68 protein-coding genes and 2 pseudogenes (1 of these 70 cut by a window edge) are annotated in these 88,435 nt (G+C 65.0%); 46 read left to right on the forward strand and 24 right to left on the reverse strand.

The features are described 5' to 3' along the window. Window positions 1–797: the 3' portion of a tetratricopeptide repeat protein gene (locus FRC96_RS08995; RefSeq protein ID WP_146974160.1), read on the forward strand. Its footprint begins 205 nt before the window's first position; the window shows 797 of its 1,002 coding nt (coding positions 206–1,002); its start codon lies off the left edge, out of view; its stop codon occupies window positions 795–797. Window positions 798–831: 34 nt separating this feature from the next. After that, entirely contained in the window at window positions 832–1,119 is a 288-nt protein-coding gene (locus FRC96_RS09000) for a 4a-hydroxytetrahydrobiopterin dehydratase (protein ID WP_146974159.1), read from the forward strand. A gap of 694 nt (window positions 1,120–1,813) precedes the next feature. On the opposite strand, the gene FRC96_RS09005 is transcribed toward FRC96_RS09000, so the two are convergent. Then, the gene (locus FRC96_RS09005; protein ID WP_146974161.1) at window positions 1,814–2,617 is read right to left on the reverse strand and encodes a hypothetical protein; all 804 of its coding nucleotides are present in this window, start codon (window positions 2,615–2,617) and stop codon (window positions 1,814–1,816) included. A gap of 313 nt (window positions 2,618–2,930) precedes the next feature. Continuing rightward, complete coding sequence (locus FRC96_RS09010) at window positions 2,931–4,886, reverse strand: hypothetical protein (RefSeq protein ID WP_146974162.1); 1,956 nt, start codon at window positions 4,884–4,886, stop codon at window positions 2,931–2,933. A 245-nt stretch (window positions 4,887–5,131) separates the two neighbouring features. Between FRC96_RS09010 and FRC96_RS09015 the strand changes: the two genes are divergently transcribed. From FRC96_RS09015 to FRC96_RS09025, 3 genes are all read left to right on the forward strand, one after another. Continuing rightward, a complete protein-coding gene (locus FRC96_RS09015) occupies window positions 5,132–9,313 on the forward strand; it encodes a hypothetical protein (RefSeq protein WP_146974163.1) in 4,182 nt (1,393 codons plus the stop codon). A 234-nt stretch (window positions 9,314–9,547) separates the two neighbouring features. Next, window positions 9,548–11,254, forward strand: a complete 1,707-nt coding sequence (locus FRC96_RS09020) for a hypothetical protein (protein WP_146974164.1) — start codon at window positions 9,548–9,550, stop codon at window positions 11,252–11,254. Between the two features lie 195 nt (window positions 11,255–11,449). Then, on the forward strand, window positions 11,450–12,550 hold the full coding sequence (locus FRC96_RS09025; protein WP_230470052.1) for an SDR family NAD(P)-dependent oxidoreductase: 1,101 nt from the start codon (window positions 11,450–11,452) through the stop codon (window positions 12,548–12,550). Between the two features lie 7 nt (window positions 12,551–12,557). Here FRC96_RS09025 and FRC96_RS09030 read toward each other — a convergent pair whose 3' ends face one another. The 3 genes from FRC96_RS09030 to FRC96_RS09040 form a co-directional block, all read right to left on the reverse strand. After that, window positions 12,558–13,229, reverse strand: a complete 672-nt coding sequence (locus FRC96_RS09030; protein ID WP_230470053.1) for a class I SAM-dependent methyltransferase — start codon at window positions 13,227–13,229, stop codon at window positions 12,558–12,560. A gap of 52 nt (window positions 13,230–13,281) precedes the next feature. Continuing rightward, window positions 13,282–14,574 carry a hypothetical protein gene (locus FRC96_RS09035; protein WP_146974167.1) on the reverse strand — a complete coding sequence of 431 codons (1,293 nt, stop codon included), beginning with the start codon at window positions 14,572–14,574 and terminating at the stop codon, window positions 13,282–13,284. A 105-nt stretch (window positions 14,575–14,679) separates the two neighbouring features. After that, window positions 14,680–15,813, reverse strand: coding sequence for an MBL fold metallo-hydrolase (locus FRC96_RS09040; protein WP_146974168.1), 1,134 nt, complete (start codon window positions 15,811–15,813; stop codon window positions 14,680–14,682). A 171-nt stretch (window positions 15,814–15,984) separates the two neighbouring features. On the opposite strand from FRC96_RS09040, the gene FRC96_RS09045 reads away from it, so the two are divergent. Beyond that, window positions 15,985–16,971 carry a hypothetical protein gene (locus FRC96_RS09045; RefSeq protein WP_146974169.1) on the forward strand — a complete coding sequence of 329 codons (987 nt, stop codon included), beginning with the start codon at window positions 15,985–15,987 and terminating at the stop codon, window positions 16,969–16,971. A 77-nt stretch (window positions 16,972–17,048) separates the two neighbouring features. Here FRC96_RS09045 and FRC96_RS09050 read toward each other — a convergent pair whose 3' ends face one another. Both FRC96_RS09050 and FRC96_RS09055 read right to left on the reverse strand, forming a co-directional pair. Further along, window positions 17,049–19,223: an alpha-ketoacid dehydrogenase subunit alpha/beta gene (locus tag FRC96_RS09050; protein WP_230470054.1), complete on the reverse strand. Its 2,175-nt coding sequence runs from the start codon at window positions 19,221–19,223 to the stop codon at window positions 17,049–17,051. Window positions 19,224–19,463: 240 nt separating this feature from the next. Beyond that, on the reverse strand, window positions 19,464–19,841 hold the full coding sequence (locus tag FRC96_RS09055) for a GNAT family N-acetyltransferase (RefSeq protein ID WP_349632749.1): 378 nt from the start codon (window positions 19,839–19,841) through the stop codon (window positions 19,464–19,466). A gap of 65 nt (window positions 19,842–19,906) precedes the next feature. On the opposite strand from FRC96_RS09055, the gene FRC96_RS09060 reads away from it, so the two are divergent. Next, window positions 19,907–21,865 (forward strand): ABC-F family ATP-binding cassette domain-containing protein, encoded by a 1,959-nt coding sequence (locus FRC96_RS09060; RefSeq protein ID WP_230470055.1) that lies wholly within the window; start codon window positions 19,907–19,909, stop codon window positions 21,863–21,865. A 559-nt stretch (window positions 21,866–22,424) separates the two neighbouring features. Beyond that, window positions 22,425–30,164, forward strand: a complete 7,740-nt coding sequence (locus FRC96_RS09065) for an IPT/TIG domain-containing protein (RefSeq protein ID WP_230470069.1) — start codon at window positions 22,425–22,427, stop codon at window positions 30,162–30,164. A gap of 197 nt (window positions 30,165–30,361) precedes the next feature. Here FRC96_RS09065 and FRC96_RS09070 read toward each other — a convergent pair whose 3' ends face one another. Beyond that, window positions 30,362–30,769, reverse strand: coding sequence for a VOC family protein (locus FRC96_RS09070; RefSeq protein ID WP_146974173.1), 408 nt, complete (start codon window positions 30,767–30,769; stop codon window positions 30,362–30,364). 361 nt (window positions 30,770–31,130) lie between these two features. Between FRC96_RS09070 and FRC96_RS09075 the strand changes: the two genes are divergently transcribed. Beyond that, window positions 31,131–32,549, forward strand: coding sequence for a hypothetical protein (locus tag FRC96_RS09075; protein WP_146974174.1), 1,419 nt, complete (start codon window positions 31,131–31,133; stop codon window positions 32,547–32,549). A gap of 369 nt (window positions 32,550–32,918) precedes the next feature. On the opposite strand, the gene FRC96_RS09080 is transcribed toward FRC96_RS09075, so the two are convergent. The 6 genes from FRC96_RS09080 to FRC96_RS09105 all read right to left on the reverse strand — a co-directional run bounded on the left by FRC96_RS09080 (window position 32,919) and on the right by FRC96_RS09105 (window position 39,209). Next, on the reverse strand, window positions 32,919–33,353 hold the full coding sequence (locus FRC96_RS09080) for a hypothetical protein (RefSeq protein WP_146974175.1): 435 nt from the start codon (window positions 33,351–33,353) through the stop codon (window positions 32,919–32,921). Then, window positions 33,353–33,850, reverse strand: coding sequence for a hypothetical protein (locus FRC96_RS09085; protein WP_146974176.1), 498 nt, complete (start codon window positions 33,848–33,850; stop codon window positions 33,353–33,355). The genes FRC96_RS09080 and FRC96_RS09085 overlap by 1 nt, the downstream gene beginning before the upstream one ends. Next, window positions 33,840–34,328 carry a hypothetical protein gene (locus FRC96_RS09090; RefSeq protein WP_230470056.1) on the reverse strand — a complete coding sequence of 163 codons (489 nt, stop codon included), beginning with the start codon at window positions 34,326–34,328 and terminating at the stop codon, window positions 33,840–33,842. The genes FRC96_RS09085 and FRC96_RS09090 overlap by 11 nt, the downstream gene beginning before the upstream one ends. A gap of 318 nt (window positions 34,329–34,646) precedes the next feature. After that, on the reverse strand, window positions 34,647–37,235 hold the full coding sequence (gene leuS / locus FRC96_RS09095) for a leucine--tRNA ligase (protein WP_146974178.1): 2,589 nt from the start codon (window positions 37,233–37,235) through the stop codon (window positions 34,647–34,649). 149 nt (window positions 37,236–37,384) lie between these two features. Next, window positions 37,385–38,104, reverse strand: a complete 720-nt coding sequence (locus FRC96_RS09100) for a glutathione S-transferase N-terminal domain-containing protein (protein WP_230470057.1) — start codon at window positions 38,102–38,104, stop codon at window positions 37,385–37,387. 58 nt (window positions 38,105–38,162) lie between these two features. Next, window positions 38,163–39,209: a M23 family metallopeptidase gene (locus FRC96_RS09105; protein WP_146974179.1), complete on the reverse strand. Its 1,047-nt coding sequence runs from the start codon at window positions 39,207–39,209 to the stop codon at window positions 38,163–38,165. Between the two features lie 284 nt (window positions 39,210–39,493). On the opposite strand from FRC96_RS09105, the gene FRC96_RS09110 reads away from it, so the two are divergent. After that, window positions 39,494–40,657, forward strand: coding sequence for a hypothetical protein (locus FRC96_RS09110; protein ID WP_146974180.1), 1,164 nt, complete (start codon window positions 39,494–39,496; stop codon window positions 40,655–40,657). Window positions 40,658–40,705: 48 nt separating this feature from the next. Here FRC96_RS09110 and FRC96_RS09115 read toward each other — a convergent pair whose 3' ends face one another. Next, a complete protein-coding gene (locus FRC96_RS09115) occupies window positions 40,706–41,176 on the reverse strand; it encodes an LEA type 2 family protein (protein WP_230470058.1) in 471 nt (156 codons plus the stop codon). 189 nt (window positions 41,177–41,365) lie between these two features. Between FRC96_RS09115 and FRC96_RS09120 the strand changes: the two genes are divergently transcribed. From FRC96_RS09120 to FRC96_RS09245, 28 genes and pseudogenes are all read left to right on the forward strand, one after another. Next, entirely contained in the window at window positions 41,366–41,953 is a 588-nt protein-coding gene (locus FRC96_RS09120; protein WP_146974182.1) for a YceD family protein, read from the forward strand. A 100-nt stretch (window positions 41,954–42,053) separates the two neighbouring features. Next, window positions 42,054–42,242 carry a 50S ribosomal protein L32 gene (gene rpmF / locus FRC96_RS09125; protein WP_111727862.1) on the forward strand — a complete coding sequence of 63 codons (189 nt, stop codon included), beginning with the start codon at window positions 42,054–42,056 and terminating at the stop codon, window positions 42,240–42,242. A gap of 280 nt (window positions 42,243–42,522) precedes the next feature. Then, window positions 42,523–42,729, forward strand: a pseudogene (locus tag FRC96_RS22740) (acyl carrier protein); the annotation flags it as partial. 57 nt (window positions 42,730–42,786) lie between these two features. Then, a complete protein-coding gene (gene rpiB / locus FRC96_RS22745; RefSeq protein WP_349632750.1) occupies window positions 42,787–43,245 on the forward strand; it encodes a ribose 5-phosphate isomerase B in 459 nt (152 codons plus the stop codon). Between the two features lie 21 nt (window positions 43,246–43,266). Then, on the forward strand, window positions 43,267–43,779 hold the full coding sequence (gene nrdR / locus FRC96_RS09135) for a transcriptional regulator NrdR (RefSeq protein WP_146974184.1): 513 nt from the start codon (window positions 43,267–43,269) through the stop codon (window positions 43,777–43,779). Window positions 43,780–43,785: 6 nt separating this feature from the next. Further along, window positions 43,786–44,943: a bifunctional diaminohydroxyphosphoribosylaminopyrimidine deaminase/5-amino-6-(5-phosphoribosylamino)uracil reductase RibD gene (gene ribD / locus FRC96_RS09140; protein ID WP_146974185.1), complete on the forward strand. Its 1,158-nt coding sequence runs from the start codon at window positions 43,786–43,788 to the stop codon at window positions 44,941–44,943. 3 nt (window positions 44,944–44,946) lie between these two features. Next, window positions 44,947–45,585, forward strand: a complete 639-nt coding sequence (locus FRC96_RS09145) for a riboflavin synthase (protein ID WP_146974186.1) — start codon at window positions 44,947–44,949, stop codon at window positions 45,583–45,585. A 21-nt stretch (window positions 45,586–45,606) separates the two neighbouring features. After that, window positions 45,607–46,758, forward strand: a complete 1,152-nt coding sequence (ribB, locus tag FRC96_RS09150) for a 3,4-dihydroxy-2-butanone-4-phosphate synthase (protein WP_146974187.1) — start codon at window positions 45,607–45,609, stop codon at window positions 46,756–46,758. A 38-nt stretch (window positions 46,759–46,796) separates the two neighbouring features. Continuing rightward, a complete protein-coding gene (ribH, locus tag FRC96_RS09155; protein WP_146974188.1) occupies window positions 46,797–47,267 on the forward strand; it encodes a 6,7-dimethyl-8-ribityllumazine synthase in 471 nt (156 codons plus the stop codon). Window positions 47,268–47,280: 13 nt separating this feature from the next. Continuing rightward, entirely contained in the window at window positions 47,281–47,730 is a 450-nt protein-coding gene (nusB, locus tag FRC96_RS09160; RefSeq protein WP_146974189.1) for a transcription antitermination factor NusB, read from the forward strand. 2 nt (window positions 47,731–47,732) lie between these two features. Next, window positions 47,733–48,737, forward strand: coding sequence for a hypothetical protein (locus tag FRC96_RS21980; RefSeq protein WP_230470059.1), 1,005 nt, complete (start codon window positions 47,733–47,735; stop codon window positions 48,735–48,737). After that, entirely contained in the window at window positions 48,734–49,444 is a 711-nt protein-coding gene (locus tag FRC96_RS09165) for an MBL fold metallo-hydrolase (RefSeq protein ID WP_230470060.1), read from the forward strand. Before FRC96_RS21980 ends, FRC96_RS09165 begins: the two co-directional genes overlap by 4 nt. A gap of 129 nt (window positions 49,445–49,573) precedes the next feature. Further along, window positions 49,574–50,656: a hypothetical protein gene (locus tag FRC96_RS21985; RefSeq protein WP_230470061.1), complete on the forward strand. Its 1,083-nt coding sequence runs from the start codon at window positions 49,574–49,576 to the stop codon at window positions 50,654–50,656. A 179-nt stretch (window positions 50,657–50,835) separates the two neighbouring features. Then, on the forward strand, window positions 50,836–52,455 hold the full coding sequence (locus FRC96_RS09175) for a hypothetical protein (protein ID WP_146974191.1): 1,620 nt from the start codon (window positions 50,836–50,838) through the stop codon (window positions 52,453–52,455). Continuing rightward, complete coding sequence (locus FRC96_RS09180) at window positions 52,452–53,138, forward strand: hypothetical protein (protein ID WP_146974192.1); 687 nt, start codon at window positions 52,452–52,454, stop codon at window positions 53,136–53,138. Before FRC96_RS09175 ends, FRC96_RS09180 begins: the two co-directional genes overlap by 4 nt. After that, window positions 53,135–55,114 carry a hypothetical protein gene (locus FRC96_RS09185; protein ID WP_146974193.1) on the forward strand — a complete coding sequence of 660 codons (1,980 nt, stop codon included), beginning with the start codon at window positions 53,135–53,137 and terminating at the stop codon, window positions 55,112–55,114. Before FRC96_RS09180 ends, FRC96_RS09185 begins: the two co-directional genes overlap by 4 nt. Then, window positions 55,111–56,100, forward strand: coding sequence for a hypothetical protein (locus FRC96_RS09190; RefSeq protein ID WP_146974194.1), 990 nt, complete (start codon window positions 55,111–55,113; stop codon window positions 56,098–56,100). Before FRC96_RS09185 ends, FRC96_RS09190 begins: the two co-directional genes overlap by 4 nt. A gap of 5 nt (window positions 56,101–56,105) precedes the next feature. Then, complete coding sequence (locus FRC96_RS09195) at window positions 56,106–57,368, forward strand: hypothetical protein (protein WP_146974195.1); 1,263 nt, start codon at window positions 56,106–56,108, stop codon at window positions 57,366–57,368. A gap of 19 nt (window positions 57,369–57,387) precedes the next feature. Further along, the gene (locus FRC96_RS09200) at window positions 57,388–58,125 is read left to right on the forward strand and encodes a tetratricopeptide repeat protein (RefSeq protein ID WP_146974196.1); all 738 of its coding nucleotides are present in this window, start codon (window positions 57,388–57,390) and stop codon (window positions 58,123–58,125) included. Between the two features lie 60 nt (window positions 58,126–58,185). Next, the gene (locus FRC96_RS09205) at window positions 58,186–58,962 is read left to right on the forward strand and encodes a motility protein A (RefSeq protein ID WP_230470062.1); all 777 of its coding nucleotides are present in this window, start codon (window positions 58,186–58,188) and stop codon (window positions 58,960–58,962) included. Then, the gene (locus tag FRC96_RS09210) at window positions 58,959–59,720 is read left to right on the forward strand and encodes an OmpA/MotB family protein (protein WP_146974197.1); all 762 of its coding nucleotides are present in this window, start codon (window positions 58,959–58,961) and stop codon (window positions 59,718–59,720) included. The genes FRC96_RS09205 and FRC96_RS09210 overlap by 4 nt, the downstream gene beginning before the upstream one ends. After that, a complete protein-coding gene (locus FRC96_RS21990) occupies window positions 59,720–61,522 on the forward strand; it encodes a hypothetical protein (protein ID WP_230470063.1) in 1,803 nt (600 codons plus the stop codon). Before FRC96_RS09210 ends, FRC96_RS21990 begins: the two co-directional genes overlap by 1 nt. Then, on the forward strand, window positions 61,522–62,628 hold the full coding sequence (locus FRC96_RS09220; RefSeq protein WP_146974198.1) for a hypothetical protein: 1,107 nt from the start codon (window positions 61,522–61,524) through the stop codon (window positions 62,626–62,628). The genes FRC96_RS21990 and FRC96_RS09220 overlap by 1 nt, the downstream gene beginning before the upstream one ends. Before the next feature lie 6 nt (window positions 62,629–62,634). Further along, the gene (locus tag FRC96_RS09225) at window positions 62,635–63,183 is read left to right on the forward strand and encodes a hypothetical protein (protein WP_146974199.1); all 549 of its coding nucleotides are present in this window, start codon (window positions 62,635–62,637) and stop codon (window positions 63,181–63,183) included. Between the two features lie 19 nt (window positions 63,184–63,202). Beyond that, window positions 63,203–64,057, forward strand: coding sequence for a hypothetical protein (locus FRC96_RS09230; RefSeq protein ID WP_146974200.1), 855 nt, complete (start codon window positions 63,203–63,205; stop codon window positions 64,055–64,057). A gap of 263 nt (window positions 64,058–64,320) precedes the next feature. Continuing rightward, window positions 64,321–64,848 carry a hypothetical protein gene (locus FRC96_RS09235; protein WP_146974201.1) on the forward strand — a complete coding sequence of 176 codons (528 nt, stop codon included), beginning with the start codon at window positions 64,321–64,323 and terminating at the stop codon, window positions 64,846–64,848. A gap of 148 nt (window positions 64,849–64,996) precedes the next feature. Next, a complete protein-coding gene (locus FRC96_RS09240; protein WP_230470064.1) occupies window positions 64,997–65,476 on the forward strand; it encodes a cyclic nucleotide-binding domain-containing protein in 480 nt (159 codons plus the stop codon). Between the two features lie 92 nt (window positions 65,477–65,568). Further along, a complete protein-coding gene (locus tag FRC96_RS09245) occupies window positions 65,569–66,717 on the forward strand; it encodes an acyl-CoA dehydrogenase family protein (protein ID WP_146974203.1) in 1,149 nt (382 codons plus the stop codon). 108 nt (window positions 66,718–66,825) lie between these two features. On the opposite strand, the gene gcvPB is transcribed toward FRC96_RS09245, so the two are convergent. Beyond that, a complete protein-coding gene (gene gcvPB / locus FRC96_RS09250; protein WP_146974204.1) occupies window positions 66,826–68,391 on the reverse strand; it encodes an aminomethyl-transferring glycine dehydrogenase subunit GcvPB in 1,566 nt (521 codons plus the stop codon). 170 nt (window positions 68,392–68,561) lie between these two features. Further along, on the reverse strand, window positions 68,562–69,419 hold the full coding sequence (locus FRC96_RS09255) for a ParA family protein (RefSeq protein WP_230470065.1): 858 nt from the start codon (window positions 69,417–69,419) through the stop codon (window positions 68,562–68,564). Window positions 69,420–69,657: 238 nt separating this feature from the next. Here FRC96_RS09255 and FRC96_RS09260 point away from each other — a divergent pair, with 238 nt between their 5' ends. The 3 genes from FRC96_RS09260 (at window position 69,658) to FRC96_RS09270 (ending at window position 72,217) form a co-directional block, all read left to right on the forward strand. Beyond that, window positions 69,658–70,971, forward strand: coding sequence for a hypothetical protein (locus FRC96_RS09260; RefSeq protein ID WP_146974206.1), 1,314 nt, complete (start codon window positions 69,658–69,660; stop codon window positions 70,969–70,971). 276 nt (window positions 70,972–71,247) lie between these two features. Next, the gene (locus FRC96_RS09265) at window positions 71,248–71,691 is read left to right on the forward strand and encodes a helix-turn-helix domain-containing protein (RefSeq protein ID WP_146974207.1); all 444 of its coding nucleotides are present in this window, start codon (window positions 71,248–71,250) and stop codon (window positions 71,689–71,691) included. Continuing rightward, window positions 71,672–72,217 carry a transposase gene (locus FRC96_RS09270; RefSeq protein WP_146974208.1) on the forward strand — a complete coding sequence of 182 codons (546 nt, stop codon included), beginning with the start codon at window positions 71,672–71,674 and terminating at the stop codon, window positions 72,215–72,217. The genes FRC96_RS09265 and FRC96_RS09270 overlap by 20 nt, the downstream gene beginning before the upstream one ends. A 54-nt stretch (window positions 72,218–72,271) precedes the next feature. On the opposite strand, the gene FRC96_RS09275 is transcribed toward FRC96_RS09270, so the two are convergent. The 3 genes from FRC96_RS09275 to FRC96_RS09285 form a co-directional block, all read right to left on the reverse strand. Further along, window positions 72,272–73,762: a hypothetical protein gene (locus FRC96_RS09275; protein WP_146974209.1), complete on the reverse strand. Its 1,491-nt coding sequence runs from the start codon at window positions 73,760–73,762 to the stop codon at window positions 72,272–72,274. 335 nt (window positions 73,763–74,097) lie between these two features. Then, a complete protein-coding gene (locus tag FRC96_RS09280) occupies window positions 74,098–75,141 on the reverse strand; it encodes a type I phosphomannose isomerase catalytic subunit (RefSeq protein ID WP_146974210.1) in 1,044 nt (347 codons plus the stop codon). After that, window positions 75,138–77,492, reverse strand: coding sequence for a hypothetical protein (locus tag FRC96_RS09285; protein WP_146974211.1), 2,355 nt, complete (start codon window positions 77,490–77,492; stop codon window positions 75,138–75,140). Before FRC96_RS09285 ends, FRC96_RS09280 begins: the two co-directional genes overlap by 4 nt. A 267-nt stretch (window positions 77,493–77,759) precedes the next feature. Between FRC96_RS09285 and FRC96_RS09290 the strand changes: the two genes are divergently transcribed. Both FRC96_RS09290 and FRC96_RS09295 read left to right on the forward strand, forming a co-directional pair. Further along, complete coding sequence (locus tag FRC96_RS09290; protein ID WP_146974212.1) at window positions 77,760–79,112, forward strand: glutamate--cysteine ligase; 1,353 nt, start codon at window positions 77,760–77,762, stop codon at window positions 79,110–79,112. A gap of 107 nt (window positions 79,113–79,219) precedes the next feature. Then, window positions 79,220–79,870, forward strand: a complete 651-nt coding sequence (locus FRC96_RS09295; protein ID WP_146974213.1) for a M23 family metallopeptidase — start codon at window positions 79,220–79,222, stop codon at window positions 79,868–79,870. 61 nt (window positions 79,871–79,931) lie between these two features. On the opposite strand, the gene FRC96_RS09300 is transcribed toward FRC96_RS09295, so the two are convergent. The 3 genes from FRC96_RS09300 to tgt form a co-directional block, all read right to left on the reverse strand. Further along, window positions 79,932–80,654 carry an NAD(P)H-binding protein gene (locus tag FRC96_RS09300; RefSeq protein ID WP_146974214.1) on the reverse strand — a complete coding sequence of 241 codons (723 nt, stop codon included), beginning with the start codon at window positions 80,652–80,654 and terminating at the stop codon, window positions 79,932–79,934. A gap of 57 nt (window positions 80,655–80,711) precedes the next feature. Beyond that, complete coding sequence (locus FRC96_RS09305) at window positions 80,712–82,868, reverse strand: transglycosylase SLT domain-containing protein (RefSeq protein ID WP_146974215.1); 2,157 nt, start codon at window positions 82,866–82,868, stop codon at window positions 80,712–80,714. A 243-nt stretch (window positions 82,869–83,111) separates the two neighbouring features. Beyond that, the gene (gene tgt / locus FRC96_RS09310) at window positions 83,112–84,653 is read right to left on the reverse strand and encodes a tRNA guanosine(34) transglycosylase Tgt (RefSeq protein ID WP_146974216.1); all 1,542 of its coding nucleotides are present in this window, start codon (window positions 84,651–84,653) and stop codon (window positions 83,112–83,114) included. Between the two features lie 157 nt (window positions 84,654–84,810). Between tgt and FRC96_RS09315 the strand changes: the two genes are divergently transcribed. Next, complete coding sequence (locus FRC96_RS09315) at window positions 84,811–85,983, forward strand: calcium/sodium antiporter (RefSeq protein WP_146974217.1); 1,173 nt, start codon at window positions 84,811–84,813, stop codon at window positions 85,981–85,983. A gap of 104 nt (window positions 85,984–86,087) precedes the next feature. Here FRC96_RS09315 and FRC96_RS09320 read toward each other — a convergent pair whose 3' ends face one another. Continuing rightward, on the reverse strand, window positions 86,088–86,336 hold the full coding sequence (locus FRC96_RS09320) for a hypothetical protein (protein ID WP_230470066.1): 249 nt from the start codon (window positions 86,334–86,336) through the stop codon (window positions 86,088–86,090). Between the two features lie 309 nt (window positions 86,337–86,645). Between FRC96_RS09320 and FRC96_RS09325 the strand changes: the two genes are divergently transcribed. Both FRC96_RS09325 and FRC96_RS09330 read left to right on the forward strand, forming a co-directional pair. Then, the gene (locus FRC96_RS09325; protein WP_146974219.1) at window positions 86,646–87,890 is read left to right on the forward strand and encodes a serine/threonine protein kinase; all 1,245 of its coding nucleotides are present in this window, start codon (window positions 86,646–86,648) and stop codon (window positions 87,888–87,890) included. Window positions 87,891–88,048: 158 nt separating this feature from the next. After that, a pseudogene (locus FRC96_RS09330) lies at window positions 88,049–88,435 on the forward strand (hypothetical protein); the annotation flags it as partial.

Genomic DNA, 88,435 nt, shown 5'->3' on the forward strand with positions numbered 1-88,435 from the left:
GCACGCCTTTCAATATCGGTGCCTCCCATAACGCCATGGGCATCCTCATGGTGATGACCCGCCGCTATGAGCAGGCCGAACGCCACTTCGATGCCGCCGCCGAAGTCTTCGGTCGCATGGGAGACCAGGTCGCAATCTCCCAACCCCTCCTGAACAAAGGCATCGTCCTCATCAACCAACGACGCTTCGCTGAAGCTCAGACCATCCTCCGCGAGGCTCGCCGACTCAAAGAAAGCCTCGGCACCAGCTGGGGCCTCTTCGACCTGCGAAACAACCTCGCCCTGGTCGATATGTGGCACGGCGAACTCGCCAGCGCGGAAGCCACACTGCGGGAAACACTGCGACACGTCGACGCTCAGGGGACCGCCGAAGATCGCGCCAAGGCACGCAGCCTGATGGGGCTTCTGCAATGCTTCCTGAGCCGTCTGCAAATGGCCGCCCTCGAATTGGGCCGCGCCCGCGCCGACGCCGAAGACCTCGGAATGCCTCGCGTTGAGGTCTTCTGCCAGGCCAACGCCGCATTCTACGCACTCCTGACCGAATCTCACAGCGCCTACGAATCACTCATCGCCGAAGTCGACGGTCACGAGATACTCGCCGAACTCGACCGCGAGATCTGGCTCGATGTCCTCGGACAACTCGCCACGCACAGCGCCGAACAATCCCCCTCCCGACAGGCCGCCCGTCAACTGCGTGCGGTCGCCACCATCTGGCAACGCTTCGGACGCGCCGAACACACCCGCAAGCTCCTTACCCTCGCGGAAAAACTCGACGCGGAGTTCGCACCTCGCCACTGATCGATGCCCCATATTACCCCCCAACGGAGTGATTATGTCCGCTGCCCTCCTCGACGACTCCACCATCCAGTCACGACTCCAAAAGCTCTCCGGCTGGCAACGCGAAGGCGATGCCATCAAGCGTGAGCTTCACTTCGACAGCTTCATGGACGCGATCGCCTTCATCAACCGCATCGCCCCCCTGGCCGATGACGCCGACCACCACCCCGAAATCTTCAACGTCTACGACCGCGTCGAACTCACCCTCACCACCCACGACGCCGGCGGTCTCACCACCAAAGATTTCGACCTCGCCGAAGCCATCGACGCCGTCGTCGACTGATTCATACGCCCCCGCTCCGCTCCCCACCTCCCCGGGAGCGGCGCTCCGACGCTCCACGCCTCCCCTCCCTCCTCTCCCGCGTGTGGTGAACGCTTCAAGCCGTCAGATCTCTCACCCGCCGAGATTGTGAACAGATCGAGCCCCTCGAATCTCTCACCTGCCGAGGTTGTGAACAGATCGAGCCCCTCGAATCTCTCACCTGCCGAGGTTGTGAACAGATCGAGCCTCTCGAATCTCTCACCTGCCGAGGTTGTGAACAGATCGAGCCCCTCGAATCTCTCACCTGCCGAGGTTGTGAACAGATCGAGCCCCTTGAATCTCGGACGTGTTGAGGTTTTGAAGCGAATCAGGTCCATGCATCCCTCGACCACCGATGTTGTGCACATAGCTGGTCGCGCCGCTCACTCGCCGGTCGGGGATGTGGACGGTAAGAACCACTCATATCGCTGGTTTGCCGGGGTATTGCCCTACTTCGAGTCGACGCGTCCCCGGGAGGCGGAGGTTATGTAGGGAGGGTGAAGCCGAGGTCCGCCGGGAATGGGGACTGGGGGGGAGTGAGGAGGGGCGGGCAGGAGTGGATGTGGAGGTGGGCGCATGGTGAATGGCGAGGCGTCAACGCTAAAAGAAAGCCCCGTAAGCCGGAGGGCTTACGGGGCGAACTCAAACCACTCTGCGCCGTCACACAGGGGTAAGATCAGGCCTCAGACTCCGAGATAGCGGGGACATCTGAGGGCGGATCCTCATCGCTCGCGTCGAGAACTTCACCGGTACCGGGGTCAACATCCACATGTTTGCGGTGGCGTCGGTAGTACCGGGAGAGGAGGTCGAGCTGGCGATGGTACTCGGTGAGCAGGGACGCTCGAAGTTCCGGGTTATCGGCGTAATTCGCGAGAACCTGGAAGATAACCGCGGCGAAAGCATCTCGCGCGACAGCATCGCTCTCCTTGACCTCGCTGAAGGTGCAGGGCTCGACCCGTTCGGCGAGGAGTTCTCGCGCGAAGCGAGGGAGGAGGCCGCGGAGCTGAGTACGATGGCGCGTCAGACCGAGCAACTCGATATGACGCGCCAGATCGCTATCGAAGCGCTCCAGAAGCACGCGCCCATCGGCGAGTTGATCTTCGAAGGACTGGCGTGTCAGGGGAGCGATACCTTTGGGAGCGACCTCCCGGATGAACTCTTTGGCAGCGCGAGCGACCTCATCATCACCCACGGCCTGACCTTGAGCGACGGTGCACATGCCGGTGAGAACTTCACCGACTTTTGCATCGAGTTCAACCGAGTCGCCGCGAGCGCGGGAGTGTTGGGACTTGTGGATTTCGTAGCGCCCCTGAATACGGCGCGCCTGGCGATTGGAATCAAGTGCCGTGTCACAACGCATCATCAGTGCGTCGTCACCCATCTGCGAGGCAAGCGCCTGGATGGACTCGAGCGTAAAGATTCTACGCCCGGCGGGGAGCACCTTCCCGTTGAGGTAGGTGCGTAGGGGTTCTTGTGTCACTGACTCCTCCATGTTTGAGAAATGGAATAGAAGTGAACAGCTGTCGACGTGCCTGTCGCGACGGCGCGAAGCGGCAACAACGAGAGGTCCCCCAGCGGTACGGCATGTGGTGAGATTGTGATCACCCTAGCACTGTGACATCACGAAGAAAAGAGTTCTGCGCTCACCCCTGTCAAAAACCTACCTCGTTCTGCCACGACGCCTCTATTCATCCGACAAGACATCAACGAAGAAAGCCCCCGAGGCACGGGACCTCGGGGGCTTATCGCCGGCGCCGCGCGCGCCCTATCTACGCGCCACCAACGACCGCGAGTCAGCGCGTGCCGAAGTCACGCCAGTCTTCGGCGAGGTCGTTGACGGTTGCGGTCGCGGCATCTGAGGCGCATTGGTCGGCGAGGGTATCGAGGGCCGTCGCCAGTTCATTGGCGAGCGTCGGAGTCTGGGCGGGAGGGTCAGAGAGCGAGGCGAACTCTCCCAGGCCGAGGATGGACCACTCCCGCGCGGTGAAGAGACAGGCATCCATCGCTTCCAACGCTGTGGGCACATGGGACGTGGGCACCGCGGGAGGCGACATCAGCGCGTCGCCGCCCCACTGCACGCGTACCAGGCCTTGCCCCGGGGCGAACGAGGCGTGCGCAAAGATGCGCGGCGAGCCCAGGTTCGCGATGGCGTTGAGCCCCATGATGGCCATCGGGGTCAACGCGGCCGAGTCGACCGTCTGCAGGATCTGGTAGATCTGACGGAGGTCGACAAAGGCATCGACCCCCGCGGCGACCTCGCGCTCACCCTGCGCGAACACCTCCTCTGTCGGCGCCGCGGAGGAGGCCATCAGTTCGAGGCGATCGGCGTGCTCCGCGATCTCGATCGCCACGGGCGTTCCCAGGGGGTTGAGGGCCAGTCGGGCGAACTCCTCAAAGGGCTCGCGGGGTGCATCGACCGGAAGGTTCAACCCCAGCGCAGTGACGAGTTGTCCGTCTCGAGCACCGAGGACTTGCAGCCAGAGACCGCGGACCAGACCGAACTCGGCCGGGGTGGTTTGCTCACCGACAAAGCGGTCAAAGAGCGCATAGCCGGTGATCGGTGAACGAAGCACGCCGAGTGGAAAACCCCAGGCGGAGTCACGGGTCTGCCCCTCGACCATGCGCTTGAACGTCGCGTCCTCCATCCCTGCGATATCCCGGGCCCAGCGCGGCGTCTTGTGCGCTTCGATGGCGTTGGTGAGATCGAGACCAAAGTGAACATCCAGGGCGACCTGCTCCGCCTGGCGAGCGCGCATCGGGGCGCTCTGCGCCACGGCATCGACCAGGGACTGACCGTACTCCGTCAACGAGGCGACCGCGTCGAGGGTCAGCACGTCATCTTGCTGGGAGAGCAGCAGCGCGAGGTCTTCGGACTCGGCAACCTCGGGACTATCGAAGCTGAACTCCTGGGCGGTCGCGGCGATCTCGTTCGCCAGAATGCTCTCGATTCGCTGCTCTTCGGCGGGAGTGCGGGGGATGAGCAAGGTCGAGCCGAGCTCGATGAGCGCGAGCTGGTCGAAGAGCCCCCTCATCTGGCCGTAGATGGCGAAGGGCGCATCGCGTCCGCTGAACGCAGCCCACGCAGGCGAATCAAGCTCCGATGAGAGCCCTTCGACCACTGGCGATGCCTGCGGCCAGGGGGTGATCTCGGGAGAGATGATGCCGGCCGCGTAATCGATCACGAGGAAGTCGCCCCGAGGGGTCGCGGTGTACTCGCCACCATAGCGCTGAGCGATCTGAACACTGGCCTTCTCAGCGTCGGCGACCGGCAACAGCGCACGAACGTGAAAGGCCTCTGGAAAACCGAGGTCTGTGGAAGCGAGCAGCTCAGGGCTGGCTGTGCGTAGGCTCTCAATCGCGCTTTCGAAACCCGCGCGCGAGGTTGCCAGGTACATCGAGCGGGAGTGGTCGAGGCCCTCAATCGGCTCCACGCCCCCCTGATGGCTGAGGATCTCTGCGATGAAAGGAAGATCGAGGATCAGCCCCTGGGAGATGCTCTGAGGCAGGGGAGATTGATGATAGAGCTTGCGAAACCCCTCAATGTTGTACGCCGCGACCACGAGTGTATCGGTGGGAAGAAGGCGCGAGAGCTGCTCATGCGTCGGCAGGCCACCAAGCTCCTCAGCCGTTGCCGAAGGTTGCTCAGACGGAGCGGGATCCGGCGAGTGAGGTTTGCATGCAGCGAGCGCCAGCCCGCAGCCGATTAAGGCGGCGCAATAGGAAGGCGACCAGGCGAAAAAACGCGACATATGAGCTCCAGGTTTCGTCGGTCCATCGAATCCACAGTTCAGGCAACGCGGCGATGGTAATGAGTTCGGGACCGCATTCAAGGTGGTGTGTTCGTATCCGTGCAGGAGAGTGACCACGCGGTCGATGAATTTCATTCGTTCGGGGCATCAAGACATGCTAACTTTACGCCCTGTTACGGAAGACGAATTCAACACGGGCGCACCTCAGGTGGAGGCGTCGTCCCTGGACGCGTTGGAGATGTGTGATGCGCATGCAGATGTCGGGTCGGTTGTTGTGGGGGGCGCTGCTCCTTTCTCCTGTGTTGTGGTCATGTGGCGATGGTCCGGAGGACACATCGACGCCGATGGAGACGACCTACACCTGGCGAGATGCGCCGATGCGCTGCTACTCGTCGGTGCACGCCTACGAGTTGCATGACGTGGGCGACCGGATCGCGATCAGCTACCAGCCTCGTCGCCAGAACGTGGTCAACGTCTCGATGGCGTTTCTTACACTTCTGACTGAGGACGAAGGTCGATCTTTTACCCGGCCCGTGGCGACGATGGTCAAGCCCAACGAAGCCGTATACCGGGGACCGCTGGAAGCGACGAATCAGAGCACCCACGGGATCTTTGAGCTCGGTCGGGGGCTCTACATGAGCACGGTGGGCGTAGCGGGGACGAGCCGACTGCCGGGGCCGGTGCAAGAGTACAGCGATCGGGACTGGCTGGTCTTCTTTGATGAGGATGGCGAGGCGGAAGACGTCTTCGCGATTGGAGAGCGCGTGGATTTGCCCTCTGGCGAGCGTGCGGCGCGGGTGTGGCGCTACGGCGATGTGACCGTGGCCGAGGCGGGGATGTGGCTGTGGGCGTCGATCGACGGCGGACCGTGGGAGGTTGCGGGGTGGCGCCCCGTTACACGAGATGTCTACCCAAACGTTCGGGCCACCGAGACGGTCAGCGCGAGGACGGACCTGGCGATTATCAAGGATTTTGGGAACGGGGACTTTTACAGCGTGCGCCCGGGGGAGCCGCCGCAGGTAATCGCTAACGTGGGGAGGCGCGTCGTGGACGTGGGCCTCTGGGGCGATTCGCTTGTCGTTGTGGCCGGGGGGCCCACCGGGCAGAGCGAGCGTCCGGTCAGGCTGCAGCTGTGGGCGATACCGCTGGGAGATGGCGAGGTACGGCAGTGGCCATGGCCGACGGGCGTGTCGACCAACGTCGGGTTTCGCGAAGGGGAGGACGGAACCCTGTGGATTCACACCCGAGTACCGGCAGAGTCCGGTGATGAGCCGGCGGTGATGCGATTGAGCGAGGATTCCGAACTCCTTGAGCGGCTGCGTCTGGACTTTGAAGCGGCGCCCTTTGACGGGGTGCCCGCGGTCTTGCCCCGCGATGATGGTGGGCTGCTTTTTGTCGCGCGCACACGCAAGGAGCGCGAGCACCGGGGCACAGAGTACTTCGGAAGCACGATGTTCTGCCGCGTGGGTCCGGATGTGGAACAGGGCGTTGAGCCGATGGCCTTCGGGACTCTGGACGAGGTGGTGGCCGAGCCGGGTGTGATGCATCGCGTGGCGCGTGTCAGCGCGGGCAGCTCCGTGGCGGACCGCTTTGTGCGGACCCCGGCGGGCACGGTGTTCGCGACCTCCGACGGCGCGGCCTACGCGGGACCACCGGATTACGACGCGCTCCCCTTGCTGGAGGTGCCGCCGGCCGACCCGGCCCTGGCCGACCTTGTTGGCTATTCGGTGCGGACCTTTCTTCACTACAACGACACGGTATTTATCACGACGGCGTGGGCGCCCTCCTCGCTTCTGGAGCCGCCTCCCACACAGCGCGTGCGCGTCAACCTTGTCGATCCGGCGTTGAGTCAGCGAAGTTCGATGGGGTTCGGAAAAGACCAGATCTTCACGTATCAGGAGGTCTTCGACGCGCAGCTTGCTGCGACTGCGTCGGGCACCTTCTTCTTATCGGAGCTGACCCGGGCGCGTATCAGCGATCGGGTCCAGTGGCCGGGCAACCTCGTGGTGGGTCGCCGCCAGGGGTATGCGTTCGATCGGGGGTATTCCTATGCGCGAGCGCTTCGCGCGCAGGACGGTCCGACCTGGGTTGCCCGATTTACAAGCTACGAGGGCCGCGTTCCCGATGTGGAGGAGTGCACCTACGCCGAGGAGCCACCGGAGTACTGCATCGCCCTCGAAGATGCAGATATTGTGGCGGCGCGGGTCAACGACCTCGGGGATCTTTACGCGCTGGACTACCGCCACGGGCGAGTCCTTCTGTTGGAGGCGCAGAGTCGTCAGGCGCAGGTCATCGCCACCGGCTTTGTCTCCCCGGCGGACATCCGGCTCACCCAACATCAGGGGCAGGACGTCGTGCTCGTGTACGACGGCGACATCTGGGCCTTTTCGCCCGACACCGCCACCCTTGCCACACGCCAGCATCGCTCCGGCGCTCAGAGCAGCGGGTCCGGCGATCTCGCGCGGGCCTCGTCATGTGAGACAGGACAGCCCTGCGTGGACCTTAAGGCTTTCGGTGGGGTGCTACGCGGCGAGGGGCGCTTGTGCATTCCAGGGGTTGAGTTTGGTGAGTCGGGGACGCTGCGCTTTGAACGGGACGTGATCGATGCGGACTGGTCGGCAACGGAGGTGTGCTTTGACGCTGCGCAGCTGGAGGGGCGCAACGGACAGCTTACGCTCACGCGCGCCGACGGCTTGAGGCCTCCGGCGGTGCCCTACTACGGCCCCAGTCTAATCTTCGGAATCGATGTGCCGGACCCCCTGACGGCAACCTCGCCGATCACCTTCCGGGGAACGAACCTGATGGGCGGCTACGGGCTGCTGGTCAGCGGAGGCTCGATGGTGAGCGCGAGCGATGACGCGATCGAGGTGCTTGCGCGCCACAGCGGCGTGGTTTCGGTGTTTCGAGATGGCGAGGCGCTCGCGAATCAGCCGGTCGAGGTGATTCCGACGGTAGCGAAGAGCTGCGTTTCGGGTCCGGGCCAGCCCTGCGAGATGGTGCTTACGGGCATGCCCACGGCCACCGGAGAGGTGCGCGTCGGTGGTGAGGTCGCTGAGATGTTGCGATGGGACCCGCCCTATATGCGATTCGCGTGGCCCGAGTCATTGGAGCCCGGAGAGCACCCCCTGGCCCTGCAGGTTGACGGCGGCGTGATGGAGGCATCTGTGACACTGCTCCCCGCGGCGATTGACGTGTTGAGCGCCAACGCGCCCCTGCCTACAACCTACGATCGATCGCTGACGCCGCCGATCGTCTCCGAGCTCGGGCTTATTTCGCCGGTTCGCATCTTCTATGGTCCCTCACCGGTGACCGCGATCGCCAGCATCACCAGTCGTGGTGCGCAGAGCCACCAGGTTGATAACCTGAGCAACACGGCGTCGCTGGGGGTGGTCAGCGATGGGACGCAGACCCTTGGTATCGGCAACATGCCCGGCGGTGTCACGATAACGCGGCTGGGACCGCCCACGGACCAGTTTTATGCGTTGAGCTGGGAGCCCCTTGGACTTCTCTCCAGCAGTGATGGTTCGCATCTGGGAGTGTTCTCCGGCGCGGGGTTTGTGGATGGCGAGCTCGTTGTGGTGCTGCGCACCAACCTCAACACCACGCGCGCGGTCGTCGTTGATCTGGAGACGATGACGACGCGTCTCTTAGGGGAGTTACCCGGGGCCTACGGGACCCGATCCGGAGGTGCGGTGATCACGGCGCATGGCAGCTGGGTCAATGAGACTGGCGTCTTCGCGGGCAACTGCTACGCCAATGAGGGGAGCGCGCAGCTCTATCACCTTCGTCTGAGCCGCGAGGCAGGGGAGCTGGTGTCGGAAGGCCCCTTCGTCCTCAAGAACGATACGACGAGCCTGGTGGCGTGCGACGTCATCGAGGGTGGGTTCGCCTGGGTGGAGGGCGCGGGGTCCGTCGCACGCATCTATGCCTGGGATTCGGCCGCCGGGGAACAACTCGCTGGCCCGGTCTTACCCCCTGAGTTTCCCGGGATGGGGCCAAGCGCGGAGGGCGACCTGCCCTCGGTACTCGATGTAGCGAAGACCGACGATGACTGGCTGGTAATGCTCGCGGATCGTGAGGGCGAAGATCGCGGTGCGTACCTGGCACGCTGGGACGCGACCACAGAGGCGTGGTCGATCGGTGAACCCTTCGGGATTTCCGCGCAGACACAAGAGGGGAGCCTGTGTGTGGGGCCTCTTCCGGCCGGGCAATGTGACGAGGGAATCGGTCGCTACGGCTGTAGCCCGGCCGCCTGCCCTGTGTCGCCCATCGGACAGGTTCCGAACGCCGAGGTGGTGGTGTACTACGGTGATATGCTGGTCGAGGACGAGGCCGTGCACGTCTTCTACCAGGTGGTCGATGAAGGCCGCGATCTGTCGCGAGCCGGAGGCATTGAAGCGCAGTATCAAAAGGTGCCGATGCCTTGACCCTTCGCGGAGGTCGGGGGCAGCGACGCGACACGCGCAACACCACACCCCGCGAAGACGAAAGCCCGGCACGTCGCCGGGCTTTTTGCTGCGCACCGCAGGTGTGAAGGCGGACGGGTATCAGGCGATTTCAGGTGTGAGTGCGGATGGTTTGCGCCACGATGACGCCATAGCGAACCAGATGACATCGGGCACGACTCAAATCGACGTTCCACTCATACGATGGAGACACGAATGAAGCCCCTCGACTGGCCCCACCTTCCTTTCTGGCGATGGACGCTTCTTGCGGGCGCGCTGTTGTGGACTTCGGGATGTTCGGAGACTCCGGCTGACGCCAATCCTGCGCCGGACGCCGATGTCGCGTTGGAAGACGTTTTCGAGCCCATCGACGCGGCCGGCGAGGACGTGGAGAGCGCGCCTGACGCCGAGGAGAGGCCGGAGCCCGGCCCCGGGAGCTGGCGACTCCCGGAGGGCTACTATGTTCCGGCGAAGATGGAGATGACGCTTGTGCATCCGCGACCGGAAGCGGCGGAGTGGGCCTACTCGAAGAACGCCCACCCCGGCGTACGCTGGGAGATCCCGATTGTCGTGCAAGGAGGGGCATGGCCCTTTCAGTATGCGATCGTGGATGACGGCGGTGCCGAGGGGCTGCAGATCGGCGGCGAGCTCATGCGCGAAGACGTTGAAGGATTCATCGTGCATCGCGTCTCGCCGGAGTACGGCGTGCTGTGGTGGGATGACCCGCAGGAGGGTGATTACGACATCACCTTGCGCGTGAGCGACCAGGACGGGTCGACGTTGGACGTCGAGGTGAGTCTGCGCGTGGGTGTAGATGGGTGGATCTTCGTCGATGGCAGCTCAGGCAGCCCGGAGGGTGACGGCAGCCTGGAGGCTCCTTTTGCCAGCGTGGATCAGATTCACGCGCTGGGTGAAGCGGCCGCCGGACACCGTGTGTATGTCGGCGGCGTGGTCGCGATGGATGGCAATCGCGAGAACGGCAACCTGCGCATCGCCGAGGACACCCCGACACCGGCGGTGTGGGTGGGCTGGCCGGAGCGCGAGGGGGTGTTGGAAGCCTATGAGGGGAAGATCGTTCTCGACCGGCCTGACTTTTATATCGCGAACCTGGAGCATCGCCACCATGAGGACTACTTCCCGATGGAGGACTCCTACCTGCATATGATCACGGTCTGGTACGACACGGATCGCTACACCGTGCATGACGTGGACTTCACGCGTTTTCAGGGGGTGGGCTCGAACGTCAACCTGGGCAACTCGTCGATCATGATGCTCACCAAGAACGATCACGGGCGAAAGCATGTGGCGGTGGTCAACAACACGCTCAGTGGACCGAACGGGATTCTGACAAGCAGCTACCAGCTGCGACACGCGGTCTTTGAGAAGAACCGCGCGGTCGACGCGGTCTTCACGGTCGCAGACGGATCGGTGTGGAGCATCATCTACATCAAGAGTGGCAACAACGAGTTCGTCACGCTGCGCGCGAACGCGTTTGTGGAGAACAACGAATGGCCCAACCGCAAGAGCGCGCTGGGCCTGTTGAGGGCGCGCAACATTGAGCTGGCCTACAACCTGATCGATACCCCCTACGATTCGGGTCGCACCGGGGCGTTGACCCTGTGGACCAACTCCGCGTTGAGCGACTACGGATGGACGACCGAGACACCGGTGTGGATCTACCGCAACAGCCTGCGGCAACGGATCAGCTACGAGGGCGACCCGGTTGTGAACCTCCCCGACGGCACGGTGATCACCGAACACAACATCCTGGACCAGGGGAGTTGGCCCACATCATCGAAGATTGTGGATATCGAGAACCTCGATGAGGCGGCGTACCTGGATGAATCGATGCGATTGACCGGCGAGCATCGCGACGCGCGCCTGGGTCGCTGGGGGGCGGAGATCGCGGTGCCGGTGGACTGAGCGCACCGGGCATTCATGGGCTGACGTGGAGCGAGGGACCTTTCGGGGTCCCTCGTTTTGTTGGTGCATCCCGGCCCAACGCAGCACCACACAAACGATCGCGGTGTAATCCGGCGACGGCGCCCTGCGTCGCCATCATCCACGGCCTTCGAGATGGCCTCGGAGGTCTCACAGATCGTTTCAAGGAGTGATGTGATGGATGATGCAAGGGTGCTGGTAATTGGCGGCTACGGTGAGGTCGGTCGACGCGTAAGTGAGGGGTTGGCGCGCGCCGGTGGGATACGCGTTGTGGTGGCGGGTCGTCGGGAGGAGAAAGCGGCGCGCTTTGCGTCCGACCTCTCGGCGGCGGCTGGAGGGGTTGAGGTTGAAACGCGTCAGGTCGATGTGGCGGATCGGCAGAGGTTTGAGGCGGCGATCCAGGACATCGACGTCGTCGTGATGTGTGTGGATGCTCCCGACGAGCATGCGGCGCTTACGGCGCTTCGATCGGGGAAAGGCTACGTGGATATCAGCGCCGACGACGGGTTGCTGGCCGCCATTGAGGCGCTGGATGATGAGGCGGTCGCCGCCGGTGGTCGGGCGTTGCTGAGCGTCGGGTTGGCCCCGGGGCTCACCAACCTTCTGGGTGCCGAGGCCATGCGAGATGCCGGCGCGACGAGCGAGGTCGCGCTGTGGATCGAGTTGGGCATGGGGGATGTTCACGGGGAGGCGGCGATCGGGTGGATGCTGGATCACCTTGATGCGCGATTTCAGGTGCGGGGGCCGCAAGGCTGGAGCGAGGTGCGAAGTCTGGAGAGCCAGCGCACGTTGCGATGGGCCGATGAAGCGCGCGCAAAGCGCTACTACCCTTTTCCATTCGCCGATCAGGCCACGCTCGCCAGACGAAGCGATGCGCGAGGTGTGCAGACCTGGTTTCGAATGAGCTCGGGGGTGGTGACCGGGGCGCTGGCGTGGCTTTCCCGCGTGGGCGGAGCACGCGCGCTGCGCCACAACGCCCTGCGTCATATAACGATCGCGGGGCTGCAGCACTTCGCGATGGGGACGGAGCGATGGAGAGTTGCCGCCAGCGCGCGATCGGAGGCGTCGACGGACGGTAGGACGTATGTGGTAGGGGTTGAAGGGGCCGGTGAGTCGCAGGCGACCGCGACAGTGACGGTGGCCGCCGTCAAAGCGCTAGTCCGGGGCGAGGTCGCGCCGGGTGTCTGGCACCTGCATCAGGTCATGGAGCTTTCCGGCCTTCTTGATGCGCTTCAGGCCGACGATCCGGAGCTCCGCGTGAGCCGGTGGACGGTGTAGACCGCCGCTATCCCCGGGTGCCAGACCACATGCGTACGCCAAGCACCTGCAGCAGCGTGCAGGGCGCGAGGAGGCCGGCCTGTTCTGCCATCAACAGGGTGTCATGCTCGGGGAGCACATAGAAGCCATCGCCGGCCAGCCGGGCATCAAGGCGCTTCAGCTCCACCTCGGAGGCGCCTTGCTGGCGAGCCCATCGCACCCAGGCCTCACGTTCTTTGGGAGTCGTGGCGACGATCTCGGAGAGCACCCAGGGAGCGCCCGGGCGCAGGTGACGGGCCCATGTCTTCCAGAAGTCCCGACGAGCCGAACCGGGGGCGATGAAGTGGGTGACCATCAAACAGATGGCGGCGTCCCAGTCGGGAGCGTCTGCCGGACGCAGGGCTCGGGGGATGACGCGGACCTGTGCAGCGAGCCCCTCGACGCGCAGACGTTCTGTGGCGGTCCGGGCCATGGCCTCGGCAGGTTCGAAGGCGATGATGTCCCAGCCGGGAAAGGCCGCAGCGAGCGCAACAAGCTCGTCTCCGGGGCCACAACCGACCACGCCAAGGGTGCCTCGCTCAGGGGTCTGAGCCACCAGTGACGCGATGGCGATCTCACGCATCAGCGCGTGGGCCGGGAGAAGTGTGGTGATCGACGTCGTGTACGCGTCGGCGCTGTCGAAGACTTTTTGAGGAGCCATACATCGTCCTGAATCGTCGTGGTGACGCGTCACCGAATATACCACACGCACATTAACGCGGGAGCAACACGCCCGCGCTGCGTCGGTGTTCGGCATCGACCACAAAGAGGTAGAGATCACTATCGCTGCTGGAGAGGTCGGCGAGTCGCAGGTCGACTTCGATGCGCCCATCGCTCCAGGATGCAACGGGGGAGATGACGACACGGGTAGCTTCGTCGAAGTTGGCGGCGTTGGCCACTTCGACGCGCGCTGCGGCGCCGGGGCCTACGGCCACGTAGATATCATCCATAACTCGACGCACATCACCGGCGCCGCGGTACCACGCGCCGAACTTCAGACGATCCCAGAGGGGAGGAATCTCGGTGAGATCTTCGCGCAGGACGCCCTCGTTGTAGGTGTCGCGGTAGACGCCCTGCCCCTGTGTGAGATGTTCAAAGACGCCGGTCACGGCGCCGTAAGGATCGTCCGCGTTGATTTTGAGGTAGGTCGAGAGGGTGTTCCACTGCTGGAAGGCCCAGTAATCGCCAAGCCACCAGCTGGTGTTGGTGGTGTTGCCGTCGATTTTGAAGCTTCCTCTCCCGGTGTGGGTGGCGAGCACGATATCGTTGCCGTTGCAGGAGCCCTGGCTGCAGGAGTAGTCGTAATTGTCGCCGCGGCTGCCATACATTACCCAGACGTCTTTGGCGCTGGAGTCGGATGAGAAGGCGGTGGGGCTGGAGTCGTTGCCGGGGAAGTCACCCAGGTCACGCATCGACCAGTGCACGAAGAACTCATCGAAGTGCGTCAGGCCAAAATCCCCCTGCTCATCGGGGAAGCCCAGCACAGCACCAACGCCTCGCCCCTCCGTCTCCACGCTGTCGGCCACCAGAAGCGCGTTGGTGCCGGAGAGCGCGGCGTCGTCGACGTAGGTGCCGCGGGGATCGAGCCACGCCCCTCGGGTTGCGTCCGCACCAAGCGGTGCTCCAACCTGGCCCGACTCAAAATCATCCAAAAAGTAGGTCGTGGGTCCCAGATCACCAAAACCTCGCCCGCAGATCACCAGGGGATGCCCCTCTTCGGCGACTCCGAGCAGTGCGCTGATGCCATCCGTCGCTGTGACGGGGCATTCAGTGTCGTGGATGTCTGGCGAGGCGTCGTGGACGTCAGGGGCCTCAGCGTCGGTAGGCCCCTCGGTGTCCGGATCGAGAGGATCGGCGTCGGAGGAGGACGTGTCAGATAAGGCGATGTCGCCGGTTGTCCCTGCATCGGAGGGCTGGTCGACGTCGGTCGATGGCTCGTTGCAGGCGATCGCGCAGGCGATGAGGGTCGCGAACATGAGCGAAGAAAGGGAGTGAGGCTGAAGCATACGGGGCTCCAAGGCGGTGATGTGTTTCGGAATGGGCGCGGGCCGGCGATCGCAGAGGGAGCCCCTACCCTGGCGCGGTGATCCGGTAGTTCAAGACCATGGCGGTTAAGGATCGTTGACGCGCCACCAGGGAGAGCGAGGCTCATGGACTCCCGGCTCCACCGAAGCGCCGGGGGCCGGGGTCACCCACCGATGTCCGCGAGCTTCAGCCAGCGCGACAAAGGTCTCAATGGGCTCGGTCCAGCTGTGCATGCCGAGATCGAAGCTCCCCCAGTGGATGGGCATGACGATGGCCGCGTCCATCATTGCAAACGCATCAAGGGCCCCCTCGGGTCCCAGGTGAATCTGGCCCCAGGCCGGGTGGTACGCGCCGATCTCGTACATGGCGAGGTCGAAGGGACCATAGCGCTCGGCGATGTCGCGAAAGCCATCGAAGAGGCCGGTATCGCCGCTGAAGAAGACGCGATGGTCGGGGCCGACGAAGGTCCAGGAGGCCCAGAGGGTTTCAAACCTGTCGAAGAGCCCGCGCCCGGTGAAGTGGCGCGAGGGGGTCGCGGCGATGGTCAGGCCTTTGATGTCGTATTCATCCCACCAGTCCAGCTCGACGATGCGCTCGTCGGGAACGCCCCAGCGCTCCAGGTGGGCGCCTACGCCCAGGGGGACGAGAAAGAGCGCGTCGCTCAGACGCACGAGGTCGAGGACGGCCTGCATGTCGAGGTGATCGTAGTGATCGTGGGAGATGATCACCGCATCGAGCGGCGGAAGCGCGTCGGGCGGGATGACCAGAGGGTGAAAACGCCGGGGGCCCACCATCGTGGACGGGGAGGCGCGCTCCGAGAAGATGGGATCGAGGAGCAGGCGCGCCCCATCGATCTCGATCAAGGTGGAGGAGTGGCCGAGCCAGGTCAGGCGCAGGCCGCTCTCAGGGGGCGACGCGAGATCTGGTGTAGTGGTGGGGAGCTCGCGCGAGGGGACGGCGTCCGCCGGTTTGGAGAACCAGCCGCGGGTCGTCTCCCAGGTGCCCCCGGGCTCCATCACCGAGGTCTCGACGGGGTTGAGGAAGATCGCTTCATCGTCGCTCCAGTTCAGAGACGCCATCGCACGTTCGAGGCGCTCCCCTTCCAGCGAGCCCCCCAGGCTGGCGAGCCAGGCGGTGGAGTGAAGGAGCATCACAACCGCCACCGTCGCGGGGATGGCCAGAGCCAGGAGGGTCCAACGAAACCAGGGGGAAGACAGCATGAGGGATCGCTCCTCGGTGAGCCAGGGCGGCGCGTACGAGCCCGACGTTATGCGCTGGCCAACGACTCGACGGCACAAAATTCAGCGAAGTTCAGATGCATCGTGCGCGTGCAGTACGCTATGAAAAGAGCCTCGCAACCAAATGATTCCCGCCGGGAAAGAGGAGGTCGAATGCTTCGAGAGAACACGTTATGGGGCGTGGTCGTGCTGGCGTCTGCGTTGGTGATGTCCGCCTGCCAGGGTGAAGGTACCGGGGACGATGCCCGATACCTCGGTGGCGACATCGATGCAGGCGATGCAGGAGACGTTGCAGACGACACGCAAGACGATCCCGGGGACGTGGCCTCCGACGTCTCGGACCCGGGGGATGCTTCCGGCGACGTCACCCCTGACCCCGACCTCGAGGTTCCGGATGCCTCACCCGAACCTGAGTTCGAGCCGCGCTTCCACCATGATTACGAGGAGGTTGAGCTCGGCGAAAAGCCGCCCGGCGGCTTCGGGCGGACCACGGTTAGCGACCAGCAGGCCTTCCGGGGCGAACGTTCCGCTCGGGTCGCGATCGAAGAGGGTGACGGCGGCGGATTCGGCAAGTGGGGCCTAAGCCACCCCGTCGACCCGCCGGTGCTTAAGGGCGGCGAGGTGTGGGTGAGGGTGTATGTGTGGTGGCCGGAGAGTTTTGAGTTCTCGGCGACGCCCTTTATGAAGTTCATTCGCCTGCATAACGCGGACGCTGACGGAGGAAACCACGGCTACAATGACCTCTACATCGACAACGCCGATAGCACCGAGACGGTGCTGCGGGTGATCAAAGAGATGCACGATGTCTGGGAGACCTACGATGGGCCGGCCATCCCGCGAGGCCGCTGGGAACGCTACGAGATGTACGTCTTTGTCGACGATGTGCCGGTCGATGAGGGAGGTCAGGCCCGCTTTCGGGTGTGGCGCGATGACGCGCTGATCTTTGATCGCACCGATGTCCCCACGCTGGAGACGGCCGACGGAAGCATCGACCACCTCTACATCTTTTCGTACTGGAATAATGAAGAGCCACCCTCCAACCACGCGTTTATCGACGACCTGACGCTGGCGACCGACGCGAGCTCGCCGCCGGACGAAGATGCTCACGGGAATCGATGGATCGGGGACTGGGGAGGCTGAGCGGGTAGGGTCAAAACGAAGAAGGCCGGGAGCACACGCTCCCGGCCTTCTTCGTTGATGCTTACGTGATGCTTAACTCAGTACTTCGCCAGCCACTCAATCGCCTCGGCCAGATCTTCGATCTGCGGGAGGATGCGATCTTCGAGGTCAGGGTGGTAGGCCACGAAGCTGTCGAGGGCGGCGACGCGCTTGACCGGCCCGTCGAGGTACTCGAAGAGCTCGTCGGCGATGCGGGTGGCGATCTCGGTGCCGTAGCCCCAGCTCATGTTGTCTTCGTAGGCAACAATGACCTTATTGGTCTTCTTGATCGAGGCGCTGATGGCGTCCCAGTCGTAGGGGCTGAGCGTACGCAGATCGAGGATCTCGACGCTGAGCTCCGGGTGCATCTTCGCGGCGCGGCGGCTGCGCTCCACAAGCGCGCCGTAGGTCACGATCGTCAGGTCGGTGCCCTCCTGAACGATGTTGGCCTTGCCGAAGGGGATCATGTAGTCGGGGCCGGGGTTTCGCCCCTTGTTGTAGGTCTGCCGGTAGAGGTGCTTGTGCTCCAGGAACATCACCGGGTCGTCGCCGCGGATCGCTGTGCGCAGAAGTCCGTTGGCATCCTCGGCGTTGGAGGGCATCACAACGCGCAGGCCCGGCACATGGGTGAAGAGGGTGACGCCGGATTGGCTGTGGTAAGGCGCGCCGCCCTTGAGGTAGCCGCCGATGGGCACACGCACCACGACCGGAGCCTTGAAGTTGTTGTTGGAGCGCCAGCGGATGTTGGAGAGCTCGTTCTTGAGCTGCATGTACGCCGGCCAGATGTAGTCGTAGAACTGGATCTCCACGACGGGTTTGAGGCCGCGGGTGGCCATGCCGATGGCACGGCCAATGATGTTGGCTTCCGCCAGCGGGCTGTTGAAGACGCGCACGCCGCCGAACTCCTCCTGGAGGCGGTGGGTGACCTTGAAGACGCCGCCTTTGCCTTTGACCTTGCCGAGTAGCTCCTCGTTGGTGACGTCAGCGACGTCTTCGCCGAAGACCACAATCGAGGGGTCGCGGCGCATCTCGGTGCGCAGCGCATCGTTGATGAGGTCGACCATCGTGGTCTCCTGCGCGTCGTCTTCGTAGACCGGGGAGGTCTCGAAGTCGCCGGAGGTCGGGTCGACGTCAGGGGAGTAGATGTAGTCGAGGGCGGTGTCCGGGTGCGGCGTGGGAAGCTCCAGGGCGTCATCGACCGCTTTGCGGACGGTGGCCTCCACCTCGGCGCGCACCGCAGCGATCTCATCCTCAGTGGCGATGCCTTCTTTGATGAGCCAGGCCGGGTAGGCGTTCACCGGGTCGCGCTTTGCCTCGGCTTCGCGCTCGTGGTCGGGCTTGTAGAGCTTCTCGTCGTCGGACATCGAGTGGCTGTAGGGGCGCACCACGTGCGCGTGCACGAGCGCCGGGCCCTTGCCGCTTCGGATGTAGTCGGCGGCCTCCTGCAACTTGCCATAGCTCTCGACCGGGTCGCAGCCGTCGAACTCGGTGATGAAGAGATTCTCAAAGCCGGAGCAGGCCTTCGAGATCGAGCCGCCGGCGGTCTGAACGCTGACCGGCACGCTGATGGCGTAGCCGTTGTCCTCGACCATGAACATCACCGGCAACTTCATCGCGCTGGCCGTATTGATCGCCTCCCAGAACTCGCCCTCGCTCGTCGCGCCATCACCGATGGAGACGTAGATGATCTCGTCGCCGGTGTACTGGTCCTTGCGATCCTGGAGGCCTTCGACCGCCGCCATGATGCGGGCGACCTGCGCGGCGCCGGCGGCCTGCAGCATCTGGGTGCCGGTGCAGGAAGACTGGCTGACGATGTTGAGATCTTTGTGGCCCCAGTGCGCCGGCATCTGCCGACCGCCGGAGTTGGGGTCTTCCGACGAGCCGACCGCCTCGGCCAGGACCTCCAGCGGCGTCATGCCCAGGGTCACGCAGAGCGCGCGGTCGCGGTAGTAGGGGTAGAACCAGTCGTAGGCGGGCTTGAGCACCTTGCCAGCGGCGACGAGGACGGCTTCGTGACCGGCGCCCGAGATCTGAAAGTAGATCTTCTGCTGACGCTTCAGGTTGATCTCGGCGTCATCGAGCTTTCGTGAGGTGTAGATGAGCCGGAACATCTCGACGAGCTCATCTTTGCTCAACCCGTAGTAGGGTTGATTGCCTTGATGCGTGGAGCCCGAACCGTTGGTTGTGGGCTGTGTGGACGGGCTCAGGTTACCTTGCTGTGTAGGTTCCACCACTTCACCTCCAGTGCGGGCGTACGACGCGTGTGTCGACAGGTTAAACGGGGTCGGCGCATGCCCGGGTTGGGCATCCGCGCGCGAGCGGCAGGCGCGCGAGCGGTCGGCTCGATTTGGCGCAGAACTAACACACGCTCAAGCGGGGCGACAAGGGAGGTTCGCGGCGATTTGGCGGGAGAAACGCCTGACGCGACGCGTCAGCCGCGGGCGAGGATGATCGCCCTGGATGAAGGCGTCGCGTCAGCGGGGGCGCAGGCCCACATGAAGCACGTCGGTGTAGCGCGCGTCGCCCTGCATCATCGCCCGGGCCACCCCGCAGATCGGGGTGATGCGCCCTCCCCTCGTTTGCACGAAGGCCGAGAAGTGATCGACCATCTCGCGGGCGTGGCCCTGCCCCCGAAACTCGGGGTTGGTCCAGAGGTAATCGAGGAAAAAGGTGTCCCCGTCGGTACGGAAGTCGATCCGCGAGACCACCACATCGGTGTCGGTGTCGGTTAACGTGGCCGGGCTTTGCTCTCCAGAAAATCTCAGGTTCATCGCGTCCTCCTCATAGACTTCCCACGCCCCCCAACGCCTCCGGGGGCTTTGATGGAAGAAGCGTCCAGGCTCGCCCGCTATTTCAGCGCGTGACTGGCGCCGAGGCGCACCTGACCGCCGGCAAGTACCTGTGCTAGATGAGGGTTATGAACCTGTTAAACGTACGAGATCTGAACATGAGCTTTGGCGCCCGGGCGCTCTACCGCGATGTGAGCTTCGGGCTCGACGCCGGAGAGCGGGTGGCGGTGGTCGGCCCCAACGGCTGCGGCAAGTCCACGCTGCTGAAGTTGATCGCCGGGGAGCTCAACCCGGACCAGGGCGACATCACGCTGCGCGGGGGCACCCGGGTGGGCTATCTGGCGCAGGAGGTCGCTTTCGGGCCGCAGACCACCTGCCGCGAAGTCGTGGCGCGGGCGATGGCGCCGACGCGCCAGGCGATTGAAGCCTTCAACGCCGTGAGCGCGCAACTGGCCAAGCCGCTGGACGACACAGAGATGGCGGAGCTCCTGGAGCGCCAGGCCGAACTTCAACAACATATCGAGCTTGTCGGGGGCTGGGACTGGGAGCATCGCGTCGAAGAGATGCTCGACCGCCTGGGCCTCTCGGCGCTGATCGATGTGCCGATGCGACTGCTTTCGGGGGGGCAACGCCGACGCGTGGGGCTTGCGCGCGCGCTACTCGATGACGCCGAGCTCTTGCTGCTCGACGAGCCGACCAACCACCTCGACGCCGAGGCGGTGGAGTGGCTCGAGGGTTGGCTGCAGGCCCGCCAGGGCGCGCTGATGCTGATCACGCACGACCGCTACTTTCTCGAGCAAGTCGCCGGGCGCATCCTGGAGATCGACCACGACGGCTTCTACGACTACCCGGGCAGCTTTAAAACGTACATGGAGCGGCGCCTGCATCGCATGGAGGTGCGCGAGCGCACCGAAGAAAAACGCCAGAAGGAGCTGGAACGCGAGCGCGAATGGCTCGATGGCAGCGCAAAATCAACCGCGAGGCGCGCGCGCTGGAGGGTCGAGGAGATTGAGGAGGCCGGCCGGCAGGATCCCGTCTACCAGCGCCGTCAGATTGAGATTGTCGTCCCGCCGCCCGGCCCGTTTAGCGATCAGATCCTTGTGGCGGCCGGGGTCTGGAAGTCCTTTGAGGCTGCGCGTCGGGGAGGCAGCGAGGGGGTGGCGCTCTTTGAGTCGGCCCATCTGAGCCTGCGTCCCGGCGACCGGGTCGGGATCGTGGGGCCAAACGGCTGCGGCAAGTCCACGCTCCTGGAGATGCTGGTGGGGAACCTGCGCCCCGACGCGGGGCGCGTGGAGCATGGGGAGCAGACCGAGATCGCGTATTTGCGGCAGGACGCCACCGGCGGGCCGCCGGAGGCCACCGTGTTGGAGGCGATGGGGGTGAGCGACTACGTGTGGCTGGGCAACCAGCGGCTGCACAAGCGCGACTATCTGGCGCGCTTTCTCTTCGACAAGCACCTGCAGCGCGCGAAAGTGCGCACCCTCTCCGGCGGACAGCGCCGGCGCCTGGCGCTGGCCAAAGTCATCGCCCAGAACGCCAACGTGCTCATCCTCGACGAACCCACCAACGACCTCGACATGATGGCGCTGCACGCGCTCGAAGAAGCGCTCTCCGGCTTTGAGGGCTGCGTGGTGATGGTGAGCCACGACCGCTACTTCCTCAACGCGACGTGCACGGCGATCGCGGCCGTCGAAGATCGCACGCTGCAACGCTACGAGGGCGACTACGACGCGTATCGCGCGCGACGGCCGGCGCTGTCTCCGGCGAAGACCTCGGCGGTGGGCGCGGATGCCAGCACGTCCGCGCCTGGCAGGACGCGACGTAAGGACGACGCGCAGAAGACGCGCGCACCGAAGGCAGAGCGCGCGGGGTTGAGCTTTAAAGAACGCCAGCGCCTCACGGAGCTCGAAGGTGAGCTGGAGAGGCTCGAGGAGAAAAAGGGGGATATCGAAGCGCAGCTCAGCGATCCGGCGCTCTATGCCAGCCGGAGCTCGGAGGTCGGGCCGCTCAATCGAGAGCTTCAATCCCTCAACGACGCGATCAAGGTCCTGTGGGCGGAGTGGAGCGCGCTGGAAGAGAAGCGCTGACACGCTCGCCCTGGCGAGCTCAACCGGCCTCCTTGCACGCCCGCGGTCGCGATGCGTTCAACGTCTCGGGAGACGCAGGCGCAGCCCCCTCCCCGTTGAGAACCCGGCGGAGCCAGCGAGGGTTTGTGCATCCCTGAGCTGCTCATCCCACCTCGCCGGGTGGTGCGAGAGCGGGGTCGTGTTCGCACCGACGGCGCCCGAATTCACGCACATTACCCCGAGCTCAAACGCACCCGGACCTCCGTCCCTGGCGCATCCCCTCGCCGCGACCGGTCGTGGCCGGGGGCTCACGACACCCTGACGCATCAACGCCTCCGGAGCGCATTGATGCGTGGGCTGAGAGGCGGGTTGTAACTATTCGTTCCATATTGTAAGACATTGAAAGCGTTTAGCTTTAATCCCACCCCACACACCTCTCCCCTCCGATCTTCAAGCTCACTGGCACAACGCGGTGCGTTGAATGCCGGCCCGCGATCCGGCCTTCTGTCCGGCTTCGTTGACGCCTTTGCCACACCTTATCTCCAGGGTTGTCATGAGATTTCGTCTTGTTTTGCTTTCCGTGCTTCTCTCCGTCGCCGTGGCCTGCGGCGATGACGGGGTCGCTTCCAACGTCAACACCGAACCCGACGTCGGAGACACCGACGCCGACGTGGAAGAGGTGCTTCCCGACGACGCCGACCGCGACGGACTCAGCGATGACGAGGAAGCTGACCTCGGTACCGACCCCAATAACCCCGACACCGACGGCGACGGCGTCACCGATGGTGGCGAGGTCGATCAGGGCACGAACCCGCTGAACGTCGACAGCGACCACGACGGCCGCACCGATGGCGAGGAGATGGCGGAGGGCACCGATCCGCTCAACCCCGACACCGACGGCGACGGGCTTAGCGACGGCGAAGAAGCCGACTTCGGCTCCGATCCCAGAAGAAAGGACACCGACGGCGACGGGCTTACCGACGATCTGGAGAAAGCCGAAGGCACCGATCCTCTCGATGAAGACAGCGACGACGACGGGCTCTCCGACGGCGACGAGATCCTGCTGGGGACCGATCCTCTTGACGAGGACACCGACGATGACGGGTTGCTCGACGGCGAAGATCCCAACCCGCTGATTCCCTTCAGCGACCCGAACGTCGACACCGACGGCGACGGCCTCACCGACGCCGAAGAGCTCGATCTGGGCACCAACCCCAACGAGGTCGACACCGACGGCGACGGGATTAGCGACTACGACGAAGTGCAGCTGGGCACTGACCCGACCAACCCCGACACCGACGGCGACGGCATCCCCGATGGCGAGGATCCCTTCCCGCTTGAGCCAGCCGCCGGCGATGACGCCGACGGTGACGGCATCCCCGACGACCTCGATCCCGATCCCAACAACGCCGACACCGACGGCGACGGGCTCTTCGACGGTGAGGAAGACGAGAACCTCAACGGCGAAGTGGACCCCGGTGAGACCTACCCGACCAACCCGGACAGCGACGGCGATGGGTTGAGCGATGGGGAAGAGGTCATCGCGGGCAATGACGGCTTTGTGACCGACCCGCTCGGCAACGACACCGACAACGACGGCATCCTCGACAGCGTCGATCCTGACCCCACCGACCCCAATATCCCCGGCGAAGGCGGTCCGGCGGATCGCGACGGCGACGGTGTCCCGGACGATGTCGACGCCAACCCGGACAACCCCGACAGCGACGGCGACGGCCTGCTTGACGGGCAGGAAGACGAAAACGGCAACGGCGTCGTCGACGCTGGCGAGACCGACCCGAACAACCCCGACAGCGACGGCGACGGGTTGGACGACTTCGAGGAGAGCATCCCCGGCGAAGACGGCGTCGTCACCGACCCGAACAACTCGGACACCGACGGCGACGGCATCCTCGACAGCGTCGACGACGAGCCGACGATCCCCGGCAGCGAAGCTGACAGCGCCGCGGACCGCGACGGCGACGGCGTGCCCAACGCGATCGACAAAGACCCGGACAACCCCGACAGCGACAATGACGGACTGCTCGACGGTCAGGAAGACAAGAACGGCAACGGCATCGTCGATCCTGGCGAGACCGACCCCTTCAGTGGCGATACCGACAACGACCGCCTCTCCGACGGGCTGGAGGTCAAGGTCTCGGGTACCGACCCGAACGATCCGGACACCGACAATGACGGGCTGCGCGACGGCGACGAAGATGCCAACAGCAACGGCATCGTCGACGCCGATGAGACCGATCCGCTCAACCCGGACACCGACGGCGACGACCTCAACGACGGTCTGGAGTCCGCCTACGGCACCGATCCGCTCGACCCGGACACCGACGGCGACGGCCTCAACGACGGCATCGAGGTCGCCATCGGCACCGACCCGCTGCTCGCTGACACCGACGGCGACACGATGACCGACAGCCAGGAGCGCGCGGCGGGCACCGACCCGCTGGTGCGCGACGCCTTCGACGATCCGGACGGTGACGGGCTGCGCAACATCGATGAAGTTGCCATCGGCACCCGCGCCGACAACGCGGACACCGACGAGGACGGCGTGCTCGACGGCGTCGACCCCGACCCGCTCGATCCCTTCGTCCCGGGCCCGAGCATCGGGGACAGCGATGGCGACGGCGTCCCTGACGCCGTCGATCCCGATCCGAACAACCCCGACGCCGACGGCGACGGCCTGCTCGACGGTCAGGAAGATCGCAACGCCAACGGCGTGATCGACGCCGGTGAGACCGACCCGATGGACGCCGACACCGACGACGACGGGCTCAACGACGGCCTGGAAGATCTCAATGGCAACGGCGAAGTCGACGCCGATGAGACCGATCCGCTCAACCCGGACACCGACGGCGACGGCTATTACGACGGCGTCGACAACCACCCTCTTGACCCGAGCCTGCCGCTTCCCGGGGAGCTCGACAGCGACTTTGACGGCGTCCCGGACAGCGTTGATGGCGATCCCAACAACGCCGATACCGACGACGACGGCCTGCTCGATGGTCAGGAAGATCGCAACGGCAATGGCATCGTCGACGCTGGCGAGACCGACCCCAATGATGCGGACACCGATGGCGACGGCATCTCCGACGGCGACGAAGATCGCAACGCCAACGGCATCGCCGACGGCACTGAGACCGACGCGCTCAACCCGGACACCGACGGCGACGGCATCCTCGACGGCGTGGACAGCCACCCGCTCAACCCGGACCTTCCGGTAAGCGACGCCGATAGCGACGGCGACGGAGTGCCCGACCTCTTTGACGCCTTCCCGAATAACCCCGACGCCGATGGCGACGGGCTGCTCGACGGCCAGGAAGATCGCAACGGCAACGGCAGCGTCGATGAGGGTGAGACCTCTCCCATCATCGCGGACACCGACAGCGACGGCATCGTCGACGGTCAGGAAGACAAGAACGCCAACGGTCGCGTTGACGCCGGGGAAACCGACCCGCTGGACAACGACACCGACGGTGACGGCATCCTCGACGGCGTCGATCCCGAGCCGCTGGTCGCCGACACCAACCCCACCGGCGACCTCGACGGCGACGGACTTCCCAACGCGATCGACCCCGATCCGAACAACCCGGATACCGACGAGGACGGGCTGCTCGATGGCCAGGAAGACAAGAACGCCAACGGCATCGTCGACGCCGGTGAGACCGATCCGACCAACCCGGACACCGACGGCGACGGGTTGAGCGACGGCTATGAAGATCGCAACCTCAATGGCGAGTTTGACGCTGGCGAGACCGACCCGCTCAACGCGGACACCGACGGCGACGGCATCCCGGATGGCGAAGACGCCCTGCCTGATGATCCCGAGTACAGCCGCGATACCGACGGCGACGGCACGCCCGACGAACTCGACTCCGACGACGACGGCGATGGCTTGAGCGACATCGAAGAGACGACCGCAGGCAGCGACGGCGTCATCACCAACCCGCTCAACCCGGACACCGATGGTGACGGCGTCAACGATCGCGACGACCTTCGCCCGCTCAACCCCGACGCCGACGATGACGGCCTGCGCGATGGCGAGGAAGACCTCAACGGCAACGGCGTGGTCGACGCCGGTGAGACCGATCCGCTCGATCCGGACACCGACGGCGACGGCATCAACGACGGCGACGAGCTCGACCAGGGCACCGACCCGCTCACCCGTACGCTGACGGCCACCGGCCTTCAGCCCAACTACGGTAGCGAGAGCGGTGGCACGGCCTTCGTGCTCGAAGGCTCGGGCTTTGTCCCCGGCACCACCGTGAGCATCGGCGGCACGCCGGCGACCGGCATCTCCATCCTCTCTCCGACGCGCATCGAAGGCCGTAGCCCGGCCGGAAGTGTGGGCTCGGCGGACGTGACCGTGACCGACTCCGATGGCGAGAGCGTCACGATCGCCAACGGCTTCTCGTATGTCGTCTCCTCGACGATCGTGACCGACACGACCATCGACGCCGGCGACGAGACCTACGAGGACGCCTGCCTGGTCATCGACGCTCCCATCACCGTGACCATCAACGGCACCCACCACTTCGAGTGCCTCCAGCTCAAAGACGGCGCGGTTCTGACGCACGACGAGGACAGCTTCCTCGACATCAGCGTCGACACCATCTTCAGCATCGACGCGGCGAGTGCCCTGGACGTCTCCGCCAAGGGCATCCTGGGTGCGGTGGAGGGCTCTGGCGAGCGCGGCACCTACGGGGGCGGCTCCCACGGTGGTCTGGGCGGTCGCAGCTCGAATGAGGTCAACGGCAACATCCAGTCGCCTTCGACACCCGGCTCCGGTGGCTACGGCAGCCGGCGCGGTGGCGGCGTGGCGCGCATCACCGTCGGCCCCTCGGGCTATGCCCGCATCGACGGCGCGCTGCGTGCCGATGGCCAGCGCTACAGCAGCTCCTCGTACGGCGGCGGCGCCGGTGGCTCGATCTACCTGTCGACCCCGCAGCTGCGCGGAGACGGCGTCATCAGTGCCAACGGCGGCCAGGGCGGCTCCTCCGGTGGCGGTGGCGGCGGGGGCCGCATCGCGCTGGTGAACCTCACCTCCGGCGGCCTCCACGACAGCTTCGCTGGCGAGTCGATTGTCGACGCGGTGCAGTCCTGCGGCGGCACCGGCAACGAGGTCGGCGGTGCGGGCACGATCTTTGTGCGCACCAACGCGCAGCAGAACGGTGATCTCATCGTCAACAACTGCGGCAACATCGGCACCACGCCGCTTCTGGCGCTGGGCGACAGCATCATCAACGCCCTCGACGGGCAGTCGATCAGCGACTTCAGCCTGGACGTGCCCACCGACTGGTACGTGGGCAGCTACATCAAGCCCAACGTGGCCGAGAACGCCACCGAGACCCTCAGCGATGACACGGCGCTGGCGATCGTGAGCCACGACGCCACAACCTTCATCCTGGACGGCGACCCGACCACCGCAGCCACGGTCAGCGACAGCTACCGGGGCATGCACATCTTCGACAACCTGGAGGTTTTGGGCGGCGCGCAGCTCACCAGCCCGGGCGACATCCTGGTGCTTGAGGGGGACCGCTTCAGCCGCGACACCTCGACCTTTGAGACCTCGGGTGCGGTCAGCGCGAACTTCTTCGACCTGCCCGGCGTCACGCGCATGGGCCTCACCGGCGACTTCGGTCACTGGTCGACCCCCGACGGCGTGGCGCGTATCGACTGGGTCGATGTGGAAGCAGCCCAGGGCACCATGGAGTCGCTTCGTTTCAACGACATCGCGCGGGTGGCCAACAGCACCGTGACCATCACGAACATTGATGGCCCGGGTGATCTGAGCGCCGAGGGAAGCACCCTGAGCGCCAGCCTCATCACCGTAGACTACGTCGATGTGCTCTCCTCCAGCGTGCTCACGCACACCACGGAAAGCGAAGACGGCCTCGCCATCATGGGCGCCTCGGGCATCTTTGTGGACGCGAGCTCCAGCATTGATGTGAGCGAGCGCGGCTACACCGGTCGCCCGGGCTTCCTCAACGACAGCGTGGGGACCTACGACGGTGGCACGCACGCCGGCCTGGGTGGTCGGTCTAACGGCTCAAGCCAGGTCTATGGCGACTACAGCGCGCCGAGGCACCTCGGTGGTGGCGGCTACGGCAGCCGTCGCGGCGGCGGTGCCGTGTGGATTGAGATGGCCCCCGGCGGGGTGATCGACCTCGACGGGACCATCGCGAGCAACGGCGCCCGCTTCTCCAGCAGCTCGTACGGCGGTGGCGCCGGCGGCAGCATCTACATCAACACCAACACGCTGCGCGGCGCCGGTGCCATCAGCGCCGACGGCGGCCAGGGCGGCTCCTCGGGCGGCGGCGGCAGCGGCGGACGCATCGCCGTCGAAGGCTTCACCCCCGCCAACCTCGCCGGCAACTTCGTCCCGGAGTTGATTGACACGACGCTCACCGCGTTTGGCGGCGGCAGTGGCAACGAGAACGGTGGCGCGGGCACCGTGTGGCTTCGCTCTCAAGCGCAGAGCTACGGTGACCTGATCGTCGACAACAACGACGCGGTCCGCCCCACGCCCTTGCTCGTGATCCCTTCGGGGACGATTGACACGATCACCACCTCGAGCATCGAAGATACCGCGCTTGATATGCCCGCCGACCTCTACCGCGGCGTGCGCATCAACCCGAACGTGGCGCAGAACGCCACGGCGACCTTCACCGACGACCAGCTCCTGCGCGTGACCGGCAACAGCCGCTCCACGCTGCAGCTTGCGGGAGACCCCACGGCCCTGAGCGCCGAGAACCGCGTCTTTGGCACGGTGTACGTCTTCGACAACCTGGAAGTCCGAGGTGGCGCGGAGCTGCGCGCCGAAGGGGCCGAGATCCTGGTGCGCCAGGGCGATCTTCAAAGCGGTGACACCGCCACGATGCGCCTCTCCGGGGCGATCAACGCCGACTTCACCGAGCTCGCCGGCGTCAACCGTCTGATCTACGAAGGCGGCTTCGGCACCGTGGTCGGCGGCGAGTCCATCTCGGTGGTCGATACGGTGAACATCGTCGCGGCCACCGGCACCATTGAGAAGCTGTGGGCTGGCTCCGTGGTGCGCATCGCCAACAGCACGCTCAGCGGTGAGGAAATTCGCAGCGATGGCAACGTGCGCATCATCGGCGCCTCCGACGCACAGTTTGAGAAGGTCGACCTCCCGGGCCTGCTGGAGCTTCGCGACAACGCGGTGCTTCGCCATCCCGTCGGTCATGAGGAAGGCCTGAGCATTTACGCTCCGGCGCAGGTCACGATCGCTGCCGACGCTGCGATTGAGCTCAGCGGCCTGGCCCCCAACCAGGTGCAGCCCAACACCGGGTCGGTGGGTACCTACGGTGGTGCCGCCCACGGCGGCCTCGGTGGTCGCAACAGCAACGACGCCTATGGCTCGTATATCTGGCCGACGACCTTCGGGAGCACCGGCTACGGAAACAACCGCGGCGGTGGCAAGCTCTACCTGGCCATGGCCCCGGGCGGGGTCCTCACGGTCCAGGGTCGCATCAGCGCCGACGGTAACCCCGGCACAAGCTCCAACCAGGGCGGCGGCTCCGGGGGATCGATTCTCATCGAGACCTCCACGCTGCTCGGCAGCGGCTTTATCACCGCACGCGGTGGTCTGGGTCGCACCAACGGTGGATCGGGCGGGGGCGGTCGCATTGCCCTCCACGGCATGGACGCCGGCGGCTTGCAGGGCGGCTTTGCCGGCACCTCGATCTTCGACCATGTGCTCGCCCAGGGTGGCGGTGGCACCTACGTGGGTGGCGCCGGCACGATCTTCCTCAAGGGCGCGAGCCACACCTACGGCGACCTGATCATCGACAACAAGACGCTCCCCGGCGTCACCCCGATGGTCGACGTCACCACCTCCATCGTCGATGAGGTCTTCACCGATGGCCTGGCAAGCCTGAGCCTGGCGATGGCGCCGGAATTCTTCGCCGGTCAGCGCATCCGTCCCAACGCCGCCCAGGCCAACGATGGCGATCTTCGCGATGACCTGGTCTTGTCGATCACCGGCCACAACGCCACCGACCTCTGGCTGGACATGACCCCGCTGGGCGGCGCCCCGCTCACCGGAGCGGTGGCCGAGGGCGACACGATGCGGGCCGCCCACACCTTCGACAGCCTGGAGGTTCGCGGCGGCGCTCGCTTCGAGACCACCGGCGACGTGCTGGTCTACGAGGGCGACTACGCCAGCGAAGACAGCGCGACCTTCGTGCTGCCGATCAACTCGGTGATCGACGCCAACATCGTGGACTTCAACACCGCCACGTTGCTGGAGAGCGGCACGATCAACGCGACGGTCTACACCCGCTGACGCTGCTCGCGCAGGTTGGCTTCGGCCGACCTGCGTATCGACAGCGATCCACGTAAAAAAGCCGGCCTCCGCAAGGAGGTCGGCTTTTTTCGATGGGAGGAGTCGGCTGACGTGAGGATCACCCCGTGCCGACGTCCGGCGAGCGACAAGGCCCCCCGGGCGATAAACCACTCACCCTGGATCCTCACCGTCGCCGCTCAGGCTTCCGGGGCGCCCCCCTCCAGCTCGTGCGCGCTCGGCACCTGGGGCACCCGAAAATGCGGGTTATAAATCAACCCCAGTCGGTTCCCGAAAGGATCGGCCAGCGACGCCACCCAGATCTCCTCACCGGTGTTCCAAGGCTCCACAAGCGAGGTGGCCCCGAGCTCGATCAAGCGCTTAAACGACGCCTGTATATCCTCCACCCCCCATAAGGTCTCAGAGCCACCGAGCGAAGGCGCAAGATCGCCCTCGGCCGGCATCAACCCCAGCTCGTAGCCGTGAACATCAAAGCCCACGTAATGCTCGGTTTCGTAATAGGGGGTGGTCTCGAAGGCCTGAATGTACCAGGCGGTGGCGGCTTTAAGATCGTCGACGGGGTAGATGACGGTGCGAAGTCCGAGCATGGGGTTCCTCCGTGGTTGGTATGCATGCATCAAATGTCGGGCGACTGGACCGCTCTGCAAAGTTTCGTGATGGTAGGAAATACGCGCGTTTTAGAAGCTTGCTATCCGGTGCCTTATGAAATCCTGGACCATCTCCCCTCACAGTGCCGAGTTACTAGAACGGCTGCCTGTCTATAAACCGAGCGAAACAAGGAGCATCCTACGACTCGTTCGACTGGCTGCCTTCACAGACACACGGCACGCAGTGCTACGTCAACTGGTGCAAGCTGGCGAACCCGGAATCGTTCGAGCTCTAATCTACCGAATGAGGCCAGACGATCGAGCGTATAATCTGGCTACCGCCGAAGCTGTTTGTGAGTTGATGGCGCGGATTCCGCTCGACGATCTGGCCGCATTCTCTCGGTGGGTGCGTAGCGGCTATATCCACTATATATGGCCGAGCTGGCGATTGGATGAAACGCTTCTCCGAGAGCTAGAAAGCCTCAACGCGCCCCATATCACCCTGTTCTGGGGACTGCTTAGCATGCACCCCTCCGGCTACAATCGCGAAGCGGTGCTTCGCCCGCTGGCGAGGTCCCGGAACGGGAAAGAACTTCCCTTCATCATGCTACGCGCGCTGGATTGGGTACCCGAGGTTCGCGCGCCTGCGCTCGAAGCCCTGCGCGCGCGCATCACCGGCGCTTACGCGCCTCACTTCGCGAACGCGCTGACCGGGGTTGTTCGCCTCGCGAGCGCTCACGAGCGTTACAGCGACGTTCACGCGATCGTCGACTCCATTCACAGGCTTTTGACGTCCCCGGACCACGCCTCCTGCCTGCTTAATGCGATGGAAAGCGACTCCCGCATAACGCGGCGAGAGGCGTTTAGGCTGGCGCTGCGAGCCACGGACGAAGTCGCGGAAAGGGCCGAGTTTCTCGCAGTCACGTCGCGCGACCTGGCTCTGCGCCTTCGCGCTGTGGAACACGCGCCCGAAGTGATGAGCGGGGCCACCCTCCAGTCCTTCTGCGAGCGCACGCTCGGTGACCCTCATTATGTTGTGCGCCGCGCGGCCCTCCGCGCCATCGCCGAACATTGCCCCACGATTGCCGACGAGGTGCTCCACGCCGCGCTCATCGACCGCAACGCCGCCGTGCGCGGAGTCGCCAGATTCCACCTGCTGCACTCAGGCACCATCACGCTCGACGAGATTCGCGATCTGTATCGTCACGCTTTAGCCAGCGATGCCCCCTCTCAACGCGCGCTCGGACTCCAGGGCTTGAGCGAAGTCGGTACGCCCGACGATGCCGCCTGTATGGCGACCTACCTGAGCTCCGAGCACTCCAAGACGCGGCGGCTCGCGATCAAGGCAATCACGCGACTCGACGCCGTACTCGACCACCATGAAACGCTCGTCGCGATGCTAAACGATCCGGTCGCCAGCGTCGCTGCGGCAGCGCGCGACGCCCTTGGCACAACTCCGAACCACCTCGATGGTCCCGCTCTCTGGGAGTTCTACGCGCATGCCCCGCTTGCACACACGCGGCGCGTTGCGATGCACCTTTTGCGGCGTCTCCCGATCTGGACACGGATCGCCTACCTTTTGCGCATTGCAGAAACATCTCCCGAGAATGCCCTGCAATCACTGCGTTCCTGGTGCAGACAAGCCAATCAGACCTTCACGTCGATGTCCGAAGACGCGTATGACGAGGCCGAGCGTGCGCTGAAGAACGCCCGGGGAGCTCTCCCGGATGGCATGGATGATACGATTGCCGGATTGCTTCAGGCGAAGCTAGCAGGATAGCCGACCCCGAATGGGTTTGCGCATTGCGACGCACCAATGATGACGCCGCGGCGATGTGTGGATTGAACGTCACGAACGATACCGTGTCCCCGACACTTAAGCTCGCGTACGCTCCGATTCAAAACACGTCCCCGACACGCAAGCTCGCGTGCTCTCCAATACAAAACGCCTCCCCGACGCCCGATCTCGTGTTTTGAATTCCCAAAACGCGTGCACGGCGCTCGATCTCACGATTTAGCCTTTTCCCTGAACAAAAAACGCCGGCGACCTCTCGGCCGCCGGCGTTTTTTGTTCATCTTCTGGCTTCGTTGAGCTCACCATCCAGGTCGTTGGGAACTCGACAGGAAACGCGTTGCGCTCGACCACCTTCTACGAATCGTCGCTTTGACTCGAGCTGGAGGCCAACTGACGAAGGTCAATGAGTGGCAAGCGAAACGACTCGCCAGCCTCGTCCATAAGCCTGGAGATCATAGGTCTCATATAGCTCAAAATCGCCGACATGATGCTGAGCCGACACTGCTTCTCGAACACCTCACGACTTAAACTTCCGTCCTGCCTGGCGATCGCAGCATATTCAATACGCAACTCGAAAGGCCCGTCCCCCTCCACCCACTCCACTTCAACTCGAAACGTTGTAATCGCCTCATTAGGATCGTACTCATCAATCCCGACGCCTCCCTGGAGCGATAGTTTGTAGTCGAGTTCTTTCAGGTCAAAACTCCCTCGTTCTTCCGAAAACTTAAAATGAAGCTCACGAAGCGAAGTCCCTATGAGCTGAATCGGACTCAAGTAGTCATTATCCATCAGGCATAAACCTCATCAGCGTCGTCCGAGGGGTTCCTACGCGCCATCCGAACCTGGACAACGTCGCGCCTGTCGGCAGCGTTATGGTCGACCGTCTCTCGGTTCATAGCCACTCTCTCATGAAAAATCGTACTCATGAACCGCTCCATCGGAACATTCCGTAAACACATGGCAGCTAGATGAGTGGATACGTCCTGCTCGTGGAGGAACATCACCTCGCTCCACGTCGCGACTGTCGCGAGCTCAAGGAGCGTCGACGCCCTTTGAGCGATCATTTCATTGAGGGTCGAGTGACGCTCGTAGTGATCTTTTACAACCGCTGCAAATCCGGGTTCCGATGCGGACAAGCGATTCAAACCTTGTCCCAAAACCGGCCCCTCGGGCTGCTCCGACAACTCAGCCCCGTAGGAGTGCAATGCAGAGACAATCCAATCCTCCGACGCAGAGTCGATAACCTCCAACGCTTGTTCGAGATCTTGTTCTAAGTCACGCGCCATCGCAAACCTCGCACTTTTTGATGATAGAAGGGTCAAAAACGACGATCACCATACGAAACCCCGCGACCAACTGAGTTCCCACCGACTGCGCCGTATCGTTCCCCTCCTTCAAATGTACCGCAATCCGTACGCCCTTTACAGGCGGCCGGCCGGCGACTTTCAACGCCTCCTGGGTCAAGTGGACCAGCGCACCGTCTCGCGTGAATCCGCGAGCCTCCAGGTTTTGAAGGGCTGCCTCGCTTCTCTTAGAAGGTGCGATCGAACGTGCCACTTTTCGCAAAGCGTTCTGAGCAAACACGGTGGTCAGATCAAGGCAATCGCTCAGATCGATCTCGGCTCTAATGACCCTGGGAGCCTGGTCGTCGACGATACGTGTCGCCCACCACCCGGCCGTTTTCTTGTCGTTATCCCAAAAGTAGATGCCCGGACCCAACCAACCCTTGTTCGAAGGCGGCCACGTGCCTTGTTGACTCACCACGAGGGCCTTCTCTTCGGAGCATCCGTGATACCCGATCGCTCTGTACGTAAAACTAGGCACGCGCACGTCTCCACGCACTACTTTGACAACGTCAATGATCCAGACTTTCTTTCCAGATCGAGGGCTCACCGACATTACCATCGCTCGCCCGGACTCCTGCCACAAGCGCCGCAACAAAAACGCCGGCGACCTCTCGGCCGCCGGCGTTTTTTGTTCATCACTTAACTTCGTTGAGCTTGCTTCTCGCCTTCGTTGCCCGCTCACCTCGAAGGTCGTCAGGCGCCCGCTACAGGCTCCCGGACGCCCGCACCGCTCGCCTCAATTCGCCACAAAGTTCAGAATCCGACCCGGCACAAAGATCACGCGACGAATCGTCTTACCCGTCAGGTGCTCCTCGACCTTCGGGTTGGCGCGCGCGAGCTTCACGACGGCCTCCTCGTCGACGTCTTTGGGCACGGTGATCTCCCCGCGCAGCTTGCCCATCACCTGGACGGCCAGCTCATAGGAGTCGTCCTCCAGCCACGTCTCCTCAAACGAGGGCCAGGGCGCGTTGATGACGGAGGGCTCATTCCCCAGGCGCTCCCAGAGCTCCTCGGCGGTGTGCGGGGCGTACGGCGCGAGCATCTGCACCAGCGGGGCGACCGCGCTCTTTGGCACCGTGTCGAGCTTATAGAGGAAGTTCACGTACTCCATCATCGCGGCAATGGCGGTGTTGTAGCGCAGCTCCTCGGTGTCTTCGGTGACCTTTTTGATGGTGCGGTGCAGCTGGCGCAGCGTCTCATCGTTGGGCTCGCCATCGACCATCGTCGTGCTCAGGCCCTCATCGCCGGCGACCAGGCGCCAGATGCGCGAGAGGAAGCGGTGCACACCGCTGACGCCGCGGGAGTTCCAGGGCTTGGTCTGCTCCAGCGGTCCCATGAACATCTCGTAGAGGCGCAGGCTGTCGGCGCCGTACTCGGCGATGACGTCGTCTGGGTTGACGACGTTGCCGCGCGACTTCGACATCTTTTCGACGATCTCCTCAAGCTCCACGCCGTGCTCGGGGTGGAAGGGAACGTCGTTCTTCCAGAGAACCTTGTCGGCCGGGATGGTGGCCGGCGAGAGGTCCTGGCGGTCGCCGACCTCTTTGAAGCTCACCGGCTCGCCAGCGGGGGTTTTGAAATACTGGTAGGTCACCCCCAGGATCATCCCCTGGTTGACCACCCGCTGGAAGGGCTCTTTGGTGGAGACGACGCCGATATCGTAGAGCACCTTATGCCAGAAGCGCGCGTACAAGAGGTGCAACACGGCGTGCTCCGCACCGCCGACGTAGAGGTCGACGGGCATCCAGCGCTTTTCTTTCTCGGGGTCGACCGGGGCTTCGTCGTTTTTGGGGTCGATGTAGCGCAGGTAGTACCAGCAGGAGCCGGCCCACTGGGGCATCGTGTTGGTCTCGCGGCGCGCCGGGGTGCCGTCGCGCGGGTCGACGGTGTTGACCCAGTCCTCAATCGTCGCCAGCGGCGACTCACCGGTGCCGCTGGGCTGGTAGCGCTCCACATCCGGCAGGCTCAGCGGGAGCTGCTCTTCGGGCAGCGTCACGACCTCGCCATCTTCGCGATGCAGGATCGGGAAAGGCTCACCCCAGTAGCGCTGGCGGCTAAAGAGCCAGTCGCGAAGTTTGTAGTTGATGGTCCCCTGCCCCAGCCCCCGCTCTTCCAGCCAGGCGATGATGCTCTTCTTGGCCTCCTTGACCTTCATACCGCTCAAGAAGTCCGAGTTCACAAGCTCGCCGTCACCGGTATGCGCGGCCTCGGTGACGTCACCGCCGGAGATCACCTCGACGATCGCCAGGCCGTGGGCTTTTGCAAACTCCCAGTCGCGCTCATCGTGGCCGGGCACGGCCATGATCGCGCCGGTGCCGTAGCCGTAGAGCACATAATCGGCGATCCAGATCGGGATGCGCGCGCCGTTGACCGGGTTGATGGCGTAGGCCCCGGTGAACACGCCGCTCTTCTCTTTCTGCAGCTCGGTACGCTGCAGCTCGCTCTTGGTCGCGGCTTCCTTACGGTAGGCGTCGACCGCCTCGCGCTGCGCCTCACTGGCCAGATCATCGACCAGGGGATGCTCCGGCGCGAGCACCATGTAGGTGGCGCCAAAGAGGGTGTCGGGGCGCGTGGTGAAGACGCGGATGTTGGCGTCGAGCCCGTTGGCGGAGCCGGCGTCGACCTTGAAGTCGACCTCCGCGCCCTGCGAGCGCCCGATCCAGTTGCGCTGCATGTCTTTGAGGTGCTCCGGCCAGTCGATGATCTCCAGATCCTCGAGCAGGCGCTCGGCATAGGCCGTGATCTTGAGCATCCACTGGCGCATCGGCTTGCGGATCACCGGGTGGCCGCCGCGCTCGCTGCGCCCGTCGATGACCTCTTCGTTAGCCAGAACGGTGCCCAGCGCCGGGCACCAGTTCACGGGAACCTCGGCGATGTACGCCAGCCCCTGCTCATAGAGTTTGAGGAAGATCCACTGCGTCCAGCGGTAGTAGTCCGGGTCGGTGGTGTTGATCTCCCGATCCCAGTCGTAGGCAAAGCCCAGCGCCTGGAGCTGGCCCTTGAAGGTTTCGATGTTCTTGACGGTCGTGTCGCGCGGGTGGGTGCCGGTGTTGATGGCGTGCTGCTCGGCCGGAAGGCCAAACGCGTCCCAGCCCATCGGGTGCAGCACATCGAAGCCCCGCGCGCGCTTAAATCGCGCCATGATGTCGGTGGCCGTGTAGCCCTCAACGTGCCCCACGTGCAGCCCGGATCCCGAGGGGTAGGGAAACATATCGAGCACGAAGAAAGAGGGTTTGGAGAGGTCTTCTTCGACCTTAAAAGTCTTGTTCTTCTGCCAGAAGGCCTGCCACTTGGGCTCGATCTGATCGGGACGAAAATCGGACATGCTCGGGCTCGTTTGGAAAAAGTCGGGGTTGAATCCAGCTGATACGCAGAGGGGCGCGCCCTCCGCACGGGCCGCGGAGGACGCAGCGGGGCAGGTGTAGCCCAGCCCCGAAACAGGGGCAAGGAGCGCTCACCCCCTAAGACGCCGGCTCAGGCGTCGGCGCCGTAGGTTTGTTGCAGGTAGGCGACGATGTCGTCGGACTCGAACATCGCGACGTCATGGTTGGGATCGATGAGGTAAGGCACCATCATGCGCCCCGAGAGCTCGCGAAATTCGGGGCGACGCGCGGAGCCTTTGGCGACGTTTTTGACGTGGTAGTCAAGGTTGAGCTCGTTGAGCGCCTCGCGCACCTTTCGGCAAAATGGCGAGGCCTCAAAGTTGTAGAGGACGAGCGTGGACTCAGGTTGCTGACGAGCTTCCAGGCCCGGGCGTACGCGGATGCCCTTCGGGCGCACGATCGTGGCCATGGAGCCCGCCACCGTGCTGGGAAAGCTCGTAGCTTTGTCGAGAAACCCGCGGCCATCACCGTAGTGTTGGTGCAGATGCTCGATGATCGCCTCCGACTCCAAAAGCACCGTGTCGGTGTTGGGATCCACAAGCAGCGGAAACTGCGCCTTGCCGCTGAGCTCGACGGCGCGCGCTCGCTTGACTTCGTCGTTCTTCGCGCAGGTGCGATCGATAAACTCCAGGTCGAGCTCACTCATCGCCTCGCGCACCTTGCGGCAGTAAGGGCAGCCCTCAAACTCATAGAGTTCCAGCGGCTGCGCCGGGCGCGGCGGGTTCTCGCGGTTGTACGAGCTCACAAAGAGCCCCCGACCGGCGCGCATCATCGAGACCATCAGCGAGTGGACGTTGTTCAGAGCAGACATGGCGATCCTTGAGCGCGAGCGCGCGCACGATGAAAAAAGATGAAAGAAGCGATGAGGTTCAGGGCCGGTCGACGCGCACGCGGTAGGACCAGGCCCAGCCCGGCGATCCGCACTCGGCGTCGCTGCCGGTGATCATGAAGAAATAATAGCCCGCCCCGAATTCCCCCGGCGCCCAGGGCAGCAGCGCGTCAAAGCGGCCGCGCTTATCAACCGGCACACACGTCTCCTCCCACTGGTCGGAGCCCACCGCGCGGCGGTGAATCGTGATGTTCGGAAAACGCCCCCGGTACTCCCCCTTGATGCGCTGCCCGGCGAGCCCCGCGCCGAGCTCCAGCACCGTGGGAAGTCGCTGCTCCAGAAAGATCCCTTGATGGGCGAAGGCATCACGCGGCAGCGTGGAGTAGTCGGTATCGTCACACGTCAGCGACAGATCGTTGCGCGAGGCATACGTCGCCCGCGGCAGCGGAAAGGCGTAGCCCATGCGCCGCGCCTCCTCAAATCGCACCGGCAGCGTCACACCGGCGAGGTTGGTCTGGGCGAAGTGCAGGTGCGAGCCGCTGGAGAAGCCGGTGTTGCCACACAGCCCCACGATCTGCCCGGCGCAGACCTGCTCGCCAGGCTGCACCAACGCCCCGAAATGCTGCAGATGGTAATAGGAGGTGTAGGTCCCATCGCCGTGGTCGAGCACGACGTAGTTGGCCTCCTCCACGCACTCCGGATCGGAGCAGCCCATATTGGAGTCGCCGCGCACCGACCAGACCACCCCGTCGCGCGAGGCGACCACCGGAGTGCCTTCTTCGCAGGCGAAGTCCACCGCGAACGCCAGATCTTCTTTATGGCTGATGTAGCCGTGAAACCCCTGGGTGACCTCGGCGCTATAACCCGCGCGAAAGGGGATCTTATGTTCGGGGGTGACCTGGTTGCGGCAGATGCCGCTTTTGTCGAGCTGGGCGCCGGCCAGGCAGACCGGCGAGGGGCTGCGGAAGGTCGCGCATCCCGCAGACAGGGCCGCCAGCGTCAGGGCAAAAGCGAGCTTCGCCCGCAGGAGCGCGCCGGCCCGATAGGGATGCGCCGCCGCGCTCTGAGACGTACCGACTGCTCGCACTGCTGATCACCTGTCGGCCTCCCGGAAAAGGAGGCGCCGCACCATCGACATCGTACCCGGGGGTTGCACCCGCGAGCGTCTGCGTTCAACGCGCTCGCCGGGGTGCAGAGTGGCGAGGATGATGGTGCCGCACCGCCACCACGTCAACCCGCCACACGGCGCCGGACGTTTTGACAGCACCGGAGCCTCGGTGACATCATCGCGCGCCTTACGCTCGGGGCCGCGTCGCCCCGCTTCTGGTTGAAGCCGCCACCGCCCCGCCCTTTTGCTCGCCACAGGACATCATGGAACCGATCACCTGGGCCATACTGACCACGCTGGTGCTGCTAGCCGGCGGCGGGGTCACCCAGGCCACCCGCCAGCGCCGCCGCGCCGTCGAGCGCGCCCAGCTGCGCCAGGCGCTGCGCGTCTCAAGGCCGGTGGGCAACACCCGGGTGTCGATCTTTGACGTGTACTGGGATCTGGGCGCGTCGAGCTGGGCGCTGGAGCTGATGCACCACCACAACCTATTGCCCTCCACCGAAGACGCGATCTTCGGGGCGTGGTCGCGGCTGGAAGATCTGGTGGCTGGCCACGGCAGCTACGACGCGTTTTTGGAAGACAGCCTGGAGGCCATTGGCGAGTTCTTCTCGGAGCATCGTGAGGTGGGGAGCCGCCGCCAGCTTCCGGCGCTCAGCTATGAGGATCGCCGGCTGCTGGAGGTTGATCCGGGCGGCGCACAGCCGGTGGAGGCCGACGACGATAACCTCCCGGTGCTGCGCCGCGCCGGGAGCGGCGTGCCCACGCACCAGGAAGCGCGCCAGCGGCGCGCGCTGCGAGGGGACACCCGGAGCGGCGGCGATTGGGGTGCCTCGCTGGGTCTATCGGAGCGGGGCTCGGCGATCTTCGACGTCGACCGCATCGGCAACCTCGACGCGGCGGCCGTGCTCGGCGCCTTTGTCAGCGGCGACCTTGGCCGACGCCTGGAGCAGTGGTGGAAGATGCGCCGGGTGCGCCAGCTGCGCGATGCGCTCGATAAAGAGTTGAGCGACTTCTACACCTTCTACGCCGACATCGTGCATCGCACCCCCGACTTCTACTCGCCGCTCTACGACGCCAGCCGCCGCTGGCGCGATGAGGCCACCCGCCAGCGTTTCGCTCGCAAGCACCGCGACCGGCGCGGAGAGCGCTGGGGCCAGGCCGCCGACCTCTTGAGTGAAGACGCCGTGGCCCTGGCCGAATCTCTGGCCGAGCGCGCCTTTAAGAACACCCACGACACCATTGAGACGCTGCACGCGCATGCGGCGCGCGGCAACGTGGCGATGGCCGGCTACCTCGTCTACCTCAACGCCCACGCCTTCTTCGCCGGACGCCACCCCGAGTATGGCGAACGTATGCGTCGCGTGGACTTCGCCACCCACCGCCTTCAAGAAGAGTTGCGCAAGTTGCGCGATGAGGGCGTGCTCTGAAGAACGCCCCTTCTGGCTCCGCTCATGGCCCGACTCAAAACATCGGTCTCAACGTACCAGCGGGTTATCCCACTGCCCGGCGTCGTTGAAGCTCACCGGGATGGAGCCGATCGGCGTCTCAAAGTGGCAGGCCCCGGAGACCTGCCAGGGGATCACCGGCTCGCGAATGATGCGCGAGGCGCTCTGCTGCGCCTCGGCAAAACGCACCGACACCGGCACATCGACCCGCGCGCTGCCTTTGGCCGGGATGCGCTGGTCGGGGCGCGCGCTGCCGCTGGCCAGATACGCCGAGAAGAGGTCGACGCGCCAGTCCACCTCCCGCAGCGGCAACGCGTACTCATTGGGGTTGGCCAGATCGAAGATCAATCCGAAGTTAAGTCCGCTCAAATTCAGCGAGCGAAACTCCACATCCCGCACCGAGGCGCGCGGCGCGGCGCACCCCACGACCAGCACCGCCGCACCAACAAGCATGAATAACAACCCGACGACGCGTCTTCTCGAAGTTGCGTTATCTGTCATGGGCTCTCTCCTGAGCAGAGTGCATGGTGGGCCGCCAGCGGCCAGGTTGAGCGAAATGGTGCGCCAGTGTGACCGGTTAGAGCAAGCGCGTTGACGCCGGTGCACACCATCGGTACAAGGTCCGCCCTTCGCGCGGCGCCCGCGGGCAACGCGCGATCGATCATCACCTGAGACCATCCGAGGCCCCCGATGAACAGCGCTAACTTTGAGCTCGATCTCCTGGATTTTCAGGGCGAGCCGATCGAGCTGAGTTTTGAAGCCCCGATTGAGGAGCTTGAGTGGCTTAAGAAAGGGCTGGAGTCCACCGGGTTTCGCCCCGCCGACGACGTGCCCTTTAAGGTCGACTTAAGCGCCCAGCTCATCGAGACCACGGTGCGTCTTCATGGCGAGGTAGAGGGCGCGCTGAGCTACGAATGTGGCCGTTGCATGCGGGAGCGGCGCTTCGAGCTTGACTCTTCGGTGGAGTTTGTGTTGATGTCTCGCGCTTCGTGGGAGGAGGCCTATGGCGATCGCGAAGAGATCGTGCTAAGTGCCGACGACCTCGACGTGAGCTTCTACGAGGGAGAGGTCATTGACCTCCGCCCGTTGATCGTCGAAGCCGTGGTTCTGGAGCTCCCCACCTTTGCGCGGTGCCCCGAGGAGGATAAAGCGTCGTGCGACGCGGCCTTCGAGGCGCACGTGGGAGAAGAGACGGTGGAGGCCAATGAGGCCAATTCCATCGATCTTCGCTGGTCGAAGTTGCGCGAGATCAAGCTCAAGAACGACGACAACGAATAAGTGACCCCGGCCCCGACTGATGTTGGCGGCTTTAAGGCAATTTTGATGAAGGCAAGGGCTGGGAGCCTGCGCCAGACAAGAAGCATGAGAGGAGGCTACCATGGCTGTGCCCAAGAAACGTAAGTCCCAGGCCAAGACGCGCTCGCGTCGCGCGAACCACGACAAGCTCACCGCCATCAAGCTGCAGCGCTGCCCGCAGTGCTACGCGCCCAAGCGCTCGCACCGCGCCTGCGCCGACTGCGGCTTCTACGGCGAAGAGCAGGTTGTTGAGGTGTGGGAGCAGTACTGATCCCGCACACCGACCTGGTCGGACCTGAAGATGATGAAGCAGCTGTCGCCGGTGATCCCGCCCGAATGTTGATCGGGGGCGGGTTTACCGGCGCGCTGCGTTTAACGCCATGAGGCAATGGTGACGCCTTTGAATGCGAGATTGAGAGTGACGTGAGCGAGGCGCAAAGCGCAGGCGATGCTTTAGCATGGTCGAGGATTTGCAACGCAGCTCAGGGTGCTCTCAATGCAGCAGACATGGCGTCAACGCTGGCTCATGACGTCGTAACGCCCGGAAACTTATGTCGACCTTAGCGCGTGTGATCGAGGTGATCTCGGAGGTCTTCGAGATCCCCGCAAAAGAGATTGGCCCCAACGACCGCTTCGCCGAAGATCTGGGCGTGACCAGCCTGGATGTGGTCAACCTGGTCTGGCGCGTTGAGGAGGTCTTCGGGCTGGGCGAGCTTCCCGAAGACGCGCTGGAGTCGGTAAGAACCGTCGGCGAGCTGGTGGCGCTGATCGAGCCGCTTCGCGGCGAGCCGAGTGAGGCGGTGGAGATCGACGACGTGGCGATCGCCGCCGATCACGCCGGTGTCGACTTCAAAGCCGATCTCTGCGCCTGGCTGCACTCGCAGCAAAAGTCGGTGCGCGATTTAGGCCCCTCCGACAGCGCCTCGGTCGACTATCCGGATTTTGCCGAGCGGGTCGGGCGCGTGGTCGCGCGCGGGGAGGCGAAGCTGGGGATCCTGATCTGTGGGTCGGGCGTGGGCATGTCCATCGCCGCCAACAAGATCGACGGCATCCGCGCCGTCCTGGTCACCAACCCGGTGCAGGCCGCCCTCTCCCGCCAGCATAATAACGCCAACGTGTTATGCCTGGGCGCCCGGCTCACAGGCCCCGATATGGCAAAGGCGTGCATCGAAGCCTTCTTGACCACGCCCTTTGATCCGGGCGATGACGGGCGCCACCGCCGCCGGGTCGCCCGCATCACCGAGCTCGAAGCTCGCGGCGACACCGACTCCTGATCCTCTTTTCGCAGACGTGTTATGCGCTGTCCCTTCTGTGGCCACCTCGAAGATCGCGTCGTGGACTCCCGCCAGGCTCGCGGAGGCGCGGCGATCCGCCGTCGACGCGAATGCCTGCAGTGCGAGCGGCGCTACACCACCTACGAGCAGATCGAGGAGGCCTTCCCGCAGGTCGTCAAACGCGATGAGACCCGCGAGGAGTACGACCGTCAGAAGATCGAGCGCGGCCTTCGCCTGGCCTGCAGCAAACGCCCCATCTCGGTGGCGCAGATCGAGGAGGTCGTCGACCGCTTCGAGGAGCGCATGCTGGAGCTGGGTGCGCGCGAGGTGACCAGCGACTGGATCGGCTCGACGATCACCACCGAGCTGCGCGATCTGGACCCGGTGGCCTACATTCGATTCGCCAGCGTCTACCGCGCGTTTAATAACATCGACGAGTTTCTCGACGAGCTGCGAGAGCTCGACCGATTTGAACGCGACCGTCACCCCTCGCCACCCGATGGCGACACCGACGAGCCGGCGACGAAGGACTGAGATCCCATGGCAGCGTCTTTGCAGAAGCCCACCGATGGCGAGTACATGGCCCAGGCCATTGAGCTCGCCCGACGTGCCGAAGGTCGCACCCGGCCCAACCCGATGGTCGGGTGTGTGATCGTACGCGATGGCGAGGTGATCGGGCGTGGCTACCATGTGCGCGCCGGCGAAGATCACGCCGAGATCGCCGCCATCAAAGACGCCGGCGGCGACGTCGAAGGCGCCGAGCTCTTCGTCAACCTGGAGCCCTGCAGCCACTTCAACCGCACCCCGCCCTGCTCCGACGCCATCATCCGCCATAAGATCGCGCGGGTGGTCGTGGGCACCATCGATCCCAACCCGAAGGTCAGCGGGCGCGGTGTGCGCCGGCTGCGCGACGCGGGCATCGAGGTTGTGGAGGGCGTGCTCGACGCGGAGTCGCGCGCGCTCAACGCGCCCTTCTTCAAACACATCACCACGGGCATGCCCTGGACGGTGGCCAAGTGGGCGATGACCCTGGACGGGAAGATCGCGTCAAGCACCGGGGACTCCCGCTGGATCACCGACGAGCCGGCGCGGGAGCGGGTGCATCAGCTCCGCGACCGCCTCGACGCCATCCTCATCGGCTCCGGCACCCTGCTGGCCGACAACCCTCGCCTGACCTGCCGCATCGAGGGCGGTCGCGACCCGGTGCGTTTCGTGCTCGACACCTCGTTGCGCTCCACCCCGGACCTTGCGATCTACAACCTCGACGACTCCGACGCGCCCACGATGGTGCTCTGCGCCGACGACGCCGACCCGACGCGCGCCGAAGCGCTGATGGCTCGTCCCAACGTGGAGGTGATCCACGTGGCGCGCGATGCCTCGGGTGGGCTCGATCTCGAGCATGTGCTGCGCACCATCGCCTCCCGCGATCTGCTGAGCGTGCTGGTCGAGGGCGGCGCCACGCTTCACGGCGCGCTCTTTGACCGCGGGCTTGTCGACTATGCCTACGCCTTTGTGGCCCCGAAGGTCGTGGGCGGAGGCGGACCTTCGCCCCTTGGCGGCCGCGGCTTTGAGCTTATGAACGACGCCGTCACCCTGAGCGCCCCGGCACTCGAACGTCTGGGCGACGACCTGCTCCTTCATGGCGAAGTGCCGGCGGAGCGCCGCGCACAGCTCCCTTCGATCTTCGACGAGGCTTAAACGATGTTTACCGGATTGGTCGCCGATCTCGGCGAAGTTCGCGCCAAACGCCAGGCTGGCGAGAACTGGGAGCTCACCCTCGCCACGACGTTTGACTTAAGCACCATCGAGCTGGGCGAATCCATCGCCGTCGACGGGGCGTGTCTGACCGTGACCCGGCTCACCAGCGATGGCTTCTGCGTCGACGCCAGCCCCGAGACGCTGCGCAAGACCACGCTGGGCGATCGCCGCATCGGCGACAGGGTACACCTGGAGCGCGCGCTGCGGGTTGGCGATCGCCTCGGCGGCCACCTGGTGCTCGGGCATGTCGATGGCGTGGGGGTCATTCGCAAGCGCAGCAAAGAGAAGAACGCCTGGCTCTTTGAGGTCGAAGCCCCCCCGGAGGTCGCGCCCTACCTCATCGACAAGGGCTCGGTCTGCGTCGACGGCGTCAGCCTGACGGTCAACTCCGTCGATGGTTCGCGCTTTGGCCTTGCGATCATCCCCTTTACATCCGACAAGACCAAGATCACCGACTACACCGTCGGTCAGCGGGTCAACCTGGAGGCCGACGTGCTGGGCAAATATGTCCGAAAGTTCGTCGAGCCCGACGCCACCGGCGGGTTGAACCTGGAGAAGCTCGCACGTTTCGGATTTCAATGATCCTTTCTGGAGGTAGCGCCGATGTCTGACGCCGCAATCGCTCGGGTAGAACGAGCACTCAAAGCCATCGCTAATGGTGAGATGGTGATCCTGCTCGACGCCGAAGAGCGCGAAAATGAAGGGGATCTGGTCATGGCCGCCGACAAGGTCACCCCGGAGGCCATCAACTTTATGGCCACCTACGGCCGCGGGCTGATCTGTTTGACGCTGACCCCCGACCAGATCGAGACGCTGGGCATCCCGATGATGGTCGACAGCAACACCAGCCCCTTTGGCACCGCCTTTACCGTCAGCATTGAGGCGGCCGAGGGTGTGACCACCGGCATCTCGGCGGCCGACCGCGCCCGCACCATCGAGGCCGCTGTGGCAGACGGGGCAACCCGCCACGACATCGTGATGCCCGGGCATATCTTCCCGCTGCGCGCCCGCGACGGCGGCGTGCTTGTACGCACCGGCCAGACCGAGGGCAGCGTCGACCTGGCTCGCCTGGCCGGCAGCAAGCCCGCCGGCGTGATCTGCGAGATCATGAACCCCGACGGCACCATGGCGCGCTTAAGCGACCTGGAGCGCTTTGCCGAAGAGCACAACATGGTGCTCCTCTCGGTCAGCGACATCATCACCTACCGGCTGCAGCGCGAGTCGCTGCTCGAAGTCGTCGAAGAGACCGAGCTCCCCACCGAGTTTCCCGGCGACTGGAAGGTGCGCGTCTACCGCAGCCGCGTCGATGACGCCGAACACCTCTGCTTTATCTGCGGCACCCCCGACGCCCAGACCCCCACCCCGGTGCGGGTGCAGCCCCGCGTCGACGGCTTCGACATCTTTTTGAAAGACGAGAGCGAGAGCGCCTCCTTGCTCGGCGACTGCATGCAGGCCATCGGTGAAGCCGGCACCGGCGTGATTGTCTATCTGGACAAGCCCGCCACCCGCGCCTCCGATCTGGTGCGTCGCTACGTGCACAAAGCCACCGAAGAGCTCAGCGAAGCCGAGAAGGCCCGCCAGGTGAATCAGCCGCGCCAGATCTTGCGCTCGCTGGGCATCGGCGCCCAGATCCTGCGCGACGCCGGTTGCGGCAAGGTCGAAGTGATGACCAACCGCCCCAAGACCATCGTCGGCTCCGACGGCTTCGGCATCGAGATCGTCAACCAGATCCCCATCCCCGCCCGCTCCCGCTGATCGCGGGCTAAGCGGTTGAATTTAAAAAGGATTATGTTATGACCAACACCATCGAAGGTGGCTTTCACGGCCAGGGCAAGCGTTTTGCGATCGTCTCCTCGCGCTGGAACTCCTTCTTCTCGGAGCAACTTCTCAGCGGCGCGATCGACACGCTTGTGCGCCACGGCGTCGACAAAGACGACATCACCGTGGTGCGCTGCCCGGGATGCTTTGAGCTGCCGATGACCGCCGCGCGCGTCAAACGCACGCTGAAGGTCGACGCGATCATCTGCTTAGGAGTGCTCATTCGCGGCTCTACACCGCACTTCGACTACATCGCTGCGGAAGCCACCAAGGGCATCGGACAGCTGGCGATGGATGGCGAGGTGCCGCTGAGCTTCGGTGTGATCACCTGCGACTCGCTCGACCAGGCCGTGGAGCGCAGCGGCTCCAAAGTTGGTAACAAGGGTGTCGAGGCCGCTATGGCCGCCCTGGAGATGGTCAACCTCTACGACGCGCTCTCAGGCTAAACGAGATTTTCCCATGATCGACAAGCAACGACGCGCGCGCCGAGCGGCGCTGCGCACCCTCTACGCGATCGACGTCTCGGGCTACGAGGCCCGGCACGCGCTGGAGACCATTCGCGCCACCCTGGCCGAGCCCGACGATCACCCGGCCCGTTACTGGGATCTGGTGGTCGCGCGGGTGCACGCGGTGATCGACAACCTGGCCGGCATCGATGAGGAGATTCGAATCCTCAGCCCGCGCTGGCGCATCGAACGCATGGCCGCGGTCGACCGCAACCTGCTTCGCCTGGGAGTCAGCGAGCTCCTGGAAGGAGAGACGGCGCCGCTGGTGGTGATCAACGCCTGTGTGGAGCTCGCCAAAGAGTTTGGCGATAAGGGTACCCCGGGCTTCATCAACGGACTCCTCGACCAGCTATGTCAGAACCGAAACATCACCATCGCCGCCCCCGACGAAGAAGAGGGCTGATCGTGGGTCTGGCCGGCGCCCTGCTGCTTTTAAGCGGGTGCATGCGCCAGCCCCCCGAGCCCAACCGCTTCGTGCCGGGCGATGCGCTCTACGAGCAGTACACCACCCGCGGAAAACGCCTGATCTTTGACGGCCCCGAGGGCGCGCTCATGAAGGTGAGGCTGCGCTCAAAGCAGGTGCGTATCTACGACAGCGCGCTGCGCCCGGTGGGGCGAGTGCGTTTCGGTGAGGGCGATCAGGTGCGCGCCTCGACCTTCGGTGGCGAGGAGGCTCAGAGCGGGTGGGTCAGCGACGACGTCGCCGAACTCCCTGGCCACTGGCGGGTTGAGCGTGCCGACGAGCGCTGGGCGATCTTCGACGCCCAGGGCCAACTTCTGGGACTTCTCGAACCTCCGGCGCCTCGGGAGGGCGGCGACGCGCAGTTGCCGAAAGAAGCCCGCAACACCGCGTTGCCCGACGAACTCAGCGCCGACGACCATGTCCTCTACGCCGCGCTGACCTCACCGGGCGCCGCAGCGGCGCGCCCCGACGTGATGGCCAATAAGAGCGTCGCCCCGGCCCGCACCGACGTGGCGCTCGAAGATGGCGAGGCGGTCGTCGAGGCCAGCCACGCCGAGGCCACGGCTCGCAGCCTGGCGCACACCGTGACCACGGGCCACGACGACGCAGGCGTGTCGCGCGATGACGCGAGTTCCGAGCCGACCTCGGCTCAGACGCAGCGCCACACCTCGTCCCCGGAACGCGCTCCGACCCGCGGCTGGTCGCTGGCCCGCGACTACCGCGATCCTTCGCCGCTGACGATCGATCGCAGTGAGACTCAGCCCCGGGCCCTGGCCGAAAAGAGCGAGGTGCTCGTAGCCCCCGCGGCGGCCGCCGCATGGAGCGATGCGGCCCTGCTCGCGCTCACGATCGAAGCGCTCCCTCCCCTCGCGCGCCAGGCCCTCGCAAGCTGGGTGGATCGCAACCTCGTCGGGTCGACATCGCCTGCCGGCGCCCCGCAGCCATGAACCCGACGCCCCTCACGCTGACCTGGTACGGACACGCCTGCTTCGGGCTCCGCGCCGGTGATCACAGCCTGCTCATCGATCCCTACCGCCCGGGAGGTTTTGGCGGGAAGATGGCCCTGCCTCCCATCGACGACACCTTCGACGCGGTCGTCGTCACCCACGAGCACGACGATCACGCCGCGCTCGACGCCCTCATCCACCCGGCTCCCCGCATAGAGACCGGCCAGCTCGGCCCCTTCACCATCGCCCGGACCCGGGTCTTTCACGACGAGTACGGCGGCCGACGGCGCGGCGGCACGACCGACATCCTCAGCGTGGAGGTGTCCGGCAGGCGCCTCGTTCACCTGGGAGACGTTGGCCACAGCCCTCGCCAGGGAGACCTCGACGCACTGCGCGCAGCAAGGCGCATCGACCTCCTCATCGTGCCGGTGGGCGGCTACTTCACCATCGGAAGCGCCCAGGCCTGGGAGTGGTGCCGCGCGCTCAGCCCGCGGGTGGTCGTGCCCACCCACGCGGCCGACCCTCGCGTCGACTTAAACCTTCGCCCCATCGCTCATTTTCTGGCCAGCTCACCCCTGCCCGTCGAAGAGGTCGGGAGGAGCGTTGAATGTGGTGAGGCACTGCTTAGTTTTAGGAACAGGGTGATCGTGATGGGTACGTCGGCCCATAGAAGCCACGCACTCACCCCGAGACACCCGGCGGCATAGTCTATGCATGCTCGCAGCCTGGCTTGTTGGGAACAATTCGCCTCGCTACGATGGTTCTAAGAGTGAGCGCGCAGGCTTCCCGGCCCGTTTCGTTCACTGGTGATGTGGTAACCAAGAGGGTGGCGCCCCATGGAAGTGCAGCGATTTGAACAAGCCATTTTGAAGATGGCCTTTGAGACCGACGCCCGGATCACGACCGCCTCGGTCGCCTACTACCTCGGGATCCCTTCGAGGGAGGCCAATCGCCTGCTCAATCAACTTCTCGAAGAGGGGGTGCTCGAGCTCGACAGCGACGCCGACGGTAACCTCTACTACCAGGTGCCCAACGGCCAGAACCTGCACGCGCCGCCGCCTCGCCAGCAGACCGACCCGAGCTGGCAGGAGCTGGAGGCGGCCGCCGATATCGCCGCGGGCCGCACGCCGGCCCAGAATCCGGCCCCCACGCCGAGCTCTGCTGCGTCGCCCTCACAGCCGGCGCCGACGCCCGTCGATCCGGCGCGCTCCCCCTTCGGCGCAACCCTCGATGACGCCGCCGAAGCTCCGGCTTTTTCACCACGGCAGCATTCCGATGCGCCGCTGCAGCGCTACCCCGAGGCCGGGCGTTCCCCCGCAGAACGCGCACAACCCGACTTCGCGCCGCCTCCCGGCACCTCCCGCGAAGCCTGGCTGGACTATGGCGTGGTCTCTTCGCGTCGCGACCGCCCCACCCTCTCGCACCGCGAGGGCTATGATGGCGGCCTGCGCTCGCCCGAGCGCTTCTCGACCACCGCCACCGCCGGCTGCGACACCAACTCGGTGATCGTCGACGCTGCCGCCAGCTGTGAGCCCAAACCGCTCGCCAACCAGCGCGCCACCGTCGTCTCCTGCACCGGCTATGAGGCGACCTCCTACGCTCAACCCGAGAGCTCGCCCTTCGGCTTTGCTGTCCCGCGCCCCTCCACCGCCCTGGCCCCGGCCGGCGGCGGCGAGCTCGCGCTCAGCCAGGCCAATGCCCTCGATCAGCCCGAGCATCAACCGGGTATGGCGCTCTTGCTCAGTCTGATCCTCTGCGGCACCGGCCAGATCTACAATGGCGAGGTCAGCAAAGGCATCATCATGATGGTGCTCTGCATCCTCCTGTGGCTGGTGCTCCTGGGCTGGGTCGTGCACATCTGGTCGATCGTCGACGCGGTCGTTGTCGCCGAGCGCATCAACCGCCAGTCCTCTCCCTGAACACCCGGAAGTCCCCTGAAATCAGGCCGCCGCGTCCCTGCGCGGCGGCTGGAGCTTTGCCTGCCTTTCGGCTAGGGTGCCTCCCGATGTGACATCGTCTCGGAGCCCCTATTTCCGCGCTGGCATAAGCCTTGCTGAGCCCGAGACCGTCCCTTTTTCTGTTCGGTCGGAGCTCGCGCTTGGCCCTCTATCGCCTGCACATCCTGCTTCTCACCCTCGGCGCCGCGCTCGGTGCCGGGTCGTGCTCCTTTGTGGACTTCGAGACCAGCCCCTACGCCCCCCGCGCCCTGCAGGCTGTCTACTCCGAACATGACGACCTGACCTACCTGGTATGGCGCATCGCTGATGTCGCCGACCCCGAGCTCCTGACCTACGAGCTCTGGGAGGATGGCGAACTTCAACCCATCGATCTGAGCGACGCGCCCATGCCCTCGGAGCCCTTCGCCTGCGATCGCCTTTACCTCTGCCTGCAATACCAGGTCTCCGGCTTCTGGAGCCCGCCGGGCAACGGCACCGCCCTGCGCGCCACACACAAACGTTTTGGTCCCATCCCTTCGGCACCTGTGCGGCCTCAGCAGATCACCGCAAGCTTCGAGATCGCACCGGTCGCCACGGCCAACAACCGCTTCGCCGACGCCGGCCTCTTCGATGTCCTCTCGGCGATCAACCTTCCGCACCGCCGCACCTTTGAGTGGGTTCTCGTCGATACGCAACCCGGCGAAGACGACGCCCCCTGCGCAAGCCCTCCGGCCGAGGGGTGGCAACGCCTCAGCGATCGGGTTGAGCTACCCCAGAGCTGGACAGACAACCCTCCATGCATGGCCGTGCGCCCCCGGCGCTCCGACCAGCCCGCGCGCCACATCGTTGCGCGCCTGGAGCCCGGCCCCGTGCTCCACGTCGCCGAGCTCGACCACAGCATCGAGGCCATTCGTCATCCCACGCACATCGCCTTTCTGGTCGATCTTCAGGTCACCAACGCCGGTCGCTGCCAGCAGATCGTCGACGCGGTGCGCCAGACCATCCTCAGCGAGTTCGCCGAGGAACAAAAACCCGTGCGCGAGCTCGGGGTCTACTACCCCCGCGACCGTCAGGGCCAACCGACCTCCGGCTGCGACCAGGCCACCAGCATCGACTACCCCATCAACGACATCCTCGCTGAGGGCCGCAACGCGATGGCCGACGAGGTCGAGCGCTCCGCACTCACGCTGGTCGTCATCAACAACCTGCAGCTGACCGCGACCCCCGAGAAGTTGGCGCAGCTCCAGGCGTTCAACGCAGCCACGGAGCTTCCCGACGCCCCCTACAGCTTCGCCTGGCTCGTGGGCTCGGAGGCCTCGTACCCGGGCATCACCTGGTCCTGGAACACCCCGTGGCAGGCTCTGGAGAGCCGCGACTTTGAGCCGCCGCTAAGAGCCGCCGTCCGCTACATCTTCCCCCTGACCAGCACACCGCCCCTGGAGAACTATGAGCTGGAGCTGCCGGTGCCTCCCGGCTCTCGAACCCCGCAATACCTCAAGCTCTGCCAACTTCTCCCCCTGCCAACGACCTACATCGCCGGGCGCCGAGAGTACCCCGTGAACGCGCATCAACTCGAATGGCCGACCGGCGAACTTCCGCGCCTTCGTTACGCGCTGACCACCACCGAATTTGCGTATTATAACGACTTTTATGGAGGCTCCATTGAGGTCGTCTACGAGGTCTGCGACGCCTTCTGCGACAACGCATTTCAGGGCCGCAACGGCCTGACCTACGGCTCCTGGCTCAACGCCCCCAACGCCTGCCAGTGGGGGGCGCCATGAACGCCTCCTTACGCCCGGCCTTGCTCCTGGTCATCGCGACCGCCGCGCTGCTCGCCAGCGCATCGACCACCCATGCTCAGGACGCCCCGGCCGGCAACGGATCAACCTCCTCCGCCCAACCGCTGAGCGCACGCCCCACCGTCGAAGATCGCCTCGGCGATAAAGACGCCCGCTTCTTCGCCCACGCCACCGGAACCTGGCTGATTCGCAACGACTTCTACGACAGCCCCGGCTACGGACTCGACGCCGGTTACTACTTCAACGAGCGATGGGGCGCCGAGCTCCGAGTGCTCCGCCTCCACAGCACCCTCTCCCGCGCCGGCAAGACCGTCTTGCAGCAGAGCGGCCTGGCCCCCGATCTGCGCGCCCCCGATGTGTGGCTGAGCGCCGGCGTGCGCACATCTGTGGGCTACGCCAAGATCCTCCTCTGGGATCGCTTCGTCACCCGCTTCGATCCCCAGCTCGTCGCTCACGCCGGTGTGCTCTTTGCCGAGGAGCGCATCGCCCCGAGCGTTGGCCTGGGCCCCGGCGTGCTCGTGCACCTGAAGTGGGATCTGCAGGTCAAATTCGATCTTCTGCTCACCGCGAACTTCGAGCGCCGCCAGCGCGGCATCACCCCGGCCTTCGGGGTGCTCCCCACGCTGAGCTTCGGCTGGTCCCCTCCGCGCGGAGGCCAACGATGACCCCGCGCCCCACCATCACCACAGCGCGCCTGGGCCTCACCCTGGCCGCGCTCTTGCTCTCGGCCTGCATCCCCCTCGACACCGTCGATGACCCGGCGCTCGGGCCTTTTGATGCCCTCCACCGGGGCGATCTCAGCCAGGCCGAGCAGCGCCTGGCCCACCGCGTGCAGCGCGGCCCCCCTGGCGAGCTCGATCCCATCGCCCGCGACCTCATTGACCTGGCGACCTGCGTCGTGCCCACTGCCTCCGGCGACCTGGCGGGCCATCATACGACCTCCGACGCGCACCTGCTCGCAAGCCTCATCGCGCTCGAAGACACGCGCCGCCTGCGCCTGATCCGCCAGTCCCTCAACCTCCCCGCCGAGCGGCGCGCCGGCTGGCACCGCGGCACCATTCACACCACGCTCACCTCCCGCGACGCGTTCAACACCGAGCCCGCCGACGTGCCGGCCGACACGGTGACCTGGCCCGCGCACACCGAGCGCTGGCCTGGCGAGCGGCCAGCGGCCGTGGCGATCGACTGGGAGTGCGAGTCGCTTGGAAAACGCGCGCGCGATATCTCAAGCCACACCTGGCTTGCCCGCGAATCCGATCAAACCCGCATGGCGCTTGAACTTCTCGACATCTCCGACGGGCCCGACCTGCCACAGCTGCACGAGGCGTTGAGCGCACACCTCGTCGATCTTTCGCTGAGCCGGCTGGAGCGCACGCCCGGCACGCAAACGCCTCAACAGATCGTCGCCCTGGCCCGCGAGCGCGCCCACGCCACACTCGCCGCCCGCGACGCGCTCCATCACATCCAGCGCGTCAACGCCCGCGCGCCCTCCCCCGGCACCCTGGCCAGGCAGGCCTCCCTGGCCATGGCCACCGGCGAGGTTGAGTTTGCCAGCGACGCGTTGCGCCTGCTCAGCGAAGAGCTCAAAGGCCCCATCGCCCTGGCCGCGCGCTACCTTCGCCTGCGCCTGCTCTGGCTTCAGGGCCGCTTCGACGAAGCTGCCCATCTCGCGCTGCCTCTTCCCCCGCCGCAGTCCGGTTACTTTGAGGCCCACGCCTACTTCGGTGTCACGGCGCTTCGCCGCAGCGGCCGCACCGACGCCTTCCTGGGCGCCGCGCGCGAAGCCCTGCGTGACCGCGACCGCGCCCAAAACCCCTACCTGGGCGCCGTCTATCAGGAGGTGCTGCGCGAGCTGGCCACCTACCAGGTCGACGCGCGCACCTTCGAGATCCTCGAGGAGTTCGGGCCTCGCAACAAGCTCCTGGAGCGCGTCGCCGAGCTGGCCGATGTGGCCATCGACGCCGGGCGCCCCCGCGTCGCCGAGAGTCTGGCGCAACATCTCCTCAACGAAGATCGGGACGCGCGCCGGCGGCCGCGCTACCACGCCACACAAGCGCTGGCGGCCTTCCTCCTCGACGACGCCCCCGCCTTCGTCGACGCCCTTCGCCTCATCGCCCCTCGCCCCGACGCCATCATGGAGGTGATCCCCGCCCGGCGACGCGCCACCTTCTTCGCCGAAGCTGACGCCCAGCTCGCGCGCGTGCTCCGCGCCGCGCTGCCCCTGATGGCCGAGTGGGGCGACTCCCCCGCTGACCAGGCCCGCCGCCAACGCTGGCTCAGCCTGATGATCGAGGAGCTTCAACGCTTTATGCGCACCACCCCCGACTCCGCGATCGGCGAGGAGCTTGAAGAGCTCTACCACCTGGCTGGCGAGCTGCTGGAGGATCATCCGCGCGGCTACGCCGAGCGGGTGGGCCGCGATGAGGCCACCGCGCTGATCCTGGGCACCGTGCACCTGCCCCCGGCCTACCTCGCGCTCGACGCCCCCAACCCCCGCATGAGCTGGCCATCGGTGCGTTCACTTCTTATCGTGCCCCGCGATCAGGGCGCGCTCAACGCGTGGCCCTCGGGCTTTGATTTTGAGCGCGACGCACGCCCGCAATCCAACACGTCCGACGAGCAACCCGCCGAGGCGCCATGAACCATCTGCTAAAATGCGCATCAGCGTTGGTGATCATGGCCATGTTCACCCTCGGCCTGGCCTCACTTGCCCCCGCCGCCCATGCCGTATGCTTAAGCGGGCTCTTCGGCGCCAAAGACGATGACAAACCGGCGGAGAACGGCCCGCGCTGCACCTTCCACGAAGACTGCGCCGAGGGATTCTCCTGCGTCGATATGGTGTGCCTCTCACCCGAAGCCATCGCCGAGCGACAGGCACAGGCCCGGGCCACCGAGAGCGATGCCACCACGGTGGCGCCTCCCTCTCAAGCCCCATACGACGGCGGCGCCGACAGGGTCTGCGGCCAGAACCGCCGCTGCCGCATCGAACGCCTTAAAGAAGAGCAACGCGCGCGCCGCCATCTCGACATCGCCCGCCAGCAGCTTCAGACGCGCCGCCAGGCCGAGGCCATCCTGGCGCGCCGCGAAGAAGACATCCACCGCCTCGACAAACCCTGGCTGGTCGGCTTCACCGCCCGCTTCTTAGGCCCGGGCGTGCTCGTCGGCCGCACCTTCTTAGGCGGCCACCTGCGCGCGGAGGCCACCGCGCTCTTTGTCGACCAGTACTTCTACTACCAGCCCGACGACCCCTCCCTGGGCTACGTCGACGGCAACCAGTCCTTCATCCTGGGCAGCGCCCAGGCCACCTACCTGCCCTCCACGCGCTGGTTCTCCCCCTACCTCAGCGCCGGCTTCAGCATGGCCTCGGGCGACTTCTCCAGCTACGCCGGCGGGAGCAGCTCCGACACGCAGGTCAAATACCACCTGGTCACCGCCGCGGTGGGCTTTGAAGCCCAGTTTAAGATCGGCCTCAACGCGCGCCTGGGCGTCACCCACGGCCGGGTGCTCTACAACCAGGTCAGCTTCGCCCCCGGCGCCTACGACCAACAGGCCCGCGACAACCTCCGCGCCTACATGAACTCCGACGGCCTCTTTAGCTTCGACTTCACCCTGGGATGGGCCTTCTGATGATGATGTTGAATTCACGCCAAAACCTCCCGCGCCGTGCACCAGCCTCCGTCACGCTGGCTCTGCTCACGCTCTGCGGATTGCTCGCCATCGCCTCGCCGGCGTGGGCACAATCCGCCGATGAACTTCGCCTGGACGACGCCCCCGCCTCCGAGGACACCTCGGGCGACGAGGCCGAGCAGGGCGATGACGCGGCGGAACCCGCCAGCAACGAAGCCAGAGTGCGACCGGCCCCCACCGCCGAAGATCGCCAGCGCCAGGCCTCCGAGAGCGTCGCGCGCCAGCTCCAGACCAGCGCCAACAGCGTCACCCTCTACCAGCTCGCCGAAGAGATGGTCGACGAGGCCCTCTCCGACATCGCCGACCTCAACCCGTCGGTCGTCGCCCCGGTGGCGGTGCGAAACCTCGACGTGTCGCCAAACCTGAGCATGCATTTTGGCGACTTCGTACAGAGCACCTTCGTCTCGGCCGTGGCCAACCTCACCGACATCCGCATCAAACGTTGCGTGGCCTGCCGCGCGATGCGCTCTCGCGTCGAAGGCGACGACTGGGTGGTGAGCCTGGGCCTGACCGAACACGAAGACTTGCGCCGCGAGGCCGAGCGCCTGGGCGTCAAAACCTACCTCGACCTTCGCTTTCATTTCTTCCCCGAGGCCAACGTCGCCGCCATGCAGCTGGAGATCTTCCGCGCCGACGACGGCGCCATCCTCTGGAGTCAGACCTACCGCTCCGACGCCACCACCGCCGCGATTTTGCGCTCCGGCGACCGCGTGGTCGGCCGTGCCGAGCGGGTGCGGGAGCTGGAGCGCAAGATCGAAGAGCGCCCCTACTACGGCCACATCCTCTACCTGGGCATGAGCACCATCCCCTACGACGGCCCGGCCGGCGCCATCACCGGCGCGGCGCTCGGCTACCGACTCTATGAGCGTTTTGGCGAAGATCGACGCTACCTTTTCGGGGTTGGCGCCGAGGGTTTTGCCAACTTCTCCGACGCCAACGGCCTGCTCGGCGCCTTTGTCGGCGCGACCTTCCAGCGCGAGCTGCTCCCGCCCAACCTCAACAGCTTAAAGCTGCGCACCGGCCCCACCGTGGGTGGCTTCTTCGCCGGCAGCGAGGGCAACTCCTTCTCCGCAGAATGGGGCCTGGACGCCGTGCTGCAGTTCCGTCTCGGAGCCGGCATCAGCCTGATGTACTTCCTCCCCACCGAATACGCCGGCTACGACCTGGGTGGCTTTGGCTTTAAAGCGCGCGCCAGCTTCAACTGGTAATTCGACCGAAGGATTCGACGTGAACACTCGCCAGACACTCCTGATCGCCGCCGGGGCCCTGCTTTTGAGCGCTTGCGCCAACAGCAACGAGGTCGCGCAGACCCCGATCATCGTGCCCTCGGCCGCCACCTCCGCCCCGCAGTACCAGGGCGATGGCTCCATCCCGCCGCAGCGCTACGTCGTACGCATGAGCGACGGCTCCCGCGACTGGGAGGTGGAGTTCCCGGAAGTCGCCACCGGCTACGAGATGCGCATCCCGCTGGGCGACGAGGGCGAAAAGAGCGACGTCTACCCCACGCATCACCCGCTCACCCCGGCCGACCGCGAACTCATTGAACATCTGCGCCGCACCAACCCCAACTTCGAGCGGGAGGGCACCTTCGTCGACGGCGAACACGCCACCGACCGCATCGCTGGTGAGGTGGAAGCCGAGCCGCGCCGGCGCCCCGAGGGCCGCGCCGAAGACGCGCCCGCTCCAAGCCGCCCCAGCTACTACCGCGGCGTCGAAGAGATCAAACGCCTGGCCGCCTCCGGCAACCACGAGATGGCCATGGTGCACCTCACCGACCTGGAGCGCTATTACCCCGACGACGTGCAACTTCTGATGATGAAGGGCACCCTCTGGAGCTTTCTGGGCCGCGAAGCCCTGGCTCGCCAGGCCTGGGAACAGGTCTTGCAAATCGAGCCCGACAACCGCGAAGTCATCGATGCGCTGCGCCAGCTCGACCAGGGCCCCGACACCGAAGATCTCGACTGAACACAACGCCTTCCTCACCCGCAGCGCGCGCCTCACCGGCGCCCCCTGCACGGAGATACCATGCACGTTTTCATCGGCGCGCTGATCGTCATCGCCACATTTCTGACGGCTTTTCAGTACATCAGTCAGGAGTTCAGCGGTTTTTTCAACATGTACTCCGCCATCCTGCTCGGCGGGGTGCCCATCGGCCTGATGATCCTCACCTACCGATTCGGCGTCATCGGCTCGGCCTTCAAGGGCCTGGGCCGCGCGCTCATCGGCAACCCGGCCTCCGAGCGCGATCGCCTGGTCGAGCACCTGCTGGCCTTCGCCCGCGCCATCCGCTCCGAGCGACCCGCCGAAGCCTCCGCCATCATCGAGCGCGAGCCCGACCCGATGTTCAAACACCTCGGCCGTCAGCTCCTCCAGCAGACCCACGCCGAAGAGCTTGAGCTCGACGCCCTGGTCATCGGCCGACGCGAGCTCTCCACCTTCCAGAATGGCGAGCGCGTCTTTGGCAGCCTGGGCGACTTCGCCCCGGCCATGGGCATGATCGGTACCGTCATCGGCCTGATTCAACTTCTGGCCAACATGCGCGACTTCGAAAAGCTCGGCCCGGGCATGGCCATCGCCCTCTTGACCACCTTCTACGGCCTTCTGCTCGCGCACCTCCTCTACCTTCCGCTCGCTCGCCTGATTGGCCAGCGCCGACTGCAACGCGCCGAGAACTTAAACCTGGTCGTCGACGCCATGCTCAAGATCGCGCGTCGCCGCCCCCTGCATGAACTTCAGCAACTTCTCAGCGAGGGACGCCAGGCCGCGCTCACCCCGGTCGAGCCCTCCAGGAGGAGCGCGTGACACAGCTGATTCAGGAGCGCTTTAACGAAGACGTCCCCACCGGACAGGCCGGCTGGCTGGTGAGCTACGCCGACATGATGACGATCCTGCTCACCTTCATGATCCTGCTCCTCTCGATCTCGACCATCGCCCAGACCAAATACGATCTTCTGGTCCAGGCGTTCACCGGCTCGCGCGCCGGCAACCTCCACGAGGTTCAGGAGAAGATCGATCGCGTCATTGAAGAGCAGGCCCTCGGCGGCGAGGTGCAGACGTTGTTGGATGATGAGGGGTTGAAGATTCAGTTCTCCAACGCGCTCCTCTTTAACTCCGGCAGCGCCGAACTCTTGCCGCGCGCGCTGGAGGTCTTTGGGCCGATTGAGCGCCACCTCGTCGACGACTTAGGCCCGACCTACGGTCTTGTGATCGAAGGCTATACCGACGACGTGCCGGTGGTCTCCGGGCGCTACCGTTCCAACTGGGAGCTCTCCACCTCGCGGGCGATTCACGTGATGGAGCGCCTTGCCGCGGCCGGCCTCGATCGCCGCCGGATGTCGGTGCAGGGTTTTGCCGACACCCGCCCGGCCACCGAGGTCGACCTCTACGACACGACCACCGTCGACGCCCTCGATGAGGCCGCGCTCAACGAGGTCCGCGGCGCCAACCGCCGCGTGGTCATTCGCATCGACGCGCTCGATCCCGATCTTGTGCAACGCCTCTACCCCGACGCCGACTCCCCGGGCGACGCCGTGCCGGAAAGCCCCCAGGAGATCTTCTGATGCTACGTGCCCGACACCACCTTATCTTCGCACTTCTTGCCGCCACCTTCGCGCTCTGTGCGTCTCCAGCGTTTGCCCAGGGTCGCACCGGTGAGCGCGCCGCCATCGAGGGCACCCGCGCCCAGGCCGAGGCTCTGGCCCGCGCCGAGCTCGAGGGCCTTTTGAGCCGCCTCTGCCCCGGGCGCTGCGAGCTTGTGGAGCTGCGCGCGGTGGTCGAGGCCCCGCGCGCCGTCGGCCGCGTCACCCCGGGCTTTGGTGACGCTGTGGCCGGCTCAAGCTACGAGACCCGGGTGAGCCGCATTGAGGCCACGGTGCTCCTCGACAGCAAGCTGCCGCAGAACTTCCGCGCCAACATCGCGCGCATGGCGCAGTTTCGCCTGCAAGACATCGCCCCCACCATCGAGGTGCGCCCGGAGTTTTTGGACTTCCCCGAGCCGCAGCTCCCGCCGATGCCTCCGATGATGCAGGAAGAGCCCCGGCCCGCCCCGCGCCCCGCACCTCTGCCGCCGATGCCCGAGGTTGACGATCCGGAGCCCGAACCGGCAGCCGAGCCCGCTCCCGCCGCCGAAGTTCCCGCCGACGAGGGCCGCCCCCTCTGGCAGGACGCGCTGCCCTGGATCGCGCTCCTGGCCACTCTGCTGATCTTGAGCTTTTTGATCATCATGATCTTGCGCCGCCTCGAAGCGCTGACCGATCGCCGCAATGAGCCTGCCCCCGAGCCCGCCCGCCCCGCCGACGAGGCTCCCGACGCCCGCCCACGCGCGATGCCCGACGTCGACCGACTTCGCGACGAGCTCAAGCACTCGCGCCCGGTGCTCAACCGCATGCTCCGCGCCTGGATCACCGACGAGCCCGCCGAGGTCGCGCTCCTGGTGCGCCTCGTCGGCTCCGACATCTTAAGCGACGTGCGCCGCGACGCCTCGCTGCGCGCCCCGATGGAGACCATCGCCGAAGAAGTCGCCCGCCGCGACCAGGCCCTCGACGCCGAAGAGGCCCACGCCATCGCCGAGAAGGCCCGCGCGCGCCTGACCGCCCAGCAGGTCCTCGACGACGGCTCCACCGACGCCGAGTGGGAGTTTCTCGAAGGCCTGGGGCTGGCGCATATCGCCACTCTGTTGGAGAGCTGCACCCGTCGGGAGCGCGCCTTTGTGCTCACCCGGCTCTCGCCAGTGGTGCGCTCGCGTTACCTGGAGGGGCTGGAGAGCGAGGAGCGGCGCGATCTTCTTCTGGAGACCAGCGACGCCGACTCCCTCTCCCGCACCCAGGCTCGCGAGCTCGCCGCACGCCAGCGCGCGATGGCCGAGGAGTTCATCGACGCCGGCCGCGAAGCCCAGGGCCAGGCCTCCATGATGCTCGAGATGATCGAAGCGCTCGCGCTGCGCGAGCAGGAAGACATCCTGCGCGATATCCTCGCCAAGAAACCCGCCGTCGCCGACGTCGTCCTCTCCCAGATGGTTCTGGAGTCGGCGGCGATGCACGTGCCGGATGAGCCTCTGGCCAACGCCCTGCACCGCATCCCCGTCGAGACGCTGGCGCTCTTTATGCGCGGCACCCGCCGCGACATCGCCGATCACCTCCTGGCGCGCGCGCCCGCCTCGACCCGACAGGCCCTGGCCACCGAGCTCTCGCTGGACATCCCCTCCACCCGCGCGGAATTTCTGGAGGCGCGCCGTACCTTCTCTCAAACACTGCGCACCACCCTGGCACGCGATGGCTTTGAGGTCGCCACCTACAACGCCAACGCGCTGCGCCGCGGGGCCCACGCCCGACAGGCCCCGCCCACCGAGCCCGAGGTCCTCTGATGCGACGCCTATCACTAATGGTATTGTTGGTCGCCCTGGCGTTCTCCGCCCTGAGCAGCTGCACGCTGATCCGCTACATCGATCCGCCCCCGCCCCCCGGCGAGGAGCCCGATCCCAAAGTCGTCGACGTGCTCGTGCTGGTTGACCTTCCCCGCGGCTCGGCCAACCTGATGGCCGGCTACGCCGGCTTTATGGAGATGTTCGAATACGCGCTTGGCGAGTACAACATCGCCACCCGCCAGGTCGCTATCGCGCCGCTTTACCGCCGCCAGGGCGACACCCCGCCCCTGATCTACGGTCGCCCCTCGCTGACATCCACCTCCGGGCAAAACGAGGTCACGCCCCGCAACGACGGCAGCAACTTCCGCGAGCCCACCCCGGGAGACGAAGACACCTCCGAGCCTCGCCCCGAACCCGACGAAGAACCCACCCCCGATGAACCCAATATCGGCGAGCCTCGATGGGACGACATCGGCGGCGGGCCCGGCCAGAACTTCGGCCTGGCCGAGACTCTACTCTACTACATCGGTGATGACGGCCAGCGTCACCTCGACACCCGCACTGAAGTCCCCGGCGAGAACCTCGCTGCGCTCGGCCTCGACCTCGACCGCGCCACGATCTTCGATCCGACGGGCACGATCACCGACTCCCGCGCCTACTTCAAAGAGGCCGCTGACGGCTTTGTGGTGATCTACCTGACCGGCACCTCACGCCCCTGCGCCCACGGCGACCAGGCCTGCCAGCTCGACGGCAAAAACCCGGCGGCCTACTTCAGCGCCACCGACGACGCCAACCTCGCAAGCTGGCTCGCGCTGCCCGGCCCCTCCGGCTTAAGCCCCGCACGCATCTTCCACATGCCGGTGGCCAGCGCCGAGGAAGTCTCCTTCGACCAGTTCGCCGACCGCTGCCTGGCCGAACCTAACTTCCCGGCCGGCGCCCTGGATGTAATGGAGCCCTCGGAGAATGCCTACTTCGGCCCCTTCATCGACCAGCTTCGCGCCGATGGCGGCCAGGGCTACAACATCGACCTCTGCCAGGCTCTCTCCTCGCGTTCCGACCGTGCAGCGCTGAGCGCTGCCGCCTACCTGCAACGCCTGCTGCGCTGACCTTTGATGCAACCTCGCGCCTCCCAGATCGCCACCCAGGTGGCCGCCATGGCCATGAGCTTCGCCGTGGGCCTGCTCCTTGGCCCACGGCTCTGCGCGCCGCCGCCCGCCGAGGTCGAAGCCCCCGCGCCTTGCCCTGAGCCTGATACCCGCATTGTGGAGCGCTGCCCCGAAGAGCCTCCTCCCGAGGTTGAGAAACCCGCGCCGGCAAAACCCGTCAAGCCCTCGCGTGCGAAAACGGTCAAACGCGATCCTCCCCTGCCTGAGAGCCCACCGCCCACCACCGCCGAAGATCGCCAGCGCCTGCTGGCCTGGGCGCGCGACCAATCCATCTCCCTGCAGGGCTGCACGCGCGACCCCGGCACCACCTACCGCCTCAGCGTCACGCTGACCCTCGATGAGGCTCGCAGCATCAACAACGTCAGCCTCAACGCCGGCCCCGACACCCTCGACGAAGGCCTGCGACGCTGCCTCGAAACCCGCATCGCCGACTGGACCCTCCCCGACGATCTGGCGCCTGCCCACCGCCGCCTGGTCTTCGGCCTGACCCTCTAAGCCCCACCGGAGTCACCCCATGCTGTACCGCAAGCTTCTTATCGCCATCACCCTCGCCATCACCCCGCTGAGCGCCTGCGGCGGAGGCGACCATGACCACAGCCACCACCACGGCGACGAGCACGACGATCACAACGAAGACGCCGACAGCGACCGCCTCACCCTCTCCGACCCCGACTCCGGCGACGTCCTCGTCGTCGCCTCCACCGGCCACCGCCACGGTGAGATTCCCCCCGTCGCCGAAGATCAATCTCTGACGATGGCGCTCGGCTTCGCCGACGCCGAGGACAACCCGCTCGACCTCTCCGGCAACCTGCACGCCGAGCTCCGCTTCGCCGACGGCGCCCCCGAAGACATCCTCGAGTTGAGCCTCGACGATAACCTCCTCACCTTAACCTCCCTCAAACGCGGCCAGACCTTCTTCCACATCCAGCTCTTCGAAGACGACACCCTGCGCTTTGAATCCCCCGCCCTGGTCGCCCGTGTGGTCACCCTTGGCGAGGAGCACGTCCACGATCACGGCGACATCTCCCGCGTGGACATCGTCAACGCCGACGACGACACGCTCATCACCTCCATCGAGGGTGACACCTACTCCGGCGATCCCCTGCAACTCACCGTAGGCGACACCCTCACCATTGATGTCCTCTACATTGGCGAATCCGCCGAACCCATGGAGATGGGCGATCACGTCGTCCTCCCCGTCCTCACAAACGGCGCCGCCGAAGATGTCATCGATTGGAGCGTCGATGTCGAAACGGTCACCTTCACCGCACTCGCACCTGGAGAGACCAGCGTCGTGTTGGAGCTCGACTACTACGGCATGAGCATGCACACCCCGACCGCGCTCCCCATCGTCGTCAGCGCCAACTGAGCGTCACCAACCAGCGCCACCTTTGAGCCTCATCAAAGCGCCCCTTCGGGGGCGCTTTTTTTTTCTACGCGCCCTCCCTCCTCCGGCCCCGACGCTCGGGCTTCAGCCTCCTTATGCAATCTAATTGCACTAACATTGCAAACGCAACGCGTTTGCATTATACCCTCACTCGGAGGCGCATGACGCCGCGAAAAGACGTTGATGTCATCCCATGCGCGCACCCTGTGCCGCTCACTCCCCCGTTCTCGTAACCGAGGTAAATCATGTTCCGTCTTCGTTTTCCCCCCCTCCTCCTGCTCGCCATCCTCTCTACCGCTGGCGTCACCGCGTGCGGTGAAACCGACAACACCGAGCACGAAGATCATCACGATGACCATGACCATCACGATGATCATGACGACCATGATGATCATGACCATCACGACGATCACGACCACGACGCCGCCTTTGAGCTCATGCTCTTCGATCCCTCCAACGATGAGGTGCTCGCCGACGTTCACGGCGACCACTGGCATAGCGAGATCCCCGAGCTCTTTGTCGGCGACGAACTCGAAGTCGGCGTCAGCATCGCCGACGCCGAGGGCAACCCCGTCGCGCCTGGCACGGACTACACCCTGGAGGTGAGCGTCGCCGAAGGAAGCACCGAGGGTGTCGTGGCCGCCAGGGTCCACGACGATCACATCGACATCGAAGCTCTGGCCGCCGGCGAAACCACCATCGTCCTGGAGCTTCTTCACGATGGCGCCGTTGAGTTCACCGCCCCGGGGCTTGCTCTGAGCGTGAGCGAATAACTCGCAGCCCCCGGCACGTTCTAAATCCCCGATACCGCAAGGTGTCGGGGATTTTTTTATGGCTCCACCCTCCCGAGCGCGTACACTCGTAGGCGCTTCCCTTTCGCTTTCTTTACTGGACTGGCTCTTCTCAACCGCCGAGGCGCCCGTGAGCTGGACATTTCTCGACATCTCCACCCTTCGCGACGTCGATCTCTTCGCCGGCGTCAGCGACCGCGCGCTGGAGTCGCTCCTGGCCATCACCACCACCATGCGCCCCAAACCCGCCGAACTTATCTTCCGCGAAGGCGAAAAAGGCGACGCCCTCTACATCATCCTGGAAGGCGAAGTCCGCATCTCCAAAGACATCCACGGGGTGGGCGAGGAGGCGCTGGCGTTTTTGAAAGCCGGCTCCTACTTCGGGGAGATGGCCCTGCTCGACGACAAGGCTGTGCGCAGCGCCCACGCCATCGCCGGGGGCACCTGCCACCTGGGCGTGCTCCAACGCGACGCCCTTCTGGAGCTGATGAGCAAAGACCGCGACCTCGCCAACGAAATCCTCTGGAGCTTTGTGGCCACCCTCTCCTCCAGACTTCGGGAGAGCAACGAGAAGATCGCCTTCTTCGCCATGTCCAACATGTTTGAATGAGCTCCCCGTCGAGCTTCCTTGTCGCCGGCGCGCCGCGCACCTAAACTGCGGTTATCTAAGCACACACTTACGTTCTTAACGGAGCACGCCGCATGAAAAAGTACGCCCAGTTTACCGACGAACACGACATGTTCCGTAAGGCCGTGCGCGACTTCTGCCTCAAAGAGCTCGCCCCCCACGCCGAAGCGTGGGAGGCGGCCCGCGAGTTTCCCCGCGAGGTGTTTAAGAAGATGGGCGATCTGGGCTTTATCGGCTGCCGCTACCCCGAAGAGCTCGGCGGCTCCGGGGGCGACATCTGGCACACCGCCGTACTCGCCGAAGAACTCCCGCACAGCCAGATGGCCGGCCTGGCGATGGCGATGCTGGTGCAGAGCGACATGGCCACCCCGATCATCGGGGAGCTGGGCACCGACGAGCAAAAAGAAGAGTTCTTGATGCCCGCCATCCGCGGCGAAAAGATCGCCGCGCTGGGGGTCTCGGAGCCCGGCGCCGGCAGTGACGTGGCCGGCATCCGCACCACCGCAAAACGCGAGGGCGACGACTACATCATCAACGGCCAGAAGACCTGGATCACCAACGGCACCCGCGCCGACTTCATCACCCTGGCCGTGCGCACCGACCCGGACAACCGCTACGGCGGCGTCAGCCTGATCCTCTTCCCCACCGATACCCCGGGGTTTAGCGTCGGCAAAAAGCTCGAGAAGATCGGCAACCACTGCTCCGACACCGCCGAGCTCTTCTTTGAAGACTGCCGGGTGCCGGCCCGCTACCTGCTCGGCGACGAAGGCGCGGGCTTCTACTACATCATGCAGAACTTCCAGGGCGAACGTCTGGTAGGCGCCCTCACCGGCACCGCCGGCGCCCAGATCGTGCTCGATAAGACGATCACCTACTGCAAAGAGCGCCACGCCTTTGACCGCCCCCTGACCGGCTTCCAGGTCACCCGCCACAAAATCGTGGAGATGGAGACGCAGCTCGAAGCCTGCCGCGCGCTCACCTACCACGCCGCCCAGCTCTTTGAGCGCGGCATCCCCTGCCAGCGCGAGATCTCGATGGCCAAGATGATGGTTGGCGAGACAGCGATGAGCGTCATCGACGGCTGCCTGCAGCTCCATGGCGGCATGGGCTACGTCGAAGAAGGCCCGGTGGCCCGCGCCTGGCGCGACACTCGCCTGCTCTCCATCGGCGGCGGCACCACCGAGATCATGAAAGAGATCATCTCCAAGGTCATGGGGCTCTAAGCCGGTCTTAAATCCGAGGCCAGTGAGACTCAAAGCGGCGTCTCGGCCACGAAAAAAGCGCATCCCGCAGGGGAGGCGCTTTTTTGCTCTGCGCTGCCTTACATGCGCTCAGCCCTCGCGCTGCGCGCGCGCCTGCCGGTAGGTGAGCACGGGCTTACGCGCCGCGCTCGTCTCATCAAGACGCGTGCGGAACGCGTTATGCGGCGCACCCTTGAGCTTCTCGGGGGCCTCCAGCGCCTCGCGGTGGATGGTGCGCATGACCAGAATAAACTCATCGAGCGTGCGCAGAGACTCGGTCTCGGTGGGCTCCACCATCAACGCCCCCGACACGTTCAGCGGGAAGTAGGTCGTGGGCGGATGAATCCCAAAATCGATCATGCGCTTGGCGATATCGAGCGTGGTCGCCCCGGACGCCTTGTACGAGCGGTCATCAAACACCACCTCGTGCATGCAGGTGCCCGGGTAGGCCACGCTGTAGGTGTCGCTGAGCTGCGTGCGCACATAGTTGGCGTTGAGCACCGCGCGCTCGCTGATCTTCGGCAGGTTGCTGCCGTACTCCCGCAGGTAGGTATACGCCCGCACGTACACCAGGAAGTTGCCCCAGAAGGCTTTGACCTTGCCCACGGACTGGTCGTAACCCTCACGCACGAGCTTGAACGTGGCCTTGCCCTCCACCTCGTGACGCTCAATGCGCGGCACCGGCAAAAAGGGCGCCAGATCGTCGCTTACACAGATCGGACCGCCGCCCGGGCCACCGCCGCCGTGCGGCGTCGAGAAGGTCTTGTGCACGTTGTAGTGCATCACATCAATGCCGAAGTCGCCCGGGCGCGCCTGACCCAGGATGGCGTTCATGTTGGCGCCATCCATATAGACCTTGCCGCCTCCCTCATGGACGACTTTGCAGATCTCGGCGATCTCGCCCTCGAAGATCCCCATCGTGTTGGGGTTGGTGATCATCAGGCCGGCGACCGTCTCATCCATCACCGCGGCCACCGCCGCCGCACTGAGCGTCCCATCAGGACCTGAAGGCACCTCCACCACGCTGAACCCGTTAAAGGCCGCCGACGCCGGGTTGGTGCCGTGGGCGGAGTCCGGAACGATGATGCGCGTGCGTTTCGTATCCCCACGCGACTCATGGTAGGCGCGGATGCACATCAGCCCCGTCAGCTCGCCCTGCGCGCCAGCGGCCGGCTGCAAGGAGCAGTGCGGCAGCCCGGCGATCTCCGAGAGCAGACCTTCCAGGTTCCACAGAAGCTCCAGCGCCCCCTGCGTCCACGCTTCAGGCATGTAGGGGTGCAGACGCGCAAAACCCGGAAGACGCGCAGTGGCCTCATTGATCTTCGGGTTGTACTTCATCGTGCACGAGCCCAGCGGATAGAAGCCGGTATCAATGGCGTAGTTCCACTGGCTCAAGCGCGTGTAGTGGCGCACCACGTCGGGCTCGGTCACCTCCGGCAGCTCCGCGTCGTGCTCACGCAGAAGTTCGCCAAGCTCACCGGCGACATCGACCCGCTCCACGTCCCAGTCGCTCTCGGAGAAGACAAAGCCGCGACGCCCCGGCTCGCTGCGCTCGAAGATCAGCGGCTCCTCAAACTGCAGGCCGCGTGAGACGCGTTCGGCCGGCGAGATGGGCGCGTTTTCGACAAAGGCCTCAAGCCCCACAGGGTTTTCCATCGCTTGCTCCGTCATCAGCTGAAACTCCGTCACATCCACGAGGTGAAGATGCGAACCACACCCGGGCAAGGCCTGCTGCCTTCTGCCCTTGCGTCGCATTGCTCATAAAAGTGCCCGGGGCTGCGCGCAAGCAACACCGACCTCTGTCCTCAAAGATGACGTCTTCAACCTCACCCCAGACGCGCCATCACCTCATCGGCCAGCGCCTTATAATGAGCCGCCCCGCGACTCTGCGGGGCGTGATCAAAGATCGACTCCCCGCTCAGCTGCGCGCGCGCAAGCTGGGTGTTGATGCCGATGGTCTGCCCCAGCACCAGATCGCCCCAGGCCGCCTCGATGCTCTGCAGGATCTCCTGATTGATGGTCACATTACGACCATCGACCCGCGTGAGCACCACCCCTAAAATCTCGACACGGTGATGCAGCCGGTCCCGAATTGTGAGCACGGTCTCCAGAAGTTCATCGGCCCCCTGCACGCTCAGCGGCGAAAGATCGGTGGGAATGAGCACCTGATCGGCCGCCAGCAGCGCGTTGAGCGTGAGGTTGCCCTTGTTGGGCGGGCAGTCCATCAGAATCACATCGTAGTGGGTGCGGGCGTACTCCAGCGCGTCGCGCAACAGCAGCTCTTTTCCAATCTTCTGGCTGATGCGCCCCTCGGCCTCGGCCAGGCCGCGGTCGGCGGGCGTCAGATCGAGGTTCGTGATCGTGGTCGAGCGTCGCGCATCCAGCACATCGAGGCGCTCTTCCGAGAGCAGCACCTCGCTGATCGGCGTGGGCTCGGGCCCGGCGGTCGGCAGCGCCGAGCTCAAGCTCGTGGAGCAATGCCCCTGCGCGTCCAGGTCGATCAGGAGCACCTTTTTGTCGTGGAAGGTGGCCAGCGCGCTGGCGAGGTTGACGGCGGTCGTCGTTTTCCCTACACCCCCCTTCACCGTCGCCACGGCAATCACCACCGCGTTGCGCTGCCCTTTGGGGTAACGCGACTCAGTTTTGACCAACTTTCGTAAGCCCGTCGAAATCAGATTGCGCATGATCGCCTTCGTTCGTTTTTGAGGTGAATCAGCCTGGCCTAAGCGGCGAAAAGACATCATAGAAGCGTTTGACTTACAAGGCGAAACCCGTATGGTGGACAGTCCCTTCAAGGGCAACTAGAACCCCCGCGTCACGGCCTCGCTGCTGACCTGCGTCTGCTTTTTTGCCGCAGTGCTCTCCAGGGATGATCCCGCGCAGCTTCGCGGACGCATTGATACACCGGATTGATTCATGATGATGAACACGACTCTTCCTCAAAGTCTGGCGCTGTGTACGCGCCGTTTCTTCGCCTCGCTGGCGCTGGTTCTCTCGGTCGCGGCCTTCTCCACCGGCTGCTCCGGTGACGACGTCGCGGCCACGACCTGTGTCACCGACACCGACTGCGCGCTGGGCACCGTCTGCGGCGCCAACAGCCTGTGCATCGTCGCCGAGTGCGAGTTCTGCACCGCGGACCAGATCTGTCTGGTGACCCCGGAGAATCCCGAGGGCTCCTGCTCCGCGCCCCAGTGCTACAGCCCGGACGACTGCCCCAACGGTGAAGCCTGCGTCAACAACGTCTGCGGCGGAAGCGACAGCAACGACGACGAGTGTCAGAATCCCAGCGACTGCGAAGAGGGCGAGGTCTGCAACCTGGCCGGCGAATGCGTCCCCGGTAGCAGCAGCGACACCTGCGAGAGCAACGCCGACTGCGACCAGACCACCGAGTTCTGCGATCCGGCCACCGACCGGTGCATCCCCGTCGTCGATTGCGCCACGGTGGAGTGCGAGGCTGGCGAGCGTTGCGTGGAAGGCTACGGCACTTGCCAGCCCGACTGCACCCTTGAGGGCGCGAGCTGCCAGTCTGGCGAGTACTGCAACGAAGACACCGGCACCTGCCAGGTTAATAACTGCTCGGATATCGGCCCGGAAGACTGCACCCCGACCAACCCCATCTTCGACGCGGCCTCCTGCGCCTGCGTCCAGTGCGAAAACGCCGGTGACTGCGGCGCCGGTCGCGTCTGCAACGCCGGGGTCTGCGAGCAGCAGCAAGGCTGCGCCACCCCCTGCTCCAACGACCAGCCCGGCATCTGCGGCCAGTCCGGAAACGGCACCCCCTACTGCATCAACAACTGCTGCTCGGAGTGCGTGGGCGCGGCCGACTGCTCCGCCGGCGAGCTCTGCATCGACGGCTTCTGCGGCCAGGCTCCCGACTGCACTACCGACCCCAACGCCTGCCCGGCCGGCTACGAGTGCACCGCCAGCGGCTCCTGCGAGATCCCCAACGCCGGTACCTCTTGTGATCCCAACGACCCGACCGCCTGCCCCTTCCCGGGCTTCTGTGACCCGGCTACCAACACCTGCTCGGGTGCTGGCGGAGATGCGGGTTGTGGTATGTGCAACCCCGACTGCACGTGCAGCGGTGAAGGCCAGACGTGTGACGGTCTGATGTGCACCGGGTGTACGTTTACCTTCAACTTTCAAACCTTCAGCCTTGAAGGCAACTGCCCTGACGGAGAATCGTGCGTCCCCGGGGAAGCGTTCGGTATGGCGAACTTCTGCGTCCCCTTCTGAGCCCCCCGCGCCTGAACGTCAGGTGCACGCGCTGATATAGAATCAAAAGCCCCGCCCCCTCTTCTCCGAGGGCGCGGGGCTTTTTGTGCGGTCACTCCTATATAGAAGTGTTGATTCTAAGCGTATAGCAGATTGACCAACTTCCACGCCCAAACTCCCATATTTGATGTGGTGAGTCGACGATAACGCCGACCTCAATATTGCGCCGCCCAGTTGACGCGATCCCAGCTCCGTGATCCACTCGCCTGAGGTCAACTTCTTCGCTGGAGATGTCATATGGGCAAGGGCTATTTATTGGATCTTCGAGAACGCGTCATTGCAGCCTATCGACGCGGCGGACGAACCCGCAATCAGATCGCCGATGACTTTGGAGTTGGCGTTGCGACCGTCGGCAGATGGCTGGCGCTGGAGCGTCTAAACGGCAACCTCAATCCCAGGCCTCACGGTGGCGGCGCACAGTCCGTTTTTACCGATGGAGAGTGCGCGATTCTCCTAGAGTTCGTCTCCCTTCGACCTGACAGAACCAACGAGGAGTATCGGGTGAGGATGGAGAAGCGCACGGGCAAACCCTCCAGCACATCAACGATCTCGAGGGAGCCTTGTCGGCTCAAATTAACACGAAAAGAAAAAAGACTTCCGCGCCACCGAATCGTTGAGCGAAAAACATCGTCAGGCGCGTCAAGAGTTTCGGGACGGACCGATGCGGGAGTTGAATCCTGACAATGTCATCATCCTCGATGAGACGGGTTCGAATCTGGCCTTTAGTCGCTCACACGCGCGCTCGTTACAAGGCAAGAGGCCAATCGGGGATCGGCCCTGCCAGCGAGGCCAAAATGTCACGGTTTTGGCCGAGATCGGCACCGCAGGAGTTGCTGCTCACACTACTTTTGACGGAGCGCTCAACGGTCCGCGTTTCATCGAGTGGCGAAAACATTCGCTTTGCCCCACGTTGAAGCCGGGAAACGTCGTGGCAATGGACAACCGGCAGGTTTATAAAGTGGCGGACGTCAAAGAAGCCATCGAAGCCACTGGCGCCACACTTCTCTATCTACCCGCATACTCGCCAGACTACTCGCCGGAAGAGTTGATGTGGGCCTGGATGAAGAACTGGTTTCGCGCCCTGGAAGTTCGCGATTGCGCGATCCTTCCGCTTGTGGTCGCGCCGGTGTTGAGAGCGCTACCCGTAGAGTTGTTCGCCAACTGGTTGCGGCATTGCGGTTGGAATGTACCGGCTCAGGTCACGTGATCGGCGCAATATCTCCCTCAATTTAATTGTATTATTATATAATAAATTTAAGACTCAGCCGCCCTCTTCCACCACCAGATGGCGGTTCTCATTGCCTCCCCACCCCAGGCGCGGCGAGGGTGCGGCGCCGAGTCCCTCTAAATTAGTCTCCACCACATGCACGTGTTCACCATCCGGGATGACGAGCAACCCCTCCGCAGTCAACAGAGGCGCCACATTTAACGACCGGTCGCGCAGCTGAAGCACCTCGACCAATTCCCCACGACGCGGGTTCCACAGCCCGATATGCACCACAGAGTAATATGAATCACCTTCTTGATGGCTCACGGTCGCGCTCACTAGCAAAACATCGGGTGACGCCACCAGATCGCGGAATGTGACAACAGCGCTCGTGTCCGCGAAGCCCTCCACATCAAGTTCAAAATCTTGAATCGTCACTGGGTCCCCGCGAAGGTCAAAGGTGCGAATCCCCGTGATGCCGCGATCACCATAAACAAAACACCCCACTTGGTGGGCAGCGAGCACTACCACGTCCTGGCACCCCTCGGTTCGAAACGCCATCGATCCATCGGGACGCCAACCGGTGGTCACACGAGGACTGTTGCTTCCAAACTGACTCGATGTGACGACGATATCCTCAGATCGGAACATCACCGCGACTTCCGCTGAGCGCTGCACTGAGTCAACCCGTTCTCCGCACCGATCCAACGTCAGGCTGTACGTCCCCGACCCGGCGTAGACGGTCACGTCCACGCCACCAGTCTCACGTGACCCCGTAAAGCTGGCACTGCCTCTCGGGTCGTCTGTCCCAAGCACCGAAGAAAGAGAGCGCGTCCAGTTCAGCGCCCCGGTCAAAGCATCGAGACTCACGAAGACCTGACGCTCCGAGAAGAAGGTAATGAGTTGACCGCCGCGCGTTAGAATTTGTGAACGATGCGAGACCCCCTCGTTAGCAGGCAGCACTTCTCGAAACGTCTGCGCATCATCCGGCCCACCGCTGAGCACTACCGCAGGTCCTGCCTCGCCCGGCAGCCAGCTCGTGTCGTCGATGACTGCCGGCATCAGCGTCACCCAGTATTTTGGTGGGTTCGATGAGGCAATCACCCTACCTGTAACCGCCAGTGTAATACCTTCGTCGGGCCGACAGTGCAGGAGCTCCCCGGTCTTTACGCGCATGACCGCCACTCCGGCATATGTGGGCTCGAACGTACCACCACCAAAGTGCTCCAGAGCAGCGATCAGCACGGGTTCCCGCTGGCCGTCGACCTCCCAATGTGCGAGCGCGTATGACGCCACCGTGGCTCCCGGTTCGCCACAGGAAACATCGAAGCGGTGGGTGTCACCCAGGGTCACCTCGAATTCGGTCGGGTCCACGGTCGGCGCGCGCACTTCCTCATCTTCTATGACCGCGGTGTCAGAGCCGCACGCGAACACGTCCGCGTCATCCTCAGTGCCCTCATCATCATCGAACCATGTACCAACGTCGGCGTTATCGGGCGCTTCGATGCTCTCATGGCAACCCATTGCGCCAACGAGTGCCAGCACAAGAGTTGTCATTAGGAGACGTCGCCAGGGTGGATTCGCCATCATCACATCCTTTTGATTGTAGCGCGTGTTTATTTGGCAAAAAAAGACTCGCGCTCGAACACGCAACAGCCTCCACGTCCGTATGGCTTTTATTTGCAAAAAGTACCGGAGCCCGCCATCGCACTACAAACCGGGCGCAATTTACCCTTAAACGCGGCGACTTAACGACCCCAACAAAAAACCCACCCCCTCAACATCGAGGGAGCGGGCTCTTTGCTCAGGCTAAGTTCGATCGATCATCAGGTCGAACTTTCATCGTTACAAAGCCTCGTCGAAAAACCTGATCGAAACGATCAGGCCGGCGCGACCTCCTCGCCAACCTCCACCACGTTGAGTTCGCGGATGAGCAGCGCGCCGCCCAGGCCTGCCACCGCAAGCTCGGCGTCGCTGGTGCGGGCACGGACCTGCCTCAATGCCGCGGGCACCACGGCCGTCTCGCCAGCCACCAATGCGAGCGTGCCGCCCGCCCCATCGTCGAGCAACGCCCGGCCGCTTACGCAGTAAATGACCTGCGCCGTGCTGCGGTCGACCTCCCAGCGCACGCGCTGCTCGCCAGCCAGGCGCAACGTCTCCAGGCGGTAGCCCGGCGCGTCCACGCGCAGAGCCACGCCCTCGCCAAGCGCCACCGGCGCCACGGCCACCTCCTCGGAGGGGCGAAGCCGGCTGACCTTCATGGCCTCGTCCAGATGCAGCGCGCGAAGCTTACCGTCGAGGCCGGGGCGATTGTAGTCGTAGACCCGGTAGGTGGTGTCCGAGGGCTCCTGCACCTCCAGCAGAGCCACCCCGGCACCGATGGCGTGCACCGTGCCCGGGCTCACCCGCACGACCTGCCCGGGGCGCACCGGCGCGTGATGCAGCATCGGCTTAAGCGTCCCCTGGCGGGCCGCCTCGGCAAACGCCTCGGGCGCGACCTCCTCGCTGAGCCCGTGCACAATGGAAGCACCGGGCTCGGCGTCGAGGATCATCCAGCACTCGTCTTTGGAGTTCGCCCCGGGAAGATCGGCCAGGTCGGCGTGGCCCGGATGCACCTGAACGCTCAGATCGGCCGCAGCGTCGAGCACCTTCACAAGGAGCGGAAAACGCCCGGCATCCGGCGCGGCGGTGCCTACCAGATCGCGCCCCCAGAGCGCCACCACCTCCTGGAGCGTACGGCCAGCCAGCAGGCCGGAATCGACCCGCGACTGGCCCTCGGGCAGATCGGCGACCTCCCAGCTCTCACCAAACGATCCGACGTCGGGAAGATCTTTTCCAAAGAGGGACGCCAACTTCCTCCCACCCCAGATCTTCTCGATCAAAAGCGGGCGCATCTTCAACACATAAGGCGTGATATCGCTCATAGCATCTGCGTGGGTACGTCGTCGCCGCCACCTTCGGACGGAGAGATCAGGTTGTTGATCAGCTCGTCGATCATCGGGTCTTCGGCGAGCTCACTCATCAGGCGGGCGCGGAGCACCTCGTCCTGGAACCCCTCCATATCGCCCTGAGCGCGGGCTGCAAGTCCTAAAAAGAGATGGGAGAGCGCGCAGATATCAAAACGCGTGGAGCGCAACCCCAGGGTCACCGCGCGTTTAAAGAGGTTCTCGGCATCTTCGACCTGCCCGACGCGGAAGAGAAAGTTCGCCAGGCCGAAGGCCGCCTCCGAGGCGTCGCCGAAGCTGCCCGTGGCAAGTTTGGCCTGGAGGTTGCCCTGGAGCACCTGCACCGCCCCGCCCAGATAGGGCTGCGGGGGTTGCGAAGGATCGATGTCGGCGTAGAGGCCGCTCAAATACTCGTAGATCTGCACGGTGGAGCCGTAGTCGCCCAGGCGCGTCATCGTCTCCAGCGCCGCCATGCCGCGCTCAAAGGCGTCCTGAGGCTCGTCTCGCCCCATCTGCACGATGGCGATGTAGAGGTTGGCGCGGGCCTGACCGTAGGTCGACCCCTCCTCCTCAAAAAGTCGCTCCGCCTCCAGAAACGCGATCAACGCCTGCTCCATCTCCCGCTCGCCCATGGCCGTCCACCCCTGGAACATGCGCACGCTGGCCATCGCGTCGTCTTCGGTGTGGGTGCTCAGGGTGAGCATCTCATCGACGATGTGGGCGGTGAGGTCGGGGTCATCCATCGACGCCCAGTAGATGCCGGCAAGAAGCCCGATGGCGTCGCCGTCGCAGGCGTCGGGGCAGAGCTCGACGAGCTCATCCACGATCTCGCGCACCCGCCCGAAGTTGCCGACACCGGCCAACATCTCGGCATGCATGCTCAACGCGGAGAGGTAGCTTGTGGCAGGGCGCTCATCCTGGCGTGCCTGCAGGTAGGCCTCGGACGCGGCCAGGGCCGCCTCGGGTTGCTCCACAAAATCGAGCAGCCGCACGCGGGTGCCCAGGGCGTTGAGACGGGCGCGCTCGTTGGTGTCGGCGCGGGCGATCGCCTCATCCTGCAAGACCAGCCAGATGGCTTCGTCAAAGTGGCTCATCGCCCCCCAGCGCATCGCGTACTGGTCGCGCACATGCCAGCGCCAGGGGCCTTCAAGGTAGGGCGAGCGAAGGGCGTCGTGCAGGTGCATCAGCGCCTCGGCGTTTTGGCCTCGATAGACCATCAGCGCGCCGAGCACCGTGGCGCCGACCTGGCCAAATGCTTCGTTGCCAAGATCGTCAACCGGCCCCATGTCCACACCGCCCTCGGGCGGCGCGGCGACCATCCCGCTTCCGAGCGCCGGGCTCAGCCCGGTGTAATTGAGCACCAGATGCTCCTCGCCCTCACGCTCGACCACCGAGACGCCGACCAGCATCGCCGGGAGATCGTTGGAGCTGGCCAGCGAGCCCCAGCGATGAAAATTCGCGTCGGTGGCGTCGACCGAAGCATCAAAAGGTTCAACGCGCACGCGGGCTCCGGGCATGCGATCGATGTAGCTCTGAAGGTGCGCGGTGATCTTCGCGTTGAGCTCGTCTCGCCCCTCCACCGGGCTGACGTAGATCACAGCTTCGGCCGGAGCTTTGCCGAAGGTCGGCTCGGCAAAGAGCACCTGATCGCCCTCTTTGATCGTGCCGGCCCAGCCGTAGTCGTGATGCCCCACGCGAAGCCGGCAGGTGCTCGTCTCGGCCTCCACCTCCACGATCATGCACACCCCGAGCAGCCGCCGACTAAGCTGACCGGCGCCGACGCCTTCGGCGTCAGGATCGCGCAGCACCAGGTACATATCGCCCTGCTGCACACCTTCAATGCCGCCCAGGTTGATGCCCAGATGGGTCGGGCCGCTGTAGTCGATCGAGGTCAGATCGCCGACGCCCTTGCCCATCGACTCCGGCTCGCCATCGGCCAGCTCCAGCGAGGGCTTAAGCGCGATCAGGTCGGTCTGCGGGAACATATAGAGTGGATGCACCCGCCAGCTCGCATCACCGGCGGCCTCAACGACCTGCCCCACAAAGAGCGCCGGAGGCGCGGTGCCCTCCAGGGGCCAGACGCCGTCGTAGCGCCCGTAGACCGTCTGCCCGACCTCCAGGGCCTCCCCGCCGACCACGTAAAGAAGACCGTCTTCGCCGCGCTCAAAGCGCGCCTCATCATCGGGATCAGCGGCCGGCGAGGTCTCAATGGGGGTATCGGGCCAGGCCACAGGCCCCTGCGGGGTCGACGCGCAGGCGGCGCTCAACCCCAGAAGCGTGCCCAGGAGCAGCAGGTTTCGTAGCCCGGACATCGCGTTTTGACTGGTCATGCATCCTCCAAAAGTCACTCCAATAGACTGCACTCATACTAAGCACAGCGGCCAAGTCTCCAGCAAGCTGCCCGAGATTCGCGAAAGTTGATGTTTCGGGGAAGTTTTGGCCGCGCTTGTTGCTTGTGTGTGCGCAGTTGATCCTTTCGCCACCCTTCTTCTAGTGTGGCGCCGCTGCGAGCCTCGCTGCTCGCGGTCTTTTTTATGGGCTCTGGCCCGCCCCGCATTCCCACGCCCCTCGCCATCCCCCTCCCCGAGTAGCCGTACATGTCCCGCGACCAGAACATCAACACTTCGCCCATCGTCGATCGCGAGCAGCTTTTGGACTTCTTCCGCGCCGGCGAAAAAGATCGCCCTCACCGGGGCGTGGGCACCGAGCATGAGAAGTTCGTGCTGCGCACCTCCGACCAGAAGATGGCCTCGTATGAGGAGGAGGGCGGCATCGGCGATCTTCTGCAGCGTCTTGTGCAAGAGCACGGCTGGGAGGCCACCGCGCTGGACCGCGGCCACCTGGTGGCGCTGGTGCGAGACGGCGCAGCCATCACCCTGGAGCCCGGCGGGCAGTTTGAATTGAGCGGCGCGATCTTTAAGACCGTCTTTGAGACCGCCGCCGAGATCGACACCCACTTTAAGGAAGTGAAAGCCGCCGGCGGCGACCACCTCGACTTTGCCTGCTGGGGACTCAACCCCACCTACGACCTCGACCAGATCCCCTGGATGCCCAAGGCTCGCTACGGGATCATGCGCGACTACCTGCCGACCCGCGGCGATCTTGCGCACTGGATGATGAAGGGCACCTGCACCATTCAGGCGAACTTCGACTACGTGAGCGAAGACGACGCCGCCGACATCATCCGCACCGCTGTGCTCGCAAGCCCGGTGGTCGGGGCGCTCTTTGCCAACAGCCCGGTGCGCCTGGGCAAACCCACCGGCAAGCAGTCTTTCCGAAACCACATCTGGACGCGCACCGACCCCGACCGCAGCGGCGTGCCGGCCTTTATGTACCGCAACGACTGGGGCTACAGCGAGTACCTGGAGTACCTGCTCGACGTCCCGATGTTCTTTGTGCGCCGCGAGGAGGGTTATATCAACCTGGCCGGCTACTCCTTCCGCGACTTCGTCGACGGCAAGCACCCGGACTACGATCCGCTGCTCGGCGACTTCGAGTTGCATGCCTCCACGCTCTTTCCTGAAGTTCGCCTCAAGCAGTACATCGAGGTGCGCAGCGCCGACGGCGGCCCGCGCGACTTCATCGTGGCGCTGCCCGCGCTCTGGAAAGGGCTGCTCTACCACGAGCCCAGCCGCAAGGACGTCGTCTCGCTCTTTGAGCCTTTTGATGAGGCCGACCACCGCGCGCTCTACACCCGGGCCATGGACGGGGGCATTCACGCTGAGAGCGCCTACGGGCCGGTGCTCGATCTGGCCCGCGAGCTTGTGGCCATCGCCACGCGCGGGCTCGACGCCCTGGCCGCCGAAAATGGCCACGAGAGCGAAGCGGTCTTTCTTAAACCGCTCGTCGAGATCGTGGAGAGCCGCCGCAGCCTGGCTGACCGCTTCGCCGAGGATTTTGCCGAGGTCGGAGGCGATCTGGCGGCCCTGCTCAAGCGTCACGCGATCTAAAAAATTTAAATAAAATCATAAACTTACAGTGTTACTTCAACGTCCTGCCGCTCTCCGAATTCTTCGGGGAGCGCCCGCACTTCTCGAGACGTTGAACGAGAGCGTTTATGATTCGCCACCTCTTGCCGGGCGTGTTCTTCGCCCTGCTTGCCGCGTTTGTGGTGCCCTTTATCGCCGCGCGCAGCGCCCAGGCCACCCTGCCTCACTCGCATCATCCCGAGACCCACGCCACACCACCGCTGGCGGAGCTCGGGCAGCTGGAGCTCCCCTGGGAGTGTTCGGCGGCGTTTCGGATCACCCAGACCCACGACGTGGGAAGCCACACCGGGCTGGGCACCTGGGCCTTTGATTTCGATCTTCCTGTGGGGACGCCGGTGAGCGCCCCGGCCGATGGTGAGGTCAGGCTTGTGCGCGACGACTCCACCCGCCACGGCTGCGGGCCGGAGTTTGCCTGGGACGCCAACTACGTGGTCATCGATCTTCAAAACGGCTACGACGCGCTGCTTTTGCACTTAGAAGCCGGCTCGGTCACCGTCAAACCCGGCGACAAAGTCAAGGCCGGAGAGGTCGTGGGACGGGTGGGCGACTCGGGCTGGGTGTGCGGCACGCATCTGCATTTTCAGGTGCAACGCAGCTGCTCAAGCTGGTGGTGCCAGTCGGTGCCGGCGGGCTTCGCGGAGCATCCGCAGCCGCAGACCGGCCAGGAGCTCAGCCGCCCGATGTGTGAAGCCGAGCCGCAGATGGCGCAGGCCGACTGATCCTGTCGGGCCGGCACACACGTCAAAGACCGACGGTCGCCTCCTGGAGCAAGATTCAGGCTCAGAGGCGGCCGCAGCGAAGCTGGGGGGTCTCCAGCACGGCCTGGTCGTCGGTGGCTTCCAGCGCGCGGCGCACAAGGGCGGTGGCAAGCTCCACCGCGTCGGTGGGCGCGTAGCGGTCGTGGAGCTTGTCGGCGCCCACCGCGCTCAGCCCTTTGAAGATCGCCCCGGAGACCACCCCGGCGACCCGCTCCATCGGGCGGCTCTCGTCGCGGTCCGGGCCGGTGATAAGTCCGGGCCGGGCGATGATGTAGCTTAGCCCACTCGCGCGCACAGACTCCTCGGCCTTCCAGCGCGCTTTGTAGTAGGCCGACGCCGACGACGCGCTCACGCCCATCGCCGACAGATACACAAAACGCGACTCTGGCGAGCCCGCCGCGCACGCCCCGACCAGAAGATCGGTCAGGCCAAAGTCGATCGCCTCGTACCCGGCGTCTTCGTCGGTCGCTTTGTCGCGAGCGCGGGTGGTGCCAATGAGGCAATAGACCAGATCGGGGCGCAGCTCACTGAGCGTGGCCGTCATCGCCCCCTGCTCCCAGGCCGTGGTGTCGACCCGGGCGCCCCACCCCTCAAAGGTCTCGCGCCAGCGCTCCAGGCTCGACGAGTCGGGGCGCACATGCGCCACAACGTCGACGCCCTGCTCCGCCAGAATGCGCACGACCTGCTGGCCGGTGTAGCCGGTGGCCCCGGCCACAAACGCGCTCTTTTTCGATCCTTCGTTCATTGCCACCCCGTCCAAATGAGCCTCACAGGCGACCTGCAACCTGTTGAATTTACTGAATTAATAACCCACGTCATCCGGGAGTTCGATCGCGCGATCGAGCGGGAACATCCGATCCAGCCACCTGCCCCGACGCTCGGGATCGTCCTCATAAATATAGAGGTAGCGCAGCATATGCTCGGTAACTTTGCGCGCGTAGTTGCGGCCTTCGTTGTACTCGAACTCTTCGATCAGGCCGGCAAAGTCGCCCTCGGGGTTCTTCTCCACCCAGCGCTTGATGACGTCGGGACCGGAGTTGTAGGCGCCGGCCATCAGCACCACACGCTGATCAAAGACGTCGAGGAGCCGGCGCATATAATACGCGCTGAAGCGAAACCCGACCTCCGGTCGGTGGAAGGTTCGCACGTTGTAGTCGACCTCCAGCTCGTCGGCGATGCGGCGCGCGGTGGCCGGGATCATCTGCAAGGCGCCCACCGCGTCGGTGTGCGAGATCTGACCGGGGCGGTAGCGTGACTCCTGGCGCATGATCCCCCACATCAGCTCCGGCGGCAGCTCAAACTCGGAGGTGGCCCGCTCCACCACCTGACGGTAGGCGCGCGGGTAGGCCATCACCGTCTCCAGAGCCGCGGTGTCGGGGAGTCGGGGCATCGCCGAGATCGAGCCCCCGGTCACCTCATTCCACATCGTGTGGTAGTCGCCCACGTACTGGCCCAGCGCGTGAATCCACTCACGCTGCTGGCCGGCGGGGACCGCGGCGAAGACGCGCCGGCGCATGGGCAAAAAGGCCTCCCGCGCCCGCTCCGGCTCGCCGAGCTCCACAAACCAGCGCACCTTCTGCCAGCGCTCCCGATCCGCCGCGCTAAGGCGCGCGAGGGGAAGACCATCGACGTCAACCCTGGGGCGGTCATCGGCCTGGCCCGCGCCTTCGGGCCACCACACCTTCGAGGCGGTGGGATCGTTGCCCTCAATCGTTGCGCGGAGCTGCTCGCCAAGCATCCCGTAGTAGGTCACCGGGTAGCGCTGGCGCAGGCGATCGAGGCGAGCGATAGCCTGCTCGCGCTCGTCGAGCTGCAGGTGGGCGTAGGCCTGCCAGTAGAGGGCCTTGCCCTCCACGAGCATGTTGCCGTAGCGGTGCAGGCGCTCGTAGACGTCGATGGCCTGCTGCCACTGCTGCTGGCGGATATGCGCCCAGGCCCAGAACCCGATGACGAGCGAGGAGCGCGCGGTGCGGTAGCCGCGCTTGTCGATGTACTGCTCAAAGCCTTGTATGGCGCGCTCGTTCTCACGATGATCGTAAGGGAGCCAGCCCCGGTAGTAGTCCACCGCCTCCGACCAGGTGCCGCGCGGGTAACGCGCCTGGTAGGCTTCCAGGGTATCGAGGGCGTCGTCGTAGCGCTCCTGGCGCATCTGGGCGCGGGCGTACTGATAATGCGCGGCTTCAGCGAAGCGTGTGCGGCCGGCGGCAAGCTCGCCGTAGAGTTCCTCGGCCAGCACCGGGTCGTCGCGCAGGCGGTTAAGGGCGATGTCGGCCAGGTGCCAGCGCACCGTGGCGGCGTGCTCCTCGTGATCGGCAAAAGGTTCAAGCGTGGCGCGGGCCTCCTCGTAGGCCCAGGCCTCATAGAGAGCCAACCCGCGGCGCACTGTGGCGGCGTCATCGAGCTCGTTGACGCTTACGCTCAAGCCCGGGCGGCGCGTGGCGTCTTCGGCCGGATAGCGCGTCAAAAGCGCCCGGGCATAGGAGCTTGCCGCAGCGCCCTGGCCTGCGGCCAGGGCCAGATCATGGCGCAGCCGGGCACGGCGCGCAGCCAGATGCCGCGAATCCGCGCGTCGCCCTTCGGGCTCCGCTCTGCCTAAGTCGTCGAGCTGCGCTCGAGCCTCATCCGCCCGCCCCAGCAGCACCAGCAGCTCGGCGCGTTCGATGCCGGCCGCAAAACGATCGGTGCCGTCCTGCGCCCCTTCAAAAAGCCAGGCCAGCGCGTCGACCGCCACATCGAGTCGTCCCGCGGCGATGGCGGCCTCTGCCAGAAGATGCTGGCGAAGCTCCTCCACCGGCCCGAAGTCTTTCGCCTGCTGCACCTCAGCGAGTACCCGGGCGGGCTCAGCCGCCACCTCCACGCGCCAGCGCGCGTAGTCCGCCGTGAGCCCGGCGGGCGGCACGTCCTGCGCCAGCGCCGGCGTCGCAAACACAACACAGCCCGTGAGCAGAACCGACGCCATCAACCTTATCACGCGCCGACGCCACGCACCGGGTGCCCCAAACCTCTCCTGCGTACCTGTGATGTGCTCACTCAAAGCCACCGCCCTTTGTTCTTCTCGTACTCCCCAACTCGCCCCCGGCCCTCGTCCGACCACGGCGCGGTGAATAACGACACCCTCGCGCCAGCGTCCACGCTGGCGAGCCCGATGTGCAAAGGCCGCGCATTCCTGCTGCGCGGCCCCTGCTGCTATCTCAATCCGCCATCATTTTGGCTTCCCCGACCCGGACTTTGAGGACTTTGAAAACTTCGACGACTTCGACGACTTCGACGACGGCCCGCCGCTCTTTCCACCCGACTTCGACGCGCCGGGCTTTCCGGACGTTGAGGACTTCGACGGCTTCTGCGAGCGCCCCGAAGAGGCTCGACGTGCCTTGCCCTGCCCCTTTGCGTTGCCCTTCGAGCCTTTGCGAGCGCCGCCTTTTGAGGCGCGTTTATGCTCCTTCATCCGCTCCTCCGGCGCGCTGACCTCGGCGTCGCGGCGAGAGCGCCGGCGGTTCTCTTCAACGGCCGTGGGCGGCACCACCGAGTGCGTGGTCTTCCAGGGAAGATCGTCGCCCTCGTTTTCGCTCACGCCGAGCACCTCCTCAAGGTCGAGCTCTTCTTTGCGATCGTCTGAGAGGTACTCGTCCAGGAAAGCTCGCCGGAAGCTCTCGAAACGCCCCTCTTCAATGGCCTGGCGCATCGCGCGCATCAGGTCCTGATAGAAGGTGATGTTGTGCAGCGTGGCCAGCACCGAGCCCAGGATCTCTTTGGAGTTGATCAGGTGGTTGACGTACGCGCGGCTGAAGTTGCGGCAGGCGTAGCAGTTGCAGTTGGTATCCAGCGGGAACTTATCGGCCTTATAGCGCCCCTTGGTCACCCGGTAGCGACCGTGGCGCGTGAAGATGATCCCGGACCGGGCCAGGCGGCTGGGAAGCACGCAGTCAAACATATCGACGCCGCGGGCCACCGCCTCCACCAGATCTTCGGGGTAACCCACACCCATCAGGTAGCGCGGCTTCTCAGCCGGCATAAAGGGCTCGGTCTGATCGATGGTGTCCATCATCAGCTGGTGGCCCTCCCCCACCGAGAGCCCGCCGATGGCGTAGCCGGGCAGGTCCTGAGAGCAGATAAGCTCCACCGAAAGACGGCGAAGGTTGGGGAAGGTCGAGCCCTGCACAATCCCGAAGAGCGCCTGGTCGGTGCGAGTATGGGCCTTACGGCAGCGCTCAAGCCAGCGCGAGGTGCGGTACACTGCCTCCTCCGCCAGATGGTAGGGCGCCGGGTGCGCGACCACATGGTCAAAGGCCATGATGATGTCGGCGCCGAGCGCCTCCTGAATCTGCATGCTGCGCTCAGGCGTGAGCTGAATGGCCTTGCCGCCCTTTTTGAAGGCGAAGGTCACGCCCTCTTCCTCGATCTCGAGCTTGGGGAGGGAGAAGACCTGAAAGCCGCCCGAGTCGGTCAGGATCGGCGCGTCCCAGCCCATCATGCCGTGCAGACCCCCGAGCTTCTTGACGATCTTGCCGCCCGGCGCGATGTTGAGGTGGTAGGTGTTGCCCAGACAGATCTCCGCGCCCGTCTCGCGAAGATCGCGGGGGGTCATACCCTTGACCGTCCCACGGGTCCCCACCGGCATAAAGGCCGGGGTCTCGAAGCTCCCGTGGGTCACGGTGACTTTGCCCCGGCGAGCGCGCCCGTCAGTGCATTTAAGTTCAAAGCTGAGCGCCTGCGAGGGCGCGCCTTCCTGCGTCGTATCGGTCATAAGTTCTTTATCGTGGGAAATTCGGTGAGCTGAGCCGGGGCCCTCTCGGAGCGCGATGTCATCGCGCCGCCCGGGGGGCGCGGCCAAAATGCCTCAGCGCGGCGGCAAAACGCAACCGCCGCGCCAACTTCCTCGTTGTGTCTTCAAGGTGAATGCGATGCTGATCGCCCTCGGGCTCGTTCTTGTGGGGTTTGTGGTGCTAATGCTCGGCGCCGAGGTGCTGGTTCGCGGCGCCTCGGGCCTGGCGCTGGCGATGGGCATCTCGCCACTGGTGGTAGGGCTGACCGTGGTCGCGCTGGGCACCAGCGCACCGGAGATCGCGGTGAGTGTGGGCGCCGCGCTCGGCGGCACGGGCGATCTGGCGCTCGGCAACGTCATCGGCTCCAACATCTTTAACGTGCTCTTCATCCTGGGGCTCTCGGCGATGATCACGCCGCTGGTCGTGCATAACTCCATTGTGCGCCGCGACGTGCCGGTGATGATCGCCGCCTCCGCGCTGGTGTGGTGGATGGCCCGCGACGGCGTCCTCGTTCGCGTGGAGGCCATCGCGCTCTGCGGCGGTCTGGTGGCCTACATCGTCGCGCTTTTGCTGGAAGCCCGCGCCAATCCTGAACCTCTCGACGCCGCGCTCGTCGACGCGGCCGCCGAGCACGCCGCCTCCGAAGCGACCATCGCCGAAGATGGCACCTCTTCAGCACCTCCGGCCGAAACCGACACCGGGAAGCAGCGTCTTCTGCAGGTGGTGATGATCCCCGCCGGCGTGGCACTTCTGGTGCTGGGCGCGGGCTGGCTGGTCGACGGCGCGAAGACCATCGCGCTGGGCCTGGGAGTCAGCGAGCTCGTCGTGGGCCTCACGCTTGTCGCCGCCGGCACCTCATTGCCGGAGGTCGCCACCTCGGTGCTCGCCGGGCTGCGCGGCCAGCGCGACCTGGCGGTGGGCAACGTCATCGGATCCAACATCTTTAACCTGCTCGCGGTGCTTGGTGCGGCCGGCGTGGTCAGCCCTCAGGGTTTAAGCGTGGCGGCTGCCTCCCTGGCCTTCGACCTGCCGGTGATGGTCGCCGTGGCGGTGGCCTGCCTGCCGATCGTCTTCACCGCGCGGCGCGTCGACCGCTGGGAGGGAGTCGTATTCATGGCCTACTACGTGGCCTTTGTGCTCTACGTGGTCTTTAACGCCACCGACCAGGCCTACGCCGCGGACTTTAAGGCGGCGATCTTTGGTTTTGTCGGCCCGCTCACTTTGCTGACGCTGGGCGTCCTGGGGCTTCGCGAGTGGCGCTTCAAGAAACGGCGCGACGAGGCTCACACGACGAACGCCCCCGGGGAGTGAGAGCCCCGCTGAGTTCAGAGACAAAAAAGCCGACCGGAGAACCCGGTCGGCTTTTTTCTGGAAGCGCGCCGAATACCTCAACAGGTATTCGGCGCGCGACCACCTTACTCGGCGGCTTCTTCCACAGCTTCTTCAGCGCCTTCGGCGGCCTCTTCGGCGCCTTCGGCAACTTCTTCCGCCGCTTCTTCGGTCTCTTCAACGGCCTCTTCGGTGGCCTCTTCGGCTTCCTCAGCGGTCTCTTCGACGGCTTCGGCAGCTTCTTCAGCCGGGGCAGCTTCTTCGGCCGGAGCGGGCTCTTCACAGGCGGTGAAAGCGAACATAGCGATGAACATCAGGGCAACAAGACGGAACATGTGCGACCTCTTCTTTCGTTTCTTTTTCGACTCTGCGATCTCGTCTTCACAGCACCTGCTGCAAAAACGCCTACTTCTCGGGAATAAGCTGGATGACGCAAGCTGTCAAGAAAACCTCCCGCGCTACTTTAACACCATCGCGTGAGCGCCGATGCCGTGGAGGGTGCGATGGCACATACCATGTGCGGGTGTGCGATTAATCGATGCGGCGCGCCGCACAATGAGCATCGCCAAGATCGCGTGCGATGTGCATACTACTGCTGCGGCTCAGGCGAGCTGCTCGGTGACCTTTTTTAAGGGAATGAAGCCGTGATCATCGGCAACTACAGAATCGGCCGCGTGCTGGCGCGCGGGGGCATGGCGACGGTCTACCGCGGGGTCTACCGCCCCACGGGGATGCCTGTGGCCATCAAGGTGCTCAGCGAAGAGAGCGCGCGCGATGAGGTGCTCGTCTACCGCATGCACCAGGAGGCCCGCATCCAGAACATGCTGGGCCGCCAGCATCCGGGCATCGTGACGTGCTATGAGCCGCTGGTGGTCAAAGGCCGCCCGGCGATGGTGCTGGAGTTTGTGCCCGGTCGCGCCATCGCCGACATCCTCGATGAGGAGGTTGAGGTCGTCGATCCCCTGGTGGCGATCGACATCGCCATTCAGGCCCTGGACGCCCTGGCCTACGCCCATCACCACGGGGTGGTCCACCGCGACATCAAGAGCGAAAACATCATGGTCACCCCCGAGGGTCGCGTAAAAATCGCCGACTTCGGAGTGGCACGCGCCGAGGTGGGCAGCAAGAACGCGCGCGTGACCGAGAGCCGCGACCTGGTGGGCACGATGGTTTATATGGCTCCCGAGCAGCTCACCAGCCCGCGCACCGTCGACCACCGCGCCGACCTCTACAGCCTGGGCGTCACTCTCTATGAGATGATCACCGGCGAGGTGCCCTTCGATGGCGATGAGGGCTACCCGCTGATGAAGCGAATTGAGCAGGAGCAGCCCGCCGATCCGCGCACGCTGCGCGACGATCTTCCCGAATGCCTGGTCGAGGTGGTGATGCGCTCGCTCTTCAAAGAGCCCGACGAGCGCTATTACTCGGCCGGCGAGATGGAGGCCGCCTTGAGCCGCTGCCGCGTGGCCATCCAGCGCGAGCGAGCCGAAGACGCAAGCCCTGCCGCGGCCAGCCGCTCACGCGGCGGTGACCCGCGCTGCTTTGAGCCCACCGAGCCCTCGCCGCTTCCCGAGCCCCGCGCCTTCGGTTACCTCGAAGACCTCTCCGGCAGGCTTGTGCCCGGGCGGATCCTCCTGCGCCGCGCCGGGCTGAAGATCGGCCGGCACCCGGGGCGCTGCGACGTGGTGATTCCCGATGACGCGGTCGCCCCGGAGCACGTGATGATCCTGCCGCTGGAGATCGGTGAGGTCCTGCTCATCGATCTTCTCAGCGCGACTGGCACCCACGTCGATGAGCGCGAGATCTCCCGGCATGTGCTGCGCAACGATGAGGTCTTTACCCTCGCCGGGCGCTGGCCCTTTCGCTTTCGAGTCAACATGCGCAGCTGAGCGCTGAGGCGGGCAGGTTGCAGGTTGTAGCGCCGGGTGGATGCGCGGTTGTCGCCCCCGGCTGCCGCCACTATACTCAGGGGGCTTGCGCTGGAGATGAGGCGCCTGTTGAGCTTCACGTGGATCGGCTCTAAGCCGAGAGTTTGAGGAGAAAGACCGTGGCGAATCAAAAGTGGGCCAGCGACGACGACGCCGGCGATCTGCTCGCAGGAATTCTGGATGAGACGGCCACCGAGGCCGAGCTCGAGCAGCAACGCATCGCCGCCGAGATGGCCGCGCGCGAAGAGGAAGAGCGCCGCCGTAAGGAAGAAGAGGACGCTCGCCGGCGCGCCGAGGCCGAAGCTCGACTCTCCGCCGAGAAGAGCCGCCTGGAAGAAGTTGAGAAGCGCCGCACCCAGAAGATCGAAGCGCTGCGCATCGAAGAGCTCAAAGAGAGCGGGCAATGGGAGCCGCCCGAAGAGCTTAAGAAAGAAGCCCCTCCCGAGGCCGCCGCGCAGCCGCCGGTCGCCCAGGCCGCGCAGCCGGCGCAGGTCGCCGCGGCGCAG

This window comes from Lujinxingia vulgaris (genome assembly GCF_007997005.1).
Classification (GTDB): domain Bacteria; phylum Myxococcota_A; class Bradymonadia; order Bradymonadales; family Bradymonadaceae; genus Lujinxingia.

What these genes read in the sequence shown, in the direction of transcription:
- FRC96_RS09185 (WP_146974193.1), top strand. Translation starts at nt 53,135, where the DNA reads ATGACCCCGCGCCCCACCATCACCACAGCGCGCCTGGGCCTCACCCTG.
- FRC96_RS09110 (WP_146974180.1), top strand. Translation starts at nt 39,494, where the DNA reads ATGGAACCGATCACCTGGGCCATACTGACCACGCTGGTGCTGCTAGCC.
- ribB (WP_146974187.1), top strand. Translation starts at nt 45,607, where the DNA reads ATGTCTGACGCCGCAATCGCTCGGGTAGAACGAGCACTCAAAGCCATC.
- FRC96_RS09060 (WP_230470055.1), top strand. Translation starts at nt 19,907, where the DNA reads ATGAACCTGTTAAACGTACGAGATCTGAACATGAGCTTTGGCGCCCGG.
- FRC96_RS09285 (WP_146974211.1), bottom strand. Translation starts at nt 77,492, where the DNA reads ATGACCAGTCAAAACGCGATGTCCGGGCTACGAAACCTGCTGCTCCTG.
- FRC96_RS09070 (WP_146974173.1), bottom strand. Translation starts at nt 30,769, where the DNA reads ATGCTCGGACTTCGCACCGTCATCTACCCCGTCGACGATCTTAAAGCC.
- FRC96_RS09010 (WP_146974162.1), bottom strand. Translation starts at nt 4,886, where the DNA reads ATGTCGCGTTTTTTCGCCTGGTCGCCTTCCTATTGCGCCGCCTTAATC.
- FRC96_RS09205 (WP_230470062.1), top strand. Translation starts at nt 58,186, where the DNA reads ATGCACGTTTTCATCGGCGCGCTGATCGTCATCGCCACATTTCTGACG.
- rpmF (WP_111727862.1), top strand. Translation starts at nt 42,054, where the DNA reads ATGGCTGTGCCCAAGAAACGTAAGTCCCAGGCCAAGACGCGCTCGCGT.
- FRC96_RS09315 (WP_146974217.1), top strand. Translation starts at nt 84,811, where the DNA reads ATGCTGATCGCCCTCGGGCTCGTTCTTGTGGGGTTTGTGGTGCTAATG.
- ribD (WP_146974185.1), top strand. Translation starts at nt 43,786, where the DNA reads ATGGCAGCGTCTTTGCAGAAGCCCACCGATGGCGAGTACATGGCCCAG.
- FRC96_RS09075 (WP_146974174.1), top strand. Translation starts at nt 31,131, where the DNA reads ATGGCGCGGATTCCGCTCGACGATCTGGCCGCATTCTCTCGGTGGGTG.
- FRC96_RS09235 (WP_146974201.1), top strand. Translation starts at nt 64,321, where the DNA reads ATGTTCCGTCTTCGTTTTCCCCCCCTCCTCCTGCTCGCCATCCTCTCT.
- FRC96_RS09035 (WP_146974167.1), bottom strand. Translation starts at nt 14,574, where the DNA reads ATGCTTCAGCCTCACTCCCTTTCTTCGCTCATGTTCGCGACCCTCATC.
- FRC96_RS09040 (WP_146974168.1), bottom strand. Translation starts at nt 15,813, where the DNA reads ATGCTGTCTTCCCCCTGGTTTCGTTGGACCCTCCTGGCTCTGGCCATC.
- FRC96_RS09085 (WP_146974176.1), bottom strand. Translation starts at nt 33,850, where the DNA reads ATGGCGCGTGACTTAGAACAAGATCTCGAACAAGCGTTGGAGGTTATC.
- FRC96_RS09220 (WP_146974198.1), top strand. Translation starts at nt 61,522, where the DNA reads ATGCGACGCCTATCACTAATGGTATTGTTGGTCGCCCTGGCGTTCTCC.
- FRC96_RS09305 (WP_146974215.1), bottom strand. Translation starts at nt 82,868, where the DNA reads ATGGCGTCGGTTCTGCTCACGGGCTGTGTTGTGTTTGCGACGCCGGCG.
- FRC96_RS09030 (WP_230470053.1), bottom strand. Translation starts at nt 13,229, where the DNA reads ATGGCTCCTCAAAAAGTCTTCGACAGCGCCGACGCGTACACGACGTCG.
- FRC96_RS09020 (WP_146974164.1), top strand. Translation starts at nt 9,548, where the DNA reads ATGAAGCCCCTCGACTGGCCCCACCTTCCTTTCTGGCGATGGACGCTT.
- FRC96_RS09180 (WP_146974192.1), top strand. Translation starts at nt 52,452, where the DNA reads ATGAACGCCTCCTTACGCCCGGCCTTGCTCCTGGTCATCGCGACCGCC.
- FRC96_RS09015 (WP_146974163.1), top strand. Translation starts at nt 5,132, where the DNA reads ATGCGCATGCAGATGTCGGGTCGGTTGTTGTGGGGGGCGCTGCTCCTT.
- FRC96_RS09195 (WP_146974195.1), top strand. Translation starts at nt 56,106, where the DNA reads ATGTTGAATTCACGCCAAAACCTCCCGCGCCGTGCACCAGCCTCCGTC.
- FRC96_RS09230 (WP_146974200.1), top strand. Translation starts at nt 63,203, where the DNA reads ATGCTGTACCGCAAGCTTCTTATCGCCATCACCCTCGCCATCACCCCG.
- leuS (WP_146974178.1), bottom strand. Translation starts at nt 37,235, where the DNA reads ATGTCCGATTTTCGTCCCGATCAGATCGAGCCCAAGTGGCAGGCCTTC.
- FRC96_RS09270 (WP_146974208.1), top strand. Translation starts at nt 71,672, where the DNA reads ATGCGGGAGTTGAATCCTGACAATGTCATCATCCTCGATGAGACGGGT.
- FRC96_RS09290 (WP_146974212.1), top strand. Translation starts at nt 77,760, where the DNA reads ATGTCCCGCGACCAGAACATCAACACTTCGCCCATCGTCGATCGCGAG.
- FRC96_RS09255 (WP_230470065.1), bottom strand. Translation starts at nt 69,419, where the DNA reads ATGCGCAATCTGATTTCGACGGGCTTACGAAAGTTGGTCAAAACTGAG.
- gcvPB (WP_146974204.1), bottom strand. Translation starts at nt 68,391, where the DNA reads ATGGAAAACCCTGTGGGGCTTGAGGCCTTTGTCGAAAACGCGCCCATC.
- FRC96_RS09245 (WP_146974203.1), top strand. Translation starts at nt 65,569, where the DNA reads ATGAAAAAGTACGCCCAGTTTACCGACGAACACGACATGTTCCGTAAG.
- FRC96_RS09080 (WP_146974175.1), bottom strand. Translation starts at nt 33,353, where the DNA reads ATGGATAATGACTACTTGAGTCCGATTCAGCTCATAGGGACTTCGCTT.
- nrdR (WP_146974184.1), top strand. Translation starts at nt 43,267, where the DNA reads ATGCGCTGTCCCTTCTGTGGCCACCTCGAAGATCGCGTCGTGGACTCC.
- FRC96_RS09165 (WP_230470060.1), top strand. Translation starts at nt 48,734, where the DNA reads ATGAACCCGACGCCCCTCACGCTGACCTGGTACGGACACGCCTGCTTC.
- FRC96_RS09025 (WP_230470052.1), top strand. Translation starts at nt 11,450, where the DNA reads ATGGATGATGCAAGGGTGCTGGTAATTGGCGGCTACGGTGAGGTCGGT.
- FRC96_RS09100 (WP_230470057.1), bottom strand. Translation starts at nt 38,104, where the DNA reads ATGTCTGCTCTGAACAACGTCCACTCGCTGATGGTCTCGATGATGCGC.
- FRC96_RS09300 (WP_146974214.1), bottom strand. Translation starts at nt 80,654, where the DNA reads ATGAACGAAGGATCGAAAAAGAGCGCGTTTGTGGCCGGGGCCACCGGC.
- FRC96_RS09225 (WP_146974199.1), top strand. Translation starts at nt 62,635, where the DNA reads ATGCAACCTCGCGCCTCCCAGATCGCCACCCAGGTGGCCGCCATGGCC.
- FRC96_RS09260 (WP_146974206.1), top strand. Translation starts at nt 69,658, where the DNA reads ATGAACACGACTCTTCCTCAAAGTCTGGCGCTGTGTACGCGCCGTTTC.
- FRC96_RS09265 (WP_146974207.1), top strand. Translation starts at nt 71,248, where the DNA reads ATGGGCAAGGGCTATTTATTGGATCTTCGAGAACGCGTCATTGCAGCC.
- FRC96_RS09120 (WP_146974182.1), top strand. Translation starts at nt 41,366, where the DNA reads ATGAACAGCGCTAACTTTGAGCTCGATCTCCTGGATTTTCAGGGCGAG.
- FRC96_RS09115 (WP_230470058.1), bottom strand. Translation starts at nt 41,176, where the DNA reads ATGACAGATAACGCAACTTCGAGAAGACGCGTCGTCGGGTTGTTATTC.
- nusB (WP_146974189.1), top strand. Translation starts at nt 47,281, where the DNA reads ATGATCGACAAGCAACGACGCGCGCGCCGAGCGGCGCTGCGCACCCTC.
- ribH (WP_146974188.1), top strand. Translation starts at nt 46,797, where the DNA reads ATGACCAACACCATCGAAGGTGGCTTTCACGGCCAGGGCAAGCGTTTT.
- FRC96_RS09045 (WP_146974169.1), top strand. Translation starts at nt 15,985, where the DNA reads ATGCTTCGAGAGAACACGTTATGGGGCGTGGTCGTGCTGGCGTCTGCG.
- FRC96_RS09295 (WP_146974213.1), top strand. Translation starts at nt 79,220, where the DNA reads ATGATTCGCCACCTCTTGCCGGGCGTGTTCTTCGCCCTGCTTGCCGCG.
- FRC96_RS09280 (WP_146974210.1), bottom strand. Translation starts at nt 75,141, where the DNA reads ATGAGCGATATCACGCCTTATGTGTTGAAGATGCGCCCGCTTTTGATC.
- tgt (WP_146974216.1), bottom strand. Translation starts at nt 84,653, where the DNA reads ATGACCGATACGACGCAGGAAGGCGCGCCCTCGCAGGCGCTCAGCTTT.
- FRC96_RS09190 (WP_146974194.1), top strand. Translation starts at nt 55,111, where the DNA reads ATGAACCATCTGCTAAAATGCGCATCAGCGTTGGTGATCATGGCCATG.
- FRC96_RS21985 (WP_230470061.1), top strand. Translation starts at nt 49,574, where the DNA reads ATGGAAGTGCAGCGATTTGAACAAGCCATTTTGAAGATGGCCTTTGAG.
- FRC96_RS09320 (WP_230470066.1), bottom strand. Translation starts at nt 86,336, where the DNA reads ATGTTCCGTCTTGTTGCCCTGATGTTCATCGCTATGTTCGCTTTCACC.
- FRC96_RS09145 (WP_146974186.1), top strand. Translation starts at nt 44,947, where the DNA reads ATGTTTACCGGATTGGTCGCCGATCTCGGCGAAGTTCGCGCCAAACGC.
- FRC96_RS21990 (WP_230470063.1), top strand. Translation starts at nt 59,720, where the DNA reads ATGCTACGTGCCCGACACCACCTTATCTTCGCACTTCTTGCCGCCACC.
- FRC96_RS09000 (WP_146974159.1), top strand. Translation starts at nt 832, where the DNA reads ATGTCCGCTGCCCTCCTCGACGACTCCACCATCCAGTCACGACTCCAA.